We start from the raw sequence: 112,697 nt of genomic DNA, 5'->3' as shown, positions 1-112,697 counted from the left end.
GAAGGCGCAGGTAAGAAGCATGCTGCGCTCGGACACCAGTGAGCTCCAGGGATTCCGCCGATCCTCGCCGAGCGGCACGATCACCGTGTTCCCGGATGGTTGGCGCGGACGTTCACCTCCGCGAGCGCGACCGTTCGCTCGATCCGACGCTGCCTGGTGTCCGGCCTCTTCGCCTTCGCGATCCACTCCAGGATCAGCCGCCGCGACGACGGCGGAAAGGCTTCGAAGTTGTTGCGTGCGTCATCATTTCGATCGAGCAACGTGCACAGGTCGTCCGGGACACTCTCCTCGTCCGGCAGCACCTGCCACGTTCCCTTGGCCATGGCCAGGTCGATCATCGCCTGACCCTGCTCGGTCATCAGACCGAGCTCGATCATCCTGGCCGCACGCTCACGATTCACCCGGCTCCAGGAACTCCGCTCGGTGCGCGGAGTGAATCGCAGCCGCGAGCTGTGCGCATCGTGCTTGCGGTGCACACCGTCGATCCAGCCGAAGCACAGCGCCTGCTCGATCGCCTCCGCGTAGCGCACGCTCGCGGTGCCACTGTCCTTGTGGTGAAGGACGAGCCACACTTCCTTCTCGGACCGACAGTTCTGTGCGAGCCAGTCCCGCCATTCGGCGGACGTACTCGCGGACACGGTGCTCACCTCAGGCTCCTGTCCGGGATCCGAGGACGTCGAGGTAGTGCTGGTTGTACATCACGCCGAGGACGTTGCCGAACGGGTCGACGACGGAAGCGGTGACGAATCCGGGTCCATGCTCGACCGGCTTGGCATGCACGACGGCGCCCAGGGACAGCAACCGTTCGAAGGCGGCCTCGACGTCGTCCACCGCCCAGTAGGTGATTCCCGCCCCAGCCTCACCTGTCCGGCTGTCCGCCGCGAATCGACGGTCGATGATGCCCAACTCGTGCTGGTAGTCGCCGATCCGGAATTCGATATACGCTGGCGCTCCCTGCACCTCGCGCACGAAGTACGGCTCGATGCCGAGCAGTTCGGTGTACCAGTCCCGTGCAGCCGAGAGGTCGTCCGCGAAGAAGTTGACGGTGGTGAGTCCTCGCAACATGTGTGGTTCCTTCCATCGGTGAGTGACAAGAACCATCTTCCGCCCCAAAGTGCTCACCAAGTGAGCACTTTCTGGAGGAGACTTCACCTATGCGCGCAGACCGCCTCGTCGCCACCCTTCTACTCATGCAGTCGCGTGGCCGCGTGACCGCCGCCGAGCTAGCCGAGGAACTCGAAGTGTCCGTCGCCACTGCCCGTCGCGACCTCGAGGCCCTGTCGGTGGCGGGCATCCCGGTCTATCCGCAACCCGGCCGCGGAGGTGGTTGGTCACTCGTCGGTGGCGCGCGCACCGATCTGAGCGGCCTCTCGGCAACGGAGGCGCAGGCCCTTTTTCTGCTGGTGGGTCCGGCCGCGGCTGTCTCGGACGAGGCGAAAGCCGCGATGCGCAAACTCGTGCGAGCCCTTCCGCAGACCTTCCGGGCCGATGCTGAGGCCGCTGCCAGCGCCACGATGATCGACCCGACCCGGTGGGGTGAGCGGGACCGCCGCCGACCCGAGATGGTCAACCTTCTGCAGGATGCCGTGATCCGCCGACGCAAGGTACGACTGACGTACAACAACAGCGCCCGACAGCAATCCGAGCGGCTCGTCGACCCGTGGGGGCTGGTCGACAAAGATGACACCTGGTACCTGCTTGCCGGAACCGACAAGGGGCAGCGCACATTCCGCGTCGACCGCATCGTTGCCAGCGAGCCCACCGACCACCCGGCCGAGCGGCCCGACGACTTTGCCCTCGCCACCGCGTGGGAGCGGATCGTCGGGCAGATGGAGGAGAAGCGGTCACGCACGTGGGCCACCGTTCTCATCGAAGCGCGGTTCGTGCCCATACTCCGCGACCACTTCGGCCGCCACTGCCACACCGACGCCGAGCTCGACGACGGCCGCGTCCGCGTTCGCCTCGCCGCACCCACCCCGTTGGATATCGCCCGCAACCTCGCCGGGTGGGGTGTCATGGTCGAGGTTCTGGACCCATCGTCGGTGCGATCCGAACTCGCACGGATCGGCGGTGAACTCGTCGGCCGCTATGGTTCGGGTTGATCATTCCCCGGACGACTGGGTCGGGGCCGACGTCAGTGCCTTCGCGGCGCACGGCGGCGAGTGACATCGGCGACGACGTCGGCGAGTGCCTCGTCGATCACACCGCCGCTACGGGCGGTCATCGTCGTCCAGGATGTCTGCACGGCGCAGCCGTCACCATCGGTGATCTCGTTTCGAAACACCAGGACATCTTGTCCGTGCGACTCCCGGAACGACTCGAGAGTCGACTCGCAGTAAAGCTGGTCTCCCACCCGAACAGGTCTGTGTACCACGATGCGCTGGTCGGTGTGCAGAACCTGACTCAAATCGTAGACCGTCACGAATTCGGTGAAAAGATGCTGCTGGACAATGGAACCCAGAATCGACGTGAACGTGATCGGCGCGATCAACGTTCGATAGCCGAGTTCCGCGGCACCCTCCTCGAGGTGGTGCGCCGGGTGATCGTCGTGCACTGCACCGGCGAACTCGCGGATCTTCTCGCGCCCGACCTCGTAGTAACCCGGCATTCGATAGGTGTGCCCGACCAGTGCCGCAACCTGGTCGCTCACAGTCAATTCGGCTGTCATAAGGCGAGGCTGAACTGCATGACGTCGATGTAGCCGTCGCGGAAGTAATTCGCGCAACCGCTCAGGTACTTCATGTAGGTGTCATAGGTCTGCTGCGAGGCGGCCCTGATCGCCTCCTCGCGGTGCTCGGCCAGGGCGGTGGCCCACGAATCGAGCGTCCGCGCGTAATGCTGCTGCAGCGGCTGTATCCGCTCCACCCGAAATCCGGCCTTCTCCGCACCTGCCACCACCCATTCCGGTTCCGGCAGTTGACCCCCCGGGAAGATCTCGTACTGAATGAACTGTCCGAAGAGTAGAACCTCCCGATTGATAGGCAAGCCCAGCTCTCGGATGCGGTGGCGGTTGATCTGAGTGATGGTGTGCAGCAACATTCGACCATCTTCGGGCAGTATCTTCCGGCATCGCCGGAAGAAGGTGTCGTAGCGTTCACGCCGAAAGTGTTCGAAAGCACCGATACTGACGATCCGGTCTACCGGCTCGTCGAAATCTTCCCAGCCCTCGAGGCGCACCTCCGCCGCGAGATCACCGAGGGGCAGCCGCGAGAATTCCTCGTTCACGTGCTCGAACTGGTTACGGCTCAACGTCAACCCGATGACGTTCACCTGGTACCGGTCGATCGCCCGCAGCATGGTGGACCCCCAGCCACACCCCACGTCCAGCAGCGTCATACCCGGTCGCAGATCACATTTACCCAACGCGAGGTCGACTTTGGCGATCTGCGCCTCTTCGAGACTCATCTCGTCACGTTCGAAATACGCACAGCTGTAGGTACGAGTGGGATCGAGGAACAGGGCGAAGAACTCGTCGGAGAGGTCGTAGTGGGATTGCACATCGGCGTAGAACGGGGTCAGTTTGTCCACCGCGCGACCCACCTCTCGTGACCAGTGCAGATGCACCAACATCGAGCTGGCTGCTTAGCTCACGAACCTTTTCACTGGAGCGATGACGTCGACCCCTCGGAGACGACGCCACCGTCCGGCTGATCTCAAGATACCCACTGCGTGCTCGGCCCGCGACCGGAACTCCATGAAAATGTGCGTTGGGCACTCCGCTCCCGCGCCGCTGACTCAGTGTGTGGTCAGCGATACCTCCGTGGTGGCGGTGGTGTGCACCTCGGTGCGCTCCACGCGCAAGCGCGAGACCGCCAACGCGGCGAGACCGAAGGACACGGCGACAAGTACGTAGAGCTGAGCCGGGGACCAGTGCAGATCGAGCAGGGCCCCCGCAACGATGGGTGACGCGATCGCTCCGATCCGGCCGATACCGATACCCCACCCGACGCCCGTGGCCCGGACCGCGGGGGCATACACCGAGGGGGTGATCGCGTACAGGCCGGCGATACACCCGTTGACGAACACGCCGATGAGAGCACCGAGGGCGAAGGCGAGCACGATGGTCGCGGTGGTGGGCACGAACACGGTGAGCAGCACACCCGCGACGAGCATGTAGGCGATCAGCACCCGCTTCAGTGCGAACCGGGCCGACAACGCCCCGAGCAGAGTGGCGCCGAAAATGCCCCCGAGGTTGAGGAGCACGCCGCCGGTCACGCCCTGATTCGCCGACATACCGGCCTCGACCAGGAGCTTGGGGGTCCAGCTGGTGACGAAGTAGAACCCGAACATCGCCATGAAGAACGCCGACCACACCAGCAGGGTGTTGCGACGCTGCTGCGGTGCGAGCAACGCCCGCATCTTCGATCCGCCTTCGGCGGCGTCCTTGACCCTGGGAGCCGGCAACACGGTCAGACTGTCCTGACCGACCTTCGCGGCGAAGGCGTTGATGCGCTCGAGGGCCCTGGCCGGGCGACGTTCGAGGAGGAAGTCGATCGATTCGGGCAACCGCAGGTAGACGACGGGAATGATGGCAGCAGTACACAATCCACCGAACAGGAACACCGACCGCCATCCGTAGGACGTCTGCAGGACCACCGCAATGATGCCGCCGAGGGTGGCACCGATGGCGTAACCGGTCGAGTTGAGGCTCACCGCCAGACCGCGCCACCGCGTCGAGGCGTACTCACTCGCGATCACGTTGCTGCTGGCCAAGATTCCGCCGATGCCGATGCCGGTCAGTGCGCGCAGCAGCCCGAGTTGCATCGCGCTCTGACTGATCGCGGACAGCAACATGCCCGTGGACGCCAGCACCAGGCACAGCAGGATCATCGCCCGCCTGCCGATGGTGTCCGCCCAGGGCGCGAGGAACAGCGACCCCGCCGCCATACCGAACAACCCGGCACTGAGCAGGAGGCCGAGGACAGAACCTGACAGTGCCCATTCCTTCGACACCGACTGCGCTGTGAACGCCATTACCAGCACATCGAAGCCGTCGAGGACGTTGAGTAACACGCAGATCGCTACCGCTCCCCACTGGTACCGCGTCATCGGACTCCCGTCGATACGCTCACGCAAGTCGAACGTCATCTGATCTCTCCCTTTTCTCGGCAGCTCAGCGCTGCACGGTCGTGACGCGTACCGGCAAGGACTTCCAGGAACGCAACGTGTTGTTGAGGTGGCGCCGAACCGGGCCCACGATGTCGATCGACTCCACCCGGGACGCCAGCGCTGTCAACAGCGCCTCGGATTCGAGCCTTGCCACGTGCTGACCGACACATTGATGAATGCCCATTCCGAATCCGACGTGCCCGGAGGGGTTTCGGGTGAGATCGAAGGCGTCCGGGTTGTCCCATCGGCGAGGGTCCCGGTTTGCGGCGCCGAGGAACATCAGGATCTTCTTGCCGTCCGGGACGACGGTGCCCGCGATGTCGATGTCGCCGGTGGCCGTGCGGAAGAACGTCTGGACCGGCGACTCCCACCGCACCGCCTCGTCGAAAGCGGTGCGCGCCAGAGCGGCGTTCTGCCGCAGCAGCGCCCACTGGTCGGGGTGACGCGCGAACGCGTAGAGGACGGCGGCGAGCCCGTTGACCGTGGTGTCGACGCCCGCCGTCAAGAGGGAGCGAACCACGAGCGGTGCCTGCTCGTGCGTGATGTCACCGCGATCGGCAGCCGCCCAGATCTGCGCTCCGAACCCGTCGTCGGCGAGTACCTCGCGGCGGCATCGGTCAGCGACCCAGGCCGACAGTTCGGCCACTCGGGGTGCACCCCGCTCCACCAAACTGTTGACGGGACCGAACGCATTGAACGCGTGGTCCCCGTAGGGCAGCAAGTTCTCGCGGCCCTCCTCGGGAAGTCCCACCGCGTCGGGAAAGACCCGGAGCGGGAACGCAGCGGCCAGATCGGTGACCGCATCGAACTCTGTGGACTCGAGTAGCCGGTCGACGAGCACTTCCGCGTCGGCGAACCACGCTGCGCGCAGTTTCTGCAGTGCGCGGGGTCCGAGAATCTTGCTCAACACGGCCCGTGGTGCGTCGTGGTGCGGGGGATCCGCTTCGAGCAGAAGGCTCGGTGGCCGCCACGGCTGCTCGTACCGGAAGTTGGTCAACCCGACACCGGCGGCAGACTGGAACGACTGCCAGTCGGTCAGTGCGGTGTGGACCTGTTCGTAGCGCCCCATCGCGAACACGTCGTACCGACTCAGGTAGACGACGGGGCCGGCATCACGCAGCTGCGCTTGAAACGGCAACGGATCTTCCAGGACACCCAGTGCGAACGGGTCGGCGTCGCTGACGGGGAGGGTGGGGGCAGGGGCGAACATCGTCACGGTAAAGGTCCTTCGCTGGTAGTCAGAGGTCGAGCACGAGACGGTCGGAGCAGGACCTGGACACGCAGATGAACATGCAGTCGGCGGCGGACCGCTCTTCGTCGTCGAGGATGGAATCGCGATGATCGGGTTCGCCCGCGAGGACGGTGGTCTCACAGGTTCCGCAGGTGCCCTCGCGGCAGGAGGACAGAACGTTGACGCCGGTTGCCTGCACGGCATCGAGCACACTGGCACCCGGTGTCACCGTGACCACCGAGCCGGAACGGGCCAGTTCCACCTCGAAGGCTTCGTCCCGAACCGGTGCGCCACGTTGCTCGGGCACGAACCGTTCCGTGCGCAACTTCCCGGCAGGCCAACCGGCGCAGAGTGATTCGGTGGCTGCGAGGAGAGACGACGGCCCGCAGACGTAGACTTTCGCATCGGTGCCGGACAGCGCGCCGATCCAGGACGGAAGGTCGAGACGACCCACCTCGTCGTGGGGTGCGACGACGACCCGCTCACCGTAGGACTCGAGTTCCGCGAGGAACGCCATCGACCCACGGGTACGTCCACCGTAGAGCAGCTGCCAGTCGATCCCCAGAAGGTCCGCCTGGTGGATCATCGGGATGAGCGGCGTGATACCGATTCCGCCGGCGATGAACAGGTACCTCGGCGCGGGAACCAGCCGGAAGTTGTTGCGGGGACCGCCGGTACCGACGAGATCACCCACTGCGAGCCGATCGTGGATGAAGGCAGACCCTCCTCGTCCGTCCTGCTCGCGCAGTACCCCCACCCGATAGGTGTAGGCGTCCCATCGGTCGCCGCACAACGAGTACTGGCGGGTCGCACCCGAGGGCAGCATGACATCGATGTGGGCGCCCGGTGCCCAGTCCGGCAACCGTCGGCCCGCCGGGTGCCGCAGCGTCAGCGCGACAACGTCTTGCGCTACGTCCTCCTTCGCGACGACTTGCAGGGTCGCGTCCACCGCGGCACTGGGGGCGATCACATTTTCCGGCATCTGGCACTCCTCGATCTGGCTGTCCGTCGAGGATCATCGACAGCCGGATATCGGCACCACACCACTTTCAATAGTTGAAAGTAAATCTGTAAGCCGGGTCACTACAGTGCGTGAACGGTGTCTGCCATCACCCGCGAGATTCCCCGTGCCGCCGCCTTGAGGGCCGGGATCTGCGCGTAGGCCATCTCGTTGGGCACGACGACCGACAGCGCGGCAAGAACCCGACCGGACGGGTCTCGGATAGGAACCGCGACCCCAGTTGTGTTGGGGTAGATGTGACCCGCACACAGGATGTAGCCATGCTTGCGCACATCTGCCAGCGCGGTTCGCAACTGGCGCTCGGTGCGGATCGTCCTGTCGGTGAAGACCTTCAACGGCTCGCGCAGAATCCGCTCCTGTAGTTCGGCCGGCCCGTGCGCGAGCAGAACCAGGCCCGACGACGACGCGTGCAGGGGCATGCGACCGGCGATGCGGGTGTAGTTGACCACGGCACCGGGCGCACTGAGTCGCTCGATGAACAGCACCTCGTCGCCCTCGAGCACTCCCAGCTGTGTGTGTTGTCCGACCACCGAGTGCAGGTCTTCCATGAAAGGCATCGCCGCCTCCCTCAGTCCGAGAGTCGGCGATGCCCGGGAGGCCACCTCCCACAGCCGCACCCCGATCCGCACGCGGCGATTCTCCCGCTCGAGCCAGCCGCACCCGACCAGCTCGTCGATCAACCGCGAGGTGGTGGACAGGTGCAAGCCCGATCTGCGAGCTATCTCCGACACCGTCAGCAGGGAATCATCCGAGTGGAACGACTCCACGATCCGCACCGCCCGGGCCAGAACCGACTCACCGGTGTGCACACGCGCCATGTCACCAGTGTGCACCGAGAAGAATCCCGCGGAGGAAACTGCACCACGCACGGCAGAGGGGCGAGATAGGTTTAGTCCGCACAACCCACACGGATCGAGGGGGCCGCCGTCATGCGCAATCACCGTTCCCACTGTCTGGCCGCACTTCTGACTCTGGTGCTGTGCACCGCGTTCCTCACCGCCTGCGGCTCCACCTCCGGACCGTCCGCGCCCACCAGCGCGCAACCGTCGGTAGGGCCGCAGATCACCGTGGTCCCGGCCGACGGGGTGGCCGCGGTCAAACCGCTCGATCCGGTGTCGGTCGACACCACCGGCGGCACTCTCGAGTCGGTCACGATGACCAACGACGAGGGCCGGGTCATCGACGGCATCTTCACCCCGGACCGCGTGTCGTGGAAGCCGGGCGTACCCCTCGGCTACGGCAAGACCTACACCCTGGTGATCACCGCGGTCGGCGATGACGGCGCCCGTAGCGATCGAACGAGCACATTCACCACCGTGCGGCCCGGCAATCAGACCAAACCCTCGTTCCTGACGACCGGGGGCAACCTCCTCACCGACGGCGGCACCTTCGGCGTCGGCATCGTGATCGTCACCCATTTCGACGAGCCGATCACCGACCGCGCAGCCGCCGAACGGGCACTGAGCGTCGAAACGACGCCGCCGGTGTCGGGCTCCTGGTATTGGGCCGACGATCAGAATGTGCACTGGCGCCCGCAGAACTATTACGAACCCGGCACCAAGGTCACCGTCCGCGCGAATGTCTACGGAAAACCTCTCGGCGAGGGTCTGTTCGGTCAGGAGGACGCGACCACCTCCTTCACCATCGGAGACGCCCACATTTCCGTGGCCGACGACACCACCAAGCAGATCACCGTCACCGACAACGGCGAGGTGGTCCGCACCATGCCGACGTCGATGGGCATGGGCGGAAGTGAAGTCGTCGGCGGCCAGACCCTGACGTTCTGGACCCAGCCGGGCATCTACACCGTGATCGACAAGGCCAACCCGGTGGTGATGGATTCCTCCACCTATGGGCTCCCGGTGAACTCCCGCCTCGGCTACAAGGAGTCGATCAACTTCGCAACCCGCATCAGCACCGACGGCATCTACCTCCACGAACTCGCGGACACCATCTGGGCTCAGGGCAACACCAACGTCTCGCACGGATGCCTGAACCTCAGTCCCGAGAACGCCCGCTGGTTCTACGACTTCTCCCGCCCCGGCGACATCGTCGAGGTACGCAACACCGGCGGCGCTCCCCTGGAGCAATGGCAGAACGGTGACTGGAGCGTGCCCTGGGATCAGTGGCTGGCGGGCAGTGCGCTGCGCTGACGCTTCGACGTGGCAGTTCGTGCAGCGCCGCCGGCTGCCGGCGCCTCCGTGGCCGTTTTCGGGCTTTCCGGTGTCGTGGTACCTGCAGTGTCGGGCTCCGTCGGCACCTCAGTTTTTCCTTGGCCGGGCTCGAGTTGGTGCAGTAGCAGGGCGGTACCGCCGGCCGCCGCGACGAGAGGCCACTCCACCACGCCGGTCAGCGCGACCGCCCCCATCGTCATGACGGCTGCTGGAGTGGAATGGCTGCCGCGACGAGCGCCCTCGACTGCCCCCTCCCCGGCCCCCTTGACAGTGCCGACGACGCTACCGATCGCGGCACCACCGATCGCACCGAGAGTGGCCGTTGCGGCGTCACCGGCTCCGGCGACCACCCGAACGGTGTTGTGAACGATGTTCATGACATTCACCAAGTTTCGCGACAATCCTCATGTCGCTGATCGATCCGAATAGGACTTTTCCTGAGTACCCCGCTCCTGTTTCGGTGAACACGCTGACCGGCAGAAAGATGACTCACTTCCGGATGTCGGGCGGTGATGACTTCCCGGGAAGAGCGCCGCGGCGGATGTCGCCAGGCGCGGGAAGCGGTGCCGGGTCGCGGATGCGTTGGGCGGAGTCCAGCAACCAGGGGATGCTGGTGACCATCACACCGGGCGTGTACAGCAGTCGGCCCTTGAGGCGTAGTGCGCTCTGATTGTGCAGAAGGTTTTCCCACCAGTGCCCGACGACGTATTCGGGAATGTAAATGGTGATCACCTTCCGGGGGCTGTCGCGACGTATCGTCTTGATGTAGTTGATGATCGGGCGGGTGACTTCGCGGTAGGGGGAAGCCAGCACCTTGAGCGGCACCGGAAGGTCGTGCTTGGACCATTCCTTCTGTAGGCGGGGCGTGTCGTCGCTCTGCACGGTCACGGCCTCGATGATCGAGGGCTGAGTTGCGCGGGCGTAGGCGAGGGCGCGAGCAGCAGGTTTGTGTAGTTGCGAGATCAAGACAATGGCATGCACCTCGGACGGCAGATCGAAACTGTCCTCCTCGAGGACGAGCGCGGCCGACACACGATCGTAGTGCCGGCGGATGCCCTTCATCAGAGCGAAAAGGATCGGCATCGCGATGACCACCAGGTAAGCGCCCTGGGTGAACTTCGTGACGGTCACGATGATCAGCACCAGCCCTGTGAGCACACAGCCGATTCCGTTGACGGCACGTCGCAGGTGAATCCTGTGCCGCTCGGCGCGATCCGGTGTGGTGCGCAGGAGGCGGTTCCAGTGCCGGACCATCCCGGCCTGACTGAGAGTGAAGGAGGTGAACACCCCGAGGATGTACAGCTGGATCAGGTGCGTAACCGAGGCGTCGAAGATGACGATCAGGGTGCCGGCCGCGAGGGCCAGCAGAATGATGCCGTTGCTGAACGCGAGCCGGTCACCGCGGGTATTGAGCTGGCGGGGCAGGTAGCGGTCGCGGGCAAGTATTGAGGCAAGCAGCGGAAACCCGTTGTAGGCGGTGTTCGCAGCCAGGATGAGGATGAGCACGGTGGCTGCCTGAATATAGAAGAACCCCACATTGGTGCTTCCGCCGAACACCGCGGCGGCGATCTGAGCAATCACTGTCCGCTGCGGATCGGTCGCACAATCTCCGGCGAACCCGATGAGGTCGCAGGTGTTCTCCGCGATTCGGACCTTGCTGATGATGGCCAGTGCGGTGACACCGGAGAACATCACGATCGCGGTGGCTCCCATTGCGACGAGAGTTTTCGCGGCGTTGGCGCTCTTGGGTTTGCGGAACGCAGGCACACCGTTGGAGATCGCCTCGACCCCCGTCAACGCCGTACAGCCGGAGGAGAAGGCGCGCAGGGCGAAGAAGATCAGTGCGAGGCCGGTGAGTCCCGAGTGTTCGGCTGTGATCGTGTAGGCGGCGCTCTCCGCGACGGGTGGATCGCCGAACGCCGCCCGGATCAGCCCGGTGACGATGAGCACGACGACGCCGGCGATGAAACCGTAGGTTGGTACAGCGAACGCCTTGCCCGACTCGCGGACCCCGCGCAGATTGATCGCGGTCAGCAGGACCACGAAGCCCGCCGCCAACGCCACTCGATGCTCGTTCAGGGACGGGGCGGCGGAGATGAGGTTGTCGACCCCCGCTGCCACCGACACCGCCACCGTCATCACATAGTCGACGAGCAGGGCGCTGGCCACGGTAAGGCCCGCGGACGGTCCCAGGTTGCGGTTGGCGACCTCGTAGGATCCGCCGCCGCTGGGGTACGCGAAGACCACCTGCCGGTACGAGAGAACAACCACCGCGAGGAGCACCACCACCGCTGCACCCAGGTACGGCGTGAGGTAAAGGTACGCAAGCCCACCGAGCGACAGGATCAGCAGAATTTCCTGGGTCGCATACGCCACGGACGACAGTGGGTCGGACGCGAAGATCGGCAGCGCCAGCCGCTTGGACAGCGACTGCTCGCCGAGGCGTTCGCTCCGCAGCGCACGGCCGAGGATCAGCCGACGAGCCGCGTGTACAGCTTTGGACACTGCCGAAGCGTACGTCCTCGGCACACGGTTCCGGCGGCTCTTCTAGCCGAGTGGCTCGATCCGGAAGACGGCACACCGGGGCGCGGCGGCTTCGAACGCTTCCGGCGACGCATTCTCGACCGTTCCGGCCTTCAAGAACATCGAGACGCCATGTGGCATCTTGACCGGGAACTCCCGCAGGATCGGTCCCCGCTCGGACACCGGCAGGGCCACGAGCCGCACCTGCTCGCTGTGACGGCCACGGGTCAACGTTCCCCGGCCTGCCGCCTCCGCATTTCTTGCCCAATCCGATCGGGCATATCCGGCGACCACGTACCTCGAGCCGTCTACCTCGTAGGGTGACACCGGCGTCGACCGCGGCTTACCGCTCTTTCGCCCGGGAACGGTGAGCGTCGGCATCGGCATGGCGATCCCCAGGTGATGCAGACCGATGATCACCTTGTTGACCCAGGGCAGGTACCACGGAGGCTTCACGGTGTCGGGCGAGTGTTCCATGTCGTTCGGCCTCCACTGATGGTGTACCGCGCGGGCAGAAAGAAAACTGGACGGTTTGGTACTCGCAAGTAGTGCAAGATCAATCGTAACCTGCACGGCGCAATGCAATTCCCGGCGAGGTCGTGTGCTCCACAGCGATCAATAGCGAAGGAAGCTTTCATGGGCATGCGCGACACAGTCAACGGTGCACTCGAAGTAACGCGCCTCGCCTTCGACGCAGCCGCTGCCGTCGCATCCGTTGTCGTCGCCATACCCATTGCGTTCGCCATCGGCGAGGCCACCACCATGGCGCGGGCCGTCCGAGGTGACATCACCCCCGCTGCAGCCGATCGGTCGGCCGACGGCAGTACACGTCTGCACAGCGCATCGGACATCGCCCCCGCTCCACTCGTCCTCCGAGGCGACGCCTACCGCGAGAACCGACCGGCACGCGTCGGCTCCATTCGGCGAGACAGCTGACTCGTCGCCACTCTTCGCGCGCTACGGCGTGCAACCCTTGAGTGCCCGCAATCGACAGTGCTTGCCTTCTCTGTGAGGACGATCACTATCGAGAGGAGCTCAGGGATGAGCATCGAAGGCAAAGTCGCTCTGATCACGGGAGCGGGGCAGGGTATCGGGCGGGCAATCGCGTTGCGTTTAGCAGCGGACGGCGCCGACATCGCACTCGTCGATGTCAACGGCGACCGTCTGCACGCGGTGGCCGACGAGATTCGGGCCGTGGGGTCGAAGGCGATATCCGTAGTTGCCGATGTGACCGACCGAAGCCAAGTCCAGTCCGCTGTCGATCAGGCCGAGCACGAATTGGACGGCTTCGACATCATCGTCAACAATGCGGGAATCGCGCAGGTGAATCCCCTCGCAGACGTGCAGCCCGAGGAAGTGTCGCGAATCCTGGCGGTCAACGTCGAGGGCGTGTTGTGGGGTATTCAAGTCGCGGCAGCCAAGTTTCGGGCGCGGGGGCACGGCGGCAAGATCATCAACGCATCGTCGATCGCCGGTCATGAGGGCTTCGCGATGCTCGGCGTCTACTCGGCGACGAAGTTCGCGGTCCGCGGGTTGACGCAGGCCGCGGCCAAGGAGTATGCGGCCGACGGCATCACCGTCAACGCCTACTGTCCCGGGGTCGTCGGTACCGACATGTGGGTCACCATCGACGAGCGGTTCGCGGCCCTCACCGGCGCTCCGAAGGGTGCGACGTTCGAGAAGTTCGTCGGCGGTATCGCGCTGGGCCGTGCCCAGACTCCCGAGGACGTCGCGGCCTACGTCTCCTATCTGGCGGGACCTGATTCCGACTACATGACCGGGCAGGCGGGCCTGATCGACGGCGGGCTGGTGTACCGGTAGACCACCCCCCTGTGAGTACTTATTAACCTGCGGCGGTTAATAAGTACTCACAGGGGGGTGCGGGCTGCCACTACTGCCGGCGACACCGAATGCGGCAACAGCCGGGTACGGTCGTCGGGTAGGCGCACGTCCAGCGCCGCAGCCTCGTCGAACCGATAGGGCTGTCCCAGAACAATTCCGGGAAAGTGGCGACGCAGACGCGACATCTCGGCTCGCACCGTCATCGCACGACCGCTGTCGCCGAACAGGTCATCGGCCAACTGCGCGGCCGTGCGGCCGTCGCGACTCCGGGTGAGGAGAAAGAGGATCTCCGCATGTCTGGGTGTCGGCTCGTGCACCCAGGAGCCGAAGGCGCTGTGCACGTGCACGATCGGATGTTGCGGCCGAGCGAGGTCGAGCCGCACGAGCGTCCGCGGCGTTGCCTCGCGATCCGAGTTCCCGACCGGGCGCACCAACCACCCACCGGGAAGCGGTTCGACGTCACACGAGCCGAGGTCGGGCATCCATGCACGACCCGGGGTCATGTCGTCGGGCAACAGCAGTCGCGGACGGAACGGCGACGACTCGATAGCGGCCGTCCATCCGTCACTGTCGACTGCCAGGGCGGGACCGGACATTCGCGACAGCATCGGCGCCGCGACAGCCCGCAACCGGTCGAGGTGCTCCCGGTGCGTCTCCCGCAGGTGCGATTCGGCGAGGCGCGCGACCGCGTCGACGAGTGCGAGTGTGGCCGGGTGCACGGTGCCCACGGGACCGCTGACGTCGACGACACCGAGGACACGGCCCGTTCGGGGATCGCGAATCGGCGCTCCGGCGCAGGTCCACGCGTGATGACTGCGCACGTAATGCTCGGCCGAGAAGATCTGCACGGGTCTGCGTGAGGCGAGCGCAGTGCCGATACCGTTGGTGCCGACGCTCTCCTCCGCCCAGGTTGCGCCCTCGACGAAGCCGAGCCGATCGGCCCGACCGAGTGCCGACGACGATCCTCTGCGCCACAACACAACCCCGTGGTGATCGGTGACGACGAGAATATTGTCACCGCCGTCGACCACCGCGTCCAACCCGTGAACGAGGTGGTCGAGCACGTCGACGAGCCCGGACTCGCGGCGGCGCGTGTCCAGTCTCGACGGCGTGATCCGCGGGGTAGGCGGCGCCGACTCGGGGTCAATGCCCAGCTCCCTCAGCCGCCGCCACGAATCGTCCACCACCTCCCGGGGTCGTGCAGGGGATTTGTCTCCGGACATCGTGGCCTCGTACACGGCCGCGAGAATCCGCGCATACCCCACCGGATCTTCTCCCGCACCCACCGCCGGTTCGGCGGTCCGGCGTCTTGAAGCACCGCGTCGTGTGGAGGTCACCGCGACGGGTCCACGAGCACCTTCATCTTGGTGCCGGCGTGTAGGGCTTCGAAGCCATCTTCGACCACGCTGTCGAGGGCGATGGCGCTGACCCATCCCGTGGTGTCGTACTTGCCTTCCGCCATCAGGGCGATGACCGCCTCGTAGTCGGCCGACGTGTAACACAGCGAACCCTGGATGCGCGACTCGTTCATCACCAGATTCAACAGTGGTGTCTCGAGCGGCTTTTCGTAAATTGCGACACTGACCATGGGCTTACGGGCGCCCACGCAGGCAAGTGCGGTTTCGACGGACGGCTGCACACCCGCGGCGTCGTAGGCGGCGTCGGCTCCGCGGCCCTCGGTGGCGTCGCGGACATAATCGGGAACGTCCACTGCGGTGGGATCGAGGGTCTTTGCGCCCAGCGCCTCGATCGCGGCGCGGCGGGTCGGTGACGGTTCGACGACGAGGACGTCGTCGAGCCCCTTGCCGCGCAACGCGAACCACAGACCGATTCCGATGGGTCCGGCGCCGAAAACCATCGCGGTGTCACCCGGACGGACGTCGCCCAGGGTCGCTGCGTGATAGGCAACGGACATCGGTTCGACGAGGGCGCCGAGCTCCAGCGACACATTGTCCGGCAGCGGGTGGACCATGTCGGCTGGCACCACCGTGTACTCGGCCATGCCGCCGTCCGACATCAGACCGTGGAATCCGATCTGCTGGCAGATGTTGTAGTTCCCGGCCGCACACGGGGCGCAGTGCCCGCAACGGTAGATCGGTTCGATCGCGACCCGGTCGCCCACCGACGTGCCGGTGACCCCCTTGCCGACCTCCGTGACCGTGCCCGAGAACTCGTGACCGAGGACCAGCGGCATCTGCTGTCCGGTCAAGGCGTGCCGCTCGGTGGGGATGAAGATCGGCCCGGCGTAGTACTCGTGCAGGTCGGTTCCGCAGATGCCGTTGAAGCCGACCTTCACCTTTACCTGCCCCGGCCCGGCCTGAGGTTCGGGCACGTCGGCGATCTCCACCTTGTTCGGGCCGTAGTACACAGCTGCGCGCATCGTTCACTCCCGTCGTTCCGGCACCCTGCCGGTATGCACTGAGTTGTATGTGACCTGGCCCACAAACCGGAAGGGTTGCAGCGCGTTGCAGCGGCTACTGCCCGCAACCCTGCCGCGCCCTGTGTGATCCAGCTCATAGTTGCCGCGACATTGCACGCATTTCCGACGAAGGAGCACGACATGACGGCAACCCTGAGCCCGTCCTCGACAAGCGCGCCACCGAAAAGATCCCCGTCCTGGGCGGTGATCGGCCTGGCCAACCTCGCCGTTGTCACGGCTGTAGCAGTCGCTACCTGGTATCTGCTCGCAGATCCGCAGATCAGTCCGTGGAACTTCTACCCGCTTCCGTTCAATGCGGCACTGTTCTGGGCGATCCTGTTCATTGTCTTCATCGGCTTCAACTGCGAGTTCGCAGGCTTCGACCGACTGGGCCAACCGGCGCGAGGGATCGCAATCCTCGGCACGACGGCAGTGCTCGCCGTGGCGGTCACGTGGCTCCTCGCGAACGGACTCGGCCGGCTGTTCCCCGACTTCGCCGCGGACCGCGGCGACGGACTGGGGTACTTCGCCGGGGCCCTGTTCGTGCTCTTCGGCTTCGGGACGTGGGTGATGGCCGTCCTGAATTGGAAACACTGGCCGTGGACCACACTGGGACTGCGTCAACCACTGGTCGGCCTGTGCGAGATCGCCTTCATCGCCGTCCCGACGCTGGCGCTGTATCTGGTTCTCGGATTGCCCTCCGTCTCGCTGTCGGCGACGGACCCGCTGATGTCCATTGACACAGTCCTCGGATGGTTCTATTCGATCGTCGTCTCCGTGATCCTGACGGGGCAGACGCTGGACAACTGGCCGTGGCGCATCTTCGGCGGTGAGCGCAATCCGCGAGCGGTGGCCCTTGCCTCGACGGTCGGGAACGTCGTCCTCGGAACTGCGATCTACTTCGTGATGGTTCCGCTGGTCGAGATTCTCGTCGGCACCGTGGCCACCGCAGAACTGGGCGATGCCATCCATCAGTTCCCGGCCCAGCTCGGAGTGTGCTGGGCATTCTGGATGATTCTCTGGGCCAACGCGTTCGGCAACCGGCCCACCCGTTTCGGTGACGGCAGAAATCTGCCGCTGCGGGCGGCGCTCACCTTCGGACTCGCCGTTGTCACCTTTCTCGTCTACTACCGGTTCGCCGCCGAGCACGTTCTCCACGAGCCCGTGGTCGCCGGTGACCTGCATGGCAACGCACTCGGGTTCCTCGACTGGCTGGTGCTGTGGACCCTGCTGTACGTCGTCGGGTTCCAGTCCTTCGGCCTGCGGCGGTGGGCACCCTCCGTGGCCGGGTCGTGATTGCAACACGCTGCAACGCTGTTGCCCCCGCCCGGAACGGAGTGTGCTGTGAGTCACAACAGAGAAAAGGAGAGGTCCATGACACAGACTGTCCAGCCGCCCGCGGTCCAGACATTCTCGACGCCTCAGGAACGGGTCGACCTGTGGTTGGCTGATTTCGAAGCGGCTCTCGCTGCGCGGGACATCGAACGCGCTGCGGGCATGTTCGCGGTCGACAGCTTCTGGCGGGATCTGGTGGCATTCACCTGGAACCTCAAGACGGTCGAGGGACGCGACGGCGTCGCCGCAATGCTGCAGGCACGACTCGACGACACCGAGCCGACGAACTTCCGCACCAGCGAGACCCCGGTAGAGGCCGACGGTGTCACCTCCGCATGGATCACGTTCGAGACCGCCACGAGCCGCGGAAAGGGCCACCTGCGGCTCAAGGGCGACGAGGCGTGGACGTTGCTTACCACCATGCAGGAGCTGAAGGGACACGAGGAGCCCCGCGGAACGAAGCGTGTGAAGGGCGCAGTCCACGGCGCCGGCGGAGACACCCTGAGCTGGACCGAAAGGCGAGAGCTCGAGGAGAAGGAACTCGGCTACACGCAGCAGCCCTACGTACTGATCATCGGCGGCGGCCAGGGCGGCATCGCGCTCGGTGCCCGCATGCGTCAACTCGGTGTGCCTGCCATCGTGGTGGACAAGAACGAGCGACCCGGTGACCAGTGGCGTAACCGGTACAAGTCACTGTGCCTGCACGACCCCGTCTGGTACGACCACCTGCCCTACATGCCGTTCCCCGACAACTGGCCGGTGTTCGCCCCGAAGGACAAGATCGGCGACTGGCTCGAGATGTACACGAAGGTAATGGAGATCCCGTACTGGGCGTCCACCACCTGCACCTCCGCCAGGTTCGACGAGGAGACCAAGGAATGGACCGTCGTCGTCAACCGTGCCGGTGAGGAGGTCGTGCTCCACCCGAAACAGCTGGTGCTGGCCACCGGCATGTCGGGCAAACCCAGCGTCCCGACGTTCCCCGGCCAGGACATCTTCAAGGGCGAGCAGCACCACTCGAGTCAGCACCCGGGTCCGGACGCCTACGCGGGCAAGCGCGTCGTCGTCGTGGGCTCCAACAACTCGGCCCACGACATCTGCAAGGCGCTCTACGAGAACGGCGCCGACGTCACGATGCTGCAGCGTTCGTCCACGCACATTGTGAAGTCGGAATCTCTCATGGATCTCGGCCTCGGCGACCTCTACTCGGAGCGGGCCCTCGCGGCGGGCATGACCACGGAGAAGGCCGATCTGACGTTCGCGTCGTTGCCGTACAAGATCATGCACGAGTTCCAGATCCCGATCTATCAGAAGATCGCCGAACGAGACAAGGAGTTCTACGACCGGCTCGAGAAGGCGGGATTCAAGCTCGATTTCGGTGACGACGGCTCCGGCCTGTTCATGAAGTACCTGCGCCGCGGGTCCGGCTACTACATCGACGTCGGCGCCTCCGAACTCGTCGCCGACGGCAGCATCCACCTCGTCTCCGGACAGGTCGATCGACTCACCGAAACCGCCGTGGTCCTGGGCGACGGAACGGAACTGCCGGCCGACCTGGTCGTCTACGCCACCGGTTACGGTTCCATGAACGGGTGGGCCGCGGACCTCATGGGCCAGGAAGTGGCCGACAAGGTCGGCAAGTGCTGGGGCCTCGGCTCCGACACCACCAAGGACCCCGGCCCGTGGGAGGGTGAGCAGCGCAACATGTGGAAGCCGACGCAGCAGGAAGCTCTGTGGTTCCACGGCGGCAATCTGCATCAGTCGCGGCATTACTCCCTGTATCTCGCCCTCCAGATCAAGGCACGGTACGAGAAGATCCCGACGCCGGTCTACGGATTGCAGGAAGTGCACCACCTCAGTTGATCCGACCCCGTGTCTGATCGGCCCCGTGTCGGGCGCCCCGCATCACACCGGTGCGGGGGCGCCCGATTTCCCGTTCTCGACCACCTACGGAGAGTTGCCCGCCCGATGCTCCACGCCCTCGTCGCTTGTTTCCTCTTCCTCACCGGACGATGGCTGTCCGCGCCGATCAGTAGCTCGATTACTGCACTGGCACAGGCGCGGACGGTAACGCGGTGGGTTGCTCTCACCTCGTCCTGCAGTAACACTCCCGTCGATTCTCCCGATCACTGACCGTGAGTACTTATTAACAACCCGTGGTTGAGAAGTACTCACGGGGGCGAAGCCGCAGAAGGGAGGACCACCGATGTACTCCTTTGCCGATCGCGGTGCCGTTCCGGGAACGGTTGTCCTCCTTCCGAGCGCCGAATCCTGGCTCGTCAAGTACCTACGCTCGGCGGGAATGCACGTGCAGCCCGGTTCCGCCACGCTCGACGGAGCAGATGTCGTGCGGCGTGCCGACGTGGTGATCGTCGACGCCCGTTCACGAAACCTCGAGGCACTGGACACCATCCGAGTTCTGCGTGTTTTCGGAGCGAGAACGGGCATCCTTGTCGTCGACGAGTTCGCGAACGAGGAAACGCGGTGTTCCTACTTCGAGGCGGGCGCAGACGACGTGATGTGTGTTCCCGCCAACGTCGACGAGGTTGTCGCGAGGCTTCGTGCTCTCCTCCGACGACTGGGGCCGTCTCGCTCGTCGTCGAATTCGTCTACCTCGTCCGGCATCTCCGTGGACACCGACAATGCAGTGCTCAACGTCGGCCGTGCCCGCATCGCGCTGAGTAGAACAGAACTCGACGTGCTCGTCGCTCTCGCGGGCAATGCCGGCCGCGTAGTCCGCCGGGGCCAACTGTTACAGGAAGTGTGGGGGCTGCCGGAGGGTTCCAAGTCGAACGTCCTCAACACGTGTGTCTATCTACTACGCCGCAAATTCGAATCTCACGGGGCACCGGACGTCATCGAAACGGTGCGCGGCGTCGGTTTCAGACTGAAATCCGAGACCGACGAGCACCCGGCTCCGACACAACTTGCCCACAGCAGCCGAAACACCTGCGCTGACACGGGATACACGTTGTCGGATGCGGTGTGAGTTACGGCCCCGTAGTGCATTGAGCATTCGATGCGGGCACCCTGACTCACTGCATCCAGCGTTCGACCTTATTGCGACGTCCGTCCGCGAGTTCTCGCCGGAGAAGGTTCATCGCGGCGTGCTGAGTGAGCAGCACAGTCTCGGTCGAGGTACCGAGAAGCCGGGCCACCTGCTCGACCGGCAACTGATGAGCGAGCCGCAGGCGCAGCACCGTCCGGTACCGCTCGGGTAGTGCGTCGAGGAGCGTCGACGGCCGGGTTGCGCTCTTGTCATCGATGGTCACCACGGCTCGCCTTTCGCTCGTCGAAGTCGCTTCACTGTGCCGGGCCCGATGTCCCGTGGGGAAGGGACCGGCGTCCCGATCAGCCGGGATGTTGCGCGGACGGCAGGGGTGACACCCATCGAACAGAGCACGATAAGGGGAGACAGTGGCGAACTGCCGACGAACTCAGGACAGGTGGTGGGGTTCCGGGTCGGTCTTGTGTGTCCAGTCGGCGCCCACCTCGTCTTGGTCGCCGGCCTGATTGCCGTGCCGCCCCTTCGCTCGCGCGAGCGAGATGACGACAGACTTCGAGGTAGGGCAATTGCTGCCCAGCGCCGTCGAGTCCAGCGGCACCAGCGGATTGGTCTCCGGATAGTAGGCGGCGGCGGAGCCGCGCGGGGTGTCGTAGTCGACGATGCGGAAGTTCTGCGCGCACCGGACCCGCTCGTCAGCGTCCCAGCGCGTGAAGAGATCGACCATGTCGCCGTCATCGAATCCGAGCGCCGCGATGTCGTCGCGGTGCATGAAGATGACGCGGCGGCCACCCTCGATGCCCCGATAGCGGTCGCTGTACCCGTAGATCGTGGTGTTGAATTGGTCGTGGCTTCGCAGGGTCTGCAAGATCAGATGCCCCGGCGGCACCTGCAGGACCTCGATCGGGGACACCGCGAACTCTGCACGACCCGAACGCGTTTCGAAGGTTCGGGCGTCACGCGGCGGGTGCGGAAGGATGAAACCGCCCGGACGTCGGACGTTCACCTCGTACCCCTCGCATCCGGGCACGACGCGGGAGATGTGCAGCCGGATGTTCGCGTAATCCTCTCGCATCCCCTTCCAGTCGATTCCGTAGCGGTCACCGATGGTGGCTTCGGCAATGCGCGTCACGATGCCCACTTCCGACTCCAGGTGTGGACTGGCCGGGTCCAGCGGACCCCGCGACGCGTGAACCGAGCACGTCGAATCCTCGACCGAAACGAATTGCGGACCGGACGCCTGAAAATCCTTCTCAGTGCGTCCCTTCGTCGGCAGAATGAGCGCCGTCTCCCCACACACCAGGTGCGAACGATTGATCTTCGTGGAGATGTGCACGGTCATGCGCGTCTTGCGGAGCGCCGCAGCGGTCACCTCGGTGTCCGGGGCGGCCTGAACGAAGTTGCCGCCCAGTCCGAGGAAGAAGTGCGCCTTGCCGTCGCGCATGGCACGGATCGAGTCGACGGTGTCGTACCCGTTCGCGCGCGGCGGATCGAAACGGAACTCCTTCTGCAGGGCATCGAGAAAATGCCCGGGCGGACGCTCCCAGATACCCATCGTCCGGTCACCCTGCACGTTCGAATGCCCGCGAACCGGAAACAGTCCGGCACCACGCTTCCCGATATTACCCTGGGCCAGTGCGAGATTGGTGATCTCCTTGATGATGGCCACGGAGTTACGATGCTGGGTGAGTCCCATCGCCCAGCAGAACACGGTGGCGTCGGAGTCCCGAAGCAACGTGGCGGCGTCGGTGATCTGCTCCCGGGACAGCCCCGTCGTCTCGGTGACAACGTCCCAGTCGACTGCGGCGACATGCTCTTTCCACAACTCGAAGCCGATCGTGTACTGGTCGATGAAAGCGTGATCGAGCGCATCCCATTCGACGAGCAGCGAACCGAATGCCTGAAGCAAGGCGAGATCCCCGTTCAGTGCGATCGGCAGGTGCATGTCGGACAGGTCGGTACCCGATCCCACCATGCCGCGTGGGGTCTGCGGATTCTTGAAGTTGACCAGACCGGCCTCACGGAGCGGATTGATCGACAGGATCCTCGCACCGTTCTGCTTGGCCTTCTCCAGCGCCGACAACATCCTCGGATGATTCGTGCCCGGATTCTGGCCCTGCAGCACAATCAGTTTCGCGTCGTACACGTCCTCCATCACCACACTCGCCTTGCCGATTCCGATCGACTCCTGAAGGGCGATGCTGGTGGATTCGTGGCACATGTTGGAACAGTCGGGCAGATTGTTCGTACCGAATGCGCGAACGAAGAGCTGGTACGCGAACGCCGCCTCGTTGGACGCCCGACCGGACGTGTAGAAAATGGCCTTGTCCGGGCTGTCGAGCGCCTTCAACTGGCCGCCGATCAGGGCAAACGCGTCGTCCCAGTCGATCGGTTCGTAATGCGTCGCCCCGGGCCGCTTCACCATGGGGTGGGTGATCCGCCCCTGCTGCCCCAGCCAGTGTTCGCTGTGACTGTCGAGGTCGGCAATACTGTGCCGGGCGAAGAATTCCGGAGTCGCGCGGGACCGGGTCGCTTCCTCCGCAACCGCCTTCGCGCCGTTCTCACAGAATTCGGCTTTGTGCCGATGACCCGGGTCGGGGTCCGGCCACGCGCAGCTCATGCAGTCGAATCCCTCGGCCTGATTGAGGCGCAGCAGAGTCTCGGCCGTCCGCCTCATGCCCATATGTTCGAGCGAACGTTTCATCGACACTGCGACGGCGGTGGGGCCGGCGGCATGATCCTCTTGGGGTCGAATTTCGAGGTCGGCCTCGTCGTGGTCGCGGCCCTCATCGTGGTGACGCATGGTCAGTCTCCCGTCACGGCTCGACGTTCTTCCTGTCATCGTATTCGCGCGGCGCGGCATCGGCTGGAGAAAGTGGGCATCGTCAACCCAGCCTTGACGGACGCTATGCGTCAATCTACCGTTGACGCATGACGAAAATACGACTCGACGACCTCATCGACGGAATCCGCTCCGGATACCCCGATCAACCCCTCGAACAGTTGACGGCTGCGGTCTTGACCGCCGAGCACCTCAACGAAATATCCGACCACCTGATCGGCCACTTCGTCGATCAAGCGCGGCGTAGCGGTGCGTCGTGGACGGAGATCGGCGGCTGTATCGGCGTCACGAAGCAAGCCGCCCAGCAGCGGTTCACACCCAAGGGCAGTGCCAACATGTTCGCGCGTTTCACCGAGAAGGCCCGGCAGGCGGTGGTCCAATCGCAGGAGGAAGCTCGGGCGCAGCGCCTGTCCGAGATTCAGTCGGCGCATCTCCTGCTCGGCATGCTGTGCGCGCCCGACAGCCTCGCGATGCGGGCGCTCGCCGACCAGGGCTTCACACCTCAGGCAATCCGGGAAGCCGCGGAGGCAGACCTAGCTGCCGGGCCGGCCGACACCGAATCCCCCGCTCTGATCCCCTATGCGGCAGGCGCGAAGAAGGTGCTCGAATTGTCCACCCGCGAGGCGCTGCGATTGGGCCACAACTACATCGGAACGGAACACATGCTGCTCGCGTTGATGGCCGACGAAACGGACAATCCGGGTCCGCTCCGCCGCCTCGGCGCCGACACCGATGCCGCCGAGCGATTCCTGCTGACGGCGCTCGGCGCAGCGGAAGCGAAGGAATAGAGCCGCTTCCGATCAGCAGTCGGCCGGTCGGGGATTCCACCCACCGCCGGCGTTCACTCGACGAAGGCGAGTCCTCTTTCCTCGAGAGCGCCTTCAAGGATTCGAACAGCTTTGGGACCCACGCCATGCATGGCGAGCAGTTCTCGACGACTGCGAGCGGCCACCTGCGCCAGGGTGGTGATGCCCGCCTCGAGCAGGGCGCTGTTCGCCGGACGCCCGATCGGAGGAAGGTCGCCTATCTGTGCCGGAACATCGCGGGTGCTCATTCCGACACGGTACCGAAGTCACACCGTCCGATACGGGCATCGCGTCGACGAGTTCGTGCGTGACTCGAGCTGCGTGTCAGAAGTTCCCGCGTGCGGCCTGTTCTCGCTCGATGGCTTCGAAGAGGGCCTTGAAGTTACCGATACCGAAACCGAGGGAACCGTGGCGTTCGATGAGTTCGAAGAACACGGTAGGACGGTCGACGAGTGGTTTGGTGAAGATCTGCAGCAGATACCCGTCCTCGTCCCGGTCGACGAGGATCCCGCGCTTCTGCAGCTCCTCGATCGGGGCACGCACGTTCCCGATCCGGGCCCGCAGCTCCGGATCCTCGTAATACGAATCCGGGGTGGCCAAGAACTCGACACCCTCGGCGGTCAGCTGATCGACGGCGGTGAGAATGTCATTGGTGGCCAACGCCAAATGCTGGGCACCGGGACCACGATAGAAATCGAGGTACTCATCGATCTGCGACCGCTTCTTCGCGATCGCCGGCTCGTTGAGCGGGAACTTCACCCGATGATTGCCGTTCGAGACGACCTTGCTCATCAGCGCGGAGTAGTCGGTGGCAATGTCCTCGCCCACGAACTCCGCCATGTTGGTAAAGCCCATCACCCGGTTGTAGAACCCGACCCACTCGTCCATCTTGCCCAATTCGACGTTGCCGACCACATGATCGAGGGCCTGGAACAACCGTTTCGGGGCGCCGTCCCGTTTGCGGTGCGTGGAGGCGCGTTCGACGTAGCCGGGCAGGTAGGGACCGGTGTAGCGGCTGCGGTCGACGAGGGTGTGCCGGGTATCGCCGTAGGTGGCGATCGCCGCCAGTCGAACGGTGCCGTGCTCGTCGGTGACGTCATGGGGCTCGTCCAGAACGGCCGCACCCTGCGCCCGGGCATGCGCAATGCACTTGTCGACATCGGGCACCGCCAGCGCGATGTCGACGACACCGTCGCCGTGGACGCGATGATGCTCGATCAACGAGCTGTCCGGGTCCACGGCACCCTTGATCACGAACCGGACCGCCCCGGATTCGAGAACGAAACTGTGGTGATCGCGGTTACCGGTGGTCGGCCCGGAGTAGGCGACGAGAGTCATCCCGAACGCCGACTGAAAATAATGCGCGCTCTGGGTGGCATTGCCCACCACCCACACGACCGCATCCCAACCACTGACCGGAAACGGATCCGCAGCCGAGTCGTATTCCACCAGACCCACCAACTGCCTGAGCTGATCGAGATCGAGATCCGCCAAACGTTCCTTGTCGGTAAGTGTCTGTTCGATCGTCATCGGAGTCTTCCTCTTTCGTTGGCCGGTGAGCCGGGATTGTCGCCTGCGTCACCACGAAAACCCACTCCGCCGTCGTAGGCAACCGAGCCAGGAGTTCCTAGCCGCAGTGCCACTTTCGAGGAGCAAATCACGCGATTTGTTATACAGTCGGACTAGCTGATCGACCTCGGAGGTGGTGTTCGCATGAAGGATGCCGTGCAGCTGGACGAGCTCGATTTCGCGCTGCTCGACGCCATGCACGCCGACCCGAAGGCGGGAGTGCTGGAGCTGTCGCGTCGAATCAAGGTGGCCCGAGCCACCGTTCAGGCGCGGGTACGCAAGCTCGAGGAGTCGGGCATCATCGCCGGTTACGAGCCGCATATCGACATTTCGGCTGCCGGTTTCGACGTGCAGGCATTCGTCACCCTGGAGACGGCGCAGGGCGCACTCGACTCGGTGACGTCGGAGCTCGAGTCGATTCCCGGTGTGCTCGAAGCTTTCGCGACCACCGGTTCGGGCGACATCCTTTGCCGGGTCGCGGCCCAATCACATCTCGGTTTGCAGCAGACATTGATCGATCTGAACAAATCGAGCGTCGTCGCGCGGTCCACGAGCGTGATGGTGCTCTCCGTGATCGTTCCGTATCGGTCGATGCCGCTGTTGCGCACCCTCGACCGTCGCGGTTCGGCGAAGGCTCCCGCGTACCGGGCCACCGATCAGCACGCCGATCGCTGAGTTTGCTGGGCACGTTGCCTAGAAAAACACCGAATACCTGTCGTGGTGATGTTCATCCTGGCTACGTGCTGCAGGGCTGCTTGCGGCATGGGAGTGGCGCCCGCCACAGTGATCGCCGTAACAGCGGGTGCTGATCGAGGGAACGGCTCGATCGCACTGCTGCCCGGCCGCCCGACTCCCGAAAGAAGCCATGAAGAACCTGCTCACCCGATTCGAAGAAAAGGCCCCCGAGATCGTCTTCGAGTGGCACGACACCGAGACGTCCGCCCGCGGATGGACGGTGATCAACTCCCTGCGTGGGGGCGCTGCCGGCGGTGGAACCCGGATGCGGCGCGGCCTGGACCGCCGGGAAGTGGAGTCCCTGGCCAAGACGATGGAAGTGAAGTTCACCGTCTCCGGGCCCGCCATCGGCGGCGCCAAGTCGGGCATCGACTTCGATCCGACGGACCCCCGCAAGGACGAGGTGTTGCGACGCTGGTTCAGGGCCGTCACCCCGCTGCTGAAGGCGTACTACGGCACCGGCGGCGACCTGAACGTGGACGAGATGGCTGAGGTCGTCCCGATCACCGAGAGCTACGGGCTCTGGCACCCACAGGAAGGTGTCGTCAACGGACACTTCGCGGCCAGCGACCGGGAACGGGTGCAGCGGGTGGGGCAACTCCGGCTCGGTGTCGCGAAGGTGGTCGAGGATCCGCGCTTCACCCCCGACCCGCAGGCCAAGTACACGGTGTCCGACCTGATCACCGGCTGGGGCGTCGCGGAATCGGTACGCCACTACTACCGCGTCTACGGCGGTGAACTCACCGGCAAGCGGGTGATCATGCAGGGCTGGGGCAACGTCGGGGCCACCGCCGCCTACTACCTGGCCCAGTCCGGCGCCCGCATCGTCGGAATCATCGACCGCAACGGCGGGGTGTCGAACACCGACGGGTACGACTTCGAACAGATCCGCGATCTGTTCCTCACCAGGTCGGGCAACGAGCTGAACGCTCCCGGCGCTGTGCCGTTCGCGGACATCAACGAGACGATCTGGAGCGTCGGCGCGGAGGTGTTCCTGCCTTGCGCGGCGTCCCGCCTGGTGACACGCGACCAGGTGGACCGGTTGATCGACGGCGGCCTCGAAGTGGTGGCGAGCGGGGCCAACGTGCCCTTCGCCGACGACGAGATCTTCTACGGCCCCACCTACGAGTACGCCGACAAGAGCGTGGCAGTGGTGCCCGACTTCATCGCCAACTGCGGCATGGCCCGAGCGTTCGCTTTGCTGATGGAGGGCGACATCGAGGTGTCCGACGACGCCATCTTCGGTGATGTGTCCACCACGGTGGCGACGGCGCTCGAGCGGTGCCACGCGCGATCACAGCAGCCGACCGGGATTGCCGGTACCGCCTTCGAGATCGCTCTCGATCAGCTCGTCTGACGTCCTGGGAGACCCCATGAACACAGTTCACGACACAGTGGTGCAGACACCGCCTGCACCCACGAAAGACATTGTCACCCGCGGACTTCAGCAGGCGATGAAGCCACGACAGCTGGTGATGATGAGCTTGGGCGGCGCGATCGGGGCCGGGTTGTTCGTCGGTTCCGGCGCGGGGATCGCCGTCGCGGGTCCGGCCGTGCTCGTGTCCTTCCTGATCGCCGGCTTTCTCGTCGTGTTGGTGATGCGCATGATGGGCGAAATGGTGGCAGCCGACCCCGACAGCGGCGCCTTCTCGGTCCACGCCGAGAAGGCGATGGGGCCGATCGCGGGGCGCACCATCGGCTGGCTCTACTGGGTGCAGGTGGTCATCGTGGTGGCCGCCGAGGCAACCGCTGCGGCAGCCATCACCGCGGCGTCGATACCGGCGGTGCCGCAATGGGCGGCGGCGCTCATCTACATGAGTGTGCTGACCGCCGTGAACCTGGCGGGTGTCTCCCGATTCGGTGAGTTCGAATTCTGGTTCGCTGCACTGAAAATCGCGGCGATTGTCGGGTTCCTGGGCATCGGCTCCGCGATGATCTTCGGTTGGATTCCGAGCTTCGACGCTCCCGCGCTGGCCAACCTGACGGGTCACGGTGGATTCGCCCCCAACGGGGTCACCGGCATCGCGGCCGGACTACTCATCGTGGTGTTCGCGTTCGGCGGCACCGAGGTAATGGCCATCGCGGCCGCAGAGACGTCCGAGCCGCGCCGCAACGTGAGCCGGGCGGTGCGCTCCATCGTGTGGCGAATCCTGGTGTTCTACATCGGTTCCGTTCTCATCATGGTGACGGTGCTGCCGTGGACTGCCGAGGAACTCTCCTCGGGCCCATTCGTCGCGGTGCTGAACGCCGCACACGTGCCCGGGGCCGGCGCGGTGATGACCGTCGTCGTGGTGATCGCCCTGCTGTCCTCGCTCAACGCCATGCTGTTCAGTGGTTCACGGATGATCTACTCGCTGTCCGAGCGCGGCGCCGCGGCCAAGATTTTCGGGCGGGTATCGAGCAACGGCGTACCCCGCCTCGCGGTGCTCGCGTCCGTGGCCTTCGGCTTTTTGACGGTGGTTCTCAACTACCTCGCACCCGATCGGGTACTTCCCCTGCTGCTCAACGCAGTCGGGTCGACGATTCTGGTGTTGTGGACATTCGTCACGGTGTCGCAGATCGTGTTACGCCGCCGCGCCGAGAAAGAAGGCCGCAACGATCTGCCGCTGAAGATGTGGGGTTTCCCGTATCTGTCCTATGTCGCTCTCGCCCTGCTCGCCGCCGTGGCGGTTCTGGCCCTGTTCGACGACGCAGCGCGGAACCAGCTCATCGCGACCCTCACCTTCACCTGCGCGATCACCCTGGCTTGCTGGGTCCTCGGACGCCGGCAGCGGAGGACGAGCAGCGACACTCAGTCGACTATCGAGCACGCCCACTGAGAGGTCGGCCTTCGACCGGAGGAGGACCGCGGCCGGTCAAGCGACCGGAGGAGGACCGAGGCCGGTCACGCGACCGGCGAGATCACCACGTCGTCTGCGCCAGAACCGCATCGAGGGCGGCGTAGCTCTCGTTCATGCCGCCTTCCATGCCGGATTGCAGCATGCCGTCGCGCTCTTCGGGCGTGTGGAACTGGCTGACGACCGTCAGTTTGGTGCGACCGTCGCCCAGATCGGTGTAGGTGTTGTGGTCGACCGTGACGTGCCCGGGCATACCGTCCCATTCGAAGGTGTACACGAGGCGCTCCATGGGAGCGATTTCGCGGAACCGGCCCTCGAATCCATGGGTGTCTCCCTCGGAGTGTTCGACGAAACGCCAGTGGCCACCGCGCTCGAATTCCCAGCGCTCGATGTCGAGCCGATTTCCGCGGCCCCACCACTGCGCCAGGAGGTCGGGGGTGGTGAAAGCTGCCCACACCCGTTCGCGCGGGGCATTGAAAATGCGTTCGACACGGATTTCGCGGTCCGCCGGGGTGGTGAGCGTCGCAGCCGTGGGAGGAGTGGAGGTGCTCATGAGGTGCCTTCCGTTCGTGTGAGGAATTCATCCAGACGGTCCAGTCGGCCCTGTAGAGACGTTTGGTAGTCCCGTATCCAGGCCACCTCGCGCTCGAGGGAATTCACGCCGAGCATGCAGTACCGCACCCGCCCACGTTTTTCCGTCACGACCATGCCCGCAACCTCGAGCAGGTGCACGTGCTTTTTGATGCCGGTGAGTGTCATCTCGAAGTGCTCTGCCAAATCGCTGATCGTGCTGGCGCCCCGGCCGAGTCTCTGCAGAATTCCGCGTCGCGTGGGATCGGCCAGTGCGGCGAACGAAGTGTCGAGAGCTGAATGCTGAACCATCTAGTTCAGTGTTTCACTCACTGGGGGTGCCGTCAACCCCCGGCCTGCGCGCAGCTCGGGTCACGGCGTCTCGGAGCCGATACGGATGGATAACGAATCCGGTTGCCCCGCCCGCGCTACCGAAGCCGCCGACCATCGCCGGTTAGCGTGTACCTCGGGGCGGGGAGAAGAAAGGGGGACGCGCATGGCCGGGTCGGAGGAAGCAGGCGACCGTGTTCCCTTACCTCGCAGCCTGACACTCGTGATCGGGTTGGTGGTGAGCGCGACGGTGGCCGCCGCCTTGGTGCTCGGCCCCATCGATCCGTGGACCCCTGACATCGGGTTGTTCACCGGGGGCGCCGACCTCCACGTGTACCGGGACGGTGGGTGGCGGGTGCAGCACGACCTGCCGCTCTACGGTGGCCCCGTCGTACTCGGATTGCTGTACACCTACACCCCGTTCTCGGCACTCGCCTTCGTCCCGCTCGAGCGGATCCCCGGCGCCTACGTCGACAACCTGTGGATGGCACTGAATCTGTTCGTGCTCGCCGCGTGCATCGTGCTGTGCTGCCGGATCCTCGGCTACCGGATCACCCCCTACCTCCTGCTCGTCACGGCCCTGGCGACCCTCACGTGCACTTTCCTCGAGCCGGTACGGACAACCCTGTTCTACGGCCAGATCAATCTGGTGCTGATGCTGCTGGTGCTGTGGGACTTCTCCCGGCCGAATTCCAGCCGACTGCGGGGAGTGGGGACGGGGATCAGCGCCGGAATCAAACTGACTCCTGCGTATTTCGTGCTGGTGTTCCTGGCCTTGCGCCAGTGGCGTACGGCTGCCGTCGCCATATCGGCCTTCCTCGCGACGGTGGGTGTGGCCTGGGCGGTGATCCCCGGTGATTCGCGGCAGTATTGGACCAGCACGTTCTTCGACTCGACCCGCATCGCCGACAACAGACATCCGTCGAACCAGTCTCTGCGTGGCACCCTGGCCCGGCTGACCGACGGACAGGCGCCGCTGTGGCTGTGGTTCGTCCTGGCCGCGACCGTCACCGTTGTCAGCATTTTGGTATCGGTGCGGTTGTACGAGCGCGGCGAGCACCTCCTCGCGGTCGCCCTCAGCGGCCTCACCATGGCCGTGGTGTCGCCGTACTCCTGGAGTCATCACTGGGTGTGGTTGATTCCCCTGCTCGTCTGGTTGGTGCACCGCGCGCTGACCGTGAGCCGACTCTGGTGGTGCGCCGCGGCGGGATTGTTCGCCGCGACCGCGGCGTGGCCGTACTGGTGGAGCACGGACTTCATCGTGATCGGCCTGTTCCTGTACCCGCCCTCGTGGCCCGTGGCCCCGGTATTGCAGAACATCTACCTCGTCGTCTACGTGCCGGTCCTCGTCGCGTCGGCCGTGTTCGCGCGCAGAACGCGACCCCCCGCCCTGGCCACGGTGCCGTCCGAGCCCGTCGATCCGGTGCTCGAGGATCCCCCGCACCTGCCGTTACGGAGTGCGTGACCGGCTTTCGCCACCGGCCGGACTCGACCGGAATATCCTGAGAGTAGTCACGTTGCCGTGGCTCCCCGCCCCGTGTCCCGAATCGAACACCATGAACGATCGCCCGCCGAGTGACGTGACGGTCGCGACCGGCCCACCCACCGAACTGGGACCGGACACGGCCGTCGCGTCTTCGCCCGTCACTGCGTCGGACAGCGGATTCGTCGTGGACAGTGGCGTCGAACAACTGGTCGCCGACTGGGAGTCGTCCGGTTCCCCGGCTGCCCTCAGCGAATACCTTCCCGATGCGGCAGCCATTCGACGGGCAGCACTGGTCGAACTGATCAAGGTGGATCTCGAATACCGCTGGCTGCGTTCGGGGCAGCCGAAACGGCTCGCCGACTATTGCCTCGAATTTCCCGAACTCCTGGCCGAACCACTGCCGGCGGATCTCCTCTACGAGGAATTCCGGGTCCGACGCGACAGCGGCGACAAGGTGGAGGCCGACGACTATCTGAAGGCGTACCCCACTCAGGCGAACCGCTTCGAGGGCCTACTCACACTGGATTCGCATCGGCAGCCGCGCACGTCGGAGCCGACGGTGGGCGACGCATTCGATGTCGGAGCCCGGCTCGAGGATTTCGAACTCGTCCGGGAATTGGGCCGGGGAGCGTTCGCGCGGGTATTCCTCGCCCGGCAACACTCGATGCAACGATGGGTAGCACTCAAGATCTCGCGCAACGTCGGCACCGAGCCGCAGACGATGGCCCAACTCGACCATCCGTACATCGTGCGCGTTTTCGATCAGCGACTCTTGGAAGAGCGCCAACTCCGGTTGCTCTTCATGGAGTACGTCCCGGGCGGCACCTTGCTGGACGTCGTCCGGTTGGTGCGCGCCACACCGCCCGACAAGCGGTCAGGGCAACTTCTCCTCGATTCGATCGACCGTGTCCTCGACGAGAAAGGAGAGATGCGGCCCGAAGATTCCAGCGTGCGCAGCGAGATCGCCGCCCTGTCCTGGCCTGAGACCGTCGCCTGGATCGGATTACGCCTCGCCGACGCCCTCGAATACGCGTGCAAACACGGAGTGCTGCACCGCGACATCAAACCGGCGAATGTCCTGCTCGGTGTCGAGGGCGTGCCCAAACTGGCCGATTTCAACGTAAGTTCCAGCGACAATGTGGCAACGCCCGGCGCTGCAGGATTCGTCGGCGGTTCGGTGGCGTATATGTCACCCGAACAGCTCGAGGCCTGCGACCCCGGTGCGGCACGAACCGCTGGTGACCTCGACACCCGAAGCGACATCTACGCACTGGGCGTCCTGCTGTGGGAACTGCTGACCGGAAGCAGGCCGTTCTCCGACGGCGAGGCGGGAGAGGCGCCGCCCTCACCGCACGTGCTCCTCGAATCGCGACGCCGCGGTGTGGACCTCGAACAGAACCCGTTGCCCGACGGTTGTCCGGCGGCGCTGCGCCGCGTCCTGGTGAAGTCACTGGCACCCGACCGGGAGGATCGGTGGTCGAGTGGACGCAAGCTCGCCCGCCAGTTCGCGCTGTGCCTCGACCCGCACGCACGCGACCTCGTCGACCCGACGCCGGGAAGCCGGCGCGCGACGATGTGGCGCTTTGCCCCGGCCATCCTGCTCGCGGCGATCGGAATCCCGAACCTGCTGGCTGCGGGGTACAACTACTACTACAACAAGGTCCTGATCATTTCCGCGCTTCCCGCCCAGGCACAGGAGAATCTCGAGCAGGTCCACCTGATCATCGGCGGTGTCGCCTTTCCCCTCGGCGCGATTCTCATCCTCTACTGGTGTCGGCTGTCGATCACGGTGCCGCGCGGTCTCAGCGAGGGCCGCACCTACAGTTCCGGCATTCTCGGCAAAGCCCGCGCCGCCACGCTGACCCTCGGTCATCGCGCCGTCGTGGTCAGTTTCGCGTTGTGGCTGGTGGCCGGCGTCGCCTACCCGATCGCTCTGCAGATCACCGCCGGCGGCATACCGCTCCGCGCGTACACGCAACTTCTGGCCTCACTTGCGGTGTGCGGCGCAGTGGCGGTGGCGTACCCGTTCTTCATCCTCACGTTCTACGCCGTCCGATGCTTGTCGCCGATCCTGCTGTCGCACGGTGAGTTGCGCAGCTCCGACTGCCGCGGCATCCGGAGCCTCGCCCGCAGCATGCCGCGCTACGTCGCGGTCGCCGCGGCGGTGCCGTTGATCGGAGTCGCCGGACTCAGTTTCGTCGGCGGCGATCCCAGCGACGCCGTCAATGCGACGGTTCGAGCATTGTGCTTGGGCGGAATCTTCGCCTTCATCGGCGTGTACCAGCTATTCCGCCGGATCGAGAGCGATCTGCGGGCGCTGGAGCGAGTCGTGCGGATAGAGGTGCCCGGCGCACCTGCCGGACGGCGTCGGTAGTCGTTCGACGTGCTGCTGCGGCTGGGAGGGCAAGGAGAAAGCCCCTGGCGCTGCCAGGTCGGGGTCCGACAGCGCCACGGGGCTCAACTGGTATTTCTCTCGAGGGCCCCTTTGTGTTACAGCCCGCCGAGTTTTCCGCCCGCCAGGCCGCCCATCGTCATGTCGTACAACACCGCCGCCAGCTCGTTGCGGCGCTCCCGGAGGTCTCGGCGCAGGTACTCGACGCTCACCGCTCGGTAGCTGACCGTGAGAACCAGCAGCAGCGATTCGAGATCCACGCCGGGAGCAATCGACGACGGATTGAGCGTCACGTACGTGCGCAGCAGGTCCCGGCAGCGCTCCTCGAGGCGTGCCGAGCGGTCCGTCAATCCGAGGTGCGGAGCGTCGTTGAGCAAAGGCGCGAGTATCCCGCGATAGCGGTCCAGCACGGCCAGGAGTTGCCCCTGGAGAGCGGGATCTCGCAGGAAGGTGCCCTGCCCGACGGATCGGTCGAGGTGCTCCCCGAAGGTGTGCGTCGTCTCGTCGAGAATCCCGTCGAGGAGAACCTCGATGATCTCGTCCTTATTGGCGAAGTACTGGTATACCGAACCCTTCGAGATACCGGCCGCCTCCGCGATGGCGCCGGTGCTGCACCCGGCGTAACCCTTGGCTTCCAAAACCTGACCAGTGGCCGACAAGATGCGTGCCACCGTCGCGTGTGAACGCTGCTGGGAAGGACCTTTCCGCTGGCCAGTGCCCATTTCCTCGACCGGTCCCTTCTGCGCCTCAATGCGACTTGTACCCGTCCGAATTGGTGGTGTGCACTGTAACTCAGCAGCCGTCAGAGCTGGTCGGAAGTACCTACGCGCCCGAATCGAGTTCATCGACATGACAGAAATGCAGACCCGGGAAACCGTGTCCGAGTTCGTCCCGCCCCGCCGATTCGCCCGTGATGTCGAGTGGGGTCGCCGGTCGATGCGGGCACTGTCACTGCTCACCCACGGAGATACGACACCGACACCCGTCGAGGAGGACCGCCACGCCCGGGCGGTGGCAAGTCAGGACGAACTCGGTGCCGCGCTCGCGCAGGCCATCCTCGTCGACAAGACGGTGACGATGGCGCAGTTCACCACCGCCCTGTCCCGCGGAATCACCGACGTCGAGCACCCCGCGCCACCACTCGCCGCCTTCTTCGACTCGGTGGATCACCGGCCCGCCTGGGTGGACGACGCACGACTCGAACGAGGAGCCGCCGTCTGCCTCCGTAGCGGCATGACAGGGCTCGATCTTCTCGCCACGGGCTCCTTGATGAACGGGTACCGGAGCTCGGCGACCACCCGACAGCTCGTGTCCACAGGCAGGCTCGTCGGCGATCGAGCGGGTGCGCGTGTCACCGAGACGGTCCGGTGGTGGTACGAGTGCGTCCTCCCCGGCGGGATGGACCGCGACCGGCAGGGCTGGCAGCTGTCGGTGCACGTCCGGTTGATGCATGCGTTCGTCAACCACAGCTTGCTGCGGGACGAGGACTGGGATGTCGCCGAATGGGGCATGCCGATCAATCAGTCGGATCAGGCCGGCACCCTCGCGCTCTTCTCGACGACCTTCCTCATCGGCCTGCGGTCGCTCGGCGTGTGGGTCTCCGCAGACGAGGGCCGCGACGTCATGCACCTGTGGCGGTACATCGGATGGCTGATGGGCATCGACGACCACTGGCTGGTCGACGACGAGAACACTGGGCGGCGGAACATGTGCCAGATCGGGATGTTCGCGCCCGGGCCGGACGACAACTCGCGGATTCTGGCAGACGCACTACAGAAATCCTGGGGCAACTTCTCCTACGACCGTGCGCAATCGTTGCGACGCAGAATCAACCGGCAGCGCCTCCTCAGCATCCAGCGCCTGTTCTCCGGCAAGGCCGGGATGCGGGAGCTGGGACTGCCGGCCACACTGGCCTGGTATGTACCACTGGCTCTCGTCGGAAACGGTGCGTTGCACGGTGCGGCGAGACTGAGCCCGGCGGTTCGGCAGCGGGTGAGCCGGCGCTCACGGCGGCGAGTAGAACAGTGGCTCGCCGACAACGAACCGAAGCGTGGGCCCGGTCAGCGCCGTTCGTAGAGTCCGCGGATGTACGCGGCCTGCCCGGCGTGCTGCAGATCGTCGGAGATCACGCTGATCAGCCGCACGCCGAGAGTGACCGGCGGATCCCAGTTCTCGTCGACGATGCGATCGAGGTCGTCCGTACCGATCGACTGGACGTAGTCGACGGTTCGGTCGTGGACCGCATCGTGGTATCCGAGCAGAAGTCCGGCTGCGGTCGTCACCCTCGCCACCTCGGCGGACGACTGCCCGTACCCGATCGCGGCCACCGGGAAAGGCAGGTCGAATCGTTCACACCAGCCGCCCGACGTCCACACCTGCTCGGTGCCCGCGACCCCGGCAACGTGGTCGTCCTGCACCCGGGTGAGATGCCAGACCAACCAGGCGATGGTGTTCGCGTCCTCGTCCACCCGATACGTCAGTGCGTCAGACGGTAATTCGGACAGCGCCTCGTGCACGGTCTCCTGGATACGGTCGAAAGCGTCGGTCAACAGCGCACTGTGATCCACAATGCTCCCCTCGTCGCGTATACGTTTTTCCTGTCCACTATGACCGTTCGGGTACCCGGGCGGGCAGAGATGTGACACCGGACGGGCATATCTCCTACGTCACCGACCACCCTGTGTCGCGTTCCCTTGCCACCGGCCGCGCCGGTGCCACGCCGCGGTCCGCTCGACGCATCGTGGATTACCCACTACGACGAACCGGACCGACGACGTGTCACCCGCGACGGCGCACAACAATTACCCGTCAGTCGAGCGGTGCCCACCTCGAGCCCACCAACAGGCGCCGATAAGTCCGCTCAATGGCGGACACCACCCGTTTCAGCCGACCGCGACTGGCACCTGCGCCTGAGCGTCATGGAAGGCTTGCTTGATCTCCGCCGAAATCCGGCCGCGGGAAGACACGTTCCTGCCCTCCCCGATCGCCCACTCACGAATCGCCTTGATCATGTTCTTCGCCGGAGCCGCCTTCCCCGTAGCCGTCGTCTTCGCGACCGTCATCTTGGTGGGCGTCGTCTTCGCGGGAGACTTCTTCACAGCCGTCGTTCGCGGACCCTTGGTCTTGGCGGCCGCCGTCCTCGAGGGAGCATTCTTCGCGGCTCGCTTCCTTGCAGGCGCCGCTTTTACCTGAACCTTCTTCGCCGCAGCGTCATGGAAGGCTCGCTCGATCTCGGCCGAAATCCGGCCACGGGAGGACACTTCAAGACCCTGCCCGATCGCCCACTCACGAATCTCCTTGGTCATCTTTTTCGCGGGAGCTACCTTCTCCGGAATCGCCGATTTCGCGGCCTTAGTTTCCGCGGCCGTGGTTTTCTCGACCGTTGTTTTTGCGGGAGCCTTCCTCGCGGCTGACTTCTTCGCGGTCGCCGCTTTTACCTGAACCTTCTTTGCCGCAGCGTCATGAAAGGCTCGCTCGATCTCGGCCGAAATCCGGCCACGAGAGGACACATCGAGACCCTGCCCGATCGCCCACTCACGAATCTCATTGGTCATCTTCTTCGCTGGCGTCGTCTCCGTCGCCGTCGTTTTAGCAGCGGCCGCTTTCGCCGCCGCCTTCTTCGCCGGAGCCTTTACCGGAGCCGTCTTCACGCCCGTCGTTCCCCCGGCCTTCTTCTTCGCGGCCGCCTTCTTCTCAGCTGCCTTATTCACCCGCGCCGCTTTTACCTGAACCTTCTTTGCCGCAGCGTCATGAAAGGCTCGCTCGATCTCGACCGAAATCCGGCCACGAGAGGACACATCGAGACCCTGTCCGATCGCCCACTCACGAATCTCCTTGGTCATCTTCTTCGCTGGCGTCGTCTCCGCGACTGCCTTCTCCACATCCGCCGTCTTCTTCGCCGGCGCCTTGCTCGCCGTCGTCTTCGCGACCGTCGTTCTCACGGGCGTCGTCTTCGCCGCTGACTTTTTCACCCGCGCCGCTTTTACCTGAACCTTCTTCGCCGCAGCGTCATGGAAGGCTCGCTCGATCTCGGCCGAAATCCGGCCACGAGAGGACACATCGAGACCCTGCCCGATCGCCCACTCACGAATCTCCTTGGTCATCTTCTTCGCTGGCGTCGTCTCCGCGACTACCTTCTCCACATCCGCCGTCTTCTTCGCCGGCGCCTTGCTCGCCGTCACTCGCTTCACCGGTGCCTTCTTCGAAACAGACTCCTTCGAAACAGCCTTCTTCGCCGGCTCCGCTTCTATCCGAACCTTCTTTGCCGCAGCGTCATGAAAGGCTCGCTCGATCTCGGCCGAAATACGGCCACGAGAGGAAACTTCGAGACCCTCCCCGATCGCCCACTCACGAATCGCCTTCGTCCTGTTCTTCGCCGATTCTTCGGAGCTCCTCGGTGATACCGCCATCGTGCTCTCTTTCTTCGCCGGGCAATCGTCAAACGCACACAATAACCGCAGGTGTCTCCCCGTGATCAGGAAGCTCACCCAAACGTACCTTGTGACGTTTACGACATCGCCCATCTGGGCAGACCAAACACGACACCGTTCGAGCTCCACACTAACCGCGCGATGAACTTCACATATTCGAATAGCGCACGCTGACAACCTGATTCCCGAATTTGTCCACGAGCATACTTCGATGGCTGCTTCACGTTCATTTGCATTAGCACCTACGGGATTCAAATTCCGGGCACGCGACCCATTGCGCATACAAAATTGCCAGACCGACCAGCGTCCGCCGGCCGATCGGCTCGCGGACTGGCCATCAGCTCGCCCGTCGCGGTGCGGTTCCGTGCAGTGGATCGCACGCCCACCCCCACGAATGTCATCGGAGCCCGGCCGTGTTCGCTAGCGAGCCGTAAAGGACGAGGAAACGAATTCCACGCATTGCCGGCGGCCCGTACCCGCGTACCGAGCCGCGCGTGAAGACAAAAACAGGCACCCCACCCCGCCGGATGACCGATTCCGAATACGTGTCTGAACACGACTATGGAAGAACCCAACCTGCTCACTACCAGCTAGAGGCATCCATGCTCGAAAACACCGCCCCACCGCCTACGACCGCCACGGCAACCTTCCTTCCCACCGCTGCACACATCAACATTCCCTGTCTAGCTCAACCGGAGCGCAACCGAACCGGAAACCGAGCAGTCCGTCGGCGGCGCACACAGACCGGGATTCCCGCAGACTCTCCCCAGCTCGACTGGTCACGGCAGGCTCTGCGGGCCTGTGATCTTCTCGCCAGCGTGCAATCCATCAGCTCCTCGGATCGGGCCCTCGTTGCTTTCGCGATCGAGTGGGCTCCCTACGGCGGTGCCGACGCCGAGGAGCTGTTCATCAAATTCGGCGTACAACGAAACCGGTTCCTCGTTCTACTCCAAGCCGCGATGACCCCGAGGCCGTCGGACCTCGCACGCCTGAGGATTCTCAAGGCCTCCCTCTGCGACGATCTCGTCCGTGCGTGGAACGGATCGCCGACACGCAACTGAACGTCGCCCGCACCTCGTCGCCGCTCATGCCATCGGGCCAGACTTCGCCGGACTCCTCGATCGGGTCATGGGAAGTAGGACGCATAGCCCCTGAAAGGAACCTGGCCGGTGGGGCTCGCCCGTACGGCGTCGGCAACTGCCGGCGGAATGGGAGCCCAGTGGGCAGGCATCGCGGCGGCCAGGGACGGATTCAGTATGTAGAGCAGGGCGAAGTTCACTATCCAGAGCGGCGGTGCCATCGACATGCCAACTTCCGAACGCACACCCCCCTTGGTGTTGGTCACCAATTGAGCTGCGCCCGACATCTGTTGCGACGCGAAGCCGTAGATCGCTTGCACCGTGTATGCCGATCGATAGAGCGCTATCAGGGTGTGTGTCGCACCGTTGTTCCTCAACCATGTGCCCACGTAACCGCCGGGGGCGATCAGAGAGTTCACTTGCCTCGTCGGCGCATCCGCGTTGGCCGGACTTTCCAGCAATCCGCTGGTGTTCACGTAAAGGCCGTAGCTGGCCAGGACCGACGGTGTGGGGTGACCGTCGATGTCGGAATAGAGGGGACGACCGTTCGTATTGGTGAGGATTCGGGCGCATGCCTCGATCACCTCGGCCGCTCGCTGGCCGAGTGGCTCGTTGAGCTGACTCGGACTGGCCACGTGCGTCGGTGCGAGGCCTTCATAGCCAGGCGCTCCGGCGAAGGGATCGACAACCCGGTGTCGACGGTTTCTGCCGCTGGTGGGCCGTAGGCGGGTTGCACCGCGTCGATGACCCGAACCCGATATTCTCGTGCCGCGCATACGTCAACCTCCCAGAACACCGTCGGGCGAGCCGGCACAAGCTTGAGTTCCAAGTCAAACGCCGTGACAGTGATGCGTCAAGACTTGCGGCAGGTACCTCCTGCGAGTGCCCGGGGTGAAGTTCGTCGAGTGTCCCCCGTGAATAAGGGGGTTTCAAGCCGCCGACGACGTTGCGGCGGAATCGCATCCGTATCGGGGCGTGGACGGCCTGGCTGTTAAGCATGGTTTGGTACCGACGCCGACGCCGACTTCACCGGCCCGGGCAATCCCCACCCAGGCAGGACAACATCCCGGGTTCATTCGAACCGCAATCCTAATTTCGCCGCGAACACACCACACGGCGGCAGATAATTGTGGTACCGGCGAAAACCGAAGCTCGGGAAGGGTCAGCCATGTCCGATCGTAGCTCGGGAGTGAGTCCAGCGAGTTCCGAGTTTCCATCTGGCAAACAAGCTTTCGCGGCCGGTACGTCGTTGGGGGCCGCCGTCGTCATGGTCACCGTCGGCATCATCCAGTTCTTCCAGGGCATCGCGGCGGTCGCCGAGAACGAAGTGTTCGTCAGCGGCATCGACTACGCCTACAAGTTCGACCTCACCACCTGGGGCTGGATCCATATCATCCTCGGCGTGCTCGTCGCGATCGTCGGCCTGGCCCTGCTGACCGGCGCCGGGTGGGCCCGCGTGTCGGCCATCGTCATCGCGGCCATTTCGATCTTGGCGAACTTCCTCTGGCTGCCCTACTACCAGTGGTCACTGCTGATCGCCCTCGACGTCGTCGTCATCTGGGCTGTCTCGACGTGGAATCCGGAACCAAATATCAGAAACGCGAACCTTCGCGGTACCGGCACTCCCGCTCGGTAAGTCGGCCGAAATCGCGGGCAATGGGGACAAAAACGAGCGGAGAACGGGTGACGACCCAGGAAGCACCTTATCTCGACGTTTACCCGTTCTGGTGAACATCCGCGACTTTCTTGAGAACACAGTGAAGCGAACGGGAGTGACAACAATGACGTACACATACAAGGTCGTCGAGGTCCGCGAGAAAATGATCGGCGGCAAAATGTCCGGCGGCAAACTCGAAGACCTGCTCAACCAGTACGCCCAGCAAGGATGGCGTCTGAAAGCGATAACTTCGTCCGATGTCAAGGGCAGAATCGGCCCTGGCAGCGTGGAGGGACTGCTGATCACGTTCGAACGCGAAAGCTGAGCAGGTCCGGACACGATCAGCCGACGTGTTCTTCGCGCCGAACATCACTTTGGCCGTGAGGCCGGGACCGGGCGAGGCCCCGGGAGCGAGGGACCGGTGTCGGCGGCCGTTCACCACGCCCGGGTGGATGTGGTCACACTGGCCTTTTATTCCCGGGCCGCGCTGACTCTCAGCCGCGCACAGCGAGAAACTCTCGAGATCTTCGGTGCCATCGAGGTCGACATCGATGCCTAGCTCGCCCAACTCGGAGCGGTTACAGGTGCTCGATGGTGCGCTTACCGATCGAGGTGGTCAGGGCGTCGAGTTCGGCGAGAACGCCAGTAGCACACCAAATCTGGTTGCGTTTACTTTCAGACAGCACCTCGAGGACTCCTGCAGCGGTGAGCCGGGCGAGCGCGCGGTACGTGCTGGCGTCGGTGGTGCCGGTGATCTGCTGAGCTGTGTCGGCGCTGAAAATCGGGGTGCCGAGCAGGGCGTCGATGATCTTCTCGTCGGCGGAGTTGCTGCGCGGCCGGGCGATGTCCCGCCAGTAGACCGGAAGTTCGGCCAGTGCGCGGGCCGAGTCCTGCGCAGCTTCGCTGGAGACGATCGCGGCGCGGGCGACGTACTCGACGAACCCGTCGGCATCCCCCGCTCGGTAGCGGGTCAGGTGGTCGAAGTAGCGGCGGGTGTCGGCGAGCATCACAGACGCCAACGGGACGGTGACCCGGTGGGTCAGGCCGCGGCGGCGCAAAATCGCGCTGATCAAGGCGCGGCCGATGCGTCCGTTGCCGTCGGTGAACGGGTGGATGGATTCGAACTGGGCGTGCGCGATGGCAGCCTGCGCGATGATCGGCAGGTCTGTGCGGCTTGCGAACATGAGCAGGTCCGTCATCAGCTCGTCTACCAGGTCCGGTGGCGGGGGTATGAACAGTGCGTCGATCGGGGTGTAGTCACTACCACCGATCCAGTTCTGCACGTCGCGGAGTTGGCCGGAGTCGCGGGCGGTGTAGTAGTCCGGCGCCATCAGCAATCGATGCGCACCGAGCAGGGTATCAGCGGTGATCGGGCCGTCGCCGGCAGCGTCGACCATTGCAACCAGGGCCTTGACGGCGGCGAGCTGCGACTTGGCCTCCTCGCTAGCCTTGCCACCGGCCAGCGCCTTGCCGAATGCCCGCCAGCCCGCGTCGATGTGCTCGATCTTCGATGACGCGACCGACTCGCTCCGGAGCAGGAAGTCTGACAGGGGCGCCAGGTGCTCGTCGAAGCCCGCTTCGAGTCGGGCGACAGCGATGACGGCCTCCTCGTGTGCGCGGGCGACAACACCGACCAGATCGCAATCGAGCGAGCCGATCATCGGCGGGATCGAGACGTCGACGGTCTCCAGGGTGCGGTCCGCGCGCGAACCCTGCCGATGACGCGGACTCCAGTCCCGGGTCTCGGTGTGGTGCTCTGGCCAGATCACCAGCTCTCCTCCAGGGAACAAACGTAGACAACCTAAAGCGTAGCGTATCTGTTATAGGTAAAACGTAGTTAAGGGTGTGGGTGGTGTACAAATCAGACGACAGGGCGCGGCAACGTGTCCGGTTACGCATTCACCGGCAGCGCGAGCACGACCTCCAGCTCGTTCGCAGGGAGGTAGTGGACGTCGAGTACCCGTCCCACCTGCACGTGCGCGACGCTGCGTGAGGGCAGGAACTTCTCGACGCGGGTGGTGAATGTCGATCCGTCGGGTCGGCTGACTACAAGGCCGAGGTGCACCTTGGGATGCCCGTTGCGAATCTCCCCCGGAACGCTGAGTGACTGCACCACCGCCTGGGCCGCGACTCCCCGCGCGGCGATGTCGAGCTTGTCCACAGAGGTGATGCCCTGCCGGATCATGGTGTGATTCCACGCTTCGGTGACCGCGGCGGTGTCGCCTGAGCGGTCGATCTCGACCTTGTCCGTGCGCCCCGGCACGTACCGCACGGGTAACACGACACCGGGCCGGAGCAGCGCCAGTTCAGTAAGCGGCACAATCATTTTCGCGTGAGACTCGAATGTCTTGCCGTCGGCGTCCTCGATACCGAGATCGATTCGGACCTCCGGCTGATCGTTGAGGGTCATCCCGGTCTGCCGTACCGCGCGCACGGTACCGATCCCGACCGACCCGTTGCGGAACGCTGCGCTGTTCGTTCCGGTCAGTGCCGCCATCACGCTGTCGCCGGTGAAGGCGAAAACCATGATGAGGAGGGTCGTCGCGAGGATCGGCCAGATCATCTGCGGCCCGACCCACGCGAGACCTTCGATCCCGTAGTCCGTTGCCCCCTGGTTACCGAGGCCGTACCAGAGGTAGTAGCCGACGGAACCGACGAAGAACGTGAGAGCTGTGATGCGCAGGATCTTGTTCATGATGTTCCCTTTCGATACGTGTGGGTGGTGAGGGCAGTGCCCCGGCGCGCGCGAATCAAAGCAGAATCTGTCCGAGACTCGCGCGCGCCGTGGTGATAAGTGGTGTGCGGCTCAGCCGCCGACGATGGTGGAGCACGCGAAGGTGAGGTCGAACTTCGCCGTGATCGGCGCGGTCGGATTGCTCATGTCGGGAGCGCCGACGCCTTCCCCCGTCACCTTGTACACATCACCGTCCTTCACGACCGTCGCTGTGCCGCCGGGCATTCCCTGGCCGAATCCGAGGGCGTAGGGCAGCCCGTTGGACCCGCCCTTGCTGCCGGCGATTCCGACGGCCTGCACGGTGTCCGCGCCGGTGATGGTCGCGCTCACGGCCAGGTCCCCGTACGTGGCATTGCCGGTGTCGGCGAGAGCCAGCGCCAGGGTGTCACCCTGCTTGGCGCAGGTGGCGTCGAATGTGGCGTCCAACGCCTTCCCGTCGATGACGGCCGCGGACGCCCCGGCCGGGCTCGCGGCGTTCGACGTCTCCGAGGCGACCGTGGGGGCGTCGGAGCTGTCATTGGACCCTTCGCTGTCACTGCAACCCGAGAGCAGCAGGGCTGCAGCCGCAATCGCGACGATACCTGCGGTGTATGCGCGCTTCGGCTGAGTCCGAATGATCTTGTTCATGATCCGTCCTTCACATGTCGTGAGGGGCGCTCGGCGCCCGTCTCCGATCTCTTCGGCCCGCGGTGTGGGGCCGATGGCTAAAAGGTATGGACGGCCCGCGCCCTACCGATCCCAGATTTCTGCCGACCTCCGCCGAGCGCACCTGCGGTAGCCTGCTCGAATGCGGACGGGAGCGAGGGGGGCGACGGCTACTCGGCGACCCCGCGCCATGGTCCTGGACGAGGTGTGGCGGGAACTGGACGGCGTCGAACCGCTCAGCGGCCCGGACGGCGGGCCGCTCAGCCGCACAGTCAAACTGATCCTCGATCCGCTGGTGATTCGCCCGGTGCAGAACCCGGCGTGCGCCGGTCCGGTCGTCTCCTCCGACGGCGCGGAGCTTCTGGCCACACGCCTGCACGCCTCCGCTGATCTGCTGCATGCAACGGCAGCATGGTTCACGCTGCTCAAGCGGGTCCGCCGGACACTACGGATCACCGAGGGCAACCCGCAGGACCTGTACTTTCAGCGCTGTTTCGAGCTGGCCACCACGGCCGGCCCACCGGACCCTGACCGCGGCGAGTCGATCGCGGCAGACACCCTGCGCGACGTGCACGAATACTCGGCCGGACGCACCACTCAGGCGTTGAAAGCCCACATCACCGACCCGTCGCAGGCCCGGCAACTCACGGCACTCATCGATCTCGCCTGGGGCCGACGACCGCTCTCGCGCGTCGCGCTCGAGGACGACACCTCGAAGATCGAGGCACTTCTCGACGCCTGCCCAGGCGCACGGCTCGATGAATCGGACGACTCCGGCCAGTGCGTGTTCGACGGGTTGGTCTCCCGTTCCGCTGGAACCCACTTCGGAATTGCGCTGTGGACACCCGCCCCTGCCTACCCGGCTCACGAGCTGGGATTGACCACACATCCGGTGCCTGTGGCACCCGTCCTGGGAATGTCTGCATCCACCGCGGCACTGGGGCTTCCCTTCGACCGCACCGTCCACGAACGTGTTTTCACCGTGCTGCGCGCCTCAAGTGAGCGAGCCGAACTTCCGCCCGTCGCCGAGTTGGTCACGACCGAGATCGCGCGGAGTTGCTCGCCGTGGGCACTGCTCGACGAGTCGCTGCGGGTGGTTGCGACCGCGGGGGCCACACTGGCCGTCGACTTACGGCCGATCGCGGCCGGTGATCGTGATCCTGCGGCCGACACGGCCTCGAGCCGGGTGATCAACAGCCGCTGGCAGCGCGAAGCGTATGTACTGCAGGCTCGCCGGCTCGCGCTGAGCACCGACGACCGGTCTCTGCCCGACACCAATCCGCTTGCCGCCATCGCCGCCGAACTCCGGAAGCCGTGGCAGCCGTACCTGCGGCGCCTGTGGGTGCGCTTGCACGGCCGCGACGCCCGAGAGTCGTCGGTGCACGCACTCGACGAGGTGTGGGACCTCCTCGACGGCGTCGCCCGATCGGTCATCCTCGACCACCGGATGCGGGTCAAGCAGGCACTGAGCGTGCTGCCGCTCGCCGACTCCACCGATTCGTCCCGATCTCGGGCAAGCTGATGCCCGACTCGGTGACGGTGCGGGCGGTAGCCGGAGACCTCTGGGTGATCACTCCTGGCGACGGCCCCAGCGTTCTGGACGACGACCCGGGTATCGACGTCGCCGTCCTGGAGGTCGCCGGTGGTCATCTCAGCTGGAGTGTGCTCACCGAACCCGCCCCACCCACCGCCGTGATCGACGACGTCACCTCCGCACAGGACTGGGTGTGGGCGCTATACGGGGAGGCAGTCGCCCTGGCGCTGGCCGAGTCCGCAGTCGCCCTGGCGCCGGGCGAGACCGGTGGGTCTGTGCATGAGGTCGAAAACAGGCCGGCACGCCCGCGCCTGGCCGCGAATGCTCGGCGACTCGCCTTCGCGCTGTGGGCCGCACGCTGGTGGCCGGCCTCGACGATCGATGCCATACCAGCCCTCGACGACGCCCTGCTGGACCGCGACATCGCCGGACTTGTCGACGACTGCGAGTCGGTGGTCGCCGGCGCCGACGCAGTCCTCATGGCCGTGCCACCGCGGCCGGCAGGAAACGCGGCGCGCGCGGACGATTACGCACTCGCGGCCGGCACTGCGACGGCGGTCCGGGCCGGCACCCTCGTGCTGGCGCGAGGGACGGGCGGAACCGATTGGCGCCGTTGCCCTCCCGGCCTGATCGACGCATCCGAACGGGCAGTGTCCTGGGAGGTGCAGCGGGTCGCCGGCAACACCACCGTGCGCGTGGCAGTGGTGGGAGCGCCGAATCTAGCTGGGGCCGTGCCCGCACACCTACGGCCACGGGCGACCGTGGCCGGCGCCGATACTTTCCGCACCGCCGACGTCGAACTACACCTGATCGGCGACACCTGGGTCGGCGACACCGACGCCCCACCGGGATCGGAACAAGGGGTCACCGTGAACGTCTACCTGCCTGGCTTCGGCGGAAACCTCCACCAAGAACTCGGCGGGCGCGACGTCCGCGATCGAATCCGCGACCTCGCGCGACAGCGACTCCAGCGCGCCGCTGCACCGGATTCGGACGACGACAGCGACGTGCCCCTGCTCGCCGAGATCGACGCCGCCGCCTCGGAAGCGGATTTCTGACATGACGGATCCCTTGTCACCGGACGAAGCTCGTGAACTGCTCGCCGTAGGCGGCGCCGCCTACGGTCGCGGTGATCTCACGGCAGCGCTGGCGACCTTCGAGCAGGTTGCGCGCAGCGCCACCGGTGATCTACGTATCAGCGCAATGATCAACGCCGCGAGCATGTCAGACGAGTTGGGTGACCACGCCGCGGCCGTCGACCGCTATCACGAGGCCCTCGCGGCCATGCCGGCCGACGCCCGCCGGATTCGGCCCGCCGCGTTGATCAATCTGTCCCAGGCCCTCCAGCACGTGGGCGACCTCGACGGTGCGCAGACGGCACTCGAGCAGGCGCGCTCCCTGCTCACGGACGGCGCCGACGACCTCGAGGACCTCCGCGTCCCGTGCCTGTTGTCGTTGACGGCCGTTGCCATCCACCGTCAGCAATGGGCCTACGCTGCCGACCTGGCCCACGAGTCACTGGAAGCCGCAGTACGTTCCGCGCCGAATCTCGCTGGTCACCCGTTGATGAATCTGGCGGCCGTCCATTTCGAGACCGGCCGATTCGACCTCGCCGACGACTTCGCCGGCCAGGCGCTGGCCGCCTTCGACGAGGCCGGTGACAGCAACGCGTTCGCCGAAACGCAGCAGAATCTGGGGATCATGCGTGCCCGGTCGGGGCGTCACGAGGATGCCGAGCCACTGCTGCTGGAAAGCCAGAGGTACTTCGAGCAGTCCGGTGTCGGACATCGGGTGGGGGTCGGGCTGAAGGTGCTGGCGTTTGTGGCGGAGCGACGCGACCAGACAGAACGTGCGAGCGCGCTCTACCGGCGGAGCGTCGAACACTTCGCGGAGTCGGGGGCCGTACTCGATGTCGCGGACGTCAACACTCGTCTGGCGACACTGGCTTTCAGCGCCGGCCGGCGAGACGAGGGTGAGGCCCTGTTGGCTTCCGCTGTCGAAACGTATGCCGAACTGGACCTGGGATTGCACTGCGCACAGGTCGACGTCTGGCACGCGACGCTGTTGGAAGCGGCGCTGAACGTCGACCCCGACGGGGCGCTGCACAAACGAGCCGTCGACCTCGCGGTGCCCGCGGCCCTCACCATCGACGCCGTCCGCTACTCCCTTCCCAACGGGTTTCAGCGCGAGCAGTGGAACCGGCACGTCGCGGACCCGGCCATGGCGTTGGCCTTCCGCCTCTCCTACGGTTGCGGTGACGCCCTTCTCGTCGGTGATCTCATCGAGGCACACTGCGCGCGAACAGCACTCGATATCGGCCGCTCCACCGGCAGCGCGGCGCCGACGTTGCCACTCGTGATGCCCGACCTTCCCGACCGCACTCCCGACATGTCGACCGCACTGCACCTCGGTGCCGCGCTGGCCGGGGTCGCCGCGGGTGCCGGCCTCCCTGTTTCGCTGCCACCGCAGCTCACGATGTCAGTCGGTGGCCGTGTTGCGCTCGAGCCGTACATCGCGGAGGCCGAGAAGCGGTACGGGCGGCCGATTCGCGACAGCCGATCGGTTCCGGCGTGGTGACGTCGGGGCGTCCCACCGTCTTCGTGCGGATGGCTGACGCGGGAGACCTGTATACGTCGTGGCGGTGGTCGAGCGACAGCTATCCCGGTGGAGTGTCGGTCGTCACCGCGACACAATTGGACGCGACTCTCGCCGCCCTGACACCCGCGTTGCCCGATGCCGCTGATCCGGAGAGACTCGAACACGTTCTGACGGCCGGCGCACTCGCCACGTACGACGGGGAGCATGAACTGGCGCAGCAGCTTTCGCGGACTTTTCTCCCGTTCGGTCTCGCCGCGCAACTGTACGAGTTATACACCCGCGGGGTACGGCCTCACATCCGGATCCAGCCGTCACCTCGCGTCGCGCAGGTTCCGTGGGAACTGATCGCGCCGGACGCCCACCTCCGCCTGATCGATTTCGCCGACGTCAGCCTGCTCGCACCACTGAGTATCGTCCACGCCCCCGGGCGCGTCCCGCGCTCTTGGCTCGACACGAGAGAGCGGCCCGTCGTCGCCGTCCTCGATCCACGGGTGCCGGGATATCGCGCGGATTCCGTGCTCGGCTCGGTGCTGGGCCGGATGTCCGGTGACGCTCCCCTGTCCCGTCAGGTCGGCGCCTACGCCGAGCAGAACAGGCTCTTGCCGAACGTGACCGGCCCCGCCGACCTGTTCCGCCGAGAGGACGTAGACCGGGATTGGCTGGGCGACGCGCTCCGGCGCGGTGCCAGCCGCCTGATCTACGTCGGCCATGTGACCGCAGCGGCGCCCGAGTCCGGTCAGAGTGAGCACGCCGAACTGCATCTGGCGTGCCGGGCGGAGACCATCGGGTTCGCGGAGGCGACGCGGGCACACCGACCGCTGTCGGCGAAGGATCTACTGCTGGGAACGCACACCCTTACCGACGATCCCGTGGCGGGACCCGAGTTGTGGCCCATTCCGAGCAGGGTCGCCCTGATCGCCTGCGAGAGCGGCGGTGACCTCCGCTTCGGTGAGGCGCTGGGGCTGGTCTCGGCGATGATCAGCGGCGGTGCCGAACTGGTCACCGCCACTCGATGGGCTCTGCCCACCGACCTCGCCTTCGAACGCCTGGCCGGCGCAGATCCGCGAGAGCGCCCCCTGCAGTCGGCCGTGTGTTCCGTCGATTCCGAACACGAGCAACCGGACGCGGTGAGCGCGCTCTGCGACTGGCAGCGGGAGCGGTCGGCGGCGTGGCGAGAAGAGCGGGCCATCGTCGACTCACCGGTGCTGTGGGGGGCGTTCGCGACGGTGTCCACCGAAACGGACCCAGTGCTGCCCTGATCCGGTGCTGCACGGATCCGGGGTCGAGTGACTGCTCTTCGCTGTACCGTCGGTGTGTCGGATCGCCACGAGGAACAATTTCTGCACAAAGAAGGAGCTTCGCCATGGCCTCACGTCTCAACCCGTACATCAGCTTCGGCGGCAACGCACGAGAGGCGATGGAATTCTACAAGGAGGTGTTCGGCGGTTCGCTGTCGATCAACACCTTCGGAGAATTCGGTGCGCCCGACGCCGAAAGCAGCGACAAGATCATGCACTCGCTGCTCGAAGCCGACAACGGATTCGTGCTGATGGGCGCCGACACCCCTCCCGGGATGCCGCACAATCCCGGTGACAACATCGCGGTGAGTCTTTCCGGCGACGACGGGGACGAACTGCGCGGCTATTGGACAAAGCTGTCGGAGAACGGCACGGTATCCGTCCCCCTGGAGAAGCAGATGTGGGGCGACGAGTTCGGCGCCTGCGTAGACCGGTTCGGCATCTCCTGGATGGTGAACATCACGCAGAAGCAGTGATGCGGGGGTGCGCAACCGTGGATTTTTTCCCCGCCGGGAAGTCGAACGTCCGCAAATGCACTCGTTCCGCGCCGGGGGATGGCAGTATGGGTGGTACGACCGGACCTCGATATGAGCGTTCGGCGGACAGTTGCAGGGAGTTAACGGTATGGCGCAGGGTGTTGTGAAGTGGTTCAACAGCGAAAAGGGATTCGGGTTCATCGCACCGGATGACGGCAGCGCCGACCTTTTCGTTCACTACTCGGAGATCTCGGGCAGCGGCTACAAGTCGCTCGACGAGAACCAGCGTGTGGAGTTCGAGGTCGGCCAGGGACAGAAGGGCCCGCAAGCCCAGAACGTGCATCCCGTCTAAGGATCCAGACGTAACGCAAGGCCGCATCCGATCGTTTCGGGTGCGGCCTTCGCACGTTACGGCGAGGCCTCGAGACGCCTCCTTCCCGGTGCGGGGCGGGGTACCGAATCGTGATGCAGTGCACTCGTATGCCGGGCGGCAAGTGGGTACTCATCCGGTGGTCGTCGCACGACCACGAACGACCGGGCTCCCATGGAGGTGACAGCCGTGAACTTGTACTATCCGCTGGTCATTGTGCTGTATGTAGTGTCGGCCCTGTTGCAGGGCAATCTCGGGACCATTTTCTGAGCGCGACACATCCGTCGTTCCCAGGCGGATCGGTGTCCCGGCTCAGCGCACGAACACTGCCGCCTGCTCTGCGATATCGAGCGCCGTCTGCGGAAGAATGCCCAGCGCGATGGTGACCACGGCGGAGACGGCGACGGCGGCGGTGGTCAGCACGCTGGGGATCACCACGGTGGGCGCGTCGTCCCCCGGCTCCGAGAAGAACATCAGCACGATGACGCGCACGTAGAAGAACGCCGCGATGGCGCTGCTCACGACGCCGACGAGGACGAGCGGGGTGGCGCCGCCCTCGATCGCGGCTTGAAAGACCGCGAACTTGCCGACGAATCCACTGGTCAAGGGGATACCGGCGAAAGCGAGCAGGAACATCGCGAACACCACCCCGACGAGGGGTGAACGTCTACCCAGTCCCGCCCAGCGCGACATCTCCGTGACCTCTCCGTCGGCGTCCCGGACGAGGGTGACCACCGCGAAGGCGCCCAGGGTGCTGAAACCGTAGGCGAGGAGGTAGAACATCGTCGACGACAACCCGGCGTCATTGGCGGCGATGAGACCCGTGAGGATGAAGCCGGCGTGCGTAATCGACGAGTACGCGAGCATGCGTTTCACGTCGGTCTGAGTCACCGCCAGGACGGCACCGACGACCATGGTGAGGATGGCGACCACCCACAGCATGGGCCGCCAGTCGTCGCGGAGACCGGGGAGTGCGACGTAGAAGATGCGGAGCATCGCGCCGAAGGCCGCAATCTTGGTCGCAGCCGCCATGAACGCGGTGATCGAGGTAGGAGCACCCTGGTAAACGTCCGGTATCCACGAATGGAACGGCACCGCACCGACTTTGAACAACAATCCGACAGCGAGCAGTCCGGTGCCGATCAGGGCCAGCCCCTCGTTCCCGGAACGGTCGGCGACGGCATCGGCGATTCCCGCCAGTCGGACGGTCCCGGCGTAGCCGTAGAGCAGTGCCACTCCGTAGAGAAAGAACGCCGAGGAGAAGGCGCCGAGGAGGAAGTACTTGAGCGCGGCCTCCTGGGACAGCAGGCGACGGCGGCGGGCCAGTCCGCACAGCAGGTACAGCGGCAGCGACAGCACCTCGAGGGCGACGAACATGGTGAGAAGGTCGCCCGCAGCCGGAAAGAGCAGCATCCCGCCGATCGCGAGCAATGTGAGGGGGAAGACCTCGGTCTGGGCGGCGCCCGCCTCCTCAGCCTCCCGTTCGGCTGCACTCCCGGGAAGGGCCGCGGCTTGAGGGGCGAAGGCATCCGCCACCACGTCGTCGTCGGCAGTTGACCGGCCGGCACTCACGGCCACACCGGCCGACATCCGCATCCGGTCGAGACCTCGCTCGGCAATCAGCAGGATTGCCGGAATCGAGACCAGCAGAATGGTTCCTTGCAGGAACAGGGTGGGTCCGTCGATGATCACGGCGCCCATGACCGCGGAGCTACGTGTTCCCGCGAGCAGGACGACAGCGACGAACGCCGCCGCGAGACCACCGAGGCTGAGAACGAGATGACTCGTGTACCGGGCTCGGCGCGGCAGGAAGGCCTCGACGAGCACGGCGGCCACGGCGACGCCGAACACGATGAGCATCGGGGAAAGCTGGCCGTACTCGATGTCCGGGGCGGGCGGCGCCGGACTCTGGGCGAGGAAGGTGTCGGAACGCCCGACCCAATATGTACGAGCACTCATGGGTGAGTACCTCCGTCCGGTGCCTGCTCGGCTACGGAGCCGCTGCGGGGGTCGGTGGGAACAGTGGGCGCCGGGTCCTGACGGTCGATCGTCGTGAGGATCTGACCGACGGCGGGGGTGATCACGTCCAGGGCGGGCTTGGGATACACACCGAGGATGATCAGGAGAGCGATGAGGGGTGCGACCACAGCGAGTTCACGGGGCACGAGGTCCCGAACCTTCTCGTTGTCCTCGGTGATCGGACCGGTCATCATCCGCTGGTACAGCCACAGCACGTAGACGGCGGAGAGGACGAGTGCACCGGCCGCGAATACGGCGGCAACCTGGTAGCGCGGGTACGTGCCGACGAGGACGAGGAATTCACTGACGAAGGGTGCCAGCCCGGGCAGGGACAGCGTCGCGAGGCCGGCGACGAGGAAGGTGCCGGCCAGAACGGGTGCCACCTTCTGTACGCCGCCGTAGGCGTCGATGAGGCGCGTGCCACGGCGGGAGATCAGGAATCCGGCGATGAGGAACAATGCGGCAGTGGAGATCCCGTGGTTGACCATGTAGAGCGTCGAGCCGGCCTGACCCTGACTGGTCATGGCGAAGATGCCGAGGATGATGAACCCGAAATGCGAGATCGACGTGTACGCGATCAGCCGCATCATGTCGGTCTGGCCGATGGCGAGCACCGCGCCGTAGAGGATGCCGATGACCGCCAGCGTGGCGATCAGTGGCGCGAACGTCGCGGACGCCTCGGGGAACAGTTGGAGGCAGTACCGCAGCATCGCGAAGGTGCCCACCTTGTCGACGACGGCCATCATCAGCACCGCGCTCGCCGGGGTCGCCTCCACAGCCGCGTCGGGGAGCCAGGAGTGGAACGGCCACAGCGGCGCCTTGACGGCGAAGGCGAACATGAACCCGAGGAACAGTGCATTGAGCACGGCGGGGTCGGCACCGAGTTCCCCCGCGGATGCGGCTGCCACGACCTCTCTGAAGTCGAAAGTTCCGGTGCCCCCGTCGGCGGTCACGACATACAGGCCGATCACTGCGGCGAGCATGATCAGGCCACCGAACAGATTGTACAACAGGAACTTCACCGCGGCATACGAGCGGCGTGCCCCGCCGAAGCCCCCGATGAGGAAGTACATCGGGATGAGCATCGCTTCGAAGAACACGTAGAAGAGCAGGATGTCGAGGGCGGTGAACGACACCAGCACCATCGCCTCGACCATCAGGATCAGCGCCACATACGTATGGGCCACCCGCCGCTGCGTGTAGTCGGGGGCGTCGTGGCCGTCGTTCCAGCCCGCCAGTATCAGCAGCGGTACCAGCACCGCGGTCAACAGCACCAACACAAGCGCGATGCCGTCCAGGCCCAGGGTGTATCCGGTACCGAATGCCGGTATCCACGAATGGGACTCGACGAACTGATACTGCTCGCCGCCCGCATCGAATCCGGCCGCGAGCCCGCACGCGAGAACGAGAACGGCTACCGAAACACCCAGGGCAATCGACTTGGCGAGGTGCCGTCTGGGCGCAGGCACTGCCAGAACCACAGCGGCGCCGACCATCGGTAGCAGCCACAGGACCGTCAGCCAGGGAAAGTTGTTCACCACAGCCTCACCAGCATCATCGTGGCGACCACGAGTGCCGCACCTGTGAACATGGACAGTGCGTACGACCGGACAAACCCGGTCTGCAGGCGCCTGATCAACCCCGACCCCGCACTCACTGCGGCGGCGAAGCCGTTGACCACCCCGTCGACGCCCTTGTTGTCGAAGTACAGCAGTAGCCGGGTCAAGTGCTGGCCGGGGCGCATCACCATCGCCTCGTTGACCGTGTCACCGTAAAGGTCGTTGCGTGCTGCGACGGTCAGCGGGGAGACCGCTACCGGCGCGGTGTCGGGCACTTCCCTCGCGGCATATTGCCGATAGGCCGCGGCAACACCGGCGAGTACGACCACCAGGATGAGGACGGTCATCATCCACACCGGGATCGCTGCTTCTTCGTGGTGAGCGCCGACGACGGGCTCCAGCCAGTTCACCAACGACGACCCGATGGCCAGTGCCGCACCGGAACCGACCGAACCGACCGCGAGGACGATCATCGGAATCGTCATGACCCGGGGCGACTCGTGCGGATGTGCGTCGGCCGCCCAACGCCGATCCCCGAAGAACGTCAGGAGCATGACTCGGGTCATGTAGAAGGCAGTGATTCCGGCGCCGAGCAGTGCTGCGGTCCCGAGGATCACGCCCTTGACGCCCCCGGCAGCGAAGGCCACCTCGATGATCGGGTCCTTGGCGAAAAACCCGGCGAAGGGCGGAATTCCGATGATCGCCAGGTATCCGAGACCGAACGTTGCGAAGGTGATCGGCATGACGCTGCGGAGTCCGCCGTAGCGGCGCATATCGGTCTCGTCGTTCATGGCGTGCATCACCGAGCCGGCTCCGAGGAACAGTCCGGCCTTGAAGAAGCCGTGGGCCAGCAGCAGCATGATCGCGAATGCGTATCCGGCCGGACCGAGTCCGGCGGCCAGCACCATGTATCCGATTTGACTCATGGTGGAGGCGGCCAGCGCCTTCTTGATGTCGTCCTTTGCGCAGCCGATGATCGCCCCGAACAGCAGGGTGGCGGCTCCGACGGTGACGACGGCCAATTGAGCGGTGGGTGCCAGGTCGAAGATCGGCCCGGACCGGACGATGAGGTAGACACCGGCGGTGACCATGGTGGCAGCGTGGATGAGGGCCGACACGGGGGTGGGTCCCTCCATGGCGTCGCCGAGCCACGATTGCAGCGGCAGCTGCGCCGACTTGCCGCAGGCGGCGAGGAGAAGCGTCAATCCGATTGCTGTGGTGATGTTCTGACCCGCAGCCTCCGCGCCGCCGAACACCCCGGCGAAGGAGATCGTGCCGAAGGTCGCGAACATGATCATCATCGCGACGGCCAACCCCATGTCGCCCACCCGGTTGACCACGAAAGCCTTCTTCGCGGCGGTCGCTGCCGTCGGCTTGTACTGCCAGAAGCCGATGAGCAGATAGGAAGCGAGACCGACGCCCTCCCAGCCCACATACAGGCCGAGGTAATTGTCGGCGAGCACCAGCAGGAGCATCGCGGCGAGGAACAGGTTGAGGTAGGCGAAGAACAGGCGCCGACCAGGCGCGGAGCCTGCGGAGTGCCCGAGGTGGTCAGGCGCGGAGCCTGCGGAGTGCACGAGGTGGTCAGGCGCGGGGCCGGTGGTGCGGCCGGCGGGATCGGGGCCGTGGGCCATGTAGCCGATGGAATAGATATGGATCAGCGAACCGACGCCGGTGATCAGCAGCACGAAACAGATGGACAGCTGGTCGAGTTGGAGTCCGAAGTCGACTTGCAGGCCTGCCACGGGAACCCAGCTGAACAGGTTTTGGTGTACCGCGCGATCGGCTTCGTCCGCGCGCAGCATGTCGACGAAGAGCGCGAGGCCCAGCGCGAAGGCGGCCAGCGCGGTTCCGCACCCGAGCAGGTGTCCCCACCTGTTGCTGCGGCGGCCTGTCAAGAGCAAGACGGCAGCACCGAAGAGCGGTAGTGCGGGCAGCAGCCAGACCAGCGACGCAATCCCCCCACTCATGTCAGTACCTCAGCAGGTTGGCGTCGTCGACCGAGGCCGATCGGCGCGAGCGGAAGATGGTCATGATGATCGCCAGTCCGACCACCACTTCGGCCGCTGCGACGACCATGGTGAAGAACGCGAAGACTTGCCCGTCGAGGTTGCCGTGCATCCGGGAGAAGGTGACGAAGGCCAGGTTGGTGGCGTTGAGCATCAATTCGATGCACATGAACACGACGATGGCGTTGCGTCGGAGAAGCACCCCCGCCGCGCCGATCGTGAACAGCAGGGCGGACAGATACAGGTAGTTTTCCGGGTTCATCGTGTGCCCTCCTCACCGAACGCTGTGGACTGTGCCCGCGGGATCCCCTCGCCGTTGTTCTCTTCGGGCACGGCTCCGATGGGGTGACGTCCGCGCTGGTGAAGCACCCGGCTGACCGACAGCCGTGAATACGAACCGTCCGGCAGCAGGGCCGGCATGTCGACGGCGTTGTGCCGTGCGTAGACACCCGGACTCGGTAGGGGGGTGACGTGGGCGTCGGGGGTGTCGCCGACGGTCCGTTCCGCCCATCGACGGAAGCGGTCCTGGGACAGCTCGCGCTGCCCCTTGCGGGTGTCGAACCGCTCGCGATGGGCCAGCACCATGGCGCCGATGGTTGCGGTGATCAGCAATGCACCGGTCAGTTCGAAGGCCCAGACGTACTGCAGGAAGATCAGCTCGGCGAGGCCCTCGACATTCCCGCCGGCGTTGGCCTGCTCCAGATCGGTGAAGCCGGGCCCTTCGGCCGAGCGCGCCCACTGCGTCGACGCATTGCCGAGGCCGCCGATCAGGAGGAGTCCGAACCCGATTGCCGCTGCTATCGCGGCGGTCCGCTGGCCTCGTATCGTTTCGACCAGCGAGTCGGACGAGTCGACGCCGACGAGCATGAGCACGAAGAGGAACAGCATCATGACGGCGCCGGTGTAAACCACGACCTGCACGACACCGAGGAACAGTGCACCCTGGGCGATGTAGAAGATGGCCAGGATGATCATCGTCATGGCGAGGAAGATGGCCGAGTACACCGCCTTCGGCGCAATGACCATTCCCACAGCACCGATGACCACCACCGCGCCGAGGATCCAGAATTGGACGGCCTCCCCCGTCGACGTCCGGGTGAGGGGCTCCGCGGCCAGGATGGCGGAAGACAGGGAAGTCACCACCGCGCCTCTTCTTTCCTGATCGTCTCGCTCACCTCGACCTGCCGTTCGTCGTCTTCGGCTTCCGCGGCAGGTGTGTCTGCGGGCGCCGCCGCCGTCACGGTGCCGCGGTAGTAGTCCTCCGCGGTGGTGCCGGGAGCCATCGGGTGCGGCGGGGCCGTCATGTCCGGCTGGAGAGGCGCGAGTAGCCGGTCCTTGTCGTAGATGAGATCGGCCCGGTTGTCGTCGGCCATTTCATACTCGTTGGTCATCGTCAGCGCCCGTGTGGGGCACGCTTCGATGCAGAGCCCACAGCCGATGCAGCGCAGGTAGTTGATCTGATACACCCGGCCGTACCGCTCACCCGGTGAATAGCGCTCCGACGCCGTGTTGTCGGCACCCTCCACATAGATGGCGTCGGCGGGGCACGCCCAGGCGCACAGTTCGCACCCGATGCACTTCTCCAACCCGTCCGGGTGACGGTTGAGCTGGTGCCGGCCGTGGTAGCGGGGAGCGGTCGGGGTCTTCTCCTCCGGGTAGTACTCGGTGTTCGGTTTCTTGAACATCGTCGAGAACGTCACTCCGAAACCGGCAATGGGGTCGAGGAACTTAGACATCGCTGTCCTCCCTGTTCATTCGAGCGGAGCCTGCGGAACGACCCACGGTGACGGGGGTGCGTGGGGGCACCGGTGAGCGCTGGCCGGGCAACGGCGGCACCGGGAAACCTCCGGCCATGGGGTCGAACGTGCCAGCCGCAGGAACGTCTTCTCCGGCTCCGCGCGTCGCATCGTGGTCGGGTACACGGGTTTGCCTGCGTCGGAGTCGGTTCCACAGCATGGCGAACACCACCAGCCCGAGGATCACACCGGCGGTGACGAGGGCGACCGGCCAGAAGTCGTACCCTTCGTTGCGGAAGGCCCGCACCGTCGCGACGATCATGATCCACACCAGCGACACCGGTATCAGTATCTTCCAGCCCATGTTCATGAACTGGTCGTAGCGCAGTCGCGGAAGCGTGCCCCGCAACCAGATGAACACGAACAGGAATCCCCAGACCTTCAGGGTGAACCACAGCACGGGCAGCCAGCCCGAATTGGCGCCGTCCCACATGTTGAAGGGCCACGGCGCATGCCAGCCACCGAGGAACAAGGTGGTGGCGAGCGCTGACACCGTCACCATGTTCACGTATTCGGCGAGCATGAACATGGCGAATTTCAGCGAGGAGTACTCGGTGTGGAATCCGCCGACGAGTTCGCCCTCGGCCTCGGGCAGGTCGAACGGGGCGCGGTTCGTCTCCCCCACCATCGAGGTGACATAGATGAGGAATGAGGGGAGCAACAGAAAGACGTACCAGATTCGGTCTTGCGCCGCCACGATCCCCGACGTGGACATCGTGCCCGCATGCAGGAACACGGCGGCGAACGACAGCGCCATCGCGATCTCGTACGAGATCACCTGCGCGGTCGAGCGCAGCCCACCGAGCAGTGGGTACGTGGAGCCCGACGCCCACCCGGCCAAGACGATCCCGTAGACGCCGACCGAGGTGACCGCCAGGACGTAGAGGACGGCCACGGGGAGGTCGGTCAGCTGAAGTGCCGTGCGGTGGCCGAGGATCGAGACTTCCGGGCCGAACGGGATGACGGCGAAGGCCATGAACGCGGGCACCGCGGCGATGATCGGCGCAAGCAGATAAATAGGCTTGTCGACGCCTTTCGGGGTGATGCCCTCCTTCAGCGCCAGCTTGACCCCGTCGGCGAGGCTCTGCAGCATGCCCCCGGGTCCCACCCGATTGGGGCCGATCCGCATCTGCATCCGGGCCATGACCTTGCGCTCGGCGAGGATCGCGATCAGCGGAGTCAGGATGAGGAACACGAAGACGGCGAGGGCCTTCCCGAGGGTCAGCCACCACGGGTCGTGGCCGAACAACGTCGGGTCGGGATAGTCGAGCGACAGAACGGTCACGAGACCTCCTCGGGCGCATTCGTCGGCGACGACCGCGTCGCCTCGGCACCGACGGCGTTCGCGACGCGGACGACGCTTCCCATCGGGGCTGCGAGTTGCCGGAAGACTGCGGATTCCGGCGAGTTGAGGGGAAGCCACACCACTCGATCGGGCAGATCGGTGACAACCAGCGGGAGGGTGACCGATCCCCGGTCGGTGCTCACGGTTACCGAGGAACCCTCGGCGGCACCGATTTCGGCGGCCGACGCGGCCGACAACCGGACAACCGGTGTTCGAGCGGTCCCGGCCAGATGGGGTTCCCCGTCCTGCAGACGTCCGGAATCGAGGAGCATCCGCCAAGTTGCCAGAACCGCTTCACCGGGTCCGGCCTGGGGCGTCGCCCGCGGAGAATACGCGGGCCCGGCCGGTCGCTCCCCGTCCCAGCGGTCGAGCCGCCCCAGTTCCGCGCGTGCCGCCGCAGCATCCGGCAGTCCGAGCCGGATGTTCATCTCGGAAGCGAGGGCATCGAGGACCCGTTGGTCGGGCATGGCCCCTGTCCCGCGCAGGGCCGCCTCGAACACGCGCGGCCTACCCTCCCAGTCGAGGAAGGTGCCCGGTTTCTCCACCACTGGTGCCACGGGGAAGACCACGTCCGCCCGCTCGGTCACCTCGCTGCTGCGCAATTCCAGACTGACGACGAAGTCCGCCGCCTCGACTGCCGACAGGGCGGCCCGCGGATCGGGCAGATCGCTGACCTCTACCCCGGCAATCACCAGTGCACCGAGCGTGCCTGCTGCTGCCGCGGCCAGAATTTCTGCTGTTCCACGACCGGGAGTCGACGGCAGTTCGTGCACGTTCCACATTTCCGCCACCTGTCGACGGGACTCCGGATCGTCGAGAGGCCGACCCCCGGGTAGAAGTGTGGGCAGGACGCCTGCGTCGACCGCACCCCGTTCACCGGCCCGCCGCGGCACCCATGCCAGGCGAGCTCCCGTGGCGTCGGCGAGGCGCGCGGCGGCGGAGAGCCCACCGGGAACGGTCGCAAGGCGCTCACCGACCAGGATGACCGCACCGGATTGGCGCAACGCCTCCGCGAGTGCCGCGCCCTGTTCGTCGAGTCTCGTCTCCGGGTGGGAGACGAGCGCGTCGAGCAACGCCGCCTCCTCTCCCGGCACCGCACGCAGCAACCGGCCTGACATTTTCGTCAGACTGCGGGTGGTGAAGGGCGCAATCGAGTACACGCTGTGCCCGCTCTTGCGTACGGCCTTGCGGAGCCGCAAGAAGATGATGGGCGACTCCTCTTCGGGCTCGAACGCGACGAGCAGGACGGCCGGTGCCTTCTCCAGATCGTCGTAGGTCACTTCCAGTCCGCGGCCCGCGACCCGTGCCGCCAGGAACTCGGCCTCTTCTGCCGAATGCGCGCGAATCCTGAAGTCGATGTCATTGGAATCGAGCGCAACCCGGGCGAATTTGGCGTAGGCGTACGCGTCTTCTACCGTGGCCCGCCCGCCGACGAGAACCCCCGCATTTCCGCGCGCGGCCGCCAACCCCCGGGCCGCGACCGAAAGGGCTTCCGGCCACGAAGCCGGCACCAGAGCACCCGTGTCATCGCGAACCAATGGGGTAGTGAGACGGTCGCTCTCGGTGGCGTAGGTAAAGGCCCACCGCCCCTTGTCGCAATTCCATTCCTCGTTGACCTCCGGATCGTCACCGGCCAACCGTCGTAGCACTTTGCCGCGGCGATCGTCGGTGCGCTGCGCGCAACCGCTCGAGCAGTGCTCGCAGACACTCGGGCTGGAGACGAGGTCGAACGGACGCGCCCGGAACCGGTAGGCGGCACCGGTCAGCGCACCGACCGGACAAATCTGTACGGTGTTGCCGGAAAAATACGACTCGAACGGTTCCTTGGCATAGATGCCGACCTGCTGCAGCGCACCCCGCTCCTGAAGTTCGATGAACGGATCGCCGGCAACCTGCTGGGAGAAACGCGTGCACCGGGCACAGAGCACGCACCGCTCCCGGTCCAGCAACACCTGCGAGGACAGTGGGATCGGCTTGGGAAAGGTGCGTTTGACTTCTTCGAAACGAGACTCCGTACGCCCGTTCGACATGGCCTGATTCTGCAGAGGACACTCGCCGCCCTTGTCGCAGACCGGGCAGTCGAGCGGATGGTTGATCAGCAACAACTCCATCACACCCTTCTGCGCCTTGTCGGCGGCAGCCGAGGTGAGCTGAGTGCGAACCACCATGCCGTCGGTGACGGTGGTCGTGCAGGAGGCCAACGGCTTCCGCTGCCCCTCCACGTCGACCAGACACTGTCGGCATGCGCCGACCGGATCGAGCAGCGGGTGATCACAGAAACGCGGAATCTGGATACCGGCAAGCTCGGCGGCACGAATGACCAACGTGCCCTTGGGAACGCTGAGATCGACGCCGTCGATGACAAGGCTCACCTCGTTCGTGGGCACTGGGGGTGCGTCTTTGCTCGCTGCGCTCGCAGGCACCTGGGCTGTCACGCGGGAACTCCTGCCATGAGAGTTGACTGGTGCGGATCGAATGGGCAGCCGCCCTGTTCGAAGTGCGCGAGATACTCGTCCCGGAAGTACTTCAGGGAAGACATGATCGGGCTTGCCGCTCCGTCACCGAGGGCGCAGAACGACTTTCCGAGGATGTTGTCGGAAATGTCGAGCAACTTCTCGAGGTCGGTCTCGGAACCGCCCCCGCTTTCGAGTCGCTGCAAAATCTGCACCAGCCAGTACGTACCTTCCCGGCAGGGCGTGCACTTGCCGCATGATTCGTGGGCATAGAATTCGGTCCAGCGCAGCACCGCGCGCACCACACAGGTGGTTTCGTCGAACAGCTGTAAAGCCTTGGTGCCGAGCATTGATCCTGCAGCACCCACGCCTTCGTAGTCGAGCGGAACGTCGAGGTGCTCGTCGGTGAACATCGGGGTCGACGAACCACCCGGGGTCCAGAATTTCAGCTGATGCCCGGCGCGTATTCCCCCCGCATATTCCAAGAGCTCCCGCAACGTGATGCCGAGCGGCGCCTCGTACTGCCCGGGCCGGCTGACGTGTCCGGACAGCGAATAGAGAGTGAAACCGGGTGACTTTTCGGTGCCCATCGAACGGAACCACTCGACCCCGTTCTGCAGAATCGGCGGCACGCTCGCGATCGATTCGACGTTGTTGACGACCGTCGGGCAGGCGTACAACCCGGCCACCGCGGGGAATGGGGGGCGCAAACGGGGTTGTCCGCGACGGCCTTCCAGGGAATCGAGTTGAGCAGTTTCCTCACCGCAAATGTACGCGCCGGCGCCCGCGTGGACGACGAGGTCGAGGTCGTACCCGCTGCCGAGAATGTTGCGGCCCAGGTACCCGGCGGCGTACGCCTCGGATACCGCGGCTTGCAGGCGACGCAGCACAGGCACCACTTCACCGCGCAGATAGATGAAGGCGTGACTGGCGCGAATGGCGTACGCGGCGATGATGACGCCCTCGACGAGTGCGTGTGGGGTGGCCAGCATCAACGGAATGTCCTTGCAGGTGCCGGGCTCGGATTCATCCGCATTGACCACCAGATAGTGCGGTTTGGCGTCGTCCTGTGGAATGAAACCCCACTTCACCCCGGTCGGGAATCCGGCACCACCACGACCCCGCAGTCCCGAGTCCTTGATCGTGTCGATGACCTCGTCCGGCTGCATCTTCAGCGCTTTGCGCAGCGCCTCGTACCCGTCGTGGCGGTGGTAGGTGTCGAGAGTCCAGGACTGGGGGTCGTCCCAGTACCGGCTGAGGACAGGAGTCAGCGGCACCTCAGTCTCCCTTACGTGTCGGGTCGGTCCCGGAGGTGGATTGATGCGGCGGCGTCGGCTCGGACGGTGCGGGAGCCGGCTTGTCCTTCGTCGACTCCGTCGCCAACGGCTTGCCGATCTCGGCGTGCGGCCCCGACCCCGACGGCCCGGCCGGCGGGGAAGGCGCATCCATGTCGAGTTCTCGGGCGACGTGCAACCCGGCCAGGGTGGCAGGGCCGGCGCCGCCGCCGGCTTCCAACGCTCCCGGTCGCTCGTCGGGGAATCCGGCGAGCACGCGAGCTGTCTCGCGGAACGTGCACAGCGGCGCTCCCCGGCTGGGTGTCACCTTCTCACCGGATCGCAGCGAATCCACCAGCGTGCGGGCCGACTCCGGGGTCTGGTTGTCGAAAAATTCCCAGTTGACCATCACCACAGGAGCAAAGTCGCAGGCCGCGTTGCATTCGATGTGCTCCACCGTGACCTTGCCGTCCGGCGTCGTCTCACCCGGTCGCACACCGAGGTGATCCTCGAGCGCCGCAAGGATCGCGTCACCGCCCATGATCGCGCACAATGTGTTGGTACAGACCCCGACGAAGTAGTCGCCGGTCGGAGAGCGCCGGTACATCGAATAGAAGGTGGCCACCGCCGCCACCTCGGCCCCGGTGAGACCGAGCTGATCGGCGCAGAAGTCCACACCCGCCGGACTGATGTACCCGTCCTCCGCCTGCACCAGGTGCAGCAGGGGCAGCAACGCGGACCGGGCAGTGTTCTGCGGTCGCTCTCCTGGCCCCGCCCCGGGCTTCGGGTAGCGGCCGATGATCTCCGCGGCCTCTCCGTCCAGCCTTGCCCGCACCTCCGGCGGATAACTCTCCCGCGCACCCGGCCACACGAGCTGGTTGTTCTCCTCGGGCCGTGGTCCGAACTCCACGAACACCGGTGTGCTCTTGCTTGCTGCGGTCGCCGGCGCCGGACTCTGACTTCTCGGCAGGGCGCTCATCGGTCCACTCCGCCCATGACGGGATCGATGCTGGCGACCGCGGCGATCACGTCCGACACCATGCCGCCCTCACACATGGCGGCCACCGCCTGCAGGTTGGTGAACGAGGGGTCGCGGTAGTGCACCCGATACGGGCGGGTGCCACCGTCGCTGACCATGTGCACGCCCAGTTCTCCTCGCGGCGATTCCACCGCCACATAGACCTGGCCGGGCGGCACCCGGAAACCCTCGGTCACCAACTTGAAATGGTGGATCAACCCCTCCATCGAGGTGTCCATGATCTTGCGCACGTGCCTGGTGGAGTTTCCCAATCCGTCACGATCCAACGCCAGATCCGCCGGCCAGGCGATCTTCCTGTCCTCGATCATGATGGGCCCGGGGCGTAACCGGTCGAGGCACTGCTCGACGATCTTGAGCGACTCCTTCATCTCGTCCACCCGAATCAGATACCGGCCGTACGCATCACAACCGGTATGGGTACAGACGTCGAACTCATAATTCTCGTACCCACAGTAAGGTTCCGACTTCCGCAGGTCGTGCGGCAAACCGGTGGCACGAAGCATCGGACCGGTGATCCCCAGCGCCATACAACCCGTGAGATCCAAATAGCCGATCCCCTCGGTGCGGGCCTTCCAGATCCGGTTCTCGTTGAGCAGGTTCTCCATATCCCGAATCCGTGACGGCAGCACCGTCAGCAACTCACGAACCTTCTCGACAGCACCGGCCGGAAGATCCTGAGCCAACCCACCCGGCCGGATGAAAGCATGATTCATCCGAAGACCGGTGATGGTCTCGAAAACATCCAGAATCAGCTCCCGCTCACGGAAACCGAACAACATCGCGGTGACGGCACCCAATTCCATGCCACCCGTCGCCAACGCCACCAAATGCGACGAAATGCGGTTGAGTTCCATCAGCATCACCCGGACAACCGTGGCCCGCTCCGGGATCTCGTCGGTGACACCCAGCAACTTCTCCACGCCCAGGCAGTACGCCGCCTCATTGAAAAACGGAGACAAATAATCCATCCGCGTCACGAACGTGACACCCTGAGTCCAATTGCGGTACTCCAGGTTCTTCTCGATCCCCGTGTGCAAGTAGCCGATTCCACAGCGCGCCTCGGTGACCGTCTCACCCTCGATCTCCAGGATGAGCCTCAAAACACCATGCGTAGAGGGATGCTGAGGTCCCATGTTGACGACGATCCGCTCCTCGCCCGTCCCCTGCGCGGTACCCTCCGCAGGCACCCTCGCCGCCGCGAGGATCTCGTCCCAATCCTGCCCGGCGACAGTGACCATCACCTCCGGTCGCTCCGCCCGCGCCCCACCCTCGCCCATCAGTTGTACCCCCTCCGCTCATCGGGCGGCGCTATCTCCGCACCCTTGAACTCCACAGGAATACCGCCCAGCGGATAGTCCTTCCGCTGCGGATGACCCGACCAGTCATCAGGCATCTCGATCCGAGTCAACGACGGATGACCATCGAACACAATGCCGAAAAAGTCGAACGCCTCCCGCTCATGCCAATCATTCGTCGGATACACCCCATACAACGACGGCACATGCGGATCCGCATCCGGCAACGCCACCTCCACACGAACCCGGCGATTATGCGTAATCGACATCAACGGATACACCGCATGCAGCTCCCGACCCACCTCCTGCGGGTAATGCACCCCACTGACCCCCAAACACAACTCGAAACGCAACGACGGATCATCCCGCAACGCCCGCGCCACCTCCCGCAAAAACTCCCGGCGAACATGGAACGTCAACTCATCCCGGAAAACGACAACCCGCTCGATCGCGTCCCCCACACCCCGCTCCGCCAACGCCGCCCCAAGGGCATCCGCCACCTCATCGAAATACCCACCAAACGGGCGAGGAGAACTGCCCGGCAACGCCACCGGACTCACCAACCGCCCATACCCCGACGTATCCCCACTGCCCCGCACACCGAACATCCCGCGGCGAACGCTGATCACTTCAGAAACACTGCTCGCTTCGCTCGCGGGTGCTCGGCCTGTATCGCGAACCCTTCCCTCGTCACTCACTCGCTACGCTCCCTCGCTCCTCAGTCCAGGCTCCGCGGGCCGAGCACAACACAGCCACACGGCTCGGTTCGCTTTCTGCGGTCATCGGAGTAGGCCCTTCATCTCGATCGTCGGAGTGACGGCCAGGGCGGCCTCCTCCGCCGCACGTACCGCCTCTTCACGGTTCACGCCCAGCGGCATTTCCTGGATCTTCTCGTGCAACTTCAAGATGGCGTGCAGCAACATCTCCGGCCGCGGAGGGCAGCCCGGCAGATAAATGTCCACCGGCACCACGTGGTCGACGCCCTGGACGATGGCGTAGTTGTTGAACATGCCCCCCGAGGAGGCACAGACACCCATTGCCAGCACCCACTTCGGCTCCGCCATCTGGTCGTAGATCTGGCGCAGCACCGGCGCCATCTTCTGGCTGACCCGGCCGGCGACGATCATCAGGTCGGCCTGCCGCGGAGACGCCCGGAATGCTTCCATCCCGAATCGGGCAATATCGAACCGGCCGGCACTGGTGGCCATCATCTCGATCGCGCAGCACGCGAGGCCGAAAGTCGCGGGCCACAGGGAGCCCTTCCGTACGTAACCGGCCAGACCTTCCACCGTGCTCAGCAGAAAGCCGCTCGGCACCTTCTCCTCGATACCCATATCCGACTCTTCCTACTTCCGGTTTCGCTATTCATCCGCTTCGCGGCCCGTCAGATGCGAGCGCTGCGAGCGATCGAAAAGACACCTAATCCCAACTGAGACCGCCCCGCCGCCACTCGTACACATAGGCCACCGCAGCGCTGAAAATGAAGAGAGCCATAGCAACGAGACCGAAGAAGCCGAGGGCATCGAAATGGATCGCCCACGGATAAAGGAACACGATCTCGATATCGAAAATGATGAACAACATGGCGGTCAGGTAGTACTTCACGGGAAAACGGCCGCCACCCACCGGTTGCGGGGTGGGGTCGATTCCGCATTCGTAGGCGTCGAGCTTGGCCCGGTTGTAGCGCTTCGGACCGACAACCGACGCCAAGATCACCGATACGACCGCGAATGCGACAGCAATTGCTCCGAGCACGAGAATCGGCACGTAGACGTTCATGCGCTGAGCACCTCCCTGCGAAGCCTGGCCGCGATACCCCATCTCCTCGAGCCGAGAATCCCTCAGCGCGTAGATATGTGAGTTGAGACACAGACTACCGGTTTCGGCGATCTTGTCTCGGTTTCAGCGCCCGCAGTTCCCCAGAGATTTACGCGGGTGTAATTCCCCAGGGCCGCATCGGTCACACGACAGCTCACGCAGGGCAGGTCACAGGGCAAAGATGCTGGTCAAGCGGATTTCATGCACTGATGGCACCCGTCCCGAGAAGCGAGGTTCGGAGAGCCGACCCTAAGACGAGATACGCGTGCGGAGCAGCGCGACGACCGCCTCGCCGAGCCTGATCGGGTCGATCGGGTGAGGAACCGCAGCCTCGGCCCGCGACCAGTTGGCCAGCCACGCGTCGTCAGCTCGCCCGGTCAGCACGAGCACGGGCGGGCACGGGTCGATCTCGTCTTTCAACTGCTTGGCGATCCCCATTCCGCCGACCGGGGATGCCTCACCGTCCAGGATGGCCAAGTCGATTTTGCCCGCATCCAAGTGCTGGATCACCACCGGTCCGGTCGCCACTTCCACGTACTCGAGATCCGGCAGATCGGGATGCGGACGCATACCCAGAGCCGACACGACCTGCCGACGTGTGTTCGGGTCGTCGCTGTAGACGAGGACGCGCAGCGAGGTGGGGCGGCTGGGACGGGCGGTCGCGTCGGTCACGGACCCGATGCTACCGGCCGGCTACGGCCGGATCGCGTTGCTTTCGCCGATGATCCGGCACGGACGAGGTGGTGGAGCGCGCCACCCGGGGCCGCCCAGCAGAGCACCCGCACCGGCGTCGAGCACCGCTACCGGCGCCGCGTCACATCCGTCAGGATGGATACACGATCTCGAACGACGACGATCGAACGGACGGTACGGCCATGAGGCGTTTCGCGTCGACATTGCTGGTGGTGCTCGCACTGTGCGCTGTGGCGGTTGCCCTGTTCTATTTCACGTCCCGGACGCCGCAGGACACCGCCGCGCGGCCGATGGAGGACAAGGCGTTCATGATCGACGGCAGACCGATGACCTGCCGTGAACTCTTTCCGCCGGGCTGCGACTTCGACCTGCAGTATTCGTACAACCAGTGGGGAGAACGGCTCGACAGTTTCGTCGATACCAGCGACCTCGGGCCCTACGCGCGGGACATCGGGTTCGCGGCGTCGGCGAAGCTGAGCCTCCAAGCCTGCCGACTCTCGGAGACGTCGGGAAAGACGATCCTCGAGTTCGTCGAACTCGCTCGACGTGACCATCCGGAGGCCGGCAGCCCCCAGGTGTTCCCCTTCTGGAACCGCGCACGTCAGTTCCTCTGCCCCGGGGTGTGACTCGGCGCGGTGGCCAGTTCCTGCCCGGACGGACCCTGAGCGAGGACCCCTTCTGTTTACCCATGACGGCTGCGGGTACCACGACCTCCATGGCGACCAACACCGCGCGAGACGTTGAGCACCGTGCCTCCGAGACCGCCACCCCCGGGGGTGGTCCGACGGTTTCGGGACTCGAGGCACTTCGCATCGCGGCAGTACTCGGCTTCACCCCGATCGCTGCCGGTGTCATCGCGCGGCGTCCCTCGATGATGGCCGTCCTGGAGCGACTCGGCGCCGATGCGCCCACCGTGCCCTTCGTGCGCCGGCTGCGGGAGCGCTATGGGCCGGGACCGCTGCAACTACAGCTTCCGAAGCGGCGGCTGGCAGTAGTGTTGACCGGCGACGATGCGGGTCGAGTCCTCGACGGCACACCCGAACCGTTCAACCCCGCCAACCGGGAGAAGAAGGGTGCACTGTCGCCCTTCCAACCGCACGGCGTGCTGATCTCGGAGGGACACGTTCGACAGCAACGAAGGCGCATCAACGAGGAGGCTCTCGACACCTCACACGCGATGCATCACCTGGCCGATCCGATGGTCGAGGTGATCCGGCACGAGATCGCCGCCCTGCTGACGTCCGCGCAGTCGAAGGGAACACTCGACAACGACGAGTTCACCCGCACGTGGTGGCGGATGGTCCGCCAGATCGTCCTGGGAAAGTCGGCTCGCGACGACCACGCGGTCACCGATCAGCTACACAAGCTTCGGGCCAACGGCAATTGGTCTTATTTCATTCCACCGCCACGCAAGCTCCGTGACCGGTTCATCGAAAGCCTGTACTCCTACGTCGACAAGGCCGAGCCTGGATCAGTGGTCAGTTCCCTGGCCGCCCTACCGGCCGGAGGGGCCATCGACCCGGTCGGCCAGATACCGCACTGGCTCTTCGCTTTCGATGCGGCGGGCATCGCCGCCAGTCGCGCTCTGGCACTGCTGTCCACACACCCGGAGCAGCGTCGGCTCGCCCGCGAGGAGGTTGCCGCCTGGGATACGACAGTGCCCCAGCAGTACCCGTATCTTCGCGCGTGCGTGCTCGAGTCGGTGCGGTTGTGGCCGACGACGCCAACCATTCTGCGGGACTCCACCCGCGACACCACGTGGGGTTCCGGCGACGGCGAGTTCACCATTCCCGCTGGTACCGCCTTCATGATCCTCGCCCCCGCCTTCCACCGTGATGACCGAACGTTCTCGTTCGCCAACGGCTTCGCGCCGGAGGTCTGGCTCGACGGGACTGCGCAGTCCCGCCCCGAACTGGTGCCTTTCAGCGCCGGCCCCGCCGAATGCCCGGGCCGCAACCTCGTGTTGTTCGTGACGAGCACCGTGCTGGCGTTGATGCTGGAGGCCGTCGAGTTCGAGCTCACCTCCACCCCCGCACTGACGCCGGGTCAGCCACTGCCCCCGACCCTGAACAACTTCGGACTCCGCTTCCGCGTCACCTCGGCGTAAGGGGTCGACGCTTCTTTCCGCGGAGTCACTGCGTTCTGCCGCCGTCTCGTTCTGATCTCCTGGGCGGCCTCTGTCCGAATCAGCCCGACGCCTCCTTCGGCTGGGCGGCGTCCTGATTGCAATCCGCTGCAACCTTTATTGCGTTCGTCATATCGCCCTACATTCATGACCCGGGTTACACGAGGTCGCGGGCGACAACGAAGTTGCAGCGTCGTCGTAATCGGAGGCGGGCCCAGCAACAGCGGCCCCAACGCAGAAACAGAGGAGAGCAATGGCGCTGACCAAAAGTGCACTATTGAGCGCGTATCGGAAGATGGCCGAGATCCGGGCGTTCGAAGACCGTTTGCACGAAGAGAACGCCACGGGCGACATCCCGGGGTTCATCCACCTGTACTCGGGGCAGGAAGCCATTGCCGTCGGTGTATGCGAGAACCTCGAGGACACCGATTACATCGGGTCGACCCACCGCGGGCACGGTCACTGCATCGCCAAGGGCTGTGACCTCCACGGGATGATGGCAGAGATTTTCGGTAAGGACGACGGGCTCTGCCACGGCAAGGGCGGGTCGATGCACATCGCCGACCTGTCGGTGGGCATGCTCGGAGCGAACGCCATCGTCGGCGGTGCCCCGTCTCTCGCGATCGGAGCCGCGCTGAGCGCCAAGACCCTCGGCAATGGTGGCGTCGCAGCGTCGTTCACCGGAGACGGCGGTTCCAATCAGGGCACCGTGTTCGAGGCCATGAACATGGCCGTGGTTCTCGACCTCCCGATCGTGTTCGTGATCGAGAACAACGGATTCGGCGAGGCCACCGGACGCGACTACGCCGTGGGCGCCCCGAGTATCGCGGACCGGGCGTCGTCGTTCGGCATGCCGGCGGCCACGGTCGACGGCACCGACTTCTTCGCCGTGTACGAGGCGACGCGGGAGGCCGTCGAGCGAGCTCGCAGCGGTGGGGGCCCATCCACGATCGAGGCCGTCGCGCACCGCTGGCACGGTCACTTCGAGGGCGATGCGCAGCTCTATCGCACGGCGGACCAGGTGGCCGAGATCCGGCAGACCAAGGACCCGCTGCTCAATTTCCGCAACCACGACGACAGCAAGAAGGTCTCCGGAAAGGAACTCGACGCGATCGAGGCCGATGCCCGAGCGCGGGTCGACGACGCCGTCGCGAAAGCGCGCGCCGCGAGCTACCCCCCGGTGGAAAACCTTCTGACCGACGTCTACGTGTCGTACTGAGAGTGAGAACAGAGATGACCACGTCGAAAACGACGTATCGCGAAGCAATCAAGGCCGCACTCGCCCAGGAGATGGAGCGCGACGCGACTGTAGTGCAGATCGGTGAGGATCTGCGCGGTGGCCAGGCGGGTACCAACCCGGAACTCGAATCCGGGAAAGTCGAAGCGTTCGGTGGTGTGCTCGGTGTGACGAAAGGGTTGTGGACGGAATTCGGTTCCGAGCGTGTCATCGACACCCCGATCACCGAGTCCGCGATCATCGGTATGGCCGCGGGTGCCGCGCTCACCGGACTTCGCCCGGTCGCGGAGTTGATGTTCATGGACTTCTTCGGAGTCTGCTACGACGCCCTCTACAACCAGGCCGCCAAATTCCGCTACATGTTCGGCGGCAAGGCACGCACCCCAATGGTGGTGCGCGGCATGATCGGTGCCGGATTCTCCGCAGCCGCCCAGCACTCCCAGTCCCCGTACAACGTGTTCGCCGCCGTCCCCGGTCTGAAAGTCGTCGCACCCTCCAATGCGTACGACGCGAAAGGCCTTCTCATCCAGTCGATCCGCGACGACGACCCGGTCGTGTTCTGCGAACACAAGACCCTGTACGACCTCAAGGGTGAGGTGCCGGACGCCCCGTACACGATCCCGTTCGGCGTCGCCAACTACACCCGTGAAGGCACCGACGTCACGGTCGTCGCGCTCTCGGCCATGGTCAATGCCGCCAATGCCGCCGCCGACAAACTCGCCACCGAAGGCATCTCCGTCGAGGTCGTCGACCCCCGCACCGTCTCACCGCTGGACGAGGAGGGCATCCTCGAATCGGTCGCTTCAACCGGCCGGGTGGTCATCGTCGACGAATCCGCGGCACGATGCGGATTCGGGCACGACGTCGCCGCATTGATCGCCACGCAGGCGTTCGGCTCGTTGAAGGCCCCCATCGAGTTGGTCACCCCGCCGCACACGCCGGTGCCGTTCTCTCCCGTGCTCGAGCAGGCGTGGCTGCCGAACGCGGCCCGTATCGAGGCAGCCATCCGCAAGGTCGTGAGTGCCTGACATGAGTGACATCAAACTGATCGAAGTTCCCAAATGGGGCCTGTCCATGGACGAGGGCACCGTGACGGAGTGGCTGATCGAGGAGGGAACCTCCTTCGCCAAGGGCGACCTGCTCTGCGAGATCGAGACCAGCAAGATCACCAACGAATTGGAGGCGCCATTCGACGGCGTGCTGAGGCGGGTGGTCGCCAAGCCGGGTGAGACGTTGCCGGTCGGTGCGGTGCTGGCGGTATCGGCAGAGGCCGCCGTGTCCGATGCGGAAATCGAGAAAGTCCTGACCAGTATCGGGGCAGATCAGGTACCGGCGCCCGCCGAGTCCGAGCGGTCCCCGGGCGGGCAGCCCACACCCGCCGAGCCGGATGTCAAGCGCACCCCGTCCGCACCCGCGGCACAGGAATCTGCGCCGGCTGCCGGCACGAACACCGGAGCAACTGCAGGCGGGACGACGACCGTTCCGCAGTCGCTGCGGGGTCGGACCGAGGATGACGTGTTCGCCACCCCGCACGCGCACAGGTTGGCAGACGAGCTGACGATAAACCTGGGACTCGTCGCAGGTAGTGGTCGAGAAGGCCGGATCTCCGTCCAGGACGTTCAGGACGCGATCCGTGCGGCGGGCGGAACCGTCGCGCAAGCACCCACTCCGGCGCGTTCGGGTGTGCCCGGCCGCTCCACCCAGGACGACAGCACGATCGACGCCACACCGGTGGCTCGGCGCCTGGCGAGAACCCTCGGCATCAATCTGCACGATTGCCGGGCAACCGGATCCCGCGGCCGGGTCTGTGAAGCGGACATCCGGGAAGCTGAGCGGAAGTTCCGGTTGCTGCCGGATCCGGTAACCACACCCCTCGCCGGCGAGCGCACCGCGCATGCTGCACCGGAATACGAGACGATTCCGTTCACCGCGATGCGCAAGGCGATCGGTCGGCGACTGCAGGAATCGAAGCGCAACGCCCCGCACTTCCGACTCACCGCCGACCTGCAGATCGACAACCTCCTCGCACTGCGCACACAGATCAACGCGACCGTTCCCGCGGTCAAGTTGTCGGTCAACGACTTCGTCGTCAAAGCGTGCGCGGCGGCGCTGCGCAAGGTGCCCGATGTCAACGTGCAGTTCGACGAAGCGGCGCAGTCGGTGCTGCGGTACGCGAGCGCGGATATCTCGGTGGCCGTCGCCCTCCCGTCGGGCCTGATCACGCCGATCGTCCGGGGCGCAGAGAGCAAGACACTCGCGGAAATCTCCGGGGAAGTGCACTCTTTGGTGACGAAGGCCAAGGCCGGGAAGCTGAGCCCCGACGAGTTCCAGGGCGGAACGTTCACCGTCTCCAACCTCGGGATGTTCGGTGTGCGCGAATTCGACGCGATCATCAACCCGCCGCAGGGCGCCATTCTCGCGGTCGGTGCCGGACAGCAGCGCCCGGTCGTCGTCGATGGTCAGGTGGTGACCCGCACAATGCTCACCGTCACCCTGTCCTGCGACCACCGGGTGATCGACGGCGCTCTCGGCGCGACGTTCCTGCAGGAGCTGCAGCGCATTGTCGAGTCGCCGGCATTGATGCTGGTCTAGGGAGCAACGATGACTGACAAATACGACGTCCTGGTAATCGGTAGCGGTCCCGGCGGCTACGTCGCCGCCATCCGCGCCGCTCAACACGGACTCCGCACCGCGGTGATCGAACGGGACCGGCTCGGCGGCATCTGCCTCAACTGGGGGTGCATTCCCACCAAGGCCCTGCTTCACGGCGCCGACGTCGCACACACCCTGGCGAACCTGCGGCCGCTCGGTTTCACCGCTAGCGGAATCGAATTCGACATCACGCAGCTCGTCGAGTTCAGCCGTGGGGTGTCGGGCCGGTTGTCCGACGGCATCGGCTACCTGATGAAGAAGAACGGCGTCGACGTCATCACCGGCACCGCCAAGCTGATCGACAAGGGCGTCGTCGGCGTCAGTTCCGGGAAGGACGAGTCGGTGCCGGCCACCGAGTACCGGGCCGATCACATCATCCTGGCGACCGGTGCGCGCCCGCGGTCGATTCCCGGAGTGACCCCAGACGGCGAACGGGTCTGGACCTACTTCGATGCCCTCGTCCCGACGGAACTCCCGAAGTCGTTGCTGGTCATCGGATCCGGTGCCATCGGTGTCGAGTTCGCGAGCCTCTACCGGGACCTCGGCAGCGAGGTGACCATTGTCGAAGTGGCACCGCAGATCATGCCCGTCGAGGACGCCGCCGTCGCCGCACACGTGCGACGGCAGTTCGAAAAGCGAGGTATCACGATTCGCACCGGCGCCTCGGTGTCCGACCTGACGGTCGGCACGGATTCGGTCGCGGTAACTGTGACGTCGACAGACGGCACGGTGGAAGAAGTTACCGTCGACCGGGTTCTCGTCGCCGCCGGAATCCAGGGGAACGTCGAAGACCTCGGGCTGGAGGACATCGGAGTCGAGGTGGACCGGAGCTTCGTCACCACCGACCAGTGGTGCCGCACCACCGCTTTCGGGGTCTACGCGATCGGTGATGTCGCGGGCGGTCCGTGTCTGGCGCACAAGGCCAGCCACGAAGGTGTGCTGTGTGTCGACAAGCTGGCGGGTGCCGAGCACGTGATCCCGTTGGACAAGGACTACGTGCCGGGCTGCACGTACGCGCGGCCGCAGGTGGCCAGCCTCGGGCTCACCGAGGACCAGGCGCGCGGCACCGGTCGTCGCCTGCAGATCGGGCAGTTCGATCTGCAGGCGTCCGGTAAGGCGCTCGCTATCGGCGAGGCCGACGGGTTCGTCAAGACGATTTTCGACGCCGACAGCGGCGAGCTCATCGGCGCTCACATGGTCGGTCCTGATGTCACCGAACAGATCCAGGGCTTCGGCATCGCCCGATCGCTGGAGGCCACCGGTGACGACCTCGCGGAAGTGATCTTCGCGCACCCGACGCTGTCCGAGGCCATGCACGAATCGGTACTGGCTGCGCTGGGTCGCCCGATCAACATGTAGCAAACCCGCCGAACCGCGGTTGCCCCGCGGTTCGGTGGGAACCACCACCCAGGAATCGACACGTGACTGCCACACCACGAACTCCGACCGACACCGCGCAGGCCCCGCCCGGCCGCAAACTCCTTCGACTGGAAATCCGAAATGCGGAGACCCCGATCGAACGCAAGCCGAACTGGATCAAGACGAGAGCGAAGATGGGCCCGGAATACTCCGAGCTCAAGAGCCTCGTCAAGCGCGAGGGCCTGCACACCGTCTGCGAAGAAGCCGGCTGCCCCAACATCTACGAATGCTGGGAAGACCGCGAGGCCACCTTCCTGATCGGCGGCGAGCAGTGCACCCGGCGCTGCGACTTCTGCCAGATCGACACCGGCAAACCCGACGACCTCGACCGTGACGAACCCCGCCGTGTCGCCGAGTCCGTGCAGGCCATGGGCCTGCGCTACTCGACCATCACCGGTGTCGCCCGCGACGACCTCCCCGACGGCGGCGCCTGGCTCTACGCCGAAACGGTGCGCCTGATCCACCAGCTCAACCCCGGCACCGGCGTCGAACTGCTGATCCCGGATTTCAACGCCAAATCCGAGCAACTCGCCGAGGTGTTCTCCACCCGCCCCGAGGTCCTCGCCCACAACGTCGAAACCGTGCCCCGCATCTTCAAGCGCATCCGCCCCGCCTTCCGCTACCAGCGCAGCCTCGACGTGATCACCGCCGCCCGCGAAGACGGACTCGTCACCAAGTCCAACCTGATCCTCGGAATGGGTGAAACCCCCGACGAGGTCACCCAGGCGTTGCACGACCTGCACGACGCCGGCTGCGACATCATCACCATCACCCAATACCTGCGTCCCTCGCCGCGGCATCACCCCGTCGAGCGGTGGGTCAAGCCCGAGGAATTCGTGGCGCACTCCACCACCGCCGAAGAGATCGGCTTCGCCGGCGTCATGGCCGGACCACTGGTCCGCTCCTCCTACCGGGCCGGCCGACTCTACGCACAGGCGATGGCCCACCACCGCCGCGAAATTGCGGACCGACTCCTTCATCTCGCAGCCAACCACACCACCCGTCAGGAGCCTCACCCATGAGTAACCGTTCCATCATCGAAGACTCGCGGATCCTCGAGTTCGCCCGCCGCTGGCTGCCTTACGGGGGTGGGAACACCGGTGATCTCCTCGTCGAATTCGGTATGACACCCGCCGGCTACATCGCCAGACTCGGAGAAATTCTCGACGGTCCCGCCGGCTGGCACCTCGACCCCCAACTTCGCGCGGACCTACGCAGCTTCGTCGACACACGTATCCAGGCCGTGCACACCACAGCTCAGCCGAACATCCGAACCTGAACATTATCTGCGAACCGATACGGCTGAGCAATCAATATCGGGCCCAGGCTTTTTCGGAGACGAGAGATCTCGGCGCGGACGGCGATGACGTGGTCACGGTCGCCGAACAGCGCCTCGCTCATCGCGGCGGCGTCAGTACCGCCGGGCCCTGCGTCCGCGAGGACACGCAGAATCTGAGCATGTCTCGGTGACAAGGCCCGGGTCCAGTTCACATCTCCGCGCACCGTCGCGCGGGGCGACGCACCGAGGTCGAGCTCGAGGTCGATGTCTGCCCGATCCTCTCGGCGACGTACCAACCACCCCGCCCCGAGCGGCTCCGGCACGCACCATCCCAGACCCGGCACGAGTAGGGGCTTTTCGGCGCACGGAGGCGCCAACCGTTCAGGTACAGCGATTCCGCCGGCTTCCACAACCCAGCCGTGCCGGTCCACGACGAGTGCGGGTCCACCGGCAGCGGCGAGCACCGGCGCCGCTTGCGCACGGAGCTTGTCGAGTTGGACGGTGTGCTCCCGCCACAACGTCGACTCGGCCAAGCGCACCGCAGTCCGCACGAGCGCCATGGTGGCCGGATGGACCGACATCGCCGACCCGCTGATATCGACCACGCCGAGCACCTCACCCGTCCGCGGATCGTGGACCGGCGACCCGGTACACGACCAACCGGAGTGCGACCGCGCATAGTGCTCGGCCGAAAATAATTGCACCGGAGCCCCTTCGACCAGTGCGGTGCCGACGGAATTGGTACCGACCAAGTCCTCGGACCAGCGTGCACCCTCCATGAAGCCGAGCGCATCGGCGGCCTTGCGCACGGCGCGGGAACCGTCTCGCCACAGCACCACCCCATCGGTGTCCGCGATCACCACGATGAACTTCGCATCGTCGGCCACCTCGGTCAACGTGCTGCGGAGCTCCGGAAGAACCGAACGGAGGGCAGTTCGGGTACGGCGAGATTCGAGTTCGGAGCAGTCCGCGAATACGACATCTTCACACCGGGCGGGGCTGACACCCTCGGCCTGAAGTCGCGACCACGACCGGGCGACGACCTCACGCGGAGGCATGGGCGGCTTCTGCCCGGACAGTACCGCGTCGTGCACCTCGCTCAACACTTGTGCGTGCCGGGAGAGATTCACACCCGAACCGACAGCCAGGAGCCGTTCAGGCGTCGAACTGGTTGCACTCACGACACCGAGCTTACCGTCGTGTTGTGAGCCGGGACACGGGCGGTCGGAGCTCACGTCAATGTCACGATTCGGGGAGGCCATGCCTTGAAATCGGCGTCACACCCGCCGATTCCAGTTCGGTGAGGATCGCCTCGTCCGCGCTTACCCTGCCTCCCCGGCGATACGTTCGAGCAGTGGGCGGGTTCGGTAGGGAATGGCGTCGCGCATCGCGACCGACACCGTCGTACGTTCGATTCCTGGGACGGCAAGAATGAGGCCAGCTACCCGGTACAGATCATCGGCATCGACGGCGACTACACCGATGTGGAGGTCCGCCGCCCCGGAGATGCCGACGACCTCGGTGACCTCCGCTATGTCTCTCAGATGGTCGATGACCTCCTCGAGACGATGCTGATCGACCACCGCAGTGACGAAGGCCTGCAAGGGATAGCCGAGATCCCGGGGCGCCACGCACCGGTCGACCGGCGCCAGTACCTTCTGCTCGTCCCACCGAGACATCCGCGCCTGCACAGTGTTACGCGCCATGCCCAACAGAGACGCCAACTGCACGCCGGTCGCGCGAGGGACGTCGCAGAGCGCAAGGAGCAGGCGGGCGTCGGTCCGATCGAGTCTCGTCATGTAGCGGAGTATGCCACCAGGCGACTCAACCATGCTGCGCATACTGCTTGATTTTTGTCAGCAATCTTGCGCAAACGGCTCATCGCACCACGGTGGTGCACCGACACAACGGCACTGAATCCCACCGTTGCCGCCACGGCTCGGGCCGTGATGGCACCGACCACAGCGACGCGACCTGTTTCTGCCGACGCTGATCGGCGACCATTGGTGGTGCCGCGGTCGGGCAGAGGTGAGCAAACCTCGGCCACTCAGCCGGTCGCCGGGCCAGGCCGCGCGAATGCGCGTCTCTTACGGTGTCCGAGGACCTCGCGCGGGACTCGACTGCGAGCGCGGGTGCGACGAACAGCGGGATCACCGCCCAGGATGGGTACAGATGCCACGACAGCGTCTTCGCCCCCGCTGATGCTCCGTGCCGGTTCTCCGTCCGGGTCTTGCCTGGTCCCGGTGTCCCGATCGTGGTGGATCGCAACGGGCCATGTCAGTTCCGGGCCTCCCGTAGCCAAGAAATCAACACTGAATTACACTGTTAGTGAGCGTTAGGGGATTATTTGTGGCTGCCGCAGACGATCGTCAGGCCCGCGTTGCCGCAGAGCAGTACGCCGCCGGCGCGCTGTCGTTCGAGGACGCCTTGACCCGCACCATCGGACACCCGATCGACAGAGCAACGGTCGCCACGGCTCTTGGCTACCTCGCGTCCCTGGGTGCCCTGCAACCGCAAGGCGCGCTCTCGCGTCACGACGCCGACCTACTCGACGAAGCCGGCTTCACCGACGACGGCGAACAAGCCAGCTTCGCCGTCGCGCTGGGACGGGCACAGACCATGAGCGACCTGCGTCGCACCGCGCTCACCGCCGCCGAGGTCGCCGACCTGCTGAAGGTGAAGGCGCCCCGGGTCCGCCAACTCACCTCGATCGAACACAAACTCTGGGCCCTCGACGACGTCGATCGACGAGGACGCCTATACCCGAAGGTGCAATTTACCGACACCGGAATGGTGCCGTATCTCGACCGGATCCTGCCCCAACTCCCCGCCGATCTGCACCCCCTCACCGTCAGCGCGGTGCTGACCCTGCCCCGCGTTGACCTCACCGTCGACGGTCACCCCGCATCGGTCGTCGAGTTCCTCACCTCCGCCGCGGCAGAGCACGACCTGCCTACCGTCCTCGAGATCGTCGAACGCGCGACGAGCCTCGGCTAGTGGCCACGACCACCCCGCCCTCGATCGCGGACATGCGCGATCAGGGGATACGCGACGACGAACTGGTCACCATCGCGGCCACCACCCGCCGTCTCTGGCGCCTCCACCCCACCCACGGCGCGCACGTGTTGCCGTGGCACGGTTTCCGCACACACGGGCCACTGCTGCGCTTCGACCATCACCCACGGCCGCGAGCCGACCACCTCGTGTACGGAATCTGGTACGGAGCCAGTAGCCCGAACGGCGCCCTCGCCGAGGTCTTCCAGGAAACCCGAGTGATCGACCGATTCCATGGCACCCCGTATCTCTCAGCACTGACCCTCGACCGCCCACTCACCCTGCTCGATCTCGGAGAGTTCTCCGGCGGCACCTGGCCGACCCGGCTCGGATGCAATCACTCCCTCGACTCCGGCCCGCACTCCCAATCCCAGGCGTGGGCCAGGACGATCCACCGCGCCTACCCGTACGTCGACGGGATCGCGTACCGCGGCAGATTCGCCGGTGAGCTGTGCGCGGCGCTGTTCGAGCGCGCCGCGGACGCCTTCCCCACCAACCCAGCGCTCTCACTGCCACTGTCCCACGTTGGACTCGCACGCCGTATCGACAGCGCGGCAGTGGAATTGGGATACCAAGTGGTCTGACGGTCGCGCACGGGGATCTCCAGCTACAGCTTGGCCCACTGTTCGGCGTCCGGGCTGGTGCCCAGGCGCACCATCGCAGACTTGTCGATGAGCCATGGAGCCACTCATGACCAGGCGCCGCGCATGACCTCGTCGTCGTTCAGGTCGGGGAAGTTTTGGGAGAACCGCACCAGGTCGGCGGTCGACACCGGGGTGACGGTGCGACGCGCCTCTTGAACGTCGGGCATGACAGCCTCCTCGATACCACGCGATATCTTCACGGTCCTCGACGAGTGCGCAACCGCCAGCAATCAACCCCAGCTCGGCCAACGCCAGCGTGACACCGCGCACGAACAGTGACGATGCAACTCCTCGTCCGCGGGGATTGCACGATGCTCCAGCACCCGCTGGACGCTTACAACGCGGCGGTCGACGTCACCCGTTCGGGTAGAAGAGTGCACCAGGCGCCCGGCGTGCGCTGGGCTTGGTGAGGACGCGCTGGAGTACCGTGCGGCCGCCGATTGCGCTGGCCAACAGGCCCAGTAGCAGTGCCACGTTAGTCATACCGCCATCCTCTCCGGTGCGGTGTGATCACCCCGGAGTGGTCGGGGCTCGGAGCGTTCACCGGCGAACATCGCCTCGATACGCAACTTGATTTCCTCTGTACTGATCGACCCCGCCCGGCGGGACGAGCGTGCGGGGGTCGTTGATCCTGAAACGGTAAGGCTCACGAATGTAGGTGTCCTGTCGATGCGATGTTGATGGTGGAAGAAAGGTCAGATCATTACCGATGCGGCGGCGACGCAGGCAAGCGTCGCGACTGCTGCGACACCAGCCAGAAGCACGGACCCGGTCACTACCACGGCGGGTGCCGCTGCTGCTGCCGCTGCCCCGAGCGCTATCGAAGCGCCCGAGCGCACCAGTGAGGTCGTCGACTCGTCAGGAAGCGGGGTGTGGTGGGTGGTGTGCACGCCGGGGTCCTTTCCGGATCGGGTCGACTGCAATGACGTGGAAGTAGACGTTTTCCGCGGTCACGGTTAAGTGTGCGCTGGATCACAATCGGTCATGGCGTTAGTTGTACATCATCAAAATGACGAATGCCACTTGTGATCGAGCCCAACAGAGCCGAGCGCCCTCGACCGGCACAACTGGACATCGGTTCACGTCGCGTGGCCGGGCGTGACGATGCCGTGGTCAAATGCGTAGACGATGGCAGCGGCGCGGTCACGAAGATCGAGTTTGACGAAGATGTGCCCGATGTGGCTCTTCACGGTTACTCCCGAGATGCCCAGCGCGCGGCCGATCTCACTGTTGCTGTATCCCCGGCCGATGAGCGCGAGCACATCGAGTTCCCGCGCCGTCAGCTCGTCGACGCTGCGACCCGCGCCGTTGGGCGGCTGGGCGGCGGTGCGATAGGTGGTCAGCACCCGGCCGGTCACCGCCGGATCGAGGCAGGATCCTCCCTCCGCGACCGTTCGTACGGCACGAATCAATTCCTCGGCGGGTGAATCCTTGAGAAGGAAACCGGCGGCGCCTGCGCGCAGTGAGCCGGACAGCAGTTCGTCGTCGTCGAAGGTGGTGAGAACCAATACCGGCGGGGGTCGATCACCGGCCTGGAGCTCACGGGTGGCCGTAATCCCGTCTACTCCCTTCATGCGCAGGTCCATCAGCACGACGTCGGGAGCGTGGCGAGCCACGGCGTCGGGCACTTCCGAGCCGTCGGCGCATTCGGCAACGATGACGAAACCGTCCTTGCGTCGCAGGATCCGCCGGAGCCCCGAGCGCACCAATTCTTGGTCGTCGACGAGCAACACCTTGATCTCGGGGGCGGTCACGACTGCTCCGGGGTACGACGCCGGAGCGACAGCGGGCAGGAGTCGGTGGGGAGGGGAATCTCGGCGCGCACCGACCACCCCTGATCATCCGGGCCGGCCTGCAACGTGCCACCGAGGAGTTCGGCGCGCTCGCGCATTCCACGCACCCCCGAACCACTCGAGTCCATGGGTAACGCCGCGGGAGCAGCGGTCGGATTGCGCACCACCAGCGTGATCGACTCCGGCGCGATCGAAAGTGTCACCTCGGCGCCGGCGCCCGGCGCATGTTTGATGATGTTGGCCAGGGACTCCTGCGATATCCGATAGAGACCGAGACCGGTCGCGCTGCTCACCGCGCCCGGGTCCCCTCGCATCTCGAGAGAAACCTCGAATCCTGCGCGGCGGAAGTCGTCGATCAGATTCGGGATGTCACCGATGGCGGGTTCGGGCCGGGTTCCGGCCGGTTTCACCTCGAGCAGCCCGACCGTGCGCCGGATGTCTGCCATTGCCTGACGGCCCAGCCGCTCGGCGTCGGCGAGGGCCTCCACCGCGTCGTCGACGTCGCGATCCTCTTCGAGGGCGCGGCGGGCCCCAGTGAGATGGAGCATGGTGATACTCAACGAGTGGGCCACCACGTCGTGAATTTCCCGGGCGATGCGTTGGCGTTCGCGAGTGGCGGCCTGCTCGGTCTGGATGACATGGGATGCGCGCTCCTGGTGAAGGAGGCGAAGCTGGGTCTGCAGCAGGTGTCCGATGATCCACCCCACCGCGACACCGGCGATGTACCAGGGCACGTCACCCAGCCGGTCGGCGAAGGCGAATCCGGACAGCACCGCGACGGCACCCGCCGCGGTGGCAAGGCTGACGGCCAGCTTCGCCGTGGCCGCGACTTCGCCGACCATGAACACGAGAATGAACGGGGCCACGTCGAACTGACCGATCACTTGTTGCACCAACAGCAGTGCCGTCGCTGCGGTGACCACGACCGCCAGGAGAGGCCGCGGAATCATGGATCCAGGTCTCACCAGATCTCCTGCCAAGGATGTTCCCGCGGCCACCAGCGCGACCGGCAACGCCCATCCGGGGGGCACGAACGCATCTCGCTGCGCGACGGCGACACCGGCCACGGCAACGATGGCGACATGCCCGAAGATCGGGACACCGGGCGGGTAGTCGTACTCACTCATCGTCATGCGGCGGCGGAAGTACTCCATGACCTGCACTTCACCAGCATAGCCGGGCGAGGTTCCCCGGAACATCGTTCCGAGAGCGGAGCCGTTTCTCCGCCCGTAGTAGGAGAAGTAATCGCGACCCTGGCACGGCGAAATCGCCTCCACGGCCCCGTAGCGTTTCCCGCATCACAAGATTCGACGGAGGTGGCGAAATGTCCTGGAGGAATTTCCACGAACGGCGGGCGGTGCTGGAGGATGTGCTGTCGGTAGCACAGTTCGACGTGCACGCAGCCCTGGAGGCCAGCGAAAGTCCAGATGGGCTACGGCTTTTCGGGTGCGCGGACAACCTCCTCCTTGCATTGCAGCATCGATGGAGCAATCACCTCGCCGCGAAACTCGATCAGGCTCTCGAGGACGGCACTCCGCTGGAGGACGAGTGGTTCCACTTGGCCGCCGAACAACCGGCGCTTCGCGCGCTCCTCGACGCGGGTGCCGCCGTGTCCCCGTCACTGCGTTTCGCTCAACGAGGCGAACAGCGGATGATCGACGCCCACTCGACGGGCCGTCTCGCCGGTCCGCTTACAACTCGACACCGGGTGCCTGCGCCCTGCTAGCCCGGACGTCGGCTGTGTAACGCATCGGTGTCGGATTCCGACGTGCCTGGTAACGCATTGTCATTGGTCGGGGCCGGACCGAATGAGGTTGACCATGAAACATGGCGTAACGACACGTGCGGCACACCGACGCCGGATGGCGTCGGGGCTGCTGGCGCCTGGCGTGCTGGGACTTGCCGCGCTGCTTGCCGCCCCCTGGTCGAACCCCGGGGCGCCGACGACGACGGCCACCGCCCTGACTGCTGCAGCCTCGACCGCCTGTTACGACATGGTGAGCATCGCAGTTGCCGGGCGCAACGACGCGCCGCACGCGGGCACGCACCAGATGCTGGTGGCACCCGACGGCACGCCGCTCCCGGCGGCGCTGTCCAGCGAGTACAGCAGCGACTGGGTCGATCCGGTGGTCAACGCACCCGGTCAGGCCGTCGGCGAGGGTTCCTACGCCGCCGTCTACATCGACTATCCGGCGAACATGTCGTCGTATGAGGACGCGGTGAATGTCGGTGTCGACAACACCGAAACCGTGATGCGCACGATCGCCGCCTCCTGCCCGGACACGAAGTTCGCCATCGTCGGCTACAGCGAGGGCGCCGATGTGGCGCGCCGGGTCGCGATGGAAGTCGGCAACCAGGAAGTCGGCGAGGACGGCTACGACATCGTCGACCCGGCATCCGTGGTCGGCGTGGTGATCCTGGCGGATGCCGGACGTGAAGTCGGCGGGGGCCCCTTCCCCGGCGCCGAGAACGAATTCCGCAACCCCGACGGATTCGATCTCGCCTACCAGTCCGGTGGCAACAGCGCTCCGGGGCGGGGCGCCCTCCCGGGCACATCCGGCGGATTCGGCGCACTGGACGGCAAAGTGGCGTCCTTCTGCTCGGAAGGAGACCTGACCTGCTCCGCGCCGGACAACATCGCCCTGCTGCAGCTCGCCGTCAACGTGGGCAGACAACTGAACGTCGATGCCCTCGAGCGCGAAGGGCTGACCGTCGCGACAGCACAGGACATGGCGACGGTTCTCGGACAGATCGCACTGGCAGCGTTCGCCGACATCCAGTCGCAGGAGAACTGGATGCAGTCGGACGAGACGTTCCTCGACGTTCTCATCAAGGTGTCGGACCCCGCCTACAAGCCCGGTACCCCAGTGGCACAGTCGAATACACCCGCCGGACCGCTCTCGCCGAACCAGTCAATCGATCTGGTCTACCTGCCTGCCAAGGTTCGCAACGAGATCATCGGATTCATCGCGGACAACGAGAACACCGTCGCCGTAGTGATGAGCGATCCCTATCAGCAGACCCTCGGTCCGGGAACAGGTCATCACTTCGACTATTGGCGCGACGCCGACCCCGCGGGCGGAAAGCCGTTGACCTCTTCGCAATACGCCGCCGCCTGGCTGACTCATCTGGCCCGGGAAGCAGAGAAGGGACAGCCGGCCACCACCGCCGCGTCCGCGACCGCTCTCGTCGCATCGTCCGCCTCGTCCGCCTCGACAGCGGACCCCAGCGACACCGCGTCGACTACCTCGATGACATCCACCGCGACGAAAGAGCTTCTGTCTTCGACTGATTCGTCCACCGTGCCGACGACGACATCATCGACCGTCCCCACCGCCGCTCCCCTGGCACCCACGGCGGCAGTGGTCACGCCCGACACGTCGGCCGCGTTCTCGGAGGAGCCGTCACCGTCCGCGGCGGTGGCAGCCACCGACACCCCGTCCACCCAGCAAGAGGTCTCGACGACGGTAGAGGTGGCCGAACCGGAAACGACGACGATCCCGACCACCACGACCGTCCCACCGTCGCCGGTGCAGTAGAGAAACTACCGCTCAGCGCCGGGCGAGAGCGCGGTCGGCGAGGGCACCGACGACGGGAGCGAGGTTCTGGGCGTGCCCGAGCGTCAAATGGTTGTCGTCGCGGTACACCAGGTCGTTGCCGACGATCACCGGACAGCGGTCGGGGGTGCAGAAGAGTGAGGTGAGGTCGGCGTACTGACCCCCGCCGGCCGCGGTCGCCGCCGCCTCGGCCGCGATACCGGCGGAGTTCACCGCGGCACCGTGCGGCGGCGAGCAGGCCGTGGCGTCGTCGAGATGGCCGGACAGACAGGTCGGCACGGTGGACCGCGGATCCGGGATCGGGCCGAGAACCAGAACGGCCGCGCCGGTGGACCGCAATTGCGCCACCATGCGGGTCACGCCGTCGATCCAGGCCTGGTCGTAGGTGGTGAATCCGAAGTCGCCGCCGTACCGCCGGGACATGCTCACCACAATCAGTTGTGGACGCTCGGCCTGCAACCGGGCGGTCACCTCGCCGCGCCACTGCTCGCACTCGGAGTACGCCCGGCCGAGATAGGGACTGGTGATGGGCAGCTCCATCAAGGGACAGGTGACCTTGCCCATCGTCGTGAGCCGCCAGTGTCGCTGCTCGGCGATCGGCTCGAACGCCGGATGCCACATCGCGGCATGCGAGTCGCCGACGAGGGCCACCGTGGTGGCCGAAGCAGGATCACCCGACACGCAGTCCTCCAGACCGACCTCGAGCCAGGAGCGCACACAGCCATTGTTGAAAACCGCCGGCTTGTCGGCCGGGGCGTCGGCGAGCGACGGGGTCAGATTGGACGGGACGGCGCGCAGCTCGGCCGAGTGCGCGACCGCGGCCGCCACCTGTGCGGTCACTTGCTGCACCGCCGCGTCGTGCGGGTCGACGGTGGGGACCGCCGTGACCTCCGGCGCGGTGACCGTGAGCGCCTCGGCCGCAGCACCCTGGCCCACCGGCATAGGTCGCAATATCAGCAGTACGAGCGCCGCGCAGACGGCGAGCGCGGTGACGGCGCCGCCGAGAGCCAGGCTGCGCGTGTCCGACCGACGCAGTGGAGCAGCGAACCGTGCGGGGTTCTCGATGAGTCGCAGCGTGAGGACGGCGAGGCCGCCGGACAGCGCGACCGCCGCGAGCCGGTCGAAGAGGCTCAGGGAATGGCCGAGCAGGGGCGGCAAGAGCAGCAGCACGGGCCAGTGCCAGAGGTACCAGGAGTACGACACTCGGCCTATCGCCCGCATCGGGGCAAGCGAGAGTCCGCGGCCGGCGCCCAGTCGGGGTTCGGCGCAGCCGGCGCCGATCACCAGCACCGTGCCGAGCACGGGCAGCAGTGCGGCGGTCCCGGGGTAGGGCGTCGTCTCGTCCAGCGCGAAACAGCCCAGAAGAATCAGGACCAGTCCCGCCCACCCGGCGACGGCAGCGGGAAGCGCCGGCAACCGGCGCCACAACGGGACGGACAACGCGACCAGCCCGCCGGCGGCCAGTTCCCACGCCCGCGAGGGCAGGGAGAAGTACGCCCACGGCGGCAGCGTGCTCGTCCAGGCCATCGAAATCGCGAACGACACGGCCGTCACGAGTGCGAGACCGAACAGAAACGGCCACACGGAGGGTGCAGCCTCGCCGTCGGCACGCCTTCGCGCGCGCCGGACCAGCCAGACCGTGCCGATGATCAGCGCAGGCCACAGCAGATAGAACTGTTCTTCCACGCCGAGTGACCAATAATGCTGAAACGGCGACGGAGGTGTATCGGCGGACAGGTAGTCGGTGCCCTGCAGGGCGAGCCGGTAGTTGCCGACGTAGAGCGCGCTGGCTATCCCGTCACCCAGAACGGCCCGGGCCTGCAGCGGGGGCAGGAGCATGGCCGCCCCGACCGCGGTGACCACCAGCACGGTGACACCGGCGGGCAGCAGCCGCCTGGCCCGCGCCGCGTAGAACCGGGCGAGCCGCACATTCCCGGTGGCGGTCACGTCCCGCCACAGCAGCCCGGTGATGAGGAAGCCGGACACGACGAAGAACACGTCGACGCCCACGAATCCGCCGTCGAGGCCGGGAACGCCCGCGTGGAACAACACGACTGCCAGCACTGCGACGGCCCGCAAGCCCTCGATGTCGGTGCGGAACCCGGCGCCGGGTGCTCGCCGATTGTCTGGACGCTCCGGCGCTCCACGATCGGGGCGATGACGACCGGCTCCGCGCCGCCGTTCCGGAGTCTCGACGATATTCACTCGACCATCGGTCCTCTCCCGAAGCCAGCCCCGGATTCGTGTGGCACCCGTCATATTGCCAACGATGCGGCAGGGTACCCGACAGCCACGCCGCGTCAGCCTGCAGCATGTCCGCACTCGACGTCACCGAGTGGGCGATCTTCCCGATCGTGATCCAGGTCATTGTGATCTTGGACCTGCTCGAGTAACCCTGTGCCCTTCGATATCGACTGCGAAAACGAAGGTGATCCGATGAGCGGCCATTCCGAACTGTCATTCGCGCTCGATCTCACGCTCGACGAAGCACGACGGCGTACCGCTGTGCTCGAGGCGATCGGGGACGACTGGGACCCTGTCGCCGTCCTCGCTGAAGAGGAACGCGCCTACGACCTGCTGTATTCGGGTCTCGACGCCGAGCAGCAGCGCATCTACGACGAACTCGTGGCGGCGGGTGTGCTCCCGGATCGGACGGTAGGCCGCGTCACCGAGTGATCCGTCTTATTCCTCCGTCGCTGCAGTAGGTCGCGACTACTGCGCGCGGCCGTCGTACCTCTCACGAGCCGTGGTCACGTCGTCCATGTTGTGTTCCGCCCACTGTTTGACCGCTCTGAGGATCGGCAGTAGCGACCTGCCGAGTTCGGTGAGCTCGTAGTCGACGCGGACGGGCACCGCCGCAGTCACTTCGCGTGCGACGAGACCGTCCCGTTCGAGCGCTCGAAGCGTCTGGGTCAGCATTTTCTGACTGACCCCGGCGAGTTCGCGCGCCAGTTCGGAGTACCTTCGCGAACCCTGACCCAGCGCGACGAGAATGAGCGACACCCACTTGTCGCTGATGCGGTCGAGGAGCTGACGACTCGGGCAGTTCGCCAGATACACGTCATATTTTCGCTTTGCCGCATGTCGCGCTTGTCCTGCGGTTGTCGTCGCCATCGGGCGCCCCTTTTGCTTCGTTACGCACTTTCAGGTGCCTACTTCCCAACGGAGAGTAGTCAGGCGATTCTGAACCGGCAACAGCGACTACCGAAGGGGAGCACCATGCGAGCAATCGTGACAACCGGGGCCGAGGACGTGAAGACCATTGAGGTGGCAGTGCCGGAGGCGGGACCCGGGGAAGTCCGAATCGAACTCCGCGCGGCGGCGGTCAATCCGGTGGACTCTCAGACCAGGCAAGGCATCTATCACCGGCTCGGATGGATTGATCAGCCCGACGGCGCGGGCCTGGGCTGGGATGCGGCCGGGATCGTGGACGCGCTGGGTGATGGCGTGGTGGGACCCGCCGTCGGCACGAGGGTCGTCGCCCTGCACGACCGGTTGGATGCGCCGCTCCGCGCCTTCGCGGACTATGTCGTCGTTCCGGCCACTGCGGTGGCCCGCGTTCCGGAGGGCCTGAATTTCGCCGGGGCGGCAACGCTGCCCCTCAACCTGTCGACCGCAGATCAGGCACTCGATCTCCTCGGTGACCCCGCGGGCAGAACGCTGCTGGTGACCGGCGCGGCCGGTGGAGTGGGCGGGTTCGCCGTCCCGCTCGCGGTCGAGAGGGGATGGACGGTCAGCGCACTCGGCCGCCCCACCGACACCGACTTTCTGCGGTCCGCGGGCGCGGTACAGGTTCTCGGCGAGATCCCGCCGAGACGGTTCGACGCCGTGTTCGATACCGCGGTACTCGGAGACGCGGCGGTTTCCGCGGTGGTCGGCGGCGGAACCTATGTGGGCGTCGTGCGGCCGGCAAAGCCCGGGGCCGTGCGCGGCGTCGACGTTCAGGCCGTGATGGTCCACCACGACGGAGTCAGGCTCGAGAAACTGCTCAGCTCTGTCGCACGCACGGGAAGCGAGAGTGCCCCGCTCGCGGTACGGATCGCCGGAACTTATCCGCTCGAGAAGGCGAATGAGGCGTTGGCGGCCCTCGATGCGGGCGGCTCGCGTGGACGCTGGGTGCTCACCTTCGAACGCTGATACCCGAACCCCCTTCACATCGCCAATGATGGAGTGGGGCCGATGATGGACTGCGACATCTCGTCGAGAGGAGGCAATCATGACCGTTTCGATGGAGTCGTTCCTCGACGAGCTCGCCGACATCGTCGGTGCGTCCCACGTGCTCACCGATCCCGGCGTGGTTGCCGGATATGTCACCGACTGGACCGGGCACTGGCAGGGGCACACCACCGCCGTGGTCCGGCCCGCCGACACCGGGCAGGTTTCGGCGGTTCTCGCCCTCTGCTCCCGCGCCGGCGTCGCCGTGGTTCCGCAAGGCGGCAACACCGGTCTGGTCGGTGGGTCGATCCCGATGGACGGAGAAGTGGTGCTCAGTACCACCCGGCTTTCCGTCATCGAACACGTCGACCCGATCGGCCGCACCATTGCCGCGGGAGCGGGTGTGACCATTGCCCGCGCCCGCGACGCGGCCCGCGAACACGGAGTGGAGCTCGGTGTGGACCTTGCCTCCCGCGAATCGGCAACCCTCGGCGGGATCGTCGCCACCAATGCCGGGGGCATCCGGGTCATCAAGAACGGCGACACCAGGTCTCAGCTGCTCGGCATCGAGGCGGTGCTGTCCGACGGGCGCGTTCTGACCCGTTGGAAAGAGCTGACGAAAGACAACGTGGGGTACGCCCTGCCCGGCCTTCTCGCCGGCTCCGAGGGCACACTCGCCGTCATCACTCGCGTCCTGATGCGACTCGTACTACCCCCGAGCGGAACTCGGGTCGCCTTCGTCGCAGTCGGGTCGGTAGGTGACGCACTGCTGGTGGTGGATCGCCTCGAGCGCGCCGGGCTGACGCTCGACGCCGCGGAGCTGATGACGAGGTCGGGTATCGACCTGGTCTGCCAACATCAGCAACTCCGGCGGCCACTTTCGGCCGACGCACCGTTCTGTGTCCTGGTGGAGGTGTCCGGTCGCGAGGATGCGGAGACCACACTCCTCGAGGTTCTCGACGACAGCCATGAATTCGTGCTCGACGCCGTCGTGGAGGAAGGACCGGCGCACAGGCTGTGGCAATACCGGGAGAGCCACACCGAGTCGGTGGGTGCCGCTTCGTCCACGCCACCCGTGAAGTTGGACATTTCGACGCCGCTGCGCGACATCGAGGCCTTTCTGAACGAGCTGACCACCGGCCTCGATCGACGCTTCCCCGGAGTCCGGGCGATCTGTTTCGGGCACGTGGCCGACGGCAACATCCACGTCAACCTTCTCGACACCGCGCCGGAACAGCGGGACACTCTGTCCGACTTCGTTTTTCATCTCGTCACCGACCACAACGGGAGCATCAGCGCCGAACACGGTGTCGGGCGGGCCAAGGCCCCCTGGATGACACTCGGACGAAGTGCGGTCGACCTCGACGTCATGCGGTCGATACGAGGAGCGCTGGACCCCGCCGGGATCCTGAACCCCCACATCCTTCCCGCACGCAGGCCGTGAGATCGAACAACTACAGACCTTCCTGGCCCTCGGCGAGATCGTCGAGGACGGCCGAAAGCCGGCGCATCGCTGCGAGCGCATCACGTAACCTGCCGGGTCCCATGGCCTCGGCCAGGCGAGCGGCGAAGGCAGCATGCGCGGGGTCGATGCCGGTCACCGCTGCACGTCCCGCCGGCGTGGGAGTAATGAGCTTGGCTCGTCGATGAGCGGGATTCGGTTGATACCCGGCGAGTCCACGATCGACGAGCAGGTCGGCGATCCTCTGCACGCTCTGGCGCGTGATGCCCATTTCCCGTGCGACCCCGGCAACCGTCAGCGGCTGGTTCAGTACCGCGCCGAGAACCTGCCACCACGCGGCCGTCAGCCCCGCCGGGCGTGCCAATTCCTCGGCCACAGCGAGAAACTGACCGTTCAGCCGGAACGTTGCGAGGGCTGCCCCGCTGAGCAGTTCCTGTTCGGGCCGCTCACTCATACGGCCATGAGTTCATAGAATCCGGCCGGATCGCGGTGGCCGTAGAGCTTGAACCAGGACGTGAGAACGCTGGGCTCGAATACATCCAGCCGACCGAGGACTTCACGTGCGAACTCTACCGGCGCAGTGGCACTGGCGGTAATGAGATCGCGGTCCGTGACGGCCGGCTCATCACGGTAGAGACTTCCACCGGCGTATCCGACTCCCTCGAGGAATTCGGCGGCGTTGCTGGTGTGCTCGCGATCGTCGAGCAACCCGGCGAGCGCGAGACCCCCTGTCGCACCGCAGATCGCCGCCACCGGAACCCCGGCGGCGAGGAATTCGCGCGCTTTTTCGGCGAAGGGCGCGAACTGCTCGGTGGGCCAGATGTCGTTGCCCGCCAGAATCAGCATCGCACTGTCCTGCGGCCGAACCTTGTCCAACGTGGTGTCCGGGACTACGCGCATGCCGCCCATCGTGGTGATCGGATCCAGGGTGGACCCGACCGTACTGACGGCGTAGCGACCGGGCTGCTTGTGCCAGGTGGGCTTGTTGATGTGGGCGATCGCATGACCAACCTCCCAGTCGGCGAAGGTGTCGTATACGGCGACGTGCACTGTTTCAGTCATGACAGAATACTGTCATTATGACAGCATTCTGTCAATGGTGGTGATCGACTGCGGCTCCGCGGGCCGATAATCACTGGCTTCGGTTTGAGCGGACGTGATGTAGTGCGGTCATGCCAACCTCCATTCGCCGGATGACGACGACGGACGTCGACCGTGCCGCGACCGTCCTCGGTAACGCCTTCGCCGACTACCCATGGACCAACTGGTGCGTCGCCGCGGACTCACACCAGCAGCGTGTGACCGAGCTTCAGCGCCTGTATCTCGGGCACATGGCGCTGCCACACGGTCTCGCGTACATCGACGAAGAGCACAACGGGGTCGTAGCGTTCATCCCGCCGGACCTGCCCGACCCGGAAGAATCGCTCGTAGCGAAGATCGTCGAACTCCATGGGGATCGTTTCGAGCACGCCGCCCAAGCGGAACAGCGTTTGTCCGCGATGGACGTTCCGGGCAACGCCTGGTGCTTGGCGACCGCCGGAGTATCCCGTGCAGCGCGAGGTCGAGGACTGGGCGGTGACCTTCTGAAAGTCGGACTGGCCGAACTCGACCGACGCAACGCGGCATGTTGGCTCGATACCTCGACACACCGGAACCTGCCGCTGTACGAACGTCACAACTTCGCTGTCGCCGACCATATCGTCCTCGACGACGCACTCGAAGTGTGGAGAATGCACCGACCCGCGATCTGAGGAAGATCAGTCCCGGTTCGGTGCCAACGGGTCTGTGTTCCGCGTGCGATAGAAGACCATGGACAGAGCAATGACCGCTTCGAGTGCTGCGGTGAGAAGAGCTGCTGCCATGGGCAGGGACAGTGCATGCCCGACCGCCGTCGGGTTCGCGGCACGGGTCATGTGGCCGTGGTGGCCGCTCACGGACGGACCGAAGTCCACTGTATGCAGCGCGATCATTCCGACGCTCATGATCGCGACCCATCCCCAGTCGCGGGAGTTATCTCTCATCCACAAGTGTCGGGCGCAGTGGAGGCATCCGAGGAGCATGCCAACCGTAAGCAACACCATCAGTGGTGACGCCCGATGGTCGCCGAGTGATGCGATATGCAGCCCTGCAGAAAACAGCGCAAGCACCACGGCCACCCGCCGCCACCAGAAATTGGCGGGGCGGGCGGTCGTCAGCGCGGCAGCCATGATCACAGCTCAGCCTTCACAGCAATGCTTCGACGTACTCGCCGGCACGTTCAGCGCCGGGTTGCGGTCGAAGAAGCCGACCGGCTTCAGCGTGAACCCGGCGTAGTCGACCGGCATGACCGGCCAGTCCTCGGGCCGGGGGAAGTGCGTGAGCCCGAACGTATGCCACAGCACCAGGTCTTGCCCCTCGATGTCCCGGTTGCCGGCCACGAACGTCGGCAGACCCGCCTGGCCGGGGTGCTGGTTGACGAAGTCGCCTGCGGGATAACGCTCGGACTCGTCGTATTGCGTGACCCATAGATGCTTGGTTGCGAACGCGGCGCGGGAGGCAATCGAACTGGACGGGTCTGCCAGGAGCACCGGCTGGCCTTCGGGGTGCAGCGCGTACCCGACGTCCTGCCCCAGGCGGTTCTGCTTGGTGGGATTGGTGATGTGCCAAACCCGGGCCTTGAGGTTGTCGGCGGTGCGTTGCGCCTCGGATTCGGTGGTCAGCTTGGTCTTCTGGCAGCGGAAGGCATTGCCCCACGGGTTCTCCGGGCCCACCGGGACGGGGACAGCATCCACTTCCTCGACGGTGTTCACGTTGCCGTCGACGGCCATGTCGAGCCGGGCGGAGAAGAGGTGCTGGTGGAACGGGGCGCCGAGCCCGGGTGCCATCTGGGTGGAGAATCCCTCGGGCCCGCGGTAGGCGGACGTGAAGACGATTCCGGTGGCCTTCGCCTCGAGTTCGATGGTGCCGTCGAGGTAGAGGTACCAGTAGAACCCGTAGTCGTAGTTGCCGATCGTAAGGAAGAACGAGATGACGAGGCGGCGCGAGCGGCGGGTCTCGGTCATGCCGTTGAACATGTCCGTGTGCTTCCACAAGACGCCGTAATCCTCCTCGTGAAGGCAGATCGCGTTCTTCATGACGCGCGGGTCACCGGACTCGTCGGCGATCGTGACGTCGAAGTACTGGATCTCACCGAGGCAGTCGCAGCCGAGTTCGAGCGAGTTGGTGTACCGGCCGAACAGGTACTCGCCCTGGTCGAAGTAGTTCTGCCAGTATCGGACCGGGGACGGATCGGCGTAGGGAACCACCATCTCGGCGATCGAGGCACGATAGATCACGGGACGCTCCACTCCCCCGTCGTCGAACGAGAGCTGGTGCAGCGTCAGGCCCTCGCGCACATCGAAACCGAAGCGGAACTTCCAGTCAGCCCAAGTGATCTCGTTGCCGTCGACGGAGAAGCTGGCGCCCTCTGGTTGAGTGATCTCGATCGGCTTGAGGTCGGTGCGGGTGGGTGTGGCGTGCGGTTCGGCGTTCCATTCGCCGCGCTCGGCGGGGACGGGAAGCTCGATCTCGTCGACCACCTTCGCGACGCGGCGCTCGGTGAGGTCGACGTACGCCACGACCCCGTCGATGGGGTGCGCCCACGGCAGGTCCGCCTTGTCCTCCTGGTAGAAGGCAAGGACGCGGACGATGCGGTGCCCGACCTCGTCCTCGTGACCGAACACGCCGGCCGACAAGGGAACTGCCCGGACCTTCGACGGTTCGATGCCGCGCTTCGCCATCGCCGCGAGCCAGTCGGTGCTGCCGAGCAGGAACGCCTCGATGTCCTCGAACTCCTCGTCGAGGATCGGCACGTGGCCGTCGGTGGCGGAATCGACAGTGGCCCTGCTGATCACGCGGTTCTCCGTCACCGACACGACGAGGTCGGTGCCGATACCGGTGGAGCGATCGAGCAGCAGGATCCGGGCGCGTCGCTCGATCGGGTCGCCGGGCGTGAATGCGAGGACCGTCGACTTGTGCGGCTCGGCGAGCGCGACGAAGACGAAGCGCACGTTCTCGCCGATCAGTCCCTCGTCGGTGAGGAGTGCTTTCGCCGAACGGATCTCGTCCGCCGACAACGGGGTGAGCGGATGATCCGGGACGGCGGAACCGACGGTGGCCGGGGTCTCGGTGGTGGCGGTACTCATCGTGCGATCTCCTTGTCGATGATGGTGTCGTTCGTGTCGTGCTGCGGTAGAGCGGTGTCGATGTGCTGCGACGCAGCGGTGTCGATGTGCTGCGACGCAGCGGTGTCGATGTGCCGCGACGCAGCGGTGTCATGCCGTGCGGCGTGAGGTCGGAGCACGGCGACGGCCGCTCCGCCGGCGAAGGTTCCTATGAGCAGGACCCCGATGACGGCGGCGAGAGTGTCCGACCCGCCGACGAGAAGGGGAAGGTTGGCGACGGTCATGATCAGAAGCCCGGCCAGGCCGACGAGCCCGAGCAATGGTGCGAGCACGGTGTTCCACACCCGCCGGTCCACGCGGGTCCGGCCGAAGTAGACGAGGACGGCCACGGAGGTCAGGGTCATCAGTGCGACGATGCCGACCGAGGACACACCGGCGAACCACGCGAACACCTCGGTCACCGGGTCGAGTCCGGCAACGGCGGACGCGACGATCAGGACGAGAGCGGACGCGGTTTGCACGACCGACGCGATGTACGGCGACGCGTGCTTGACGTGCGAGCGGCCGCATCCCGCCGGCAGGGCCGCACTGTTCCCGAGGGAGAAGATGTACCGGGAGAGCACGTTGTGGAAGGACAGCAGGGCGGCGAACAGGCTCGTGATCAGGAAGATCTGGACGAGGTCGCCGGCGATCGCGCCCACGTAGCGGGTGGCGGTCTCGGTAATCATCCCCTCCGGATTCTCGGTCGAGATGGCCACAGCACCCTCGTCGCCCCACGCGCTGACCATCGCCCAACTCGACAGTGCGTAGAAGCCGCCGATCACCAGCAACGCCAGGTAGGTGGCCCGGGGAATGGTGCGGCCCGGGTCGCGGGCCTCGTCCCGGAAGACGGCGGTGGCCTCGAAGCCGATGTACCCGGCGATGGCGAAGATCAGTGCGATGCCGGGTGCTCCGGAGAAGAACTCGGCGGGGTGGAACGCCGCCGTCGAGATTCCCTCGTCACCGCCGCCCCGGACGATGACGGCGGCGTCGATGACGAGGACGATTCCGACCTCGCAGACGAGCAGGACGCCGAGCACCTTGCCGGACAGGTCGATGTGCCGGTATCCGAGAATGGCGACCACGGCCGTCACGGCCAGCGCCCACACGTACCAGGGAAGTTCGGGCCCGCCGTGAGCGGTGACGAAATCGTTGACGGCGGCTCCGATGTATCCGTACACCGCGCCCTGGACTGCCGTGTAGGACAGCAACGCGAGGAATGCGGAGCCGAGACCGGCATGCCGGCCCAGTCCCTGCGTGATGTAGGTGTAGAACGCGCCGGCGCCGGGGAGGTGCTTGGCCATCGCCGTGAATCCGACGGCGAAGAACAGCAATACCACCGTGCAGACGATGTAGGACGCTGGATAGGCGGCGCCGTTGCCCGCTGCGATGCCCAGAGGGACGGTTCCGGCGATCACGGTCAACGGGGCCGCCGCTGCGACGACCATGAACACGATGGCACCCGGACCGAGGGCGCCTGCCAGTCTGCGAGGGGTGCCGTCGCTGACCGCACTCGAGTGCGTGGGAGCGTTGGTTGTCATGGATTCCTTCGACTTTCACGAGGAGAGGGTCTGCGTGGATGCTCCGCGGTGAGCTCTGGGACGAGCATGCGACTGCGGGTTGTCGGCGCAGTTGCCGAAGCGTCACAGTCCGTCGACAGCAAATGAGAACGCACGCAGGACGATTCTCATTCGGGTCGGGTCGAGGAATCTAGAGGGCGATGTTGACAGACTTGCTCTGGGTGTATTCGGCGATGGCGGCTTCACCGAGTTCGCGGCCCCACCCGGACTGCTTGTAACCACCGAACGGAAGCGCCGTGTCGAACGCATTGTGGCAATTCACCCACACCGTGCCCGCCTTGATCTCGGCGGCCACCTCGTGGGCGCGGGACACGTCCCGGGTCCATACGCTGGCGGCAAGACCGTAGGGGGTGTCGTTGGCGGCCGCGCGGACGCCTTCCTCCCGGTTGAACGGCACCGCCACCGCGACGGGGCCGAAGATTTCCTCCTGGTACACGCTGAAGTTCCGGTTCACGTCGACCAGCAGGGTGGGCTCGACGTAGAAGCCGGTGTCGCCGTGCCGCTGCCCACCCGAGAGCGCGCGGGCACCGTCAGCGAGTCCGGCGTCGATGTATGCGGTGACCTTGCCCAACTGCTCCTGGGAGATCAGCGGGCCGATGTCGTTGGTGGGGTCGAGTCCGGGTCCGATCTTCTGCGACTTCGCGAAATCGGCGACGCCGGACGTGAATTCGTCGAATATCCGGTCCTCGACGAGCAGGCGCGTTCCCGCCGTGCAGGCCTGGCCGTGGTTGAACAGGAACCCGCTGGCCACGCCGGGAATCGCGGCCTCGAGGTCGGCGTCGGAGAAGATCACCTGCGGGCTCTTGCCACCGAGTTCGAGGGACACCTTCTTCAGGTTCCCCGACGCGGCATTGACGATCTTCTTTCCGACCTCGGTCGATCCGGTGAACGCGACCTTGTCGACGTCGTCGTGACTCGACAGCGCCGCGCCGATGTCGCCGAAACCGGTAAGCACGTTGAACACGCCGTCGGGGACGCCGGCCTCGGCGATCACCTCGGCGAGGAGCAGCGCGGTGAGCGGTGTCTGCTCCGCGGGCTTGAGGATCATGGTGTTCGAGCAGGTCAGTGCGGGGGCCACCTTGAACGCGGCCATCACCAACGGGAAGTTCCAGGGGATGATCTGCGCGCACACGCCGACCGGTTCGCGGGTGGTGAAGGCGTGGAAGCGGGCTCCGGGCGCCCACGGCACCGACACGGGGATGGTGCGGCCTTCGATCTTGGTTGCCCAGCCTGCGTAGTAGAAGAAGATCTCCGCGGCCCACGTCACGTCGACGGCCTTCGCGACCGCCACGGACTTGCCGTTGTCGATCGACTCGAGCTGCGCGAACTGATCGGCCCGGGCCAGAATCCCCTCACCGATCTTCCAGAGGATCCGCTGACGTTCCGCGGGAGTGAGCGAGCGCCACGGCCCGGACTCGAAGGCCCGCCGGGCCGCCGCTACCGCCCGGTCCACGTCTTCGATTCCGGCGTGCGGCACTGTCGTGATCACCTGTCCGGTGGCGGGATCGACCGTCTCGAACGTCATGCCCGACGCCGAGTCCACCCATCGGCCGTCAACGAACATGCGCTTCGGTGACGAAACGAAGTCGACGACCCGGGGGTCGAGTCCGGCTGGGGTGTGAACGACTGCAGTCATCATGTCCTCTTCGATGGGGTGAATGAATCCGGCTTCTGCAGAACACTTTTGGCGGTAGTTATCGCTTCGTCGTGCTGCGGCCCGACCCCACGATAAGCCCCGAATGTGTCGCCAGTCACTACTAAATCCGGATGGGAATCAGCGACTGCGGCATTCTCATTCGACATTTCCGGCCACGGCGGCGCCGATTCTCATTCCGGCTTTTCGGGTCGGTGCAGCTGATCTACGGTATGTGCCGACGCGGCCCCCGGAATCGGGAGCACATTCTCCGGCCATTCTCATTCGAGGTGATCGAAAATTAATTCCGATCGGAGCATCGCGCTCGTCTCCTGCGCTAGCGTGCACTCATGCAGCCCCGGGTTGATCACTCGCTCGGGGCCGGCCGGAAAGTGTAGAGAGCAGGTGCATGGTGTCCGGTACACCGAGAATCAAAAGTAGATCACCGGTCGCCGGTCTCGAGCGGGCGCGTCTGAGTTTCGTCCAGGTGCTCGGGCAGTCCGTTTCCGCGGTCGCACCGTCGGCCGTGATGGTCACGCTGCCTGCTCTCGTCATACCCGACGCGGGCCGGGCGACCATTGCGGTGTTCGTCGCGGCGGCGATTCTGATGACGGCGGTCGGCTACTGCATCGGACAGTTCGCCACCCGGATGGTGGCCGTCAGTGGTCTCTACAGCTACATCGTGAAGGGACTCGGGGCGGTGCCCGGTTTCGGCGGAGGCTGGTCGCTTCTCGTCGGTTACGTGGCCGCGGCCATGGCGAGCACGCTCGGTGCCGCGAGTTACCTCGCCGCGCTACTCGGCCGAGTCGGGCTTCCGGCGGGGTCACCCCTCATCGCGGTCCTCGCGGCGATCGTCGGACTACTCGCCCTTCTCCTCATGGTCCGGGGCGTGCAATTGTCGGCGCGGATCATGCTCGCCATCGAGGTCTTCGCGATCGTGGCCGCCTCCGCCGCGTTGGTGGTCGCGTTCGTGCAATCGGTCCGCGAGGGCGCGACCCCGTCCGCGGGCGGCGCGAAATCAGGTTCCGCGGTCGGGTTCGCCTTACTGCTCGCCATCACGTCGTTCGTCGGATTCGAAAGCGCGGGCACGGTGGCGCGGGAAGCCCGCAACCCGTTCGTCGCCGTTCCCCGCGCCATCCGGTGGACCCCGATCGCCCTGGGTATTTTGTACGTATTCGCGGCCGCCCTGCAGTTGCCGGAGCCGGTGCGGCAGGGAGTCGACTCGCTGCCCATCGTCCTCACGTTGCCCGACACGTCGGGCGCAGGTTCGTCGACGCTGTCGATCGTCATGGAACTCGGTATTACCGCCTCGTGGTTCGCGTGCGTCCTCGGTTCGACGACGGCGCTGTCGCGCACCCTGTTCGCGATGGGCCGCGAAGGGGTGGTTCCGAACGTGTTCGGCCGGACGCACCACCGGTTCCATACTCCGCATGTGGCGTTGACGGCCACGATGCCGGTCGTCGTCGCGGTGCCCGTCTTCTACCTGTTCGTCAGCGGTTCGAGCCGCGACGTCCTGATCGGACTTCTCGCCGTGTCCGCCCACGGCTACGTCCTCGCGTACGTCCTGCTGTGTGTCGCGACGCCGGCGTTCCTCCGGCGGATCGGCGAACTGACCCGACTTCCCGTGATCGTCGGCGTGCTGACGGCGACCGCGATGGTCGCACTGGTCGGGTGGGCGGCGTTCTCGCGGACATATGTCGCGGGCGCGGCGACCGCCGTCTACCTGTTTCTGATGCTTGTCGGCGCCGCGGTCTTCGCGATCCGCGCGCGTCGGTCCCCCGGAATCGAAGAACGGATGGGTGTGTACGACGAGGCCGTGGCCGAAGACCTGCTGGGGCGGTACCGACCGTGGGAGGTCCGCCGATGAGTGCCGACGACAGAGCCCTGTCGGGGCGTCAGCCGAAGGCCGTCACCAGCGCACTGCGGGTGCTCGAGGAGGTGGCCCGGGCCGGCTCGGGTGTCACAGCGAAAGACATCGCGGCCCGCCTGTCGATGCCGTCGGCGACGACGTACCGACTGCTCAACATCCTCGTGGGCGAAGGTTATGTGGTGCGGCTCCCCGACCTGTCCGGGTTCGCGCTCGGACAGAAGGTCGGGATCCTCGTCGACGCGGCCGTCGTGCCCACCGTATGTGCGGCGGCGCGTGAGGCTCTCGCCGAACTGCGACTGTCGGTGCGCTTCGGGGTCCACCTGTTCTTCTACACCAACGTCGCCGTCCGCACGGCCGACGCCGACCCCGAATACCCGCCGCCGGAGGACGAGTCGTTCCTCAACCAGCACCTTTACGCGTGCGCGGTCGGCAAGCTCCTCCTCGCGGAGAAGTCGGAACTCGAATCCGTGATTCCCCGTTGGGAGCCACGGTCGCTGACGGCCCGTACGATCGTCGCGAGGAGCGAGCTGCTCGCGAATCTGGGCCTGATCCGGAGCCAGGGCTTCGCCACCCAACTCGCCGAACTCCGGGACGCGTCGGCCTGCGTCGCCGTCCCCATCCGATCCGATACGGGCGCGCTCATAGCGAGCATCGCGCTGTCCGGGCACGTCGATCACCACCACCTGATGCTGAGGCACGTCCCGTCGCTGCAGGAACAGGCCGGCCTGCTCGGACGGTTCATCGCCTGACCCGGATGGAATTTCGTTCAGGTGCGGGCGGACCCGTTCTTGCCGGCGGCTCGCTCGCGAACCGTAGCAACGGCGTCGCGGATCGGGGTGCGCTGTGTTCGGCCGTGACCCGGAATGAGCAGATCGGCGTCGAGGGTGGCCAGGGCGTCGAGCGACGCAAGGGCCGCCTCCTGGGAGTGATGGAACATCGGGAGCAGCAGCTGCGGACCCACTGTGCGGGAAGTGGGGTGCCCCGTCACGAGGCTGTCCCCGGTCGCCACCGCGCCGACGGACGGTAGGTAGTACGACGTGTGCCCGGACGTGTGGCCGGTGGTCGCCACCGGGAGTGGGGTGCCGGGAAGGTCGAGAGCACCCGCGGCGGGGAACTCGGCGGCGTGGGGCACGGTGACGTGACGTGTCGCGCCCGCCCGGGCGATGCGCAGGGACCACCGCAACATTCCCGGCCGCCAGATGTTCTTGACGACGTCCATCTCACCGGCCTGTTCGAGGTACTCCCGCTTGGCGTGTGATGTCTCCACCGCGGACATGTACACGGGTGTTCCGTACTCGTCGCGGAAGTGGTTGATCGCTCCGATGTGATCGATGTGCGCGTGTGTCAGGAGGATTGCGCGAACATCCTCCGGCCGGCGACCGATGGAACGAATGGATTCTTCCACGGCAGGAACGTCGGCGGGGTAGCCCGCGTCGATCAGCGTCAGGTCCGTGCCCTCTCGCAACAGGACCCAATTGACGTCGGTACCGGTCACACAGAACACTTTCTGTTCGACCTCGACCACAGTAGGATTCGGCACAGGATCCCCCTCAGCACGTCGCGACCTTCCACGCTAGCAGCCGACGAACACCGCATCACGGCCCGACTTCCGCCTCTGCGTCGGAAGTGACTGCTGCCTTACGCAGGTACAGATCGCGGAGCAAGGCGATCTCAGCGCCGTGATGGATGACTTCCCGGTTCACGTGCAACACGAGGGCCGCCATCGAACGATCCGCGAACGGCCCCTCACTGGGGCCGCAGGGACTGGCAAGGGCGTCATCTGTCAGGCTCGCGACTCCTCGCATCCACAAGTCGTACATCTCGTCGAGTTGGTCGAGGGCCTCCGCAGCCGTACCGGCGTAGTCGAAGCCCTGGTAGTCGACCGGACGGCCCCCGAAATGACTGCCGATACGAGCACCGAAGACGCCGACGATGATGTGGCCGAGACGCCACGCGATGGTCGTGACCGGCGGCGGATCCGGTGCAGGAAAGGCGAATTCGATCGTGAAGGCTCCGCTGCCGGCCTGCACGGGCGCGTGCGAAGTACCGCGCGGGCGCACACTCCAGCAGTCGGGTACCGGCTCCCAGAAATACTCGTCGTCACTCAGCCCCGCCAGCCTGCTTCGCAACTGCTGCTGCCAGTGCCAGCTCAGCTGATCACCCAGTTCGTACGACGAGTCGAGTGAGTGCATCGGAATGCTCAGTTCTCCTGTGCTAGTTCTACATCGGGGAACTCGACGGTTACACCCTCCGCCATCGGTGGGGCCTCTCCGGCTTCGGCGTGCCGGAAGAACGTCGGCACACCGAGCGCTGCGCGCAGGGTGTAGCGCCCCGGATCCGGGACCGAGAAGTTGTTGGCATAGTGGTAGAAGGTGCTGTAATAAAAATTCAGCGGCTTCGTCTCCACCACTCGACCGTCGGCGGCCACCACCTCGAGCGTGATCGGCACATTCGGCACGATCCGGCCGGTGGCTGCCTCGAACGGGATGATCTCGATGTGGTGTGTTTCTCCGGGCGCCGGCTCACGGAAGCGCTGACCGGGACCGTCCGCCTCGTACCACGGCTCGGCCGGCTCGACGATGTACGCCACCCGCCACGCCCCGGAATCCGTCTCACCACCCTCGGCGGCGATCTCTTCCTCGAGGGTCTCGTACTGCTCTGCCACGCCGGCCGGCACGGCCTCCGCTGCGGCTGAGGCGCTCGGACCAGCCGTCGCATCGGCGGAGTCGGTGCCGCTGTTACCGCAGGCAGAAGCGAGCGTCACTGCGCCGACGGCAGCAAGGGTCATGAACGTGCGAGGCATCCGTTCCATAAGGTCCTCCTCAGGGCACCGTAGCGGAACAAGGCAAGGCTAAGTTAGCACCCGCCATGAGCCGGATTGGGCGGAATGCTCAATCCCCCTCATGGGATCCGTTCGGTGTCGCCGAGAACGGTTACCTCGGGTTACGAAGTGTGTGTTCGCCTGTCGATGTCTTTGTCGACGGCGGTGGCGATGTCGTGGACGAGCCGGGAGTGCCAGTGTTTGTGTGCCTCGAGGTCGGCGGTGAGGGCGTGGCAGTCGGGGCACTCCGAGGAGGCGGGACCGAATTCGGCTGTATTTTCCATGGCGCTGCGCTTTCTGAGAGAAATCGTTGCTCTTCCACCGTGGCACGGGCGGGACTGATAGTCCACGGCCGAAACTCTGGTGGCGCGTGTCGATTGGCGCAACCGGCGGCACTACGCGGATCGTGGTGAACGATAATCGTCCGCATGAACTGGAACAGTCCGACAGAAACCGGGTGGTTCGTCAAGAGTTCGGACGACGGTCTGGCAGTAGCGATCTTGAACCCGTCCGGAATCTTGTGGGGCGAACTGTTTCCGACCCCCGACGCTGGAATCAATGGTGGTCCGAGACGGCGAGGCGGGGATTCCCCGGTGGCCGATCGTGACGACCGGGACACGCTCGTCTTGCGCAAAGGTCATCCCGCCACGCTTCGCCTCGCCGACGGGACGATCGGAACCGTAACCGACCAGAAACCACAGGCGATGCGCCGAAAAAACAAACGATGTGACGTGGTAATCGCGGGCAGAACGTATCTCTTCACTCATTCTTCGAGCCGAAGAGCGACAGCACTGCGTGACGGAATCGCGTTGGCACATATGGCACGTGGCCGGTGGTCCCGAAGCAACATCGTCACCCGAAAGACCCTGGCGGTAACAGACGCCCTCGACGAGGGCGTGCTGACGATATTCCACAAGGTCATCTCACCCGGACGCACCGGCGCATTCGATCAGGTGATTACCGATCTCAGCAATATTTGAGCGGCCTTTGCTCAGATACATGCCACCCGCACCGTTCGGCCGAGGCCGCGTGACCCGACATACAGCATTCTCCCAGCTCGTCTCGAGGTTGTCTGCACGTGCCGCTGTTTGCATGGACCTCACAAGGAAGCAGCTATGGAGGGCTCATGACCGACAACGCACGCCATCACTCCGCGGACGTGCACGAACACGACCGCGGACTCACCCACGACTTGAGGACGATGCTGTCGCGCCGCCGCGCCTTGTTCGTGCTCGGAGCGGCGGGCGCTTCTGCACTCGCCGCGTGTTCGTCCTCCGGATCGACCCTCACTGCGACGTCCGCGTCGAGCGAAGAGGCAGCGACGTCGACCGTCGCCACCGACGGCACCTGTATGGCAGCGGCGCCGCAGGAAACAGCCGGGCCTTACCCGGGTGACGGTTCCAACGGACCTAACGTTCTGATCGAGTCGGGCGTGGTGCGTCAGGACATCCGCAGCAGCTTCGGGTCGTACTCGGGCACCGCGGGGGGCGTCCCGACGACCATCGAATTGTCACTTCAGGATTTGTCGAACGACTGCGCGGCCGGGACGGGCATGGCCGTCTACCTATGGCATTGCGACCGGGACGGTGAGTACTCCCTCTATGGCCAGGACATCACCGAACAGAACTATCTGCGCGGCGTTCAGGTGGCCGACTCTGCCGGAGCCGTGTCGTTCACGTCCATCTTCCCGGCCTGCTACTCGGGGCGCTGGCCACATATCCATTTCGAAGTGTTCGACTCCCTGGAAGCCGCAGTGGCGGGCGAGGATCCGCGGTTGACCTCGCAGATCGCGATACCGCAGGACGCGTGTGAGAAAGTCTTCGCCTACGACACCGGGTACGCGAAGAGCGTGAGCAACCTGTCGGACGTGTCTCTGCAATCGGACAACGTCTTCGGTGACGGTTGGGACGCCGAGTTGGCGACCGTGACGGGTGAACCCGCCGGCGGAGTGACGATTTCCATCACGATCGGTGTCGCGGAGAAGTCGGCGAACACCGAGTCCGCTCCCGTAACCCCGTCGGCCGGTGGCCCGGGTGGCGGGCAGCGCCCTACGGGTCCTCGCGGCCGGTAGGTCCGGGGTCCAACCGAATGACACTGGGGTGCACATAGTTCGACCCTGTGTGCCGTTCCCGATCATTCAGGGTGCGACACACTGTTCAGGCACTGATTCCTGCGGTGAGGATGGCGGCGAGTTCTCGGTAGGCGTGGGCGTCGTCGAGGCCGGTACTGTTCCGGACCCCGCGTTGCTGAATACGCACCATCATGGTGGTCACGAGATCGGCGGCAAAGGCGGCATGGACGTCACGGAAGTCGCCGCCCGCCACACCGTCGTCGATCAAAGCCTTGACGCGGCCGGCCGCGATCTGTGTGTTCTGCTCATAGACCTCGCGGGCCGGCGGGAAGGCGTCGAGATCGGCCATGAACTGGTCGGACGCGGCCGTAAGTGCGGTACCGACCGCGGACAGGTAGGCGCTGATCCGCTCACGGGCCCCGGAAATTTCCGCGATGTGCGACTCGACGTCCTCGGTGGCGCGGCGGAAGAAGTGCACCGTGGCCTCCCGGACGAGCTGCTCCTTGCTGTCGGCGAGGGTGTAGAGGGTGGATTTGGAGCACCGCAGCCGCGCGGCGATCTCGTCGAGAGTCAGATGGGCGAACCCTTCGGCCAGGAAGAGGTCGACCAGCGCGTCGAAGAGCTGGGTGCGCCGTCGCGTCGCGAATCCCGGTCGGGTGATCTGCTCCATACACCGGATAGTACTGACATAGCCCTTGCAGTACTACTTTGCCATCAGTACTGTGAGCCGTAGCTCAGTACTGTTTCTGTCGTCTTCTCGAGGAGAAATTTCGTGGCCGTCGATCGTTTGCTGCCCACCGACGAAGCTCGTGACCTCATCCAGCTCACGCGCGATGTCGCCGACAAGGTCCTGGCGCCGATCGTCGACGAGCACGAAAAGTCCGAAACGTATCCCGAAGGGGTCTTCGCCACCCTCGGTGAGGCCGGGCTGCTGAGCCTGCCGTATCCGGAGGAGTGGGGCGGCGGCGGACAGCCCTACGAGGTGTACCTGCAGGTTCTCGAGGAAATCGCCGCCCGGTGGGCGGCGGTGGCGGTGGCGGTCAGCGTCCACAGCCTCGCCTGCCACCCACTGATGGCCTTCGGCACGGACGAGCAGAAGCAGCAGTGGCTCCCCGACATGCTGGGCGGCAACACCATCGGCGCGTACAGCCTGTCGGAGCCGCAAGCCGGATCGGATGCCGCCGCGCTGGCCTGCAAGGCTGCCGCGACCGATGGCGGATATGTGGTGAATGGTGCGAAGGCGTGGATCACCCACGGCGGCATTGCCGATTTCTACAATCTTTTCGCCCGCACCGGCGAGGGGTCGAAGGGCATTTCCTGCTTCCTGGTGCCGAAGGGCACCGAGGGGCTCTCGTTCGGCAAGCCCGAGGAGAAGATGGGCCTGCACGCGGTACCCACGACGTCGGCGCACTACGACGACGCCTTCGTCCCGGTCGAACGGCGGATCGGCGCGGAGGGACAGGGTCTGCAGATCGCTTTCAGTGCACTCGATTCCGGGCGCCTCGGTATCGCCGCCGTCGCGGTCGGTCTCGCCCAGGCCGCGCTCGACGAAGCCGTGAGCTATGCCAAGGAACGGTCGGCATTCGGCAAGAAGATCATCGACCACCAGGGGCTGGGGTTCCTGCTCGCCGACATGGCCGCCGCCGTCGACTCGGCGCGCGCCACCTACATCGACGCAGCACGCCGCCGTGATGCCGGCCTGCCGTACTCCCGCAACGCTTCCGTGGCCAAACTCGTCGCCACCGACGCGGCCATGAAGGTCACCACCGACGCCGTCCAGGTCCTCGGCGGCTACGGCTACACCCGCGACTTCCGCGTCGAGCGGTACATGCGGGAAGCAAAGATCACCCAGATCTTCGAGGGCACCAACCAGATTCAGCGGTTGGTGATCAGCCGCACCCTGGCCGGCAACTGACGGTTTCACGAGAGGGGGTCGATGACGCGAGCCGCCGCCGCCACGAGTGAGGTGGTCATCTGCGCCGGAGCGAGTCCGTCGTGTGCTGCGTCCCGCGCCGACGGTTCGTGTCAGTGTTCGCGGTGAGCGGCGGCGTAGGCCTCCCACACCTCGGGTCGCAATCGACCTCGGTCGGGCACGCGGAAGCCGTGGTCGCGGGCCCACGCGCGGACCTCGGCGGTGGACGGTGCGGGAGTATCGCTATCCGCCGGTGCGCCCGGGGCGGGTGCTGCGGTATCGATATCGGCCCAGATGTGGGCCGCCGCAAGGTACCGGTAGGTCCATTGTTCGGCGAGGGCGCGGGTTTCGCAGAAGACGAGCGACACGTTCGGCCAGCGAATCTGGAGTTCGGCGAGCCCGTCCGCGACGACGGCGGGCCGGACCCGGTCGAGGCCGTAGATCGCCGAGTAGCGGTCCTCCACCACGACGGCGGCGCGGGGTAGCGCAGCGAGTTCGGCGAGGGCATAGCGCAGTTTTCCGCTGGTAAGGCTCGATACCAGGTCGGGGAGTGATTTGCGTTCGACCGAGGCGATCAAGGTGTCCTCGCGCAGCAGTCCGTAATCTCCACACGGTAGGGCGCGTTTGACCGTGGTGACCTGCTGGTCGGCGAACCGATACGGGTATCGCTCGTGCGAGTCGACGACGATGTGCAGGTCGGCGATTCCGGCGGCGCGGGCGGTGGGGGTGCTGACCTTTGGTCTGGCTTGTTTACGGGTGCGCGGGGACTGCCAGAACACCATGTCGCGGCCGCGGGCGGTGGTGAAGACGATCTGGGACCGGTTCTCCCTTCCACGGTCGAGGATGAGGTCGATGGCGGCGCCGCGCCGGGCGCACGACCGCAGTCGTACGTGTTCGACAACCTCGGGGTGTTCGGGCCACTCGCTGACCGGAACGGGATGGCAGTACAGCGCTTTGGTGCGGGGCCAGGTTCCTGCGGTGCGCAGCACGAGGCCGCCGTCGATGGGCAGCCGGAGCAGATAGGGCAGCTTGGAATCCGGGTCCGGATTGGCGGCAATGAGCAACTCCACATTCTCAGCGTCTCACTGATCCGCGTTTCATCGGCGAAGGCGGGGCCGGTTTCGTGTCCGGGTGAGGCTCCTGCTCGACTCGAGGCCGGCCCCGCCGAGTGCAGTGTCCCGCGGTTGCCGCGGTCACGGCGGAGTTGAGTGCGGCCGGCTTCGCGGACGGTCACGAGATCGGTCGTGGCGGAACCATACGAACGAGGAGCTTTCAGCTGCGCAGCCCACCGAATACGCGACGACGCCCGGAGAGCAGCCACTGCTCGGCCCGGGCGCCGCGAACCTACGGTGCTGCGGTCAGACCACGGACACCGCATCAGCGGCGTCGACCGCGGGGTAGATGGGGTACTCCACACCGGACAGGTACTGGACAGTGCGCACCACCTGGCACGAGTATCCGAACTCGTTGTCGTACCAGACGTAGAGGATGGCGGTGTCGCCGTCGACGATCGTCGCGTTCGCGTCGACGATGCACGCGGCGCGCGAACCGATGAAGTCGCTGGACACGGCGTCGGTTGCAGCGGTGTAGTCGAGGTTCCGGCTCAGCGCTCCGGTGAGCGACTCCTGGCTGAGATGCGCGAGCACCTCCTCCCGGGTGGTCTCACGACCCAGCTGAAGGTGGAGGATCGCGACGGACACGTCCGGAGTGGGAACGCGGATCGAGTTGCCGGTGATCTTGGCCTTCAGCTCGGGGAGCGCCTTGGCGACCGCCGACGCGGCTCCGGTCTCCGTGAGCACGAGGTTGAACGGCGCCGAACGACCACGACGATCGGCCTTGTGGTAGTTGTCCAAGAGATTCTGGTCGTTGGTGAACGAGTGCACGGTCTCGACGTGCCCTCGGGACACACCGAATTCGTCGTCCATGGTCTTCAGCGGCGGGACGATGGCATTGGTGGTGCAGGACGCGCAGGACACGATCTGCTCGTTCGGGTCGAGGTCACGGTGATTGACGCCGTGCACGATGTTCGGGACGTCTCCCTTGCCGGGAGCGGTGAGCACCACCTTCGCGACGCCGGGGCGGAGGTGCTTCGACAGGCCGTCGCGGTCGCGCCAGATTCCGGTGTTGTCGATCAGGATGGCGTTGTCGATGCCATGCTCGGTGTAGTCGAGGCTCTCCGGGTCGTTGCTGTAGATGAACTTGATGACGTTGCCGTTGGCGATCAGCGTGTTCTTGTCGGTGTCGACCTTGATCGTGCCGTTGAACTGCCCGTGGACGGAGTCACGGCGCAGCAACGATGCGCGCTTGATCAGATCATCGCTGCCACCCTTGCGGACGACCACGGCACGCAGGTTAAGCCCGTTGCCCGAACCGGCCTTCTCGATGAGCAGTCGAGCGACGAGGCGACCGATACGCCCGAAGCCGTACAGGACCACGTCCTGGGGCTGCGCGGGACTCGTGTGGGCGCCGCCGACCAGGTCGGCGAGGCTCCGTGCAACGAACTCCGGGACCGTTTCACCGTCGCCGTTGGCGCGATAGGCCATCACCAGCAGTCCGAGGTCGACCTTCGAGGGCCGAAGATCGAGGTGAGTCAGCGCTTCGAGGAAGGGGAACGTCTCCTCGACGGACAGTTCGTCGCCGCTGATCTGCCGGGCGAAACGATGGGTCCGCAGGATACTGATGACCGACTTGTTCACCAGGGAGCGGCTGTGAAGCAGGATCGTCACCGCGCGTCTGCGGTGCAGGCCGCCGATGATCGGGATCATCGCCTCCGCGAGAGCTTCCTCGGAGTTCCACTGGGCCAGTTCCACTGTGCTCACTGCGCTTGTCTGCCTTCCCGGCTCATGTGTCCTTGGATCGGATGCCGGCGAGCGCACACCCTTCCACCAGCAGTGACCTGGATCACCGGAGCCGGTTTCGTGACTCGCGGACACCGGCGCGCCCGACGCCTCATCATAAGGAAGCGCTTCTTCGGGCCGACAAGCCGGTCGCCGAAGCGTCCGCTGGGACGAGCATCCGGCCAGGCAACAGGCCGAGCGCAGGAGGAGAGAGGGGCGCGGCAGCAAGCAGGCAAGCTGCTGGAACTATCGCGAGCTACCCCCGCGCCATGTCCACGAACTTGGACAGGTGGAGCTGGTGCGCCACGGTGATCGTGGCGGTGGGGCCGTTACGGTGTTTGCCTAGGATCAGGTCGGCTTCACCGCCGCGGGGGTCGTCGCGTTCGGTGGCGTCGGGGCGGTAGAGCAGGATCACCATGTCGGCGTCCTGCTCGAGGGAGCCGGATTCACGAAGGTCGGCCACCTGAGGACGCTTGTCCTGGCGCTGTTCGGGGCCACGGTTGAGCTGGCAGATCGCCACCACCGGAACCTCGAGCTCCTTCGCCAGAAGCTTCAGGCTACGGGAGAATTCCGAGACTTCCTGCTGACGGGATTCGACCTTCTTGCCGGAGCTCATCAGCTGCAGGTAGTCGATGACGATGAGCTTGATGTCGTGCTTCTGCTTGAGCCGCCGAGCTTTTGCGCGGATCTCCATCATGGTGAGGTTGGGCGAGTCGTCGATGAAGAGCGGCGCCTCACTGATCTCGCTCATGCGCCGGGCGAGCTTCGTCCAGTCGTCGTCCGTCATCTTGCCGGAACGCATGTCACCGAGCTTGATCTTCGCCTCCGCCGACAGCAGACGCATGACGATCTCGGTCTTGCTCATCTCGAGCGAGAACATAACGCTGGCCATGCCGTGCTTGACCGAGCACGAACGCAGGAAGTCCATGCCGAGCGTGGAGTTGTGCGTCGGAATCATCGAGCGACCGGCGAGGTACAGATGATCGGCGTTGTCTACCTCGACGCAGCGCACGGGAACGCTGTCGACCTTGCGCACATCGACGATGCGGCGTGATCGGCGCACATCACCACGGAGTTGCTTGTGGCGGAGGGCCTTCCGGTGCATCTGGAACACGTCGTCGTCAGCGTAGAAGGCGGCGCCACTTTCGACGCGGTGGCAGTCGTATCCCAGACCGACGACGAGTTCGACGACATCGTCCGACAGCAATGGGTCGCGGGTCTCGAGACGAATTTCACCGTCTGCTGCAACAGACGCCGCGGCGTCGAGCATTCCGGCCAGCAATTCGCGGCGTTCGGATTCGGAGCCGCGGAGCAGTTCCGCCGGAATCCTCTTGTTCTCGGCCTGAACGACGAGATCGGCCACACCGACGCGCAGCTCGGGATCAACGGTGGCGCCGACCGTCAGCGAGGCCCCCAATGCGTACGGGTCGACAGGCACCTTCGACGAAGCGAACTGCAACGCGCGCGTATTTGCCACGTGATGACGGGCGCCGATCGAGCCGGCGATCTCACCGGTGGTCCGGACAGCGCCCTGCCCGTCGATCCCCGTCAGCCACTGATGCTGCTCGTCGGCGACGAGGACGGTTCCGTCGGAGAACTCCACCTCGTAGCAGGGGCGGCCGTTCATGACCTCGGTGGCGGCGACGACCCGGGTGGGCTTGCCGTCGGCGTCGATGAGGTGATCGCCCACTCGGACGTCGCCCATGGTGGTCCAGCCGGTGGGGGTGGGCAGGGGGGTGTCGAGCGCGAGCGCCTTACCCACACCGGGCCGCGCTGCGACGATGATCATCTGCCCGGGGTGGAGGCCGTTGGTGATTTCGTCGAGTTCGACGAAGCCGGTGGGCACGCCCAGGGAGATGCCGCCGCGGCTGGCGATGGAGTCGATCTCGTCCATCGTGGGCTGCAGGAGTTCCTCGAGGGGGACGAAGTCCTCGGTGGTGCGGCGTTCGGTGACCTCGAAGATCTCGGCCTGTGCGCGGTCGACGACCTCGGCGACGTCCTGCCCGTCGGCGCCGGTGTAGCCGTACTGGACGATGCGGGTGCCGGCGTCGACGAGGCGACGCAGGATG

At 65.5% G+C, this 112,697-nt stretch carries 109 protein-coding genes (1 of these 109 only partly in view); 45 read left to right on the top strand and 64 right to left on the bottom strand.

The genetic code is table 11. The annotated features are described in order from the left end of the window. Nucleotides 1–80 precede the first annotated feature (80 nt). Both ACH49N_RS11380 and ACH49N_RS11375 read right to left on the bottom strand, forming a co-directional pair. On the bottom strand, nt 81–647 hold the full coding sequence (locus ACH49N_RS11380; RefSeq protein ID WP_358272368.1) for a YdeI/OmpD-associated family protein: 567 nt from the start codon (nt 645–647) through the stop codon (nt 81–83). 1 nt (nt 648) lies between these two features. After that, nucleotides 649–1,065, bottom strand: coding sequence for a VOC family protein (locus ACH49N_RS11375; protein ID WP_358272369.1), 417 nt, complete (start codon nt 1,063–1,065; stop codon nt 649–651). Between the two features lie 89 nt (nt 1,066–1,154). On the opposite strand from ACH49N_RS11375, the gene ACH49N_RS11370 reads away from it, so the two are divergent. After that, nucleotides 1,155–2,102 (top strand): YafY family protein, encoded by a 948-nt coding sequence (locus ACH49N_RS11370; RefSeq protein ID WP_358272370.1) that lies wholly within the window; start codon nt 1,155–1,157, stop codon nt 2,100–2,102. Between the two features lie 32 nt (nt 2,103–2,134). On the opposite strand, the gene hadA is transcribed toward ACH49N_RS11370, so the two are convergent. The 6 genes from hadA to ACH49N_RS11340 form a co-directional block, all read right to left on the bottom strand. Next, the gene (hadA, locus tag ACH49N_RS11365; RefSeq protein ID WP_159923111.1) at nt 2,135–2,668 is read right to left on the bottom strand and encodes a (3R)-hydroxyacyl-ACP dehydratase subunit HadA; all 534 of its coding nucleotides are present in this window, start codon (nt 2,666–2,668) and stop codon (nt 2,135–2,137) included. Then, nucleotides 2,665–3,528 (bottom strand): cyclopropane mycolic acid synthase family methyltransferase, encoded by an 864-nt coding sequence (locus ACH49N_RS11360; protein WP_358272372.1) that lies wholly within the window; start codon nt 3,526–3,528, stop codon nt 2,665–2,667. Before ACH49N_RS11360 ends, hadA begins: the two co-directional genes overlap by 4 nt. Nucleotides 3,529–3,735: 207 nt before the next feature. Then, complete coding sequence (locus ACH49N_RS11355) at nt 3,736–5,088, bottom strand: MFS transporter (protein WP_358272373.1); 1,353 nt, start codon at nt 5,086–5,088, stop codon at nt 3,736–3,738. Between the two features lie 25 nt (nt 5,089–5,113). Beyond that, complete coding sequence (locus tag ACH49N_RS11350) at nt 5,114–6,319, bottom strand: cytochrome P450 (RefSeq protein ID WP_358272656.1); 1,206 nt, start codon at nt 6,317–6,319, stop codon at nt 5,114–5,116. Between the two features lie 28 nt (nt 6,320–6,347). Continuing rightward, complete coding sequence (locus ACH49N_RS11345; RefSeq protein ID WP_250767295.1) at nt 6,348–7,322, bottom strand: PDR/VanB family oxidoreductase; 975 nt, start codon at nt 7,320–7,322, stop codon at nt 6,348–6,350. A 101-nt stretch (nt 7,323–7,423) separates the two neighbouring features. Beyond that, on the bottom strand, nt 7,424–8,179 hold the full coding sequence (locus tag ACH49N_RS11340) for an IclR family transcriptional regulator (protein WP_358272374.1): 756 nt from the start codon (nt 8,177–8,179) through the stop codon (nt 7,424–7,426). Nucleotides 8,180–8,290: 111 nt separating this feature from the next. On the opposite strand from ACH49N_RS11340, the gene ACH49N_RS11335 reads away from it, so the two are divergent. Beyond that, the gene (locus ACH49N_RS11335; protein ID WP_358272376.1) at nt 8,291–9,514 is read left to right on the top strand and encodes an Ig-like domain-containing protein; all 1,224 of its coding nucleotides are present in this window, start codon (nt 8,291–8,293) and stop codon (nt 9,512–9,514) included. Here the strand turns inward: ACH49N_RS11335 and ACH49N_RS11330 are convergent. From ACH49N_RS11330 to ACH49N_RS11320, 3 genes are all read right to left on the bottom strand, one after another. Next, nucleotides 9,484–9,912, bottom strand: coding sequence for a hypothetical protein (locus tag ACH49N_RS11330; RefSeq protein WP_358272377.1), 429 nt, complete (start codon nt 9,910–9,912; stop codon nt 9,484–9,486). The genes ACH49N_RS11335 and ACH49N_RS11330 overlap by 31 nt on opposite strands. A 112-nt stretch (nt 9,913–10,024) precedes the next feature. Continuing rightward, complete coding sequence (locus tag ACH49N_RS11325; protein WP_358272379.1) at nt 10,025–12,040, bottom strand: APC family permease; 2,016 nt, start codon at nt 12,038–12,040, stop codon at nt 10,025–10,027. Between the two features lie 42 nt (nt 12,041–12,082). Further along, nucleotides 12,083–12,535, bottom strand: a complete 453-nt coding sequence (locus ACH49N_RS11320) for a nitroreductase family deazaflavin-dependent oxidoreductase (protein ID WP_358272380.1) — start codon at nt 12,533–12,535, stop codon at nt 12,083–12,085. Between the two features lie 159 nt (nt 12,536–12,694). On the opposite strand from ACH49N_RS11320, the gene ACH49N_RS11315 reads away from it, so the two are divergent. Then, nucleotides 12,695–12,994, top strand: coding sequence for a hypothetical protein (locus ACH49N_RS11315; protein ID WP_358272382.1), 300 nt, complete (start codon nt 12,695–12,697; stop codon nt 12,992–12,994). 105 nt (nt 12,995–13,099) lie between these two features. Then, nucleotides 13,100–13,879 carry an acetoin reductase gene (locus ACH49N_RS11310; RefSeq protein WP_358272383.1) on the top strand — a complete coding sequence of 260 codons (780 nt, stop codon included), beginning with the start codon at nt 13,100–13,102 and terminating at the stop codon, nt 13,877–13,879. A gap of 47 nt (nt 13,880–13,926) precedes the next feature. Here the strand turns inward: ACH49N_RS11310 and ACH49N_RS11305 are convergent, their stop codons facing one another. Further along, nucleotides 13,927–15,237, bottom strand: a complete 1,311-nt coding sequence (locus ACH49N_RS11305) for a GAF domain-containing protein (RefSeq protein ID WP_358272384.1) — start codon at nt 15,235–15,237, stop codon at nt 13,927–13,929. Further along, a complete protein-coding gene (locus tag ACH49N_RS11300; protein ID WP_358272386.1) occupies nt 15,234–16,280 on the bottom strand; it encodes a 2,3-butanediol dehydrogenase in 1,047 nt (348 codons plus the stop codon). Before ACH49N_RS11300 ends, ACH49N_RS11305 begins: the two co-directional genes overlap by 4 nt. A 180-nt stretch (nt 16,281–16,460) precedes the next feature. Here ACH49N_RS11300 and ACH49N_RS11295 point away from each other — a divergent pair, with 180 nt between their 5' ends. The 3 genes from ACH49N_RS11295 (at nt 16,461) to ACH49N_RS11285 (ending at nt 20,643) form a co-directional block, all read left to right on the top strand. Beyond that, the gene (locus tag ACH49N_RS11295; protein ID WP_358272387.1) at nt 16,461–17,615 is read left to right on the top strand and encodes a hypothetical protein; all 1,155 of its coding nucleotides are present in this window, start codon (nt 16,461–16,463) and stop codon (nt 17,613–17,615) included. Nucleotides 17,616–17,693: 78 nt separating this feature from the next. After that, on the top strand, nt 17,694–19,517 hold the full coding sequence (locus tag ACH49N_RS11290; RefSeq protein ID WP_358272388.1) for an NAD(P)/FAD-dependent oxidoreductase: 1,824 nt from the start codon (nt 17,694–17,696) through the stop codon (nt 19,515–19,517). Nucleotides 19,518–19,860: 343 nt separating this feature from the next. After that, on the top strand, nt 19,861–20,643 hold the full coding sequence (locus ACH49N_RS11285; protein ID WP_358272390.1) for a response regulator transcription factor: 783 nt from the start codon (nt 19,861–19,863) through the stop codon (nt 20,641–20,643). A gap of 46 nt (nt 20,644–20,689) precedes the next feature. On the opposite strand, the gene ACH49N_RS11280 is transcribed toward ACH49N_RS11285, so the two are convergent. Continuing rightward, nucleotides 20,690–20,926: a sigma factor-like helix-turn-helix DNA-binding protein gene (locus ACH49N_RS11280; RefSeq protein ID WP_358272392.1), complete on the bottom strand. Its 237-nt coding sequence runs from the start codon at nt 20,924–20,926 to the stop codon at nt 20,690–20,692. A 165-nt stretch (nt 20,927–21,091) separates the two neighbouring features. Next, complete coding sequence (locus ACH49N_RS11275) at nt 21,092–23,461, bottom strand: FdhF/YdeP family oxidoreductase (RefSeq protein ID WP_358272393.1); 2,370 nt, start codon at nt 23,459–23,461, stop codon at nt 21,092–21,094. Between the two features lie 128 nt (nt 23,462–23,589). Here ACH49N_RS11275 and ACH49N_RS11270 point away from each other — a divergent pair, with 128 nt between their 5' ends. Continuing rightward, a complete protein-coding gene (locus tag ACH49N_RS11270) occupies nt 23,590–24,288 on the top strand; it encodes a Clp protease N-terminal domain-containing protein (protein ID WP_159923074.1) in 699 nt (232 codons plus the stop codon). 53 nt (nt 24,289–24,341) lie between these two features. On the opposite strand, the gene ACH49N_RS11265 is transcribed toward ACH49N_RS11270, so the two are convergent. Both ACH49N_RS11265 and hppD read right to left on the bottom strand, forming a co-directional pair. After that, nucleotides 24,342–24,554 carry a hypothetical protein gene (locus tag ACH49N_RS11265; RefSeq protein WP_159923072.1) on the bottom strand — a complete coding sequence of 71 codons (213 nt, stop codon included), beginning with the start codon at nt 24,552–24,554 and terminating at the stop codon, nt 24,342–24,344. 76 nt (nt 24,555–24,630) lie between these two features. Beyond that, nucleotides 24,631–25,836 carry a 4-hydroxyphenylpyruvate dioxygenase gene (gene hppD, locus ACH49N_RS11260; RefSeq protein WP_358272395.1) on the bottom strand — a complete coding sequence of 402 codons (1,206 nt, stop codon included), beginning with the start codon at nt 25,834–25,836 and terminating at the stop codon, nt 24,631–24,633. Between the two features lie 183 nt (nt 25,837–26,019). Here hppD and ACH49N_RS11255 point away from each other — a divergent pair, with 183 nt between their 5' ends. From ACH49N_RS11255 to ACH49N_RS11245, 3 genes are all read left to right on the top strand, one after another. After that, entirely contained in the window at nt 26,020–26,550 is a 531-nt protein-coding gene (locus ACH49N_RS11255; RefSeq protein WP_250767085.1) for an Lrp/AsnC family transcriptional regulator, read from the top strand. A gap of 190 nt (nt 26,551–26,740) precedes the next feature. Next, nucleotides 26,741–27,967: a Glu/Leu/Phe/Val dehydrogenase gene (locus ACH49N_RS11250; RefSeq protein WP_213577535.1), complete on the top strand. Its 1,227-nt coding sequence runs from the start codon at nt 26,741–26,743 to the stop codon at nt 27,965–27,967. A gap of 16 nt (nt 27,968–27,983) precedes the next feature. Then, a complete protein-coding gene (locus ACH49N_RS11245) occupies nt 27,984–29,429 on the top strand; it encodes an amino acid permease (RefSeq protein ID WP_397504506.1) in 1,446 nt (481 codons plus the stop codon). Nucleotides 29,430–29,511: 82 nt separating this feature from the next. On the opposite strand, the gene ACH49N_RS11240 is transcribed toward ACH49N_RS11245, so the two are convergent. Both ACH49N_RS11240 and ACH49N_RS11235 read right to left on the bottom strand, forming a co-directional pair. Next, the gene (locus ACH49N_RS11240; RefSeq protein WP_213575735.1) at nt 29,512–30,000 is read right to left on the bottom strand and encodes an SRPBCC family protein; all 489 of its coding nucleotides are present in this window, start codon (nt 29,998–30,000) and stop codon (nt 29,512–29,514) included. Continuing rightward, nucleotides 29,997–30,329 (bottom strand): metalloregulator ArsR/SmtB family transcription factor, encoded by a 333-nt coding sequence (locus ACH49N_RS11235; protein ID WP_358272398.1) that lies wholly within the window; start codon nt 30,327–30,329, stop codon nt 29,997–29,999. Before ACH49N_RS11235 ends, ACH49N_RS11240 begins: the two co-directional genes overlap by 4 nt. A gap of 184 nt (nt 30,330–30,513) precedes the next feature. On the opposite strand from ACH49N_RS11235, the gene ACH49N_RS11230 reads away from it, so the two are divergent. Both ACH49N_RS11230 and ACH49N_RS11225 read left to right on the top strand, forming a co-directional pair. Further along, a complete protein-coding gene (locus ACH49N_RS11230; protein WP_358272400.1) occupies nt 30,514–31,812 on the top strand; it encodes a glycosyltransferase 87 family protein in 1,299 nt (432 codons plus the stop codon). A 91-nt stretch (nt 31,813–31,903) separates the two neighbouring features. After that, the gene (locus ACH49N_RS11225; RefSeq protein WP_358272401.1) at nt 31,904–34,207 is read left to right on the top strand and encodes a serine/threonine-protein kinase; all 2,304 of its coding nucleotides are present in this window, start codon (nt 31,904–31,906) and stop codon (nt 34,205–34,207) included. Nucleotides 34,208–34,323: 116 nt separating this feature from the next. Here ACH49N_RS11225 and ACH49N_RS11220 read toward each other — a convergent pair whose 3' ends face one another. Beyond that, nucleotides 34,324–34,896, bottom strand: coding sequence for a TetR/AcrR family transcriptional regulator (locus ACH49N_RS11220; protein ID WP_358272403.1), 573 nt, complete (start codon nt 34,894–34,896; stop codon nt 34,324–34,326). 178 nt (nt 34,897–35,074) lie between these two features. Between ACH49N_RS11220 and ACH49N_RS11215 the strand changes: the two genes are divergently transcribed. Then, on the top strand, nt 35,075–36,301 hold the full coding sequence (locus ACH49N_RS11215; protein ID WP_358272405.1) for an oxygenase MpaB family protein: 1,227 nt from the start codon (nt 35,075–35,077) through the stop codon (nt 36,299–36,301). Here ACH49N_RS11215 and ACH49N_RS11210 read toward each other — a convergent pair. Both ACH49N_RS11210 and ACH49N_RS11205 read right to left on the bottom strand, forming a co-directional pair. After that, nucleotides 36,286–36,792, bottom strand: a complete 507-nt coding sequence (locus ACH49N_RS11210; protein ID WP_109334459.1) for a DUF664 domain-containing protein — start codon at nt 36,790–36,792, stop codon at nt 36,286–36,288. The genes ACH49N_RS11215 and ACH49N_RS11210 overlap by 16 nt on opposite strands. A gap of 315 nt (nt 36,793–37,107) precedes the next feature. After that, entirely contained in the window at nt 37,108–38,937 is a 1,830-nt protein-coding gene (locus ACH49N_RS11205) for a histone-like nucleoid-structuring protein Lsr2 (protein WP_397504505.1), read from the bottom strand. 320 nt (nt 38,938–39,257) lie between these two features. On the opposite strand from ACH49N_RS11205, the gene ACH49N_RS11200 reads away from it, so the two are divergent. After that, nucleotides 39,258–39,716: a hypothetical protein gene (locus ACH49N_RS11200; protein WP_159923036.1), complete on the top strand. Its 459-nt coding sequence runs from the start codon at nt 39,258–39,260 to the stop codon at nt 39,714–39,716. A gap of 65 nt (nt 39,717–39,781) precedes the next feature. On the opposite strand, the gene ACH49N_RS11195 is transcribed toward ACH49N_RS11200, so the two are convergent. Continuing rightward, nucleotides 39,782–40,369, bottom strand: a complete 588-nt coding sequence (locus ACH49N_RS11195) for a hypothetical protein (RefSeq protein WP_397504504.1) — start codon at nt 40,367–40,369, stop codon at nt 39,782–39,784. Between the two features lie 533 nt (nt 40,370–40,902). Between ACH49N_RS11195 and ACH49N_RS11190 the strand changes: the two genes are divergently transcribed. From ACH49N_RS11190 to ACH49N_RS11180, 3 genes are all read left to right on the top strand, one after another. Beyond that, on the top strand, nt 40,903–41,370 hold the full coding sequence (locus ACH49N_RS11190; protein ID WP_358272411.1) for a hypothetical protein: 468 nt from the start codon (nt 40,903–40,905) through the stop codon (nt 41,368–41,370). A 145-nt stretch (nt 41,371–41,515) separates the two neighbouring features. After that, entirely contained in the window at nt 41,516–41,716 is a 201-nt protein-coding gene (locus ACH49N_RS11185) for a DUF4177 domain-containing protein (protein WP_109334463.1), read from the top strand. 96 nt (nt 41,717–41,812) lie between these two features. Then, on the top strand, nt 41,813–41,950 hold the full coding sequence (locus tag ACH49N_RS11180) for a hypothetical protein (RefSeq protein WP_358272413.1): 138 nt from the start codon (nt 41,813–41,815) through the stop codon (nt 41,948–41,950). A gap of 19 nt (nt 41,951–41,969) precedes the next feature. Here the strand turns inward: ACH49N_RS11180 and ACH49N_RS11175 are convergent, their stop codons facing one another. The 3 genes from ACH49N_RS11175 to ACH49N_RS11165 form a co-directional block, all read right to left on the bottom strand. Then, entirely contained in the window at nt 41,970–43,160 is a 1,191-nt protein-coding gene (locus ACH49N_RS11175) for a Fic family protein (protein WP_358272415.1), read from the bottom strand. Between the two features lie 122 nt (nt 43,161–43,282). Beyond that, nucleotides 43,283–44,086, bottom strand: a complete 804-nt coding sequence (locus ACH49N_RS11170; protein ID WP_358272417.1) for a hypothetical protein — start codon at nt 44,084–44,086, stop codon at nt 43,283–43,285. A 111-nt stretch (nt 44,087–44,197) separates the two neighbouring features. Then, nucleotides 44,198–44,752: a lipoprotein LpqH gene (locus ACH49N_RS11165; protein ID WP_358272419.1), complete on the bottom strand. Its 555-nt coding sequence runs from the start codon at nt 44,750–44,752 to the stop codon at nt 44,198–44,200. Between the two features lie 208 nt (nt 44,753–44,960). Between ACH49N_RS11165 and ACH49N_RS11160 the strand changes: the two genes are divergently transcribed. From ACH49N_RS11160 to ACH49N_RS11135, 6 genes are all read left to right on the top strand, one after another. Further along, entirely contained in the window at nt 44,961–46,292 is a 1,332-nt protein-coding gene (locus ACH49N_RS11160; RefSeq protein WP_358272660.1) for a hypothetical protein, read from the top strand. Then, on the top strand, nt 46,292–47,362 hold the full coding sequence (locus ACH49N_RS11155; protein ID WP_358272420.1) for a hypothetical protein: 1,071 nt from the start codon (nt 46,292–46,294) through the stop codon (nt 47,360–47,362). The genes ACH49N_RS11160 and ACH49N_RS11155 overlap by 1 nt, the downstream gene beginning before the upstream one ends. Nucleotide 47,363: 1 nt before the next feature. Then, nucleotides 47,364–48,881, top strand: coding sequence for a tetratricopeptide repeat protein (locus tag ACH49N_RS11150; RefSeq protein WP_358272422.1), 1,518 nt, complete (start codon nt 47,364–47,366; stop codon nt 48,879–48,881). Nucleotides 48,882–48,910: 29 nt separating this feature from the next. Then, complete coding sequence (locus ACH49N_RS11145) at nt 48,911–50,161, top strand: CHAT domain-containing protein (RefSeq protein WP_358272423.1); 1,251 nt, start codon at nt 48,911–48,913, stop codon at nt 50,159–50,161. A 104-nt stretch (nt 50,162–50,265) separates the two neighbouring features. Continuing rightward, a complete protein-coding gene (locus ACH49N_RS11140; RefSeq protein ID WP_358272425.1) occupies nt 50,266–50,676 on the top strand; it encodes a VOC family protein in 411 nt (136 codons plus the stop codon). A gap of 148 nt (nt 50,677–50,824) precedes the next feature. Then, complete coding sequence (locus ACH49N_RS11135; protein ID WP_109334475.1) at nt 50,825–51,028, top strand: cold-shock protein; 204 nt, start codon at nt 50,825–50,827, stop codon at nt 51,026–51,028. Between the two features lie 330 nt (nt 51,029–51,358). On the opposite strand, the gene nuoN is transcribed toward ACH49N_RS11135, so the two are convergent. From nuoN to ACH49N_RS11060, 15 genes are all read right to left on the bottom strand, one after another. Next, nucleotides 51,359–53,005 carry an NADH-quinone oxidoreductase subunit NuoN gene (nuoN, locus tag ACH49N_RS11130; RefSeq protein WP_358272427.1) on the bottom strand — a complete coding sequence of 549 codons (1,647 nt, stop codon included), beginning with the start codon at nt 53,003–53,005 and terminating at the stop codon, nt 51,359–51,361. Next, on the bottom strand, nt 53,002–54,603 hold the full coding sequence (locus tag ACH49N_RS11125; protein WP_358272429.1) for an NADH-quinone oxidoreductase subunit M: 1,602 nt from the start codon (nt 54,601–54,603) through the stop codon (nt 53,002–53,004). Before ACH49N_RS11125 ends, nuoN begins: the two co-directional genes overlap by 4 nt. Next, on the bottom strand, nt 54,600–56,594 hold the full coding sequence (gene nuoL, locus ACH49N_RS11120; RefSeq protein WP_358272431.1) for an NADH-quinone oxidoreductase subunit L: 1,995 nt from the start codon (nt 56,592–56,594) through the stop codon (nt 54,600–54,602). Before nuoL ends, ACH49N_RS11125 begins: the two co-directional genes overlap by 4 nt. Nucleotide 56,595: 1 nt before the next feature. Next, nucleotides 56,596–56,895: an NADH-quinone oxidoreductase subunit NuoK gene (nuoK, locus tag ACH49N_RS11115; protein ID WP_109334483.1), complete on the bottom strand. Its 300-nt coding sequence runs from the start codon at nt 56,893–56,895 to the stop codon at nt 56,596–56,598. Continuing rightward, the gene (locus tag ACH49N_RS11110) at nt 56,892–57,776 is read right to left on the bottom strand and encodes an NADH-quinone oxidoreductase subunit J (RefSeq protein ID WP_358272432.1); all 885 of its coding nucleotides are present in this window, start codon (nt 57,774–57,776) and stop codon (nt 56,892–56,894) included. The genes nuoK and ACH49N_RS11110 overlap by 4 nt, the downstream gene beginning before the upstream one ends. Beyond that, nucleotides 57,770–58,369 (bottom strand): NADH-quinone oxidoreductase subunit NuoI, encoded by a 600-nt coding sequence (gene nuoI, locus ACH49N_RS11105; protein WP_250767042.1) that lies wholly within the window; start codon nt 58,367–58,369, stop codon nt 57,770–57,772. The genes ACH49N_RS11110 and nuoI overlap by 7 nt, the downstream gene beginning before the upstream one ends. After that, nucleotides 58,362–59,705: an NADH-quinone oxidoreductase subunit NuoH gene (nuoH, locus tag ACH49N_RS11100; protein WP_397504542.1), complete on the bottom strand. Its 1,344-nt coding sequence runs from the start codon at nt 59,703–59,705 to the stop codon at nt 58,362–58,364. The genes nuoI and nuoH overlap by 8 nt, the downstream gene beginning before the upstream one ends. A 5-nt stretch (nt 59,706–59,710) precedes the next feature. Then, on the bottom strand, nt 59,711–62,197 hold the full coding sequence (locus ACH49N_RS11095; protein WP_358272661.1) for an NADH-quinone oxidoreductase subunit G: 2,487 nt from the start codon (nt 62,195–62,197) through the stop codon (nt 59,711–59,713). A gap of 8 nt (nt 62,198–62,205) precedes the next feature. Further along, the gene (gene nuoF, locus ACH49N_RS11090) at nt 62,206–63,504 is read right to left on the bottom strand and encodes an NADH-quinone oxidoreductase subunit NuoF (RefSeq protein WP_109334489.1); all 1,299 of its coding nucleotides are present in this window, start codon (nt 63,502–63,504) and stop codon (nt 62,206–62,208) included. 1 nt (nt 63,505) lies between these two features. Continuing rightward, complete coding sequence (gene nuoE / locus ACH49N_RS11085; protein WP_358272435.1) at nt 63,506–64,480, bottom strand: NADH-quinone oxidoreductase subunit NuoE; 975 nt, start codon at nt 64,478–64,480, stop codon at nt 63,506–63,508. After that, nucleotides 64,477–65,817 carry an NADH dehydrogenase (quinone) subunit D gene (nuoD, locus tag ACH49N_RS11080; RefSeq protein WP_358272437.1) on the bottom strand — a complete coding sequence of 447 codons (1,341 nt, stop codon included), beginning with the start codon at nt 65,815–65,817 and terminating at the stop codon, nt 64,477–64,479. Before nuoD ends, nuoE begins: the two co-directional genes overlap by 4 nt. Beyond that, nucleotides 65,817–66,443 (bottom strand): NADH-quinone oxidoreductase subunit C, encoded by a 627-nt coding sequence (locus ACH49N_RS11075; RefSeq protein WP_397504503.1) that lies wholly within the window; start codon nt 66,441–66,443, stop codon nt 65,817–65,819. Before ACH49N_RS11075 ends, nuoD begins: the two co-directional genes overlap by 1 nt. A 171-nt stretch (nt 66,444–66,614) precedes the next feature. Then, the gene (locus tag ACH49N_RS11070) at nt 66,615–67,169 is read right to left on the bottom strand and encodes an NADH-quinone oxidoreductase subunit B family protein (protein ID WP_109334497.1); all 555 of its coding nucleotides are present in this window, start codon (nt 67,167–67,169) and stop codon (nt 66,615–66,617) included. An 85-nt stretch (nt 67,170–67,254) separates the two neighbouring features. Then, nucleotides 67,255–67,614 carry an NADH-quinone oxidoreductase subunit A gene (locus ACH49N_RS11065; protein ID WP_109335456.1) on the bottom strand — a complete coding sequence of 120 codons (360 nt, stop codon included), beginning with the start codon at nt 67,612–67,614 and terminating at the stop codon, nt 67,255–67,257. Nucleotides 67,615–67,902: 288 nt separating this feature from the next. Next, nucleotides 67,903–68,325 (bottom strand): hypothetical protein, encoded by a 423-nt coding sequence (locus ACH49N_RS11060; protein WP_358272439.1) that lies wholly within the window; start codon nt 68,323–68,325, stop codon nt 67,903–67,905. A 203-nt stretch (nt 68,326–68,528) separates the two neighbouring features. On the opposite strand from ACH49N_RS11060, the gene ACH49N_RS11055 reads away from it, so the two are divergent. The 8 genes from ACH49N_RS11055 to ACH49N_RS11020 all read left to right on the top strand — a co-directional run bounded on the left by ACH49N_RS11055 (nt 68,529) and on the right by ACH49N_RS11020 (nt 77,058). Next, a complete protein-coding gene (locus tag ACH49N_RS11055; RefSeq protein ID WP_358272440.1) occupies nt 68,529–68,972 on the top strand; it encodes a hypothetical protein in 444 nt (147 codons plus the stop codon). Nucleotides 68,973–69,061: 89 nt separating this feature from the next. Beyond that, nucleotides 69,062–70,453 (top strand): cytochrome P450, encoded by a 1,392-nt coding sequence (locus ACH49N_RS11050; protein WP_358272442.1) that lies wholly within the window; start codon nt 69,062–69,064, stop codon nt 70,451–70,453. Nucleotides 70,454–70,724: 271 nt separating this feature from the next. Further along, nucleotides 70,725–71,690 (top strand): thiamine pyrophosphate-dependent dehydrogenase E1 component subunit alpha, encoded by a 966-nt coding sequence (locus ACH49N_RS11045; RefSeq protein ID WP_358272444.1) that lies wholly within the window; start codon nt 70,725–70,727, stop codon nt 71,688–71,690. A 14-nt stretch (nt 71,691–71,704) separates the two neighbouring features. Beyond that, the gene (locus ACH49N_RS11040; RefSeq protein ID WP_358272445.1) at nt 71,705–72,736 is read left to right on the top strand and encodes an alpha-ketoacid dehydrogenase subunit beta; all 1,032 of its coding nucleotides are present in this window, start codon (nt 71,705–71,707) and stop codon (nt 72,734–72,736) included. A 1-nt stretch (nt 72,737) separates the two neighbouring features. After that, nucleotides 72,738–74,300, top strand: coding sequence for a 2-oxo acid dehydrogenase subunit E2 (locus tag ACH49N_RS11035; protein ID WP_358272447.1), 1,563 nt, complete (start codon nt 72,738–72,740; stop codon nt 74,298–74,300). Between the two features lie 9 nt (nt 74,301–74,309). Next, the gene (gene lpdA, locus ACH49N_RS11030; RefSeq protein ID WP_358272449.1) at nt 74,310–75,719 is read left to right on the top strand and encodes a dihydrolipoyl dehydrogenase; all 1,410 of its coding nucleotides are present in this window, start codon (nt 74,310–74,312) and stop codon (nt 75,717–75,719) included. Nucleotides 75,720–75,781: 62 nt separating this feature from the next. Continuing rightward, entirely contained in the window at nt 75,782–76,801 is a 1,020-nt protein-coding gene (lipA, locus tag ACH49N_RS11025) for a lipoyl synthase (RefSeq protein ID WP_358272451.1), read from the top strand. Then, nucleotides 76,798–77,058, top strand: a complete 261-nt coding sequence (locus ACH49N_RS11020; protein ID WP_358272452.1) for a DUF3263 domain-containing protein — start codon at nt 76,798–76,800, stop codon at nt 77,056–77,058. The genes lipA and ACH49N_RS11020 overlap by 4 nt, the downstream gene beginning before the upstream one ends. On the opposite strand, the gene ACH49N_RS11015 is transcribed toward ACH49N_RS11020, so the two are convergent. After that, nucleotides 77,037–78,152, bottom strand: coding sequence for a GAF domain-containing protein (locus ACH49N_RS11015; protein ID WP_397504540.1), 1,116 nt, complete (start codon nt 78,150–78,152; stop codon nt 77,037–77,039). The two genes, ACH49N_RS11020 and ACH49N_RS11015, sit on opposite strands and share 22 nt — an antisense overlap. 228 nt (nt 78,153–78,380) lie before the next feature. Then, on the bottom strand, nt 78,381–78,857 hold the full coding sequence (locus ACH49N_RS11010) for an Lrp/AsnC family transcriptional regulator (RefSeq protein WP_159922986.1): 477 nt from the start codon (nt 78,855–78,857) through the stop codon (nt 78,381–78,383). A 550-nt stretch (nt 78,858–79,407) separates the two neighbouring features. Here ACH49N_RS11010 and ACH49N_RS11005 point away from each other — a divergent pair. Both ACH49N_RS11005 and ACH49N_RS11000 read left to right on the top strand, forming a co-directional pair. Continuing rightward, nucleotides 79,408–80,055 (top strand): hypothetical protein, encoded by a 648-nt coding sequence (locus ACH49N_RS11005; protein WP_358272456.1) that lies wholly within the window; start codon nt 79,408–79,410, stop codon nt 80,053–80,055. Continuing rightward, nucleotides 80,055–80,696, top strand: coding sequence for an RES family NAD+ phosphorylase (locus ACH49N_RS11000; RefSeq protein WP_358272458.1), 642 nt, complete (start codon nt 80,055–80,057; stop codon nt 80,694–80,696). The genes ACH49N_RS11005 and ACH49N_RS11000 overlap by 1 nt, the downstream gene beginning before the upstream one ends. Nucleotides 80,697–80,800: 104 nt before the next feature. Here ACH49N_RS11000 and ACH49N_RS10995 read toward each other — a convergent pair whose 3' ends face one another. The 5 genes from ACH49N_RS10995 to ACH49N_RS10975 all read right to left on the bottom strand — a co-directional run bounded on the left by ACH49N_RS10995 (nt 80,801) and on the right by ACH49N_RS10975 (nt 83,703). After that, complete coding sequence (locus ACH49N_RS10995; protein ID WP_358272460.1) at nt 80,801–80,923, bottom strand: hypothetical protein; 123 nt, start codon at nt 80,921–80,923, stop codon at nt 80,801–80,803. Between the two features lie 187 nt (nt 80,924–81,110). Beyond that, on the bottom strand, nt 81,111–81,239 hold the full coding sequence (locus ACH49N_RS10990; protein ID WP_280123267.1) for a hypothetical protein: 129 nt from the start codon (nt 81,237–81,239) through the stop codon (nt 81,111–81,113). A gap of 212 nt (nt 81,240–81,451) precedes the next feature. Further along, the gene (locus ACH49N_RS10985; protein ID WP_358272462.1) at nt 81,452–81,646 is read right to left on the bottom strand and encodes a hypothetical protein; all 195 of its coding nucleotides are present in this window, start codon (nt 81,644–81,646) and stop codon (nt 81,452–81,454) included. 189 nt (nt 81,647–81,835) lie between these two features. Beyond that, nucleotides 81,836–82,510, bottom strand: a complete 675-nt coding sequence (locus ACH49N_RS10980) for a response regulator transcription factor (protein ID WP_236603180.1) — start codon at nt 82,508–82,510, stop codon at nt 81,836–81,838. Next, complete coding sequence (locus ACH49N_RS10975; RefSeq protein ID WP_358272663.1) at nt 82,507–83,703, bottom strand: histidine kinase; 1,197 nt, start codon at nt 83,701–83,703, stop codon at nt 82,507–82,509. Before ACH49N_RS10975 ends, ACH49N_RS10980 begins: the two co-directional genes overlap by 4 nt. Nucleotides 83,704–83,873: 170 nt before the next feature. Here ACH49N_RS10975 and ACH49N_RS10970 point away from each other — a divergent pair, with 170 nt between their 5' ends. Together ACH49N_RS10970 and ACH49N_RS10965 are read left to right on the top strand one after the other, a co-directional pair. Further along, entirely contained in the window at nt 83,874–84,275 is a 402-nt protein-coding gene (locus ACH49N_RS10970) for a hypothetical protein (RefSeq protein ID WP_358272464.1), read from the top strand. Between the two features lie 94 nt (nt 84,276–84,369). After that, on the top strand, nt 84,370–86,088 hold the full coding sequence (locus ACH49N_RS10965) for a cutinase family protein (protein WP_358272466.1): 1,719 nt from the start codon (nt 84,370–84,372) through the stop codon (nt 86,086–86,088). 12 nt (nt 86,089–86,100) lie between these two features. Here ACH49N_RS10965 and ACH49N_RS10960 read toward each other — a convergent pair whose 3' ends face one another. Beyond that, nucleotides 86,101–88,311 (bottom strand): acyltransferase family protein, encoded by a 2,211-nt coding sequence (locus ACH49N_RS10960; RefSeq protein ID WP_358272468.1) that lies wholly within the window; start codon nt 88,309–88,311, stop codon nt 86,101–86,103. A gap of 231 nt (nt 88,312–88,542) precedes the next feature. Here ACH49N_RS10960 and ACH49N_RS10955 point away from each other — a divergent pair, with 231 nt between their 5' ends. Next, nucleotides 88,543–88,782, top strand: a complete 240-nt coding sequence (locus ACH49N_RS10955) for a DUF6400 family protein (RefSeq protein ID WP_159922972.1) — start codon at nt 88,543–88,545, stop codon at nt 88,780–88,782. Between the two features lie 36 nt (nt 88,783–88,818). Here the strand turns inward: ACH49N_RS10955 and ACH49N_RS10950 are convergent, their stop codons facing one another. Then, on the bottom strand, nt 88,819–89,220 hold the full coding sequence (locus ACH49N_RS10950; RefSeq protein ID WP_358272470.1) for a helix-turn-helix domain-containing protein: 402 nt from the start codon (nt 89,218–89,220) through the stop codon (nt 88,819–88,821). A gap of 105 nt (nt 89,221–89,325) precedes the next feature. Here ACH49N_RS10950 and ACH49N_RS10945 point away from each other — a divergent pair, with 105 nt between their 5' ends. Continuing rightward, nucleotides 89,326–90,243, top strand: a complete 918-nt coding sequence (locus ACH49N_RS10945; RefSeq protein ID WP_358272472.1) for an alcohol dehydrogenase catalytic domain-containing protein — start codon at nt 89,326–89,328, stop codon at nt 90,241–90,243. A 79-nt stretch (nt 90,244–90,322) separates the two neighbouring features. Continuing rightward, a complete protein-coding gene (locus ACH49N_RS10940) occupies nt 90,323–91,705 on the top strand; it encodes an FAD-binding oxidoreductase (RefSeq protein ID WP_358272473.1) in 1,383 nt (460 codons plus the stop codon). Nucleotides 91,706–91,715: 10 nt separating this feature from the next. On the opposite strand, the gene ACH49N_RS10935 is transcribed toward ACH49N_RS10940, so the two are convergent. Together ACH49N_RS10935 and ACH49N_RS10930 are read right to left on the bottom strand one after the other, a co-directional pair. Then, nucleotides 91,716–92,177: a helix-turn-helix domain-containing protein gene (locus tag ACH49N_RS10935; RefSeq protein WP_358272475.1), complete on the bottom strand. Its 462-nt coding sequence runs from the start codon at nt 92,175–92,177 to the stop codon at nt 91,716–91,718. Next, the gene (locus ACH49N_RS10930) at nt 92,174–92,785 is read right to left on the bottom strand and encodes a type 1 glutamine amidotransferase family protein (protein WP_358272477.1); all 612 of its coding nucleotides are present in this window, start codon (nt 92,783–92,785) and stop codon (nt 92,174–92,176) included. The genes ACH49N_RS10935 and ACH49N_RS10930 overlap by 4 nt, the downstream gene beginning before the upstream one ends. 110 nt (nt 92,786–92,895) lie before the next feature. Here ACH49N_RS10930 and ACH49N_RS10925 point away from each other — a divergent pair, with 110 nt between their 5' ends. Then, nucleotides 92,896–93,474, top strand: a complete 579-nt coding sequence (locus tag ACH49N_RS10925; RefSeq protein ID WP_358272479.1) for a GNAT family N-acetyltransferase — start codon at nt 92,896–92,898, stop codon at nt 93,472–93,474. 6 nt (nt 93,475–93,480) lie between these two features. Here ACH49N_RS10925 and ACH49N_RS10920 read toward each other — a convergent pair whose 3' ends face one another. The 4 genes from ACH49N_RS10920 to ACH49N_RS10905 form a co-directional block, all read right to left on the bottom strand. Beyond that, entirely contained in the window at nt 93,481–93,930 is a 450-nt protein-coding gene (locus tag ACH49N_RS10920; RefSeq protein WP_358272480.1) for a hypothetical protein, read from the bottom strand. A 9-nt stretch (nt 93,931–93,939) separates the two neighbouring features. Further along, nucleotides 93,940–95,886, bottom strand: coding sequence for a primary-amine oxidase (locus ACH49N_RS10915; RefSeq protein ID WP_358272482.1), 1,947 nt, complete (start codon nt 95,884–95,886; stop codon nt 93,940–93,942). Further along, nucleotides 95,883–97,445, bottom strand: a complete 1,563-nt coding sequence (locus ACH49N_RS10910; protein ID WP_358272484.1) for an APC family permease — start codon at nt 97,443–97,445, stop codon at nt 95,883–95,885. The genes ACH49N_RS10915 and ACH49N_RS10910 overlap by 4 nt, the downstream gene beginning before the upstream one ends. A gap of 169 nt (nt 97,446–97,614) precedes the next feature. After that, nucleotides 97,615–99,120: an aldehyde dehydrogenase family protein gene (locus ACH49N_RS10905; RefSeq protein ID WP_358272664.1), complete on the bottom strand. Its 1,506-nt coding sequence runs from the start codon at nt 99,118–99,120 to the stop codon at nt 97,615–97,617. A 406-nt stretch (nt 99,121–99,526) separates the two neighbouring features. On the opposite strand from ACH49N_RS10905, the gene ACH49N_RS10900 reads away from it, so the two are divergent. Continuing rightward, nucleotides 99,527–100,984, top strand: coding sequence for an APC family permease (locus ACH49N_RS10900; protein ID WP_358272486.1), 1,458 nt, complete (start codon nt 99,527–99,529; stop codon nt 100,982–100,984). Beyond that, nucleotides 100,981–101,736 carry an IclR family transcriptional regulator C-terminal domain-containing protein gene (locus tag ACH49N_RS10895; RefSeq protein WP_358272488.1) on the top strand — a complete coding sequence of 252 codons (756 nt, stop codon included), beginning with the start codon at nt 100,981–100,983 and terminating at the stop codon, nt 101,734–101,736. Before ACH49N_RS10900 ends, ACH49N_RS10895 begins: the two co-directional genes overlap by 4 nt. Before the next feature lie 17 nt (nt 101,737–101,753). Here ACH49N_RS10895 and ACH49N_RS10890 read toward each other — a convergent pair whose 3' ends face one another. The 4 genes from ACH49N_RS10890 to ACH49N_RS10875 all read right to left on the bottom strand — a co-directional run bounded on the left by ACH49N_RS10890 (nt 101,754) and on the right by ACH49N_RS10875 (nt 104,092). After that, nucleotides 101,754–102,527, bottom strand: coding sequence for an MBL fold metallo-hydrolase (locus ACH49N_RS10890; protein WP_358272490.1), 774 nt, complete (start codon nt 102,525–102,527; stop codon nt 101,754–101,756). Between the two features lie 55 nt (nt 102,528–102,582). Further along, nucleotides 102,583–103,179, bottom strand: a complete 597-nt coding sequence (locus ACH49N_RS10885) for a DinB family protein (protein WP_358272492.1) — start codon at nt 103,177–103,179, stop codon at nt 102,583–102,585. A gap of 8 nt (nt 103,180–103,187) precedes the next feature. Further along, nucleotides 103,188–103,799 (bottom strand): hypothetical protein, encoded by a 612-nt coding sequence (locus tag ACH49N_RS10880; RefSeq protein ID WP_358272493.1) that lies wholly within the window; start codon nt 103,797–103,799, stop codon nt 103,188–103,190. Between the two features lie 131 nt (nt 103,800–103,930). Further along, the gene (locus ACH49N_RS10875) at nt 103,931–104,092 is read right to left on the bottom strand and encodes a hypothetical protein (protein ID WP_358272494.1); all 162 of its coding nucleotides are present in this window, start codon (nt 104,090–104,092) and stop codon (nt 103,931–103,933) included. A 144-nt stretch (nt 104,093–104,236) separates the two neighbouring features. On the opposite strand from ACH49N_RS10875, the gene ACH49N_RS10870 reads away from it, so the two are divergent. Next, the gene (locus ACH49N_RS10870; protein WP_358272495.1) at nt 104,237–104,788 is read left to right on the top strand and encodes a hypothetical protein; all 552 of its coding nucleotides are present in this window, start codon (nt 104,237–104,239) and stop codon (nt 104,786–104,788) included. Nucleotides 104,789–104,934: 146 nt separating this feature from the next. Continuing rightward, nucleotides 104,935–105,879, top strand: a complete 945-nt coding sequence (locus ACH49N_RS10865; protein WP_358272497.1) for a dioxygenase — start codon at nt 104,935–104,937, stop codon at nt 105,877–105,879. Nucleotides 105,880–105,964: 85 nt separating this feature from the next. On the opposite strand, the gene ACH49N_RS10860 is transcribed toward ACH49N_RS10865, so the two are convergent. Next, entirely contained in the window at nt 105,965–106,549 is a 585-nt protein-coding gene (locus ACH49N_RS10860; protein ID WP_358272499.1) for a TetR/AcrR family transcriptional regulator, read from the bottom strand. A 102-nt stretch (nt 106,550–106,651) separates the two neighbouring features. Here ACH49N_RS10860 and ACH49N_RS10855 point away from each other — a divergent pair, with 102 nt between their 5' ends. Next, nucleotides 106,652–107,794: an acyl-CoA dehydrogenase family protein gene (locus ACH49N_RS10855; protein WP_109334601.1), complete on the top strand. Its 1,143-nt coding sequence runs from the start codon at nt 106,652–106,654 to the stop codon at nt 107,792–107,794. Between the two features lie 110 nt (nt 107,795–107,904). On the opposite strand, the gene ACH49N_RS10850 is transcribed toward ACH49N_RS10855, so the two are convergent. The 3 genes from ACH49N_RS10850 to dnaB all read right to left on the bottom strand — a co-directional run. Next, a complete protein-coding gene (locus tag ACH49N_RS10850; RefSeq protein WP_358272501.1) occupies nt 107,905–108,861 on the bottom strand; it encodes a histone-like nucleoid-structuring protein Lsr2 in 957 nt (318 codons plus the stop codon). A gap of 288 nt (nt 108,862–109,149) precedes the next feature. Next, the gene (locus ACH49N_RS10845) at nt 109,150–110,610 is read right to left on the bottom strand and encodes a glyceraldehyde-3-phosphate dehydrogenase (RefSeq protein WP_358272503.1); all 1,461 of its coding nucleotides are present in this window, start codon (nt 110,608–110,610) and stop codon (nt 109,150–109,152) included. 274 nt (nt 110,611–110,884) lie between these two features. Then, nucleotides 110,885–112,697, bottom strand: the 3' portion of a protein-coding gene (dnaB, locus tag ACH49N_RS10840) for a replicative DNA helicase (protein ID WP_358272504.1). It continues 392 nt past the right edge of the window; only the last 1,813 of its 2,205 coding nucleotides appear in the window; its start codon lies off the right edge, out of view — the gene reads right to left on this strand; its stop codon occupies nt 110,885–110,887.

Source organism: Rhodococcus sp. NPDC019647, from assembly GCF_044389235.1.
GTDB lineage: Bacteria > Actinomycetota > Actinomycetes > Mycobacteriales > Mycobacteriaceae > Rhodococcus_F > Rhodococcus_F oxybenzonivorans.
This window is presented reverse-complemented; position numbering and strand designations above follow the sequence as displayed.

Excerpts from the sequence above, each read along its gene's own strand:
- ACH49N_RS11375 (WP_358272369.1), bottom strand. The coding sequence starts at position 1,065 with ATGTTGCGAGGACTCACCACCGTCAACTTCTTCGCGGACGACCTCTCG.
- ACH49N_RS11370 (WP_358272370.1), top strand. The coding sequence starts at position 1,155 with ATGCGCGCAGACCGCCTCGTCGCCACCCTTCTACTCATGCAGTCGCGT.
- hadA (WP_159923111.1), bottom strand. The coding sequence starts at position 2,668 with ATGACAGCCGAATTGACTGTGAGCGACCAGGTTGCGGCACTGGTCGGG.
- ACH49N_RS11355 (WP_358272373.1), bottom strand. The coding sequence starts at position 5,088 with ATGACGTTCGACTTGCGTGAGCGTATCGACGGGAGTCCGATGACGCGG.
- ACH49N_RS11350 (WP_358272656.1), bottom strand. The coding sequence starts at position 6,319 with ATGTTCGCCCCTGCCCCCACCCTCCCCGTCAGCGACGCCGACCCGTTC.
- ACH49N_RS11345 (WP_250767295.1), bottom strand. The coding sequence starts at position 7,322 with ATGCCGGAAAATGTGATCGCCCCCAGTGCCGCGGTGGACGCGACCCTG.
- ACH49N_RS11340 (WP_358272374.1), bottom strand. The coding sequence starts at position 8,179 with ATGGCGCGTGTGCACACCGGTGAGTCGGTTCTGGCCCGGGCGGTGCGG.
- ACH49N_RS11335 (WP_358272376.1), top strand. The coding sequence starts at position 8,291 with ATGCGCAATCACCGTTCCCACTGTCTGGCCGCACTTCTGACTCTGGTG.
- ACH49N_RS11330 (WP_358272377.1), bottom strand. The coding sequence starts at position 9,912 with ATGAACATCGTTCACAACACCGTTCGGGTGGTCGCCGGAGCCGGTGAC.
- ACH49N_RS11320 (WP_358272380.1), bottom strand. The coding sequence starts at position 12,535 with ATGGAACACTCGCCCGACACCGTGAAGCCTCCGTGGTACCTGCCCTGG.
- ACH49N_RS11315 (WP_358272382.1), top strand. The coding sequence starts at position 12,695 with ATGGGCATGCGCGACACAGTCAACGGTGCACTCGAAGTAACGCGCCTC.
- ACH49N_RS11310 (WP_358272383.1), top strand. The coding sequence starts at position 13,100 with ATGAGCATCGAAGGCAAAGTCGCTCTGATCACGGGAGCGGGGCAGGGT.
- ACH49N_RS11300 (WP_358272386.1), bottom strand. The coding sequence starts at position 16,280 with ATGCGCGCAGCTGTGTACTACGGCCCGAACAAGGTGGAGATCGCCGAC.
- ACH49N_RS11295 (WP_358272387.1), top strand. The coding sequence starts at position 16,461 with ATGACGGCAACCCTGAGCCCGTCCTCGACAAGCGCGCCACCGAAAAGA.
- ACH49N_RS11290 (WP_358272388.1), top strand. The coding sequence starts at position 17,694 with ATGACACAGACTGTCCAGCCGCCCGCGGTCCAGACATTCTCGACGCCT.
- ACH49N_RS11285 (WP_358272390.1), top strand. The coding sequence starts at position 19,861 with ATGTACTCCTTTGCCGATCGCGGTGCCGTTCCGGGAACGGTTGTCCTC.
- ACH49N_RS11275 (WP_358272393.1), bottom strand. The coding sequence starts at position 23,461 with ATGCGTCACCACGATGAGGGCCGCGACCACGACGAGGCCGACCTCGAA.
- ACH49N_RS11270 (WP_159923074.1), top strand. The coding sequence starts at position 23,590 with ATGACGAAAATACGACTCGACGACCTCATCGACGGAATCCGCTCCGGA.
- ACH49N_RS11265 (WP_159923072.1), bottom strand. The coding sequence starts at position 24,554 with ATGAGCACCCGCGATGTTCCGGCACAGATAGGCGACCTTCCTCCGATC.
- hppD (WP_358272395.1), bottom strand. The coding sequence starts at position 25,836 with ATGACGATCGAACAGACACTTACCGACAAGGAACGTTTGGCGGATCTC.
- ACH49N_RS11255 (WP_250767085.1), top strand. The coding sequence starts at position 26,020 with ATGAAGGATGCCGTGCAGCTGGACGAGCTCGATTTCGCGCTGCTCGAC.
- ACH49N_RS11250 (WP_213577535.1), top strand. The coding sequence starts at position 26,741 with ATGAAGAACCTGCTCACCCGATTCGAAGAAAAGGCCCCCGAGATCGTC.
- ACH49N_RS11245 (WP_397504506.1), top strand. The coding sequence starts at position 27,984 with ATGAACACAGTTCACGACACAGTGGTGCAGACACCGCCTGCACCCACG.
- ACH49N_RS11240 (WP_213575735.1), bottom strand. The coding sequence starts at position 30,000 with ATGAGCACCTCCACTCCTCCCACGGCTGCGACGCTCACCACCCCGGCG.
- ACH49N_RS11235 (WP_358272398.1), bottom strand. The coding sequence starts at position 30,329 with ATGGTTCAGCATTCAGCTCTCGACACTTCGTTCGCCGCACTGGCCGAT.
- ACH49N_RS11230 (WP_358272400.1), top strand. The coding sequence starts at position 30,514 with ATGGCCGGGTCGGAGGAAGCAGGCGACCGTGTTCCCTTACCTCGCAGC.
- ACH49N_RS11225 (WP_358272401.1), top strand. The coding sequence starts at position 31,904 with ATGAACGATCGCCCGCCGAGTGACGTGACGGTCGCGACCGGCCCACCC.
- ACH49N_RS11215 (WP_358272405.1), top strand. The coding sequence starts at position 35,075 with ATGACAGAAATGCAGACCCGGGAAACCGTGTCCGAGTTCGTCCCGCCC.
- ACH49N_RS11205 (WP_397504505.1), bottom strand. The coding sequence starts at position 38,937 with ATGCGCAATGGGTCGCGTGCCCGGAATTTGAATCCCGTAGGTGCTAAT.
- ACH49N_RS11200 (WP_159923036.1), top strand. The coding sequence starts at position 39,258 with ATGCTCGAAAACACCGCCCCACCGCCTACGACCGCCACGGCAACCTTC.
- ACH49N_RS11190 (WP_358272411.1), top strand. The coding sequence starts at position 40,903 with ATGTCCGATCGTAGCTCGGGAGTGAGTCCAGCGAGTTCCGAGTTTCCA.
- ACH49N_RS11185 (WP_109334463.1), top strand. The coding sequence starts at position 41,516 with ATGACGTACACATACAAGGTCGTCGAGGTCCGCGAGAAAATGATCGGC.
- ACH49N_RS11170 (WP_358272417.1), bottom strand. The coding sequence starts at position 44,086 with ATGAACAAGATCCTGCGCATCACAGCTCTCACGTTCTTCGTCGGTTCC.
- ACH49N_RS11165 (WP_358272419.1), bottom strand. The coding sequence starts at position 44,752 with ATGAACAAGATCATTCGGACTCAGCCGAAGCGCGCATACACCGCAGGT.
- ACH49N_RS11160 (WP_358272660.1), top strand. The coding sequence starts at position 44,961 with ATGGTCCTGGACGAGGTGTGGCGGGAACTGGACGGCGTCGAACCGCTC.
- ACH49N_RS11155 (WP_358272420.1), top strand. The coding sequence starts at position 46,292 with ATGCCCGACTCGGTGACGGTGCGGGCGGTAGCCGGAGACCTCTGGGTG.
- ACH49N_RS11150 (WP_358272422.1), top strand. The coding sequence starts at position 47,364 with ATGACGGATCCCTTGTCACCGGACGAAGCTCGTGAACTGCTCGCCGTA.
- ACH49N_RS11145 (WP_358272423.1), top strand. The coding sequence starts at position 48,911 with ATGGCTGACGCGGGAGACCTGTATACGTCGTGGCGGTGGTCGAGCGAC.
- ACH49N_RS11140 (WP_358272425.1), top strand. The coding sequence starts at position 50,266 with ATGGCCTCACGTCTCAACCCGTACATCAGCTTCGGCGGCAACGCACGA.
- ACH49N_RS11135 (WP_109334475.1), top strand. The coding sequence starts at position 50,825 with ATGGCGCAGGGTGTTGTGAAGTGGTTCAACAGCGAAAAGGGATTCGGG.
- nuoN (WP_358272427.1), bottom strand. The coding sequence starts at position 53,005 with ATGAGTGCTCGTACATATTGGGTCGGGCGTTCCGACACCTTCCTCGCC.
- nuoL (WP_358272431.1), bottom strand. The coding sequence starts at position 56,594 with ATGAGTGGGGGGATTGCGTCGCTGGTCTGGCTGCTGCCCGCACTACCG.
- nuoK (WP_109334483.1), bottom strand. The coding sequence starts at position 56,895 with ATGAACCCGGAAAACTACCTGTATCTGTCCGCCCTGCTGTTCACGATC.
- nuoI (WP_250767042.1), bottom strand. The coding sequence starts at position 58,369 with ATGTCTAAGTTCCTCGACCCCATTGCCGGTTTCGGAGTGACGTTCTCG.
- nuoE (WP_358272435.1), bottom strand. The coding sequence starts at position 64,480 with ATGAGCGCCCTGCCGAGAAGTCAGAGTCCGGCGCCGGCGACCGCAGCA.
- nuoD (WP_358272437.1), bottom strand. The coding sequence starts at position 65,817 with ATGGGCGAGGGTGGGGCGCGGGCGGAGCGACCGGAGGTGATGGTCACT.
- ACH49N_RS11075 (WP_397504503.1), bottom strand. The coding sequence starts at position 66,443 with ATGTTCGGTGTGCGGGGCAGTGGGGATACGTCGGGGTATGGGCGGTTG.
- ACH49N_RS11070 (WP_109334497.1), bottom strand. The coding sequence starts at position 67,169 with ATGGGTATCGAGGAGAAGGTGCCGAGCGGCTTTCTGCTGAGCACGGTG.
- ACH49N_RS11065 (WP_109335456.1), bottom strand. The coding sequence starts at position 67,614 with ATGAACGTCTACGTGCCGATTCTCGTGCTCGGAGCAATTGCTGTCGCA.
- ACH49N_RS11055 (WP_358272440.1), top strand. The coding sequence starts at position 68,529 with ATGAGGCGTTTCGCGTCGACATTGCTGGTGGTGCTCGCACTGTGCGCT.
- ACH49N_RS11050 (WP_358272442.1), top strand. The coding sequence starts at position 69,062 with ATGGCGACCAACACCGCGCGAGACGTTGAGCACCGTGCCTCCGAGACC.
- ACH49N_RS11045 (WP_358272444.1), top strand. The coding sequence starts at position 70,725 with ATGGCGCTGACCAAAAGTGCACTATTGAGCGCGTATCGGAAGATGGCC.
- ACH49N_RS11040 (WP_358272445.1), top strand. The coding sequence starts at position 71,705 with ATGACCACGTCGAAAACGACGTATCGCGAAGCAATCAAGGCCGCACTC.
- ACH49N_RS11035 (WP_358272447.1), top strand. The coding sequence starts at position 72,738 with ATGAGTGACATCAAACTGATCGAAGTTCCCAAATGGGGCCTGTCCATG.
- lpdA (WP_358272449.1), top strand. The coding sequence starts at position 74,310 with ATGACTGACAAATACGACGTCCTGGTAATCGGTAGCGGTCCCGGCGGC.
- ACH49N_RS11020 (WP_358272452.1), top strand. The coding sequence starts at position 76,798 with ATGAGTAACCGTTCCATCATCGAAGACTCGCGGATCCTCGAGTTCGCC.
- ACH49N_RS11010 (WP_159922986.1), bottom strand. The coding sequence starts at position 78,857 with ATGACGAGACTCGATCGGACCGACGCCCGCCTGCTCCTTGCGCTCTGC.
- ACH49N_RS10995 (WP_358272460.1), bottom strand. The coding sequence starts at position 80,923 with ATGCCCGACGTTCAAGAGGCGCGTCGCACCGTCACCCCGGTGTCGACC.
- ACH49N_RS10990 (WP_280123267.1), bottom strand. The coding sequence starts at position 81,239 with ATGACTAACGTGGCACTGCTACTGGGCCTGTTGGCCAGCGCAATCGGC.
- ACH49N_RS10975 (WP_358272663.1), bottom strand. The coding sequence starts at position 83,703 with ATGGAGTACTTCCGCCGCCGCATGACGATGAGTGAGTACGACTACCCG.
- ACH49N_RS10970 (WP_358272464.1), top strand. The coding sequence starts at position 83,874 with ATGTCCTGGAGGAATTTCCACGAACGGCGGGCGGTGCTGGAGGATGTG.
- ACH49N_RS10965 (WP_358272466.1), top strand. The coding sequence starts at position 84,370 with ATGAAACATGGCGTAACGACACGTGCGGCACACCGACGCCGGATGGCG.
- ACH49N_RS10955 (WP_159922972.1), top strand. The coding sequence starts at position 88,543 with ATGAGCGGCCATTCCGAACTGTCATTCGCGCTCGATCTCACGCTCGAC.
- ACH49N_RS10950 (WP_358272470.1), bottom strand. The coding sequence starts at position 89,220 with ATGGCGACGACAACCGCAGGACAAGCGCGACATGCGGCAAAGCGAAAA.
- ACH49N_RS10945 (WP_358272472.1), top strand. The coding sequence starts at position 89,326 with ATGCGAGCAATCGTGACAACCGGGGCCGAGGACGTGAAGACCATTGAG.
- ACH49N_RS10940 (WP_358272473.1), top strand. The coding sequence starts at position 90,323 with ATGACCGTTTCGATGGAGTCGTTCCTCGACGAGCTCGCCGACATCGTC.
- ACH49N_RS10935 (WP_358272475.1), bottom strand. The coding sequence starts at position 92,177 with ATGAGTGAGCGGCCCGAACAGGAACTGCTCAGCGGGGCAGCCCTCGCA.
- ACH49N_RS10930 (WP_358272477.1), bottom strand. The coding sequence starts at position 92,785 with ATGACTGAAACAGTGCACGTCGCCGTATACGACACCTTCGCCGACTGG.
- ACH49N_RS10925 (WP_358272479.1), top strand. The coding sequence starts at position 92,896 with ATGCCAACCTCCATTCGCCGGATGACGACGACGGACGTCGACCGTGCC.
- ACH49N_RS10920 (WP_358272480.1), bottom strand. The coding sequence starts at position 93,930 with ATGGCTGCCGCGCTGACGACCGCCCGCCCCGCCAATTTCTGGTGGCGG.
- ACH49N_RS10915 (WP_358272482.1), bottom strand. The coding sequence starts at position 95,886 with ATGAGTACCGCCACCACCGAGACCCCGGCCACCGTCGGTTCCGCCGTC.
- ACH49N_RS10910 (WP_358272484.1), bottom strand. The coding sequence starts at position 97,445 with ATGACAACCAACGCTCCCACGCACTCGAGTGCGGTCAGCGACGGCACC.
- ACH49N_RS10905 (WP_358272664.1), bottom strand. The coding sequence starts at position 99,120 with ATGACTGCAGTCGTTCACACCCCAGCCGGACTCGACCCCCGGGTCGTC.
- ACH49N_RS10900 (WP_358272486.1), top strand. The coding sequence starts at position 99,527 with ATGGTGTCCGGTACACCGAGAATCAAAAGTAGATCACCGGTCGCCGGT.
- ACH49N_RS10895 (WP_358272488.1), top strand. The coding sequence starts at position 100,981 with ATGAGTGCCGACGACAGAGCCCTGTCGGGGCGTCAGCCGAAGGCCGTC.
- ACH49N_RS10885 (WP_358272492.1), bottom strand. The coding sequence starts at position 103,179 with ATGCACTCACTCGACTCGTCGTACGAACTGGGTGATCAGCTGAGCTGG.
- ACH49N_RS10880 (WP_358272493.1), bottom strand. The coding sequence starts at position 103,799 with ATGGAACGGATGCCTCGCACGTTCATGACCCTTGCTGCCGTCGGCGCA.
- ACH49N_RS10875 (WP_358272494.1), bottom strand. The coding sequence starts at position 104,092 with ATGGAAAATACAGCCGAATTCGGTCCCGCCTCCTCGGAGTGCCCCGAC.
- ACH49N_RS10870 (WP_358272495.1), top strand. The coding sequence starts at position 104,237 with ATGAACTGGAACAGTCCGACAGAAACCGGGTGGTTCGTCAAGAGTTCG.
- ACH49N_RS10865 (WP_358272497.1), top strand. The coding sequence starts at position 104,935 with ATGACCGACAACGCACGCCATCACTCCGCGGACGTGCACGAACACGAC.
- ACH49N_RS10860 (WP_358272499.1), bottom strand. The coding sequence starts at position 106,549 with ATGGAGCAGATCACCCGACCGGGATTCGCGACGCGACGGCGCACCCAG.